The sequence below is a fragment of the Streptomyces sp. NPDC048171 genome (assembly GCF_043202655.1).
Lineage (GTDB): Bacteria > Actinomycetota > Actinomycetes > Streptomycetales > Streptomycetaceae > Streptomyces.
The window spans coordinates 423,401-537,575 of sequence record NZ_JBIDAU010000004.1; the positions used below are offsets into that span (position 1 = coordinate 423,401).

Here is a 114,175-nt window from a genome sequence, read left to right on the forward strand (position 1 = left end):
GCCCAGCGCGTCGTTCTCCTCGATGCCCGACTTCACCGCCACCGTGGCCGCCGCGATGGTCTCGCCGAGCACGATGATCGTGAACAGCCCGTACCGCTCGGAGATGTGGTGCGGATGCCAGGCCGACATGTGCCTGCGCTCGGCGAACACCGGCACGCACAGCTCCAGCACCACCATCGCCAGGTACAGCCAGCCCCGGCCGCCCTCGGGCAGGACCAGCAGCCCCAGCCAGCCGACCTGGCAGACCAGCACGCCTCCCGCATATCTCAGGGCCATGGCACGCTCTGCCGCCCCGGCCGTGCGCGCCGCCCTGAGCCACTGCACCGACATGGCGACCCGCATGATCACGTAGCCGAGGACGACGGCCACGTAGTCGTGGTCCTCGAAGGCCCGGGAGACGCCCGCCGCCAGCACCAGCACACCGGCCATCTGCACCAGGGTGACGATCCGGTAGAGCACGTCGTCGTTGTCGTAGGCCGAGGCGAACCACGTGAAGTTCATCCACGCCCACCAGATGGCGAAGAAGATCATCGCGTAGTTGAGAACGCCCTCGCCGGCATGGCCCTCGGCGACCGAGTGCACCAGCTGCACGCCCGCCTGGGCGATGGCGACGACGAAGCACAGGTCGAAGAAGAGCTCCAGCGGCGTGGCGACGCGGTGCGGCTCCTGCCGCCCGCGGGCCTTCAGGCTGCGGACCGGGGGGCGGGCGCCGGGCGGGCCCGAGGACGCGCCCGCGGGCTGGGGACTGGACGTCATGGCTCCCAGCACAGCAGAGACGACGCCGGTCCGCTTGTGGAGCGGGGCCGTACCCTGGACCCATGAGTACCGCCCACGAACCCGAGCCGCGCGCGCCCAGGCCGGCGCTGGTCTTCGACGACCCGCTGGACCAGCAGACGTCGGACGACACCGACCGCGGCTGGGGCGAGCGGCCCGAGGGCGACAGTGCGGCCGACCTGAAGCGCTTCCTCGACGAGAAGCCGCCGCACCACCTGTGAGCCGCGCGGGCACCCGGCCGCCGACCGGCCGCCGCCGCTGCCGCTAGGAGCGGTCGGGCCCCGAACCGCGCTGCGCGACCAGCTCGTCCCGGATCTCCTTGAGCACCTCCAGCTCGGTGACCTCGATGATCTCCTCGGCGCTCTCCTTGGCCTTGCGGCGGGCCTCCTGCCGGGCCAGGTACTTCGCCATGGGCAGGACCATCAGGAAGTAGACGACCGCCGCGGTGATCAGGAACGAGAGCGTGGCGCCCAGCACCGAGCCCCACAGGATCCGCACGCCCGTCGCGGTGTCGCCGGTCCCGGTGCACGGGCCCTTCAGGCAGGAGCTGTAACTGTCCAGGCTCTGCGTGCCGAACGCCCCGATCAGCGGGTTGATGACCCCCTTCACCACCGAGTTGACGATGTTGGTGAAGGCGGCGCCGATGACGACCGCCACCGCCAGGTCGATGACGTTTCCGCGCATCAGGAAGGCCTTGAAGCCCTGCCAGACGCTCGGGTCGCTCTTCTCGCTCACGGTGGACGTTCTCCTCGCTTGAACAGGTGTTGGAATGGAGCGCTCCGCAACCTACGTCAGCGTTGGGCCGTCCTGTCCAATCCGGTCCCTCGAACGAGCGACTTGACGGCCTCAGCACAGGGTCACCGCCAACCGCCCCGTGGTACCGGCGCCGACCAGCCGGTGAGCGGTGTCGCGCTCCACCGACACCACGACCAGGGCCCCGCCCGCCGCCCCCTCCACAGGCTCCGGCACCTCCGTGACCCGCGCCCCGCGCGCGACCACGGAGGGCGCACCGGCGTCCCCGGTCGCGACCACGTCGACGCGGTCGCCCGGACCGAGCAGCCGTACCGTCTCCGCGTCCGCGATCCGTACCGGCGCCGCCACGAGCCGCGGGCCGGGCCGCTCGCGCACCTGGTCGGCCACCGGATGTCCGCGTGCCCGCTTCGGGTCCGGCCCAGCGGCCCCCGGCTGCGGGCCCGCGGCCACCAGCGCCGCTGCGGTGACGGCGAGCCCGGCGGCCACGACGCGCCGCCGGTGCCGGACGAGCCGGTGCAGTCGGCTCCGTCCGCCGCGCACCCGCACCGGGGCGAAGGGCGGCACCTCGCCGGTGGGTGGCGCGTCGGTGCCGAGCGGGAACGGGCCGGGGGAGGGAAGGACGGAACGGGACACGGTGACCACCACCTGCGACGAGGGATCTGCTTGCGCTCCCACGATGAGGCTTTTCGCCGGACCCCGCCGAGGCCCGTGGACCACCGCCCGCTTGTGGACAACTCCGCCACCCGAAGGGGACGTTCCGCCTGAACCGGAACCCGTTCCCGGCCCACCCCACGGCAGCACGGTCCCCCCGGACACGTCCCGTGCCACGGCAGCACGGTCCTCTGATCCATCCCCTGCTACGGCAGCACGATCCCCGGATCCATCCCGCCGAGCGCCGCCCCGCACGGGCAGTCCCGCTCCCCGTTCTCCGGCAGCGCGGCCACCGCGTCGAACAGGACGCCCCGGAGCCGGTCCACGTTGGCCGCGAACACCCGCAGCACCTCCTCGTGCGAGACGCCCTCACCGCTCTCGGCGCCGGCGTCGAGGTCGGTGACGAGGGTCAGCGAGGTGTAGCAGAGCTCCAGTTCACGGGCGAGCGCCGACTCCGGGTGACCGGTCATGCCCACCACGGACCAGCCCTGCGCCCGGTGCCACAGCGACTCCGCCCGGGTTCCGAAACGGGGCCCCTCGACCACGACCAGGGTGCCGCCGTCCACGGCTTCCCAGTCCCTTCCCCGCGCCGCCTTCAGCGCGGCGGCCCGCCCGGTGGGGCAGTACGGGTCGGCCAGCGACACGTGCACCACGTTGGGCACGGTGCCGTCGGGCAGCGGCAGTCCGTCGAAGTACGTCGAGGGGCGGGACCTGGTCCGGTCAACGAACTGGTCCGGCACCAGCAGCGTGCCCGGCCCGTACTCCGGACGCAGGCCGCCGACCGCGCACGGGCCGAGGACCTGGCGCGCGCCGACCGAGCGCAGCGCCCACAGGTTGGCCCGGTAGTTGATCCGGTGCGGCGGCAGATGGTGGCCGCGGCCGTGCCGGGGGAGGAAGGCGACCCGCCGGCCGGCGATCTCGCCGAGGAAGAGCGAGTCGCTGGGCGGCCCGTACGGAGTGTCCACCTCGACCTCGGTCACGTCGTCGAGGAACGAGTAGAAACCGGAGCCGCCGATCACGCCGATCTCGGCATTCACCTTGTTCGCCATGTCCGCACCCTAACCGGCCCGGGAAACGCCGAGGACCCCGTCGTCGTACGACGACAGGGTCTCGTAAGAACCTGGTGCGGCCGGGCGCTTCCCGCGTCCGGCCGGCGGCCTACGCGGCGGTGGTGCTGGAGGAGGAGCTGCCGGAGCCGGAGGACGAGGAGGACGAACCCGAGCCGGAGGCCGACGACGAGGACGAACCCGAGTCCGAGGACGAGGAGGACGACGCCCCGGACTTCGACGACGACGCGGGCGAGCTGCTCGACGAGCTGCCGCGGCTGTCGTTGCGGTAGAAGCCGGAACCCTTGAAGACGATGCCGACCGCCGAGAACACCTTCTTCAGGCGGCCCTGGCAGTTCGGGCACTCGGTGAGGGCGTCGTCGGTGAACTTCTGCACCGCCTCGAGGCCCTCGCCGCACTCGGTGCACTGGTACTGGTACGTCGGCACTGTCTTCCTCCTGGCACTCTCACTCGATGAGTGCTAACGACGGTCCATAGTGACGTATTCCTCGGGATCAGTCCACTGCGACGGGCTCGCGGTGACCGACGCCACGTGCGACCGTGCGCCCCTGGGGCCGGGAGGCCAGCCGCGAGCGCAGGGCCACCAGGACCACCAGCGCGAGCACCGTGCCGCCCATCGGCACCAGGAATCCGGCCCCGTCCCGGAACCCGTCCTCCAGCTGTCCCGCGACGGTCACCGCCAGCGCCTGCCCGAGGGCGACGGCGCCGGTCAGCCAGGTGAAGGCCTCGGTACGGGCACCGGCCGGGACCAGGCCCTCCACCAGGGTGTAGCCGGTGACGATGGCGGGCGCGACGCAGATGCCGACCAGCAGACCGAGCCCGGCCAGCACGAGCACCGACTGCGCCGCCCACAGGCCGGAGGCGGTCAGCGCGAGGGCGGCGTAACCGATCAGGAGGCGCCGCTGCGGGGCGACCTTCCAGGCGATGGCGCCGCAGGCCAGGCCGGAGAGCATGTTGCCGGCGGCGAAGACGCCGTAGAGGACGCCGTTCAGGCCGGGCTCGCCGATCGACTCGGTGAACGCGGCCAGCGACACCTGCATGCCGCCGAAGACGGAGCCGACGCCCAGGAAGGCGACGATCAGGACGCGCACCCCGGGGACGCGCAGCGCGGAAACGTGCTCCCCGCGCGCGTGCGCGCCGTCGGCCCCGCCGACCTCGGGCTGCGTGCTCTTCTGCGCGGCGAACAGCAGACCGCCCACCAGGGTGAGCGCGGCCTCGGTGACCAGGCCCGCGGCCGGGCCGATGCCCGTGCACAGGGCGGTCGCCAGCAGCGGGCCGAGGACGAAGGTCAGCTCGTCGGTGACGGACTCGAAGGCGGCGGCGGTGCTCATCAGGGGGGAGCCCTTGAGCTTGACGCCCCAGCGGGCCCGCACCATCGGCCCGACCTGCGGCACCGACGCACCCGCGGGCACGGCCGCCGCGAACAGCGCCCACAGCGGTGCGTCCGCGAGCGCGAGCACGGTCAGGGTCAGGCCGGACGCCGCGTGCACGAGAACGCCGGGCAGCAGGACGGCGCGCTGCCCGTAGCGGTCGGCGAGCCGTCCGCTGTAGGGGGCGAACAGGGCCATGGAGACGCCGGTGACGGCCGCGACGGCGCCCGCGACGCCGTAGGAGCCCGTGGTGTGCTGCACGAGCAGCACGATGGAGATCGTCAGCATGGCGAACGGCTGGCGGGCCGCGAAACCGGGGAGCAGGAACGTCCAGGCGCCGCGGGTGCGCAGCAGCTGTCCGTATCCGGGGCGGGCGGAGGCGGACGCGGTGTGCGGCGCTGCCTCCGGCGACTTCTTCGACGGGGTGACCGTGGATGCCACGGCCGTGCCTTTCTGCCGCCTGGTAGCGCGGTCCGCCTCGCGGCTGTCGCCGTGCGGGAGCGCCGAGAGCTGTCCTCTTGCGCGGACTGCGGTAGATGCCGGAGCCCGTGCGGATGAGGGGGCGTGCCGGCCGCCATACGGTCGCGCCAGCTCTGCATCAGACAGAGTTGGTTCGATCAGGTGCCGCACTCATCGTACAGGGATCAAGAGGGGCGCAACCGTGTGAAAGCGAGCACCCCTCGGCCGCTCACCGTTGACGGCCGCCGCCGTCCCCCGTGCCCAGCCAGCCGGCCAGCTTGCCGCCGGCGCCGACCGCGCGCAGCCGTGCCTCGGCCGCGTCGCGGACGGGGTCCGTGGCGACCACGAGGAGTTCGTCCCCGCGCCGCAGTCCCGTCGTGGGCAGCGGCACGAACGACTTCTCGTCGCGCACGACCAGCGTGACCGCGGAGCCGGGCGGCAGCCGCAGCTCGCTGACCTCGACGCCGTGCATCTTCGAGCCCTCGGGGATGGTCACGGACAGCAGGTGCCCGCGCAGCCGCTCCAGGGGAGCCGACTCGATGCCGAGGTCGGCGGCCTCGTCGCTCTTGCCCAGGCGCAGCTTGCGGGCCAGCCACGGCAGCGTGGGCCCCTGGACCAGGGTGTAGACGACGACCAGGACGAAGACGATGTTGAAGATCCGGCGGCTGCCGTCGACGCCCTCCACCATGGGGATCGTCGCCAGGATGATGGGCACCGCGCCGCGCAGTCCGGCCCAGGACATGAGGGCCTGCTCCTGCCACGGCACCCGGAAGGGGGTCAGGCACAGCACGACGCTCAGGGGGCGCGCCACCATGGTGAGCACCAGCCCGATCACCAGGGCGGGCAGGATGTCGTCGCCCAGTTCGTGCGGGGTGACCAGCAGGCCGAGCAGCACGAACATGCCGATCTGGGCGAGCCAGCCGAGTCCGTCGGCGAACCCGCGGGTGGCCGGCCAGTGCGGCAGCCGGGCGTTGCCCATCACCATCGAGGCGAGGTAGACGGCGAGGAAGCCGCTGCCGTGCGCCATGGCGCCGGCCGCGTAGGCCGCCACGGCGATCGAGAGGACGGCGATGGGGTAGAGGCCCGAGGCGGGCAGCGCCACGTGCCGCAGTCCCCACGACCCCAGCCAGCCCACCGCGAGCCCGATGGCGGCACCGATGGCCAGCTCCAGGGCGATCTCGCCGAGCAGCACGTACCAGTGCTCGATCGGGCCGGCCGTGGAGAAGGCGACCACCAGGATGACCACCGGGGCGTCGTTGAAGCCCGACTCGGCCTCGAGGGTGCCCACTATGCGCGAGGGCAGCGGGATCCTGCGCAGCACGGAGAAGACCGCGGCCGCGTCCGTGGAGGACACCACGGCGCCGACGATCAGTGCCTGCCGCCACTCCAGCCCGGTCAGGTAGTGCGCGCCCGCCGCCGTCACGCCGACGCTGACCGCGACCCCGACCAGCGCCAGTGCGGAGGCGGCCGGCAGCGCCGGTTTCGCCTCCTTCCACTTCGTGCCGAGTCCGCCCTCGGCCAGGATCACGACCAGGGCGGCGTACCCGATGACCTGGACCAGTTCGGCGTTGTCGAAGTGGATGTCGCCGATGCCGTCCTGGCCCATGGCGACGCCGATGGCCAGGTAGACGAGCAGGCTGGGGAGCCCGCTGCGCGAGGAGATCCGTACCGCCGCGACGGCGATGAGCAGGACGAGCGAGCAGACGAGCAGGAGCTGGTTGAGGTGGTGGACAGTCAGCGGCCGTTCCCTTCCCTGGCGCACAGCACGGAATCACAGCGCGGGCGAGTGCGCTCGTTCGGCACGCGAGGCGCACCCCCATGGCACACGAAGCCACCATGCTCTGCGGACAACTACTTCGTTACCTTACCTAACTCTTGACGCTTTCTTGACGCTCGGCTTGGCAAGATCGAACGCCCGTGCGCCGCGGTACCCGACTCCGCGTCAAGGGCGAGCCGGGCCTGCGCCTACAGTTGCTCCAGCGCTCAGTACAAAGCACAGCCCGCCCCTGCCGCTCGTGTTAGGACAGCAAGGACAGCGATGCCCCCCAACACCACCGCCTCCACGGGTCAGCAGCCCGGCACGTCCGGCAGGAAGAAGGGGCGCAAAGGGCGCCTGCTCGTCCTCGTGCTGGTGCTGGCCATCATCGGCGGCCTCGCCTACGGGGCGTACTGGTCCATCAGCACCGTCCGCGCGTCCTTCCCGCAGACCAAGGGATCGATCACGCTGGACGGCCTGTCGGGCCCGGTCGACGTCAAGCGCGACGGTTACGGCATCCCGCAGGTCTACGCCTCCACCGACGAGGACCTGTTCATGGCGCAGGGCTACGTCCAGGCGCAGGACCGGTTCTACGAGATGGACGTGCGCCGGCACATGACCGGCGGGCGCCTGTCGGAGATGTTCGGCAAGAGCCAGGTCGACAACGACGAGTTCCTGCGCACGCTGGGCTGGCACCGGGTGGCGAAGAAGGAGTACGACGAGAAGCTGTCGGACTCCACGAAGAAGTACCTCCAGGCGTACGCCAAGGGAGTCAACGCCTACCTGAAGGGCAAGGACGGCAAGGACATCTCCCTGGAGTACGCCGCCCTCGGCTTCACCAACGACTACAAGCCGCAGGAGTGGACCCCCGTCGACTCGGTGGCCTGGCTCAAGGCGATGGCCTGGGACCTGCGCGGCAACATGCAGGACGAGGTCGACCGCGCCCTGATGACCAGCCGCCTCGGCCCCAAGCAGATCGCCGACCTGTACCCGGCGTATCCGTACGACCGGAACAAGGCGATCGTCCAGGAGGGGCAGTACGACGACCTGACCAAGACCTTCGACGGCGGCGGCTCGTCCGGCGGCGACGACTCCTCGTCCGGCTCCGGAACGGGCACGGGCACCGATACCGGAACAGGCACCGGTACGGGTACCGGGAGCGGCACGGAGATAGGGACCGGTACGGGCAACGCTCTCGAAGGCCAGCTGTCCGGCCTCCAGGACGTCCTGGACGACCTCCCCACCGCCGTCGGCGTGAACGGCAACGGCATCGGCTCCAACTCCTGGGTCGTGTCCGGCAAGCACACCATCACCGGACAGCCGCTGCTGGCCAACGACCCGCACCTGTCCCCGTCCCTGCCGTCCGTCTGGTACCAGATGGGCCTGCACTGCAGGACCGTCTCCGCGAAGTGCCAGTACGACGTGTCCGGCTACACCTTCGCGGGCATGCCCGGCGTCGTCATCGGCCACAACCAGCAGATCGCCTGGGGCCTGACCAACTCCGGCGTCGACGTCACCGACCTCTACCTGGAGAAGATCACCGGCGAGGGATACCAGTACGACGGCAAGGTGGTGCCCTTCCAGACGCGGCGGGAGACCATCAAGGTCGCCGGCGGTGAGTCCAAGACCATCGTCGTGCGCGAGACCAACAACGGCCCGCTCCTGTCCGACCGCGACAGCGAACTGGTGCAGACCGGCAAGCGGGCCACCGTCGACACCGCCGCCCCCGACCGCGGCGACGGCTACGGCGTCGCGCTGCGCTGGACCGCGCTCGACGCGGGCAACACGATGGACTCCGTCTTCGCGATCGACCGGGCCAGGAACTGGGACGACTTCCGCGAGGCCGCCACCCTCTTCGACGTGCCCTCGCAGAACCTGGTCTACGCCGACAGCGAGCACATCGGCTACACCCTGCCCGGCAAGATCCCCGTGCGCGCCGAGGGCCACGACGGCTCGGTCCCGGCGCCGGGCTGGAGCTCCAAGTACCGGTGGACCGGCGAGTACATCGACCAGGACGAGCTGCCCTACGAGTACGACCCGGAGCGCGGCTACATCGTGACCGCCAACCAGGCCGTCGTCGGCGAGGACTACCCGTACACGCTGACCACCGACTGGGGCTACGGCACCCGCAGCCAGCGCATCACCTCCCTGATCGAGCAGAAGATCAAGGACGGCGGCAAGATCTCCACCGACGACATGCGCCAGATGCAGCTGGACAACAGCAGCGAGATGGCCAAGCTGCTCGTGCCCCAACTGCTCAAGATCGACGTCGGCGACAAGGACGTCCGCGAGGCGCAGAAGCTGCTGGAGGGCTGGGACTACACCCAGGACGCCGACTCGGCCGCCGCCGCGTACTTCAACGCCGTCTGGCGCAACGTCCTCAAGCTGGCCTTCGGCAACAAGCTCCCCAAGGAGCTGCGGGTCAAGGGCCAGTGCCTGTGGGTCGACCCGGTCAACACCACCGGGCCCGCGGACGAGGTCGACAAGGTCCGCGAGTGCGGCCGGCGCGACGCCGACCAGGCCCAGCCGGACGGCGGCGACCGCTGGTTCGAGGTGGTCCGCACCCAGATGCAGAACCCCAAGAGCGCCTGGTGGACCACGCCGGACTCCGGCGCCCGCGACGGCGCCGAGAACAACCGGGACGACCTGTTCAAGCGGGCCATGATCGACGCCCGCTGGGAGCTGACCGCCAAGCTCGGCAAGGACATCGACACCTGGAACTGGGGCCGGCTGCACCGCCTGTTCCTGAACAACCAGACCCTGGGCACCGAGGGCCCCGGCTTCGTGAAGTACGCCCTCAACCGCGGCCCGTGGAAGCTCAGCGGCGGCGAGGCCGCGGTCAACGCCGCCGGCTGGAACGCGGCCGGCGGCTACGGGGTGGTGTGGGTGCCGTCCATGCGGATGGTGGTCAACCTCGGCGACCTCGACAAGTCCCGGTGGATCAACCTCACCGGAGCCTCCGGACACGCCTACAGCGCCCACTACACCGACCAGACGGACAAGTGGGCCGACGGCGAACTGCTGCCGTGGTCCTTCTCCAAGAAGGCGGTCGACGAGAGCACGAGCGACACCCTGGTGCTCAAGCCCTAGGCGGCACCGACGCGACGGAAACGGCCCCACGCACGCGTGGGGGCCGTTTCCGTGCCCGGAGTTCAGCGGAACCTGCGCACCCCCGACGGCGTCACCACCGCGTCCACCGGCCGGTCGTGCGGCTCGGCGGGGACGCGCCCGACGACCTCCCGGTCGTACAGCAGCACCAGCAGCGCGGGACGCGCGCCCGACCGCTCCAGGCGGGCGAGCACCCGGTCGTACGATCCGCCGCCGCGCCCCAGCCTGAGGCCCCGCCCGTCCACCGCCACCCCCGGCAGCAGCACCACGTCGGCCGCCGTCACCGCGTCCGGCCCCAGGCGGGGACCGGCGGGTTCGAACAGGTCCATCCGCCCGCCGTGCCGCACGCGTGCGAGGGAGTCCGCCCCGGTGTACTCGCCCCAGTCCAGGTCGTTGTCCGGCAGCAGGGCGGGCAGCAGGACGCGCACGCCCCGCGCGCACAGCGCGTCCAGCAGCGCGAGAGTGCCCGGCTCGGCGCCCACGGAGACGTACGCCGCCACGGCGCGCGCCCCCGCGACCTCCGGCATCGCGAGCGCCCGCGCTGCCAGCGCGTCCCCCGATTCCCGCACGTCATCGGCGGTCAACCTGTTCCTCACCGCGAGGATCTCCCGCCGCAAGGTCCGCTTGTCAGGTTCGTCCGCGGGGCCGGTGTGTGGCATTGGTCGCTCCCGTACCGCTCTAATGCGCTCATATGAGCGCCAATGATCCTGAGTCACAGATTCTCCCTATAGGCACCGGATATGGTGGCGCGCATGACTCAGTCCCACCCCAGGATCAGCAAGGCTGTCATCCCCGCAGCCGGGCTCGGTACCCGGTTCCTGCCGGCCACCAAAGCCACTCCCAAGGAGATGCTGCCGGTCGTCGACAAGCCGGCGATCCAGTACGTGGTCGAAGAGGCCGTGGCCGCGGGCCTCGGCGACGTCCTCATGGTCACGGGCCGCAACAAGCGCCCCCTGGAGGACCACTTCGACCGCAACTACGAACTGGAGTCCGCCCTCCAGAAGAAGGGCGACGCGGGCCGGCTGGCCAAGGTCCAGGAGTCCAGCGACCTCGCGATGATGCACTACGTCCGCCAGGGCGACCCCAGGGGCCTCGGCCACGCCGTACTGTGCGCCGCCCCGCACGTCGGCCACGAGCCCTTCGCGGTCCTGCTCGGCGACGACCTGATCGACCCGCGCGACCCGCTCCTCCAGCGCATGATCGACGTCCAGGAGCAGTACGGCGGCAGCGTGATCGCCCTCATGGAGGTCGCGCCGGAACAGATCCACCTCTACGGCTGCGCCTCCGTGGCCCCGACCGGCGACGGCGACGTGGTCAAGGTCACCGGGCTGGTCGAGAAGCCCGACGAGGCCGACGCCCCCTCCAACTACGCCATCATCGGCCGCTACGTCCTCGACCCGCGCATCTTCGACATACTCCGCAAGACCGAGCCCGGCCGCGGCGGCGAGATCCAGCTCACCGACGCCCTCCAGCAGCTGGCCGCCGACGAGAAGGCCGGCGGTCCGGTGCACGGCGTCGTCTTCAAGGGCCGCCGCTACGACACCGGTGACCGGGGCGACTATCTGCGTGCCATTGTCAGACTCGCATGCGAACGTGAAGACCTGGGACCGGACTTCCGGACCTGGCTTCGCAGTTACGTAGCCGAGGAGATGTAACGACGTTGAGCAGCGCGCCCCGTGACACCGGACACGACCACGCCATCGCGGACGCCGGTCCGGACCGGCTGTGGTCGGTGCAGGACCACCTGGACGACGTCCTCGCCACCGTCCGCCCCCTGGAACCCATCGAGCTGAACCTGCTCGACGCCCAGGGCTGCGTCCTGGTCGACGACGTCACGGTGCCGCTGTCCCTGCCGCCCTTCGACAACAGCTCGATGGACGGGTACGCGGTGCGGGTCACCGATGTCGCGGGCGCCAGCGAGGAGTTCCCCGCCGTCCTGGAGGTCGTCGGGGACGTCGCCGCCGGCCAGGCCGACCCGCCCTCCGTCGGCCCCGGCCAGGCGGCCCGCATCATGACCGGCGCCCCGCTGCCGCCCGGCGCGGAGGCCGTCGTCCCCGTGGAGTGGACCGACGGCGGACTCGGCCAGGGCCCGGTCTCCGGCATGCGGGCCCGCAGCCTGGCCCCCGAGGGCGCCGAGGGACAGGTGCACGTCTACCGGCCGGCCGATGCACGCGCCCACGTGCGCGCCAAGGGCAGCGACGTCCGCTCCGGCGACCGGGCCCTGGAGGCCGGCACCGTCCTGGGCCCGCCGCAGATCGGCCTGCTCGCCGCGATCGGCCGGGGCAAGGTCCGGGTCCGCCCCCGCCCGCGCGTGGTGGTGCTCTCCACCGGCAGCGAACTCGTCCAGCCCGACGAGCAGCTGGCCTCCGGTCAGATCTACGACTCCAACAGCTTCGCCCTCACCGCGGCCGCCCGCGACGCCGGCGCCATCGCCTACCGGGTGGGCGCCGTCGCCGACGACGCCGAGACCCTGCGGGCCACCATCGAGGACCAGCTCGTCCGCGCCGACCTGATGGTCACCACCGGCGGCGTGAGCGTCGGCGCCTACGACGTGGTCAAGGAGGCGCTGGCGCACGTCGGCGACGAGGACGAGCCGGGCAGCGGCGTGGACTTCCGCAAGCTCGCCATGCAGCCCGGCAAGCCCCAGGGCTTCGGCGCCATCGGCCCCGACCACACCCCGCTGCTCGCCCTGCCCGGCAACCCGGTGTCGTCGTACGTCTCCTTCGAGCTGTTCGTCCGCCCGGCGATCCGCACCCTCATGGGCCTGCCCGACGTCCACCGGCCGACGGTCACCGCGACCCTGTCCGCGAAGAAGCCGCTGACCTCGCCCAAGGGCCGCCGCCAGTTCCTGCGCGGCACCTACGCCGACGGCTCAATCACCCCCGTCGGCGGCTCCGGGTCCCACCTGATCGCCGCCCTCGCGCACGCCGACGCCCTGATCGTCGTCCCCGAGGACACCGAGTCCGTCGAGCCGGGCGCCGAGGTCGAGGTGGTCCTGCTCGGCTGACCCCGCCCGGTTGCCGGTAGCGTGTCGCGCACAGCAGGCCCACGCGCCGCACCGCGCCGGGCCAGGACCGGGAGCGCCACACAAGCATGAGTACGCAGGACCGAACCCCGAACGGCGGACGGGACCCGCAGGGCCGGCTGACACACATCGACGAGGCGGGCGCCGCCCGGATGGTCGACGTGTCCGGCAAGGACGTCACCGCACGCACCGCGCGCGCCAGCGGGCGCGTCCTCGTCGCCCCCCGCGTGGTGGAGCTGCTGCGCGGCGAGGGGGTCCCCAAGGGCGACGCCCTGGCCACCGCGCGGATCGCGGGCATCATGGGCGCCAAACGCACCCCGGACCTGATCCCGTTGTGCCACCCGCTGTCGGTCTCCGGTGTGAAACTGGACCTGTCGGTCGCGGACGACGCCGTGGAGATCACCGCCACGGTGAAGACGACGGATCGCACGGGCGTCGAGATGGAGGCCCTCACCGCGGTCACCGTCGCCGCGCTCACCGTGATCGACATGGTCAAGGCGGTCGACAAGGGAGCGGTCATCACGGACGTGCGGGTGGAGGAGAAGACGGGCGGCAAGTCGGGCGACTGGAGCCGGTCATGACACCGGACACGTCGGCAGGGGGCGCCCTCCTCGCCCCGTACAGCGCCCTGGTGGTCACCGCCTCCAACCGGGCCGCCGCCGGGGTCTACGAGGACAAGGGCGGCCCTCTGGTCGCCGACGGCCTGCGCCGGTTCGGCTTCGCCGTGGACGGCCCGCAGGTCGTCCCGGACGGCGACCCCGTCGAGGCCGCCCTGCGCGCGGGCGCCGAGGCCGGCTACGACGTGATCGTGACCACCGGCGGCACCGGCATCTCGCCCACCGACCGCACCCCCGAGGCCACCCGGGCGGTGATCGGCCACGAGATCCCGGGCATCGCGGAGGCGATCCGGGCGTACGGCCGGGACAAGGTGCCCACCGCGGCGCTCTCCCGGGGCCTGGCCGGAGTGGCGGGCGGCACGCTGATCGTCAACCTGCCGGGCTCCTCCGGCGGGGTGAAGGACGGCCTCGCCGTGCTGGAGCCGCTGCTGATCCACGCCGTCGACCAGCTCCGGGGCGGCGACCACCCCAGACCCGGCACCGGAGGGGGTGCGAGCTGAACAGCCCATCCTGGCCCGCGGAGCTGAGGGACGGCGACATCGTCCTGAGGCCGATCAGGCTGCGCGACCAGCGGGCCTGGCGCGAGGTCAACCGGCGCAACCGCGACTGGCTGCGCCCCTGGGAGGCCACCATTCCGCCGCCCGGCCCCGGCGGCCCGCTCACGCACCGGCCGACCTACCGGCAGATGGTGCGGCACCTGAGGTCGGAGGCGAACGCGGGGCGGATGCTGCCGTTCGTCATCGAGTACCAGGGGCGGCTGGCCGGGCAGTTGACGGTGGCCGGCATCACCTGGGGCTCGATGTGCTCCGGCCACGTCGGCTACTGGGTGGACGAGTCGGTGGCCGGACGCGGCGTGATGCCGACGGCCGTGGCGATGGCCGTGGACCACTGTTTCCGCACCGTCGGACTGCACCGCGTCGAGGTCTGCATTCGACCCGAGAACGCGCCCAGCCGCCGGGTGGTGGAGAAACTCGGATTCCGCGAGGAGGGCCGCAGGCCGCGTTATCTCCACATCGACGGCGCATGGCGCGACCATCTCGTCTTCGCGCTCACCGCGGAGGAGGTGCCGGAGGGTCTGCTGAGGCGCTGGCACCGGTCACGGGACCGGAGCGCGCCGAACACGGGAAATTGAATATACGTTCGAAAATGATCGGATGGCGATCGTCCGAAGCAGAGAAATTCGCCTCTCGGGCGCGACTCTGACGGTCTGCTGATCGCATCGATCACAAGAAAAGTTCGAAATATCAGCCAGATCGTGCGACACACCGGCCCAATTGGCGGATGGCCTCACGGAAACCCCTCTACCGTGTGAGGCGTGAGCAGCAGCGGCCTCATCTACGCAGTCATCGTCGGGGCCTGGGCCGCCTACTTGGTGCCGATGTGGCTCCGTAGGCAGGACGAGCTGAACGAGGCCCGTCCGACGGAACGCTTCAGCACCGCCATCCGGCTGCTGTCCGGACGGGCGGGCATGGAGCGCCGGTACGCCAAGGACCTGCGGTCGCGCCCCGCCGACGAGGCGGAGCCCGACGCCGACGCCCCGGACGCCGCCACCGACTCGGTGGACGTCCGGGCCTTCGCCGTGTCCCGGACCCGACGGCACACCCGGCCCACCCCACCGCAGCACACCGCGGAGCGGCCCGAGAAGGCCCGCCCGGAGCCGGGCGCACCCGCGCCGGGTCCCAGATCCGGCACGTCCCCGGAACCCGCGGGCCGCACCACCGGCTCCGGCGCCGCAGCGGCGCGGGGGCGGGTACCGCAGGCCCGCCGCGCACCCGTCTCCGCCGAGGCCGCGGCCCGCGCCAGGCGCACCAAGGTCCTCGCACGCCGCCGCCGCACCACCGTGATGCTGTTCCTGGCCTTCACGCTCGGCTCGGTCGTCGCGGCGGTCGGCGGACTCGCCTTCCTGTGGGCGCCCGGCGTGCCCGCACTGCTGCTCAGCGCCTACATCGCCTACCTGCGCGCGCAGGAACGCCGCCGGTTCGCCTTCCAGATGGACCGCCGCCAGGCCGAGGTCGCCGCGCAGCGGCTGCGCGACCGCGGCCCCCGGCCGCCGGGGAGGCGCACGCCGGCCGACCCCGTCGGTTCCGTCGGCGACGCCGACGCCGAGGAACTGGACGACGGGCCGGAGACGGAGGCCGACGCCGGGCTCTCCGCGCTCGCCGCGGACCGGCGGGCACTGGTCGAGCAGACCGACCACGCCGAGTGGGTCGACCAGCAGCGTGACCCCCGCGGACGCCCGCGGGGCGACAGCTGGGACCCGGTACCGGTGCCCCTGCCCACCTACGTCACCGCCCCGGTCGCCCCGCGCGCCACACCCGACGTGGACCTCGCGGCGCCCGACGCCTGGAGCTCGGCCCGCTCCAGCGCCGTCACCCCCGAAAAGGAGGACGCGGTGTCCGCCCCCGCGCCGGACCGCGCCGCCGATCCCGCCGAGGACCGCACGGAGACACCGGCCCGCAGCGACGCCCGCCGCGCCGCCTCCGCCCGCCGGGCCCGGGAGCGCGGCCGCACACCGCTCTTCGACCAGTACGAGGACGGCGGCCGCCCCCGCGCCGCCAACGAGTAGACCCGTCCGGGGCCGTCCCGTCGCCGCCCCGGAAACGGATTTTTGAGCAGGCCGGGAGGGGTGCTAGAGTTTCACTCGTTGCAAGGGCCTGTGGCGCAGTCTGGTAGCGCACCTCGTTCGCATCGAGGGGGTCTGGGGTTCAAATCCCCACAGGTCCACGCACGTTGTCGAAGGTCCCGTCCGGTCATCACGACCGGACGGGACCTTCGACGTTTCCCGGCCCACCGCGCGTGCCGCCGCGCGACCCTGTGCGCGGTGTCACACCAACCTGATCCGCTGTCAGAGTCGTGCTGAACGGCGCGGGCGACGAGGAGGCGAGGCCCTAGGGGGCCTGGAGAGCCTTCGCGTAGCAGAGGCTGTCCTCGTGGAAGCGGTAGTAGCCGAACTTCGTGCACGGCTCGTACCCGCTGGACAGGTACAGGGCCACGGCCTCCGGCTGCTTGGTGCCGGTCTCCAGCACCATCCGGGCCCGGCCTGCCGTACGGGCGTCCTCCTCCAGGGCGGCCAGGATGCGGCGCGCCACCCCGCGGCCACGCACCTGTTCTATGACGAACATCCGCTTCAGCTCGGCGTCCCCGTCGAGGTTCCCCTCGTCGTTGGCGTCCTGGCGGCGCCAGCCGCCCGAGGCGACCGGGACCTCGTTCTCGTCGTATGCGACCAGATAGAGGCCGTTCGGCGGCGCGAAGTCCGACGGGTCGAGCTGCGTGGCGTCGCCGCCGTCGCCGTAGCGCACGTCGTACTCGGCCTGGACCTCGTCGTTGAGCTTGACGGCGTCGGGGTGGTCGAAGGCGACTCGGCGAATGTTCATGCTACCTACCGTATATTAATGCGAGATCCGGGATCGGGGCACCGTCCAGTGTGCCGGTATCGTGCCCTGGTGCTCACCGTGACCTCCGTGAATGTGAACGGTCTGCGCGCCGCCGCGAAGAAGGGCTTCGTGGAGTGGCTCGCCGACACCACCGCCGACGTGCTGTGCCTCCAGGAGGTGCGGGCCGAGCCCCAGCAGCTGCCCGAGCACGTCCGTACGCCCGACGGATGGCACGTCACGCACGCGCCGGCCGCCGCCAAGGGCCGGGCCGGCGTCTCCCTCTACACCCGCCGCGAGCCCGACGCCGTCCGCGTCGGCTTCGGCTCGGCCGAGTTCGACGGCAGTGGCCGCTACGTCGAGGCCGACCTGCCCGGTGTGACGGTCGCCTCCCTCTACCTCCCGTCCGGCGAGGTCGGCACCGAGCGCCAGGACGAGAAGGTCCGCTTCATGGGCGAGTTCCTCGCCTACCTCAAGGAACTGCGCGAACGCGCCGCCGCCGAGGGCCGCGAGGTCGTCGTCTGCGGCGACTGGAACATCGCCCACCGCGAGGCCGACCTGAAGAACTGGCGCGCCAACAAGAAGAACTCCGGCTTCCTGCCGGAGGAACGCGACTGGCTGAGCCGCGTCCTCGACCCGGCCGAGGGCGGCTACGTGGACGTCGTACGCGCACTGCACCCCGACGTCGAGGGGCCGTACTCGTGGTGGTCGTACCGGGGGCGGGCCTTTGATAACGATTCAGGTTGGAGAATCGATCTCGCCGCCGCTACCCCGGCACTGGCCGCCCGCGCGGTCAAGGGGTTTGTCGAGCGAGCAGCCAGCCACGCGGAACGGTGGTCGGACCACGCACCCGTGACGGTGGTCTTCGAGTCGTGACGGACCTCACGACGAGGAGTTGCCGAGGGTGAAGGAAAGTCGCGAGGTGTCCGGTCCGGCCAGCCTGGCCGGACCACCGCCGCAGCGCCCCTTGGCCACGTTGACGCGAGCGCCGCTGGCGAGGAGCAGTTCGCGGGTCACCGGCACCTCGCTGCTGGTGACCTCCTTGTACCGAGCGACCGTGTAGGACTCCAGCCAGTCCGAGCGCATCGACGCGGGCGCGGAACACACGTCGCCGCGAGCCGTCGCCCGGCACGCGTAGTCGCCATGGGGACGGCCCTTGCGCGCGGCGAAGTACATGCGCCCATCACACCCCGAGCAGTGGGCGACCGCAGTGAGCATGGCGTTCGTGGGGTTTCTGTGATGGTTGTGGCTCGAGCGGGCTCGCAGTAGTGTCTGCAGGCGGCCGAACTCGTCCTCCGTCAGCAACGGCGGACCGATCAGCACGGGTGCCCCCTCGCCGTCCCGCACGGTCTGTCCCTGGTGGATCCGGTGCCCTATGAGCGACGGACTGCGCAGCACCTTGGACAGGGTGCCGGACGTCCACCGGAACCGCTCGAAGTCGCGCCCGTGACGGCGGCCGCCCGTGGGGCGGCCCTGGAGCTGGGCATGACGGTCTCGTGGGACCGGTACGCAGGCGTCGTTGAGCCTTCGCGCGATCGCGATGAGGGACGACCCCGTTTCCACGTCCGCCACGATGGCGTGGACCACGGCGGCGGCTTCGGGGTCCGGGGCCAGGCACCAGCCGCTGCCGGACGGGTGGGGCGCTTTCCGGTAGCCGAACGGAACGAGGCCGCCCCCGTAGCGGCCGATCATGCGCAATGCGGCGTGACTGCTGGTCAGCCGGGCGGAAAGAGTCTCGGCCTCCTGCTCGGCGACCTTGGCCAGGTCCATGCATCGCTGGATGACCGCGTCGTCGGTCTGGGGTCGCACGACGATCGGACTGTCGTCGCCCTGTCCGCCGAATACGAGTGTCCGCGTGTGCCGTCGGGCCCAGGCGAGGAGTTCGGCCATGTGCGCCAAGGACCGTACCGCTCGGTCGACGTGTGACCAGACGATGGCGTCGTACTCCGTGGGATGGCGCAGCCAGATCGACAGTGACGGCCGTTCGAACGGGGACTTGCTGCGGGCCGATACGCCGAGGTCCGCCGTCTCGGCCACGATGGTCAAGCCGAGCCGCTGTGCGCACCGGTGGATCGTGGCGCGCTGTCGGTCTGGTGCTGTGGTCACCTCCGTGAGCTGGCTGATGCGCAGCACACCGAGCGCTCTGGTCTGTTGGGGCGCGGTTGCGGCGATCGAGCCTTGAGGGGACGGTCCGTGGCTACGCTGGGGCATGTCGGCGCTCCTGGGGAGTGTCGGCCGTACCCCGGGGCTGGTCGCACAGCCGCCGGGGCCTTTCGATCTCACTGTCGGAGCGGGAACTGACTTGCGTTACCAGTTTCCTGATAAGTGACCCGATGGGGTGAACGGGTCAGGAAGGTTCCGCCCGCTTCCGGGTCCGTCGGTCCAGGGCCAGGGAGAGTTCTGCCTCCACCACGCTGCGGGCCAGGGGGCGCAGGCGGTGGAGGTCCTGTTCGGGGGCGTGGCGGAGGATCAAGGCGGTGAAGAGTTCGGCGAGGGCGTCGGCGTGTTCGCGGACGCGGGCGCCGGCCTGGAGGACCTCGGCGAGCGGTATGCCCTCGCGGACCAGGGCCGAGGAGACCTCCAGCAGGCTGTGGCTGATGTGGACGAGTTCGTCGCCGTCGGTGCCCAGGTAGCCGAGGTCCATCGCGGCGGCGAGGTTCTCGGGGGTGACCTCGCCCTCGAAGCGGGCGGCGAGTTCCTCGGGGGTGAGGCGGACCGGGGTCTCCTCGGTGGGCTCGCCGAGGCCGAGCAGGTCGCCGACGTCGCGGCCGTGGTCGAAGGCGTCGGCGAGTTCCGCGATGCCGTTCAGGGTGTGGCCGCGTTCCAGGAGCGCCGCGATGGTGCGCAGGCGGGCGAGGTGATGGTCGTCGTACCAGGCTATGCGGCCTTCGCGGCGGGGCGGCGGGATCAGTTTGCGTTCGCGGTAGAAGCGCAGGGTGCGCACCGTGATGCCGGCCAGCCCGGCCAGTTCCTCCATGCGGTATTCACGCTTCTCGGTCACGTCACCGACCTTAAGTCGTACCGCCGGTAACTTTCCTTCGCGTGACCCCTACCCATGAGTACGGAGCTGTTCTACTCTCCCATTGCGCCAGTGTTCACTGGCATGGTTCCAGACGGTCCAGGCTAAGCGTGGAGGCTCCGGGATGGCCGAGCACGAGCAGGTTCAGGAACACGTACGGGTGGCGGTGATCGGGTCCGGCTTCGGTGGCCTCGGGGCCGCCGTGCGGCTGCGGCGCGAAGGGATCACGGACTTCGTCGTGCTGGAGCGGGCGGGGAGCGTCGGAGGGACCTGGCGCGACAACAGTTATCCCGGCTGCGCCTGCGACGTGCCGTCCCACCTGTACTCCTTCTCCTTCGCGCCCAACCCCGAGTGGCCGCGCACCTTCTCCGGGCAGGAGCACATCCGCGCCTACCTGGAGCACGTCACCGACACCTTCGGGCTCCGTCCCCACCTCCGCTTCGACTCGGAGGTGAAGCGGATGGCGTGGGACGGCGAGGAGCTGCGGTGGGAGATCGAGACGGCGAGCGGGAACCTCACCGCCGACGTCGTCGTGTCCGCGACCGGACCGCTGTCCGACCCCAAGGTCCCGGACATCCCGGGGCTCGACTCCTTCCCGGGCAAGGTCTTCCACTCCGCCCGCTGGGACCACGACCACGACCTCACCGGCAAGCGCGTCGCCATGATCGGCACCGGCGCCTCCGCCATCCAGATCGTGCCGGCCGTCCAGCCGAAGGCCGGTCGCCTCACCCTCTTCCAGCGCACCCCGGCCTGGGTGATGCCCCGCATGGACCGGGCGATCAGCGGCGTCGAGCGCGCCCTGCACAGGGCGGTGCCCGCCACCACCAAGGTGCGGCGCGGGCTGCTGTGGGGCATCCGGGAACTCCAGGTGCAGGCCTTCACCAAGCACCCCGACGAACTGGGCTTCATCGAGCGGATCGCCAAGCGCAACATGGGCGCCGCGATCAAGGACCCGGAGCTGCGCGCCAAGCTCACCCCCGACTACCGCATCGGCTGCAAGCGGATCCTGCTGTCGAGCAGCTACTACCCGGCGCTCGCCCAGCCCAATGTCGACGTCGTCGCCGCCGGGCTCAGCGAGGTGCGCGGGTCCACCCTCGTCGGCGCCGACGGCACCGAGACCGAGGCCGACGTGATCATCTTCGGCACCGGCTTCCATGTCACCGACATGCCCATCGCCGAGCGGGTCGTGGGCGCGGACGGGCGGACCCTCGCCGAGACCTGGAAGGGCGGCATGGAGGCGCTGCGCGGTGCCTCGGCCGCGGGCTTCCCCAACTTCATGACGGTCATCGGGCCCAACACCGGCCTGGGGAACTCGTCCATGATCCTGATGATCGAGTCCCAGCTGAACTACATGGCCGACTACCTGCGCCAGATCGACGTCCTCGGCGGCCGCACCGCCCTCGACGCCCGTCCGGCCGCCGTGCGGAACTGGAACCACCGGGTGCAGGAGCGGATGAAGCGCACCGTGTGGAACACCGGCGGCTGCACCAGCTGGTACCTGGACGCGAGCGGCCGCAACACCACCGTCTGGCCCGGTACGACCGCCGAGTTCCGGCGGGCGACACGGCGCGTGGACCTCGCGGAGTACGAGGTGCTGCGCGCGCCCGCCGCCCGGCCCGCCGCCGACGCCGAGCCGGCCGCGGAGGTGAGCGCGTGAGCCGCCTGCTGCGTGACGCCGACGGCCGGTACGCCCCGCCCGTCCCCGCCCGCGAACTGACCGTCACCGCCGCCGACGGCGCCCGGATCCACGTGGAGGTGCACGGCCCCGAGGGGGCGCCCGCGGTCGTGCTGGCGCACGGCTGGTGCTGCTCGACCTCCTTCTGGGCGGCGCAGGTCCGCGAACTGGCCGCAGACCACCGGGTCGCCGCCTACGACCAGCGCGGCCACGGCCGCAGCCCGGCGAACCCGGCGTACGGCACCGAGCCGCTCGCCGACGACCTGGAGGCCGTCCTGGAGGCGACGCTCGCGCCGGGTGAACGGGCGGTGGTCGCCGGGCACTCGATGGGCGGGATGACGGTGATGGCCGCGGCGACCAGGTCCGCGGTGCGCGAGCACGTGGCGGCCGTTCTGCTGTGCAGCACGGGCAGTTCGCGGCTGGTGGCGTCCGCCACCGTGGTGCCGCTCGGGGAGGGCCGGGTGCGCACCTGGCTGACCCGGCGGATCCTCGGCTCCCGGGCGCCGCTCGGGCCGGTCACGCCCCTCGCCCGGCGGATCCTCAGGTACGGGACGATGGGGCCCGGTTCGGGCCCGGACATGATCGAGGCCTGTGCCCGCATCGTGCACGCCTGTCCGCGCCGGGTCCGGCACGGCTGGTCGCGGGTGCTCGACCTGCTCGATCTCGACCACGGTGTACGGGAGTTGCGGATGCCGGTGGAGGTCGTGGTCGGTACCGCCGACCGGCTGACCCCGCCCGTGCAGGCCCGGTCGCTGGCCGCCGCGCTGCCCAACTGCGTGGGCCTGACGGAGCTGCGGGGGGTCGGCCACATGACGCCGGTGGAGGCGCCGGAGCTGGTCACCGGCAAGATACGGGCGCTCGCCGCCGCCCACATAACCAGCGCACGCAGCGAGCGTGCCGTACACGCCGAGGAGAGCGCATGAGCAGGGTGAGCCTGGAAGGGCGGGTCGCCGTCGTCACCGGAGCGGCGCGGGGTGTCGGGGAACTGCTGGCCCGCAAGCTGTCCGCGCGCGGCGTGAAGGTGGCGCTGGTGGGGCTGGAGCCCGACGCGCTGAAGCAGGTCTCCGCCCGGCTGCACAGCGAGAGCGAGCACTGGCACGCCGACGTGACCGACCACGAGGCGATGGCCCGGGTCGCGGCCGAGGTCAAGGAGCGCTTCGGCCGGATCGACATCGTCGTCGCCAACGCGGGTGTGGCCAGCGGCGGTCCCTTCGTCGACTCCGACCCGGAGTCCTGGCGGCGGGTGATCGAGGTCAACCTGATCGGGTCGGCGGTGACGGGCCGCGCCTTCCTGCCGGCGCTGCTGGAGAGCCGTGGCTACCTGCTCCAGATAGCCTCGCTGGCCGCGATCACGCCCGCACCGATGATGTCCGCGTACTGCGCGTCCAAGTCCGGTGTGGAGGCGTACGCGCACAGCCTGCGCGGCGAGGTCGGGCACCGCGGTGTGAAGGTCGGCGTCGGCTACCTCTCGTGGACCGACACGGACATGGTGCGCGGCGCCGACCAGGACGACGTCATGCGCGAGTTGCGGCAGCGGCTGCCCTGGCCCTCGAACAAGACGTATCCGCTGGGCCCGGCGGTCGACCGGCTCGTGGAGGGCATCGAGCGCCGTTCCGCGCACGTCTACGGGCAGTGGTGGCTGCGCGGCATGCAGGGCATGCGCGGCTACCTGCCGTCCCTCGTCGGGACCGTCGGGCAGCGCGAGATGCGGCGGTTCGGGGACCGGCTGAACGGGGTCCGGATGGGCCTGGTCGGCGCCGGCGGAGCGGCCGACGAACAGGGCCGGTCAGGTGTGACTACGGTCCGTAAGTGATCGACATGCGCAGGGTCACGGCTCGTGTGAATCTGATCGAGCGCCCGGCCGAAGCGGTCGGGCCCGATCACCACAGGAGTGAACCCACATGGGTATGAAGGACCAGTTCCAGGACAAGGCCGAGCGCATGCAGCAGCAGGGCAAGCAGCGGGCCGAGCAGGCGAAGGACCAGATCCAGAACCGCGACCGCCGTCGCGACGAGGACGAGATGGACCCGTCCTCGCGCCGCCGCGAAGCGGAGGACCGCTTCGAGCAGCACCGCGACAACGCCTGATCCGTCGCCGCTGAGGTGAAGGGGCGCCCCCCGTTCTACGGGAGGCGCCCTTTCTCATGCCCGGGCGGACATGTCCGGGTGGCCATGTCCCGGCGGCCATGTCCGGGCGGCCGGGCCGCGGTTCTCACTCCCGGGGCGGCAGCGGCGGGCGGGATCGGTCCGGTACGTCCGCGTAACCGGGCGGCTGCGCGGGCGGGTTGATCTCCAGCAGCTCCAACGCCAGCCGCACCGCCTCGTCAAGGACCGGGTAGCGGCCCTCGGCCCAGTCCAGGGGCGTGCGCAGCGCCTCGACGTCGGGGGCGACGCCGTAGTTCTCCACGGACCAGCCGTACGCGTCGAACCAGGCCGCGTTCATCGGCACCGTGATCACCGTGCCGTCGCCGAGGCGGTGCCGGCCGGTCATGCCGACCACGCCGCCCCAGGTGCGCTGCCCGACGACCGGGCCGATGCGCAGCAGCTTGAACGCGGCGGTGATCATGTCGCCGTCGGAGGACGTGGCCTCGTCGGCGACCGCGACGACCGGGCCGCGCGGCGCGGTGGAGGCGTACGACACCGGCTGGGCGTCGCGGGTGAGGTCCCAGCCCAGGATGGTGCGGGTGAGCTTCTCGACGACGAGTTCGCTGATGTGCCCGCCGGCGTTGCCCCGCACGTCCACGATCAGCGCGGGCCGGGACACCTCCATGCGCAGGTCGCGGTTGAACTGGGCCCAGCCGGAGCCGCCCATGTCGGGGATGTGCAGGTAGCCGCACCGTCCGCCGCTCAACTCGCGGACCACCTCGCGGCGTTTGGCCACCCAGTCCTGGTAGCGCAGCTGGCGTTCGTCGGCCAGCGGTACGACGGCGACCCGGCGGGTGGGCCCCTCGGTGTCCCCGGCCGGCGCGAAGGTCAGCTCCACCGTCGTACCGCCCGCTCCCGCCAGCAGCGGATACGGGCCGGCCGCCGGGTCCACCGGGCGGCCGTCCACGTGGGTCAGCACGGCACCCTCGCGGATGCCCGTGCCGGCCAGCGGGGAGCGGGCCCTGGAGTCGGAGGAGTCACCGGGCAGGATGCGCTTGACCACCCAGTGGCCGTCCCGGCAGACGAAGTTGGCGCCGAGCAGGCCCTGCCGGCGCTGGTAGTGGGCCGGGCCCTCGTTGCGCCGGGCGGCGGCGACGTAGGCGTGGGAGGTGCCGAGTTCGCCGAGCACCTCGCGCAGCAGGTCGGCGAACTCGTCCGGGGAGGCGACCCGTTCGACCAGTGGACGGTACTGGTCGAGGACGGCGTCCCAGTCGATGCCGCACATGCCGGGGTCCCAGAAGTAGGCGCGGGTCAGGCGGCCCGCCTCGTCGTAGGCCTGGCGCCACTCGGCGGGCGGGTCGACCACGTGCAGGATGCGGCGGAGGTCGATCCAGGTGGTCGAGTCGCTGTCGCCGGCCTCGGTGGCGGGCACCGCGCGCAGGTCGCCCTCGTCGAGCACGACCAGGCGGGTGCCGTCGCCGCTGACCCGGAACCAGTCGAGGTGGTCGACCAGTTCGGACTTCTTCGCCTTGGCCAGGCCGAAGTGCTCCAGGGTGGGCCGCTCGCTGGGGTCGGCCGGGTTGGCGAAGGTCTCGCCGAGCGCGCCCGAGATCGGCCAGCGCAGCCAGACCAGGCCGCCCCCGGCGACCGGTTGCAGCGCCGAGTACTTGGAGGCGGTGACCGGGAAGGGGGTCACCCGGCTCGCCAGGCCCTCGACCTCGACGGTGACCGCGCCGCCCTCGCCGGGTTCGTCCTCCAGGGGGTCCAGACCGCCTGCGGCGGGGCGGCCCTCGGGGTTGAGGGCGAAGGGGGAGGGGGTCGCGGAGGACAGAGGGACCAGGTAGGGGCGGCAGCCCAGCGGGAAGGAGAGGTCGCCGGTGTGCACGTCGTACACCGGGTCGAAGCCGCGCCAGGAGAGGAAGGCGAGGTAGCGGCCGTCCCGGGTGAAGACGGGGTTCTCGTCCTCGAAGCGTCCGTCGGTCACGTCGACGACCAGCGGGTCGTGCCCGTTCTGCCCGTTGATCCGGGCCATCTTGATCTGGCTCAGCGAGCGTCCGATGCCCGGGTGGGACCAGGTGAGCCAGCTCCCGTCGGGGGAGAAGGCGAGGTCGGTCACGGGGCCGTTGACGGACCGGATCAGCTCGGTGACGCGGCCTCCGGCGGTACCGGAGCTGCCGGCGTCCCCCGCCGGACCGGCACCGCTCTCCGGGGCACCGGCTTCCGCCGGTGCGCCGGCCGCGACGGAGCCGTCGGCTCCCGCCGGGCCGCCGGCTCCTGCCGGGCTGCCGGCTCCTGCCGGGCCGCCGGTTCCCTCCGGGCCGTCGGGCGGAGCAGAGCCGTCGTTCCCGACCGCCCCCTCGGCCTCACCCGCCCCTTCGTCCCCGACCGCCCCTTCGGCCCGCGTCGTGTCCTCCGCAGGGCTCCCCACACCCCGCGCGTCCAGCGCCCCCGCGTCCTCCTCCGCGACGTCGAGCAGCAGCAGCCGGCCGTCGTGGGAGGCGACGGCGAGGCGTTCGCCCGCCGGGTCCGAGGCCAGTTCCAGGATCCGGCCGAGCCCTCCGGTGGCCGCCCGCCGCTCCGCACGGCCCCCGGTCGCCCGGGGCAGGTGGGCGATCTCCACGGCGTCCTCGCCCGCCGCGTCCGTGACGTACGCGATCCGGCCGCTCTCGCCGAGCATCTCCGGCAGCCGCACCCGTACGCCCGGGGTGTCGGCGAGGGTGCGGGCGGGGCCGTCGCGGTGGGTGAGCCAGTACAGGCTGCCCCGTACGACGACGGCGCTCGCGCGGCCCGTCTCGTCGACGGAGATGCCGCCCACGTTCTGGGCGGCGGGCACCTGGTACGTACGCCGTCCCGCGCGCGGCCCGCTGAGGCGCACGTCGAGCCGGCGCGGCCCCGAGCCGGACGCGAGGTCGTCCACGATCCACAGGTCGCCCGCGCACTGGTACACCACCCGGGTGCCGTCGCTCGCGGCGTTGCGGGCGTAGAAGGCGTCGTGGTCGGTGTGGCGGCGCAGGCCGGTGCCGTCGTGGGCGCAGGAGTAGAGGTTGCCGACGCCCTCGTGGTCGGAGAGGAAGGCGATCCGGTCGCCGACGAACATGGGGGCGGCCAGGTGTCCGCCGAGGTCGGGCAGGAGCCGCTCCCCGTGCAGCCAGAGCCGGCCCGTGGCGCCGCCCCGGTAGCGCTTCCAGGCGGCGGGTTCGTGCGGCGGGGTGCCGGTGAGCAGCAGGGTCCGGCGTTCCCCGTCGAGGTCGGCGGCCTGGATGTCGGTGACCGGGCCCCAGGGCAGTTTGCGGCCGGGGTCGCCGTCGGGGCCGACCTTGTAGGCCCAGGTGAGGTGGGAGAAGGGCTCGCCGTGCGAGGCGACGGCGAGGACGGCGGTGGTGCCGTCGGGATCGGGCGGAGACCAGCCGCAGACCCGGGTGTCGAAGCCGCCCCAGTGGGTGAGCTGCCGGCCGGGGCCGCCGTCCACCGGCACCAGGTGGACCTCCGGCACCAGGCTGCGCCAGCTGGTGTACGCGATCTGCCGGCCGTCGGGCGAGAAACGCGGGTGGCCGGCCTTGGTGCGGTCGACGGTGAGCCGCCAGGCGCGGCCCGGACCGTCGAGGGGCGCGAGCCAGAGGTCGTCCTCTGCCACGAAGCAGAGCTGGTCGCCACTGAGGTGCGGAAGGCGCAGATAGCTCACCCACCCCATGCTTTTCCGGGCTCCGGGTACCGGCAACTTATGGCGAGCCGACAACCGTGACCCAGAACACGAACGAAACCGTTTCGTTTCGCTAGTGGGCGGGGTACATTCATGGTGTACGAAACGGTGTCGTTCTGACAGAGTGGACTGGAGGGGAGTGAGCGAGATGACCGGGGCAACCACCGCGCGTCGCAGTCGGATCACTCCCGAGCGCGAGGCCGAGCTGTACGAGGCCGTGCTCGACCTGCTCCGGGAAGTCGGGTACGACGCCCTGACCATGGACGCCGTCGCGTCCCGTACGCGGTCCAGCAAGGCGACGCTCTACCGCCAGTGGGGCGGCAAGGCCGAGCTGGTCGTCAAGGCCATCCGGCACAACAAGCCCGGCGAGATCGGCGACGTCGACACCGGCTCGCTCCGCGGCGACCTGCACGCCGTGATGGCCCACGAGGACGACTGCACCATGGAGCAGAACTCCGCGCTGATGCGCGGCGTCGCCATGGCGCTGCACCAGAATCCGGACCTGCGACAGGCGTTCCGGGACCAGCTGGTCGAACCCGAGATGGCGGAGTTCCGGCGAGTGCTGCAACGCGCCGTCGACCGCGGCGAGATAAGACCGGACTGTCCGGCTCTGGACTTCCTCGTCCACATGATGGTGGGCGGCTTCGCCACCCGCACGCTGCTGGACGACCAGCCGCCGACCCGGGCCTTCCTCGCCTCCTACATCGACGCCGTGATCCTCCCCGCACTCGGCGTCGCCACCACTGACACGTCTGACACGTCCCTGTAGCCGAACCCTCGGCTGCCCCTGCTGAGCCCCATCTGACGTCACCGCTCACGTCGTCGGGCCGTTCACCCCTGCCCCGAAGTTCCCACGACCTGACCGGGAGTACGCCCCCGTGGCCACGTTCCTCTACAAACTCGGCCGGCTCGCCTTCCGCCGACGGCACTTCGTCGCCCTGATCTGGGTGGCCCTGCTGACGCTCGCCGGCGTCGGCGCGGCCAGCGCCCCGCCCGCCGGCACCACGTCCTTCTCCATCCCCGGAACCGAGGCCCAGAAGGCCTTCGACCTGCTCGAACAGCGCTTCCCCGGCCAGAGCGCCGACGGGGCGACGGCACGCGTCGTCTTCAAGGCACCCTCCGGCGAGAAGATGTCGGACGCCGGGAACAAGGCGACCGTCGAGAAGACCGTCGACGAGCTGAAGGACGGCTCCGAGGTCGCCTCGGTCGCCGACCCGTACACCGGCAAGGCCGTCAGCAAGGACGGCACCATCGCCTACGCGTCGGTGCGCTACGACGTCTCCGGCATGGAGTTGGAGGAGTCCACCAAGCACGCCCTGGAGGACGCCGCCGAGCAGGCGCGCGACGCCGGGCTGACCGTCGAGGTCGGCGGCGACGCGCTCCAGGCGGTGCCCGAGACCGGCGCCACCGAGATCATCGGCATCGCGGTCGCCGCGGTCGTCCTGGTCATCACCTTCGGCTCGCTGGTCGCGGCCGGACTGCCCCTGCTCACCGCCCTGATCGGCGTGGGTATCGGCGTCTCCTCGATCACCGCCCTCGCCAGCGCGCTGGAGCTGGGCTCGACCACGTCCATCCTGGCGATGATGATCGGCCTCGCGGTCGGCATCGACTACGCCCTGTTCATCGTCTCCCGCTACCGCGCCGAACTCGCCGAGGGGCGTGAGCGCGAGGACGCGGCGGGCCGGGCGGTCGGCACCGCGGGCTCCGCGGTCGTCTTCGCCGGCCTCACCGTCGTCATCGCCCTGGTGGGCCTGGCGGTCGTCAACATCCCGATGCTCACCAAGATGGGCGTCGCGGCGGCCGGCACCGTCGCCATCGCGGTCCTGATCGCGCTGACGATGATCCCCGCACTGCTCGGCTACGCCGGACGCCGGGTCAAGCCGGCCGGCGCGAAGGGCAGGCTCCTGGGCCGTCGCCGGGGCGGTGCGAAGACCGAGCCGACGAAGGAGGCCGAACCGGCCAAGGCCAACCTGGGCACCCGCTGGGCGAGTTTCGTCGTCCGCCGGCCCCTGGCCGTCCTCCTCCTCGGCGTGATAGGCCTCGGCGCCGCCGCCATCCCCGCCTCCGACCTGGAACTCGGCCTGCCCGACGACGGCTCCCAGCCGACGTCCACGACCCAGCGCCGCGCCTACGACCTGCTCTCCGAGGGCTTCGGCCCCGGCTTCAACGGCCCCCTGATGGTCGTGGTCGACGCCAAGGCCAGCGACGCCCCCAAGGACGCCTTCACCCAGGTCTCCGACGAGATCAAGGGCCTCGACGGTGTCGTGGCGGTGACCCCGCCCGCCCCCAACAAGGGCGGCGACACGGCGACGATCAGCGTGATCCCGGACTCCAAGCCGTCCTCCGTGCAGACCGAGGACCTGGTGCACGCCATCCGCGACGCGGGCGGCGACATCAAGGCGGACACCGGCGCGCAGACCCTGGTCACCGGCTCGACCGCGATGAACATCGACGTCAGCGAGAAGCTGAACGACGCGCTGCTGCCGTACCTGGTCCTCGTCGTCGGCCTGGCCTTCCTGCTGCTGATCGTGGTGTTCCGCTCGATCCTGGTCCCGCTGAAGGCGGCGCTCGGCTTCCTGCTCTCGGTCATGGCGGCGCTCGGCGCGGTCGTCGCGGTCTTCCAGTGGGGCTGGCTGTCCGGCCTGATGGGCGTCGAGGAGACCGGCCCGGTCATGTCGATGATGCCGATCTTCATGGTCGGCGTGGTCTTCGGCCTGGCCATGGACTACGAGGTCTTCCTGGTCACCCGCATGCGTGAGGCGTACGTCCACGGGGAGAAGCCCAGCCAGGCGGTCGTCACCGGCTTCAAGCACGGAGCCAGGGTCGTCACCGCGGCCGCGGTCATCATGATGGCGGTCTTCGCGGGCTTCATCGGCTCCAGCGAGTCGATGGTCAAGATGATCGGCTTCGGCCTGGCGATCGCCGTCTTCTTCGACGCCTTCGTCGTCCGCATGGCCCTCGTCCCGGCGGTGCTCGCGCTGCTCGGCAAGAAGGCCTGGTGGCTGCCGAAGTGGCTGGACCGCGCCCTGCCCAACGTGGACGTCGAGGGCGAGGGACTGCGCACGGCCGACGAGCGGGGCTCCGGCCCCGACGAGGACCGGGAACTGGTGCGCACCTGACCCGCCACCTCTGACAGGAGGACAGAAAGACCAGCCGGTGAGGGCTCCGTGGGGACGGGGCTGCCCTCACCGGCTTCCTCCTTTACAGGCCCGTACGGGGCCCGCCGAGGGCGCCGCGGAACCAGGTCGCATGCCGGCTACACGGACCGCTACCGTGCCGTCCATGACCACCACCGACGACGCCTCCGCGGCCTCCGCCGCCCACCCCCGCTTCGCCGAGGCCCTGAACGGACTCGGCCTCGGCGACCTGGCCGCACGCGCCCGGCGCTTCCCCGAGGCCACGCGGACCGCCACCGAGGCCGCCGCCGCGATCGGGTGCGAGCTGAGCCAGATCTGCAAGTCCCTCATCTTCGCCGCCGACGGCGTGCCCGTCCTGGTCCTCATGGACGGCGCCTCCCGCGTCGACCTGGAGCGCGTCCGGGAGGAACTCGGCGCGCAGAAGGTCACCCGGGCCAGGGCCGACGTCGTACGGGAGACCACCGGATACGCGATCGGCGGCGTTCCGCCCTTCGGGCACCGCAACCCGACCCGCGTCCTGGCCGACCGTTCGCTCCTCGCCCACGAGGTCGTCTGGGCCGCCGCCGGCACCCCCTACGCCGTGTTCCCGATGGCGCCCAAGGACCTCGTCACCACCGCCGGCGCCGCCCTCGTGGACGTGCGCGAGCGCTCCGCGTGACCCCTCTGGTCACCGGCGCCGTCCTGCTCGCCGCCGTCACGCACGCCGGCTGGAACGCCATCGCCCACCGGATCACGGACAAGCTCACCGGCTTCGCGCTGATCTCCGGCGGCGGGATGCTCATCGGCCTCGCGCTGCTGCCGTTCACGGCGTTCCCGAGGGCCGCGGCCTGGCCGTACCTGCTGGTCTCGGCCGCCCTCCACATCGCCTACTACGCGCTGCTGATGCGGTCCTTCCGGCTCGGCGACTTCGGCCAGGCCTACCCGATCGCCCGCGGCACCGCGCCCCTGCTGGTCACCGTCCTCGCCGCCGTCTTCGCCCACGAGGTGCCGGACCGCTGGGCGAGCGCCGGGGTCCTGCTGGCCTGCGCCGGACTGACCGGCGTCGCCCTGTGGGGGCTGCGCGGACGCCGGCCCGACTGGGCGGCGATCGGCGCGGCCCTCGCCACCGGCGTGAGCATCGCGGCGTACACGGTGGTCGACGGGCTCGGCGTCCGCGCCTCCGGGTCCTCCCTCGGGTACGTCGCCTGGCTGATGGCGGTGCAGGGGACGGTCCTCCCCGCCTACTTCCTCCTCCGCCACCGCGCCGGTGCCTGGGCGCTGCTGCGGCCCCGGGCCGCACTGGGACTGGTCGGCGCGGTGCTCTCCGTCGGCGCCTACGCACTCGTCCTGTGGGCGCAGACACGCGCCGAACTCGCGCCGATCGCCGCCCTGCGCGAGTCCTCGATCCTGGTCGGCGCGGCCATCGGCGCCCTCTTCTTCAAGGAGCGGTTCGGGGCGCCCCGGATCGCGGCCGCGGGGCTCCTGGTCGTCGGGATCGGGCTGATGCTGCACACCGGATGAGCCGCGCCGCACGCGTCACGCGGGATGAGCGCGAGCGGCCGGCATGGTGCGCGCGGCGGCCGTGAGGAGCACCCTGGAAGCAGGTCTTCCGGAGGTGATCCTCATGATGCACACCGCAGTGGGATGGCACGTCGAGATGGAGTTCATGGAGGACGACCAGCACACGCGGGCGGTCGCGATGGTGCGGCTCCCCGACGGCACCGAGGTCCGCGCGCACGGCCACGCCAGCCGGCACCGGATCGACAGCCAGCAGCCACGGGTCGGTGAGGAGGTCGCGGGCGCCCGCGCTTTGAACGAGCTGGCCATGCAGCTGCTCACCAAGGCGCACGACGAGATCGACGCGGCGTCGGGGCGGACGTCACACCCCATTCACGTCTGAGGGGTGCCCACGTCCGAGCCGGTCCGCCGCAGCGACTCCCGTACCGCCCGCACCAGCGCCTGCGCCCGCGGGTCCGCCGTCACCGTCTTGCGGAAGCCGTTGGTGACGTAGCCGAAGGCGACGCCGGCCTCCGGGTCGGCGAAGCCGAGGGCGCCGCCGCGGCCCGGGTGGCCGAAGGAGCCGGGGGACAGGAGCGGCGAGGCGCTGCCGTGCAGCATGTAGCCGAGGCCGAAGCGGGTGCCCACGACCAGCACCCGGTCCGGCCCGGCGGACTCCTCGGCCCGGGCCCGCTCCGTGGTCGCCGGGTCGAACAGCCGCACCCGCCGGGTCACCCCGTCCACGTCGCCGATCAGCGCGGCGTAGAAGCGGGCCAGCCCGTCGGCGGTCGCGATGCCGTTGGTCGCCGGGAGGGCGGCCGCGCGGTAGGCCGGGTCGTTCTGGTCCGGGAAGGGCGTGATCGCGGCGAAGGCACGGCGGGTGAGCGAGCCGGGGTCCGCGTAGGCCTCGGTGACGGCGCGCTTGGGGCGCAGCCGCGGGCCGTTCCCGGACGGCCCCGGGTCGGGATCCGCCAGCCGCCCGACCCGTCCGGCCCGGCCCGCCGCCTCCTCCGCGGCCGGCAGCCCCACCCACAGGTCCAGCTCCAGCGGCCGGGCGATCTCGTCCGCGATCCACTCCCCGGCGCCCCGTCCGCCCGTCACCCGCCGGACCAGCTCGTCCAGCAGCCAGCCGTAGGTCAGCGCGTGGTAGCCGTGGTCGGTGCCCGGCTCCCAGACGGGCGCCTGGGCGGCGACGGCCCGCGGGCCGCGCAGCGGGTCGAGCGCGTCCTCGGCGCCGAGCGGACGGTCCAGGACCGGCAGCCCCGCCCGGTGGTTCAGCACATGCCGGACCAGCACACGCTCCTTGCCGTGCGCCTTGAACTCGGGCCAGTACTCGCCCACCGGCGCGTCCAGGTCCAGCTCCCCGCGCTGGTGCAGCAGGAGCGGTACGGCGGCGGCGACGCCCTTGGTCGCCGAGCGCACGACCTGGGCGGTGCCCCGGCGCCAGGGTTCGGTGCCGTCGACGTCGCGGGTGCCGCCCCACAGGTCGACGACCTTGCGCCCGTCCCGGTAGACGGCGACCGCCGCGCCCCGGTCGCCGAGCGCCGCGAAGTTGCCCGCGAACGCGTCCCTCACCGGCTCGAAGCCCTCGGCCACTGTGCCGTGCACGTCCACGCCCACCTCTGTACGTCCCTTCCGTTCGCCCGCGACAGTCGGTGCAACCGCCACCGACCGTCCGTGATTCCTCAGCCGCCCGTCGACACGGACCGCGGGTCGAAGCCGAAGGGCAGTTCCAGCCGGTGGGCGCGCATCAGCGCCTCGTCGGAGAGCAGGCCCGCGGTCGGGCCGTCCGCCGCGATCACGCCGTCGCTGAGGATCAGGGCGCGGGGGCACAGCTCCAGCGCGTACGGGAGGTCGTGGGTGACCATGAGGACGGTGACGTCCAGGGAGCGCAGGATGTCGGCCAGTTCGCGGCGGGAGGCCGGGTCGAGGTTGGAGGACGGCTCGTCCAGGACCAGGATCTCGGGCTCCATGGCGAGCACCGTCGCCACCGCCACCCGGCGCCGCTGCCCGAAGGACAGGTGGTGCGGGGGCCGGTCCTTGAACTCCGCCATGCCGACCAGCGCCAGCGCCCGGTCCACGCACGCCTCGAGCTCCGGCCCCTTCACCCCGGCCGCCGCCGGTCCGAACGCCACGTCCTCGCGCACGGTCGGCATGAAGAGCTGGTCGTCGGGGTCCTGGAAGACGATGCCGACCCGGCGCCTGATCTGCGCCATGTTCGGCTTGTCCACGGGCAGCCCGGCGACGGTGACCGTGCCGGCGCCGCCGGTCAGGATGCCGTTGAGGTGCAGGACCAGGGTCGTCTTGCCCGCGCCGTTCGGCCCGAGCAGTGCGACCCGCTCGCCGCGGGCGACGGAGAAGTCGACGCCGAACAGGGCCTGGTGCCCGTCGGGGTAGGCGTAGGCGAGGCCGGAGACGTCCAGGGAAGCGGTCACAGGGTCCATCCCAGCAGACAGACGACGAGCGCCGCACCCGGGAGGGCCAGCGCGTACGACCACTGCGCCCGGGACGCGGTCACCTCGTCGATGACCGGCATGGAGCCGGCGTAGCCGCGGCTGACCATGGCCAGGTGGACGCGCTCGCCGCGTTCGTAGGAGCGGATGAAGAGCGCGCCCGCCGACTTGGCGAGCACGCCCCAGTGCCGGACGCCGCTCGCCTCGAAGCCGCGCGACTCCCGGGCGATCCGCATCCGCCGCATCTCGTCCGCGATCACGTCCCCGTACCGGATCATGAAGGTCGCGATCTGCACCAGCAGCGGGGGCAGCCGCAGCCGCTGGAGGCCGAGCAGCAGGGAGCGCAGCTCGGTGGTGGAGGCGAGCAGCACGGAGGCGGCGACGCCCAGGGTGCCCTTGGCCAGCACGTTCCAGGCGCCCCAGAGGCCGTTCACGCTCAGCGACATGCCGAGCACCTCGACCCGCTCGCCCTCCGCCACGAACGGCATCAGCACCGCGAACGCGACGAACGGCACCTCGATCAGCAGCCGTTTGAGCAGGAAGCCCGCCGGGACGCGGGCCGCGTACGCCACCGCGGCGAGCAGCAGCGCGTAGAGGCCGAAGGCCCACATCGCCTCGCGGGGCGTCGACACGACGACGACCACGAAGGCGAACGTGGCGGCGAGCTTGGTGTGCGGGGGCAGACCGTGCACGGGGGAGTTCCCGGGCCGGTAGAGCCGGTGGGCGTGGCCGGCGCCCATGTCAGACGGTGGTGTCCGTGCTCGTCGGCGAGGCGTCGTCGCTGCGGCGCCTGCGCACCGCCCAGAACACCGCGCTGCCGGCGACGACCGTGACACCGACGCCGATCACGCCCGCGAGGCCGCCGGAGACACGGGCGTTCGCGATGTCCTCGACGCCGTAGTCGGCGAGCGGGGAGTCGGCGTTCGCGTGCTCCTCGGTCTTCTCGTCGATGCCCTTGTCGGCGGCGACCTTCTCCAGGCCGTCGGGGTTGGCGGAGGCGTAGAAGCTGACGAACCCGGCGAGGACGAGGGAGGTGACCAGGCCGGTGATCCACACCTTGCGGTGCGAGCGTGCGGCGGGGACGGGAGCCGGCTCCGCGTCGGGGGCGTCGACCAGTTCGCCGTTCACGCGCAGCTTGAGCCGCTGCTGGAGCCCGCGCGCCCCGTACACCAGGTCGGGGCGTACGGCGATGACGGCGCCGACGGTCAGCGCGGTGATCGCGGCCTCGCCGATGCCGATCAGCACGTGCACGCCGATCATCGCGGTGGCGACCTTGCCGATGGCGATGTCGGTGGTGCCGCCGATCCAGTACAGGAAGGTGAAGGCGAGGGCGGCGGCCGGCACCGAGACCAGGGCGGCGACGAAGGAGGCGACGGTGACCGAGCGGCGGGTGCGCGGCAGGACCTTCACCAGCCCCCGGAAGAGGGCGTAGGCGACGACCGTGGTGACGATCGCCATGTCCGTGATGTTCACGCCGAGCGCGGTCAGCCCGCCGTCGGCGAAGAGGATGCCCTGCATGAGCAGGACGACGGAGACACACAGGACGCCCGTGTAGGGGCCCACCAGGATCGCGGCGAGGGCACCGCCCAGCAGATGTCCGCTGGTGCCCGCCGCGACGGGGAAGTTCAGCATCTGCACCGCGAAGATGAACGCCGCGACCAGCCCGGCCAGCGGCGCCGTCCGCTCGTCCAGCTCCCGGCGCGCGCCGCGCAGGCTGACCGCCACGGCGCCGGCGGCGACCACTCCGGTGACCGCGGAGGTCGGGGCGTTGATGAAACCGTCAGGTACATGCACGGTTCGATGATAGGGACCAGTTGCGAGCGGTTCGCAAGAGCGAGGTAAAGGCTGATCTCACATGTGATATTCGGCCCGGAGGGCGTGAACGGGGAAATATGGGACATTGGAGTGGGGGTGGACGCACAGCTTTCGCACAGGTGGCAGAGCGTAAGGGGCATCCGATGTCCGTAGTCGAGCAGTACGCACGAGCCCACATCCTCACGGACGCGGACCTCCCCGGCCAGGACGACGGCGGAGCGATACCCGTCGTCCTGCGCTACGACCCCGACCGCGACCCGCGATCCGTGACGGTCGCGCTGCCCCCGCGGGGCCGCGCCCCCGGTGTCCGGGAGTGGACCTTCCCCCGCGACCTGCTGGAACAGGGCCTGCGTGCGCCCACCGGGACCGGCGAGGTGCGGGTGTGGCCGTGCGGCCGGGTGCAGGCCGTCGTCGAGTTCCACTCCCCGCAGGGCTGCTCGGTGGTCCAGTTCGAGACCAAGCCGCTCATCCGCTTCCTGCGCCGCACCTACACCGCCGCGGCACAGCCGGTGGCCCACTGAGCCACCGGCCGCGGGTCCGGACCGGGCCGGCCGGTCAGCCGCCGGCCTTCAGCAGCGCCGCCACCAGCGGACCCGCCGTCTCGCCGCCGTGGCCGCCCTGCTGGACCACGCCCGCCGCGGCCACGTCGCCCCGGTACGCGGTGAACCAGCCGTTGGGCTGCTTCTGGCCGTCGACCTCCGCCGAGCCGGTCTTCGCGCCGACGTCACCGCTCACCCCGGCCATCGCCTCCGCCGCGGTGCCGTACGCCGCCGTGTAGGACATCAGCTCGCGCAGCTGCGCCAGCGTCCCGGCCGACATGGTGCGGGAGGCGGTGGCGAGTGCCCGTCCGTCGACCGAGGGGGCGACCAGGTAGGGCTGGTGGAAGCTGCCCGCCTTCACGGTCGCCGACACCGACGCCATGTTCAGCGGGTTCATCCGCACCCCGCCCTGCCCGATCAGGGAGGCGCCCATCTGGGCGTCGCTCTGCACCGGGACCGAACCGTCGAAGGTGGACACACCGACGGACCAGTTGTTCATCGACAGGCCGAACACCTCCTTGGCCTGGCGGGTCAGGTCGTCGTCCTTCAGCTTCGGGGCCTGGCTGATGAAGGCGGTGTTGCAGGAGCGGGCGAAGCTCGCCTTGAACGTGCCGTCCTTGATCTCGAACTTGTCGTCGTTCTGGAACTTCCAGCCGCCGTAGCTGAAGTACTTCGGGCACGGGTGCTTCTTGTCCATCGACGCCAGGTTCTTCTCGATGAGCATCGAGGCCGTGACGACCTTCATCGTGGAGCCCGGGGCGAGGGAGCCCTGGAAGGCGGTGTTGAAGCCGTGGCTGCCGTTGGCGAGCGCGAGGACCTCGCCGGTGGAGGCGCGCAGCGCGACCACCGACGCGCGCTCCTTACCCTCCACCTGCTTCTCGGCGGCGGCCTGGAGTGCGGGGTCCAGGGTGGTCTTCACGGTGCCCGGGGTCCCCTTGCTCAGCTCCAGGAGGGTCTTGTCGGCGGCCTTCGCCGCCTTCGACTCCTTGCCGCGGACCACGCGCAGTTCGATGCCGGGGGTGCCGCCGGCCTTGTCGCCGTACTTCTCGCGCAGGCTGTCCAGGACGCTGCCGAGGGAGGGGTACTTCGCGGTGGTGATCTCCGCGCCGTCCCGGTCCAGTGCCTTGACGGGCGGGTCCCCGGCCTCGCCGGTGACCAGCCTGTCGCCGTCCTTCAGCTCCGGGTGGACGACGGCGGCGTGCCAGTCGACGCGGGGTTCGCCGTCGCCGGCCCGGCGCACGACGGTCAGCGCGCTGTCGTACGCCAGTGGCGCGGTCGTCTTCCCGTGGGCGACCGTGCCCTTCACGGAGAACGGGACCTTCTCCCCGGCCGGGGTGCCCGCGGTGAGGGTGACGTCCTTGATCCGGGCGTCCTTGGCATAGCCGGTGAGCAGGGCCTTCGCGGCCGCCGCGTCGTCCGTCGCGGCGGCGGCGCCGGCCGTGTCGCCCTTCTGCCACGCGGTCAGGAACCCCTGCGCCGTCGAGGTGATCTCGGCCGCCGTCAGGGGGCCCGACTTCACCTCGTCGGCCGCCGCGGACTTCGTCCTGGCGTCGTCCTCGGCGCCGGACTCGCCGCCGAACATCGCGTAGGCGCCGAACCCGGCACCGGCCACGACCACCGCGGCCACCCCACCGATCACGGCGGGTGCCGTCCTGCGCCGCTCGCCGGCGCCCCTTCTGCTGCTCACTGCGTCCCGTCCTCTTCGGCGCCCGGATCCCGGGCCGCTCGGTGCCCTCGTTGCCTCATGCTTCCAACGACCCGACCACAGTAGGCGCATACACCGTGGCCGTTGCCCTCAGCCGCCCGCTCGTAGCACGTCCGCGACAATCGGGCCGGCCGCGTCGCCGCCGTGGCCGCCCTCCTCGGTCATCGCCGCCGCCGCGACGTCGTCGCGGAAGCCGGTGAACCAACTGTTGGACGTGGTCTGCCCGTCGACCTCGGCCGACCCGGTCTTCGCGCCGATGTCCCCGCCGAGACCGGCCATCGCCGGCCGGCCGGTGCCCTGGGTGGCGGTGAGCCGCATCATCTGCTTGAGCTGGGCCGCGGTGCTCTGCGGCAGGCCCTTGGCGGTGGCGAACTCACGGTCGTCCAGGTCGCGGGAGACCAGGTAGGGCTGGCGGAACTCGCCGGTGACGGCGGTCGCCGTCACCGAGGCCATGTTCAGCGGGTTCATCTGGACCTCGCCCTGGCCGATGGCGTTGGCCGCGCGGTCCGGGCCGCCGGACGCGGGGACCCGGCCGTCGAAGGAGACGATGCCGGTCTGCCAGTCGTCCCCGCCCAGACCGAAGCGCTCCTGGGCCTCCTGGGTCAGCGAGGAGTCCGAGAGCGGGTCCTCGTCGACGAGCTTGATGAAGCCCGTGTTGCAGGACCGCATGAAGGTGTTGGCGAGCGTGGCGCCCTCGTTCGGCTCCATGCCGGTCAGGTTCTTGAAGGTCTGGCTCTGCCAGGTCGCCGTGTCGGGGCAGGGGGCGGGTTCGTTCATCGAGGTCACGCCGTTGTCGATGAGCATCGCGGCGGTGATGATCTTCATGGTGGAGCCGGGGGCGACGCGTCCCTGGAAGGCCGCGTTGAAGCCGTCCGCGCGGTTGTTGGCCACGGCCAGCACCTCGCCGGTGCTGGGCCTGACCGCGACCACGGACGACTCGCCGTACCGCTTCACGGCCTTCTCGGCCGCCGCCTGCACGCCCGCGCTGAGCGTCGTGCGCAGCTTGCCGGGCTCGCCCTTGCTGAGCGTCAGCAACGGGGAGTCGGGGGCGTCCTGGGCGGTGTGCCGGACCGCCAGCTCGACGCCCGGGGTGCCGCCCGCATCGGCGCCGTACCGCTCCCGGAGCGTGGCCAGGACCGGTCCCAGCGACGGGTACTTCTCCTTCGTCAGCACCTCGCCGTCCCGCCCGACGGCCTCGATCTGAGGGGTCGCCGACTCCTCGGTGACCAGCGTGTCCCCGTCCTTCAGCGAGGGGTGGACGACGGACGGCCGCCAGTCCACCAGCGCCCGCCCGCTGGTCTCACCCCGCACGACCTTCAGTGAGCTCCGGTACGTCAGCGGCTTCGTCGTGCCCTCGTACGACACCTTCGCCTTCACGGTGAACGGCACGGACGCGCCGGTCGCGGCGGAGGGCGTGATCTCGACGCCGGAGATGTGCGCCTCCTCGCCGTAGGCCGCCAGCAGCGCCGTGGCGACCGAGGCGTTGTTCGTGTGCGACGCCGCCGTCGCCGCGTCGCCCTTCTCCCACGCCGCGAAGAACTTCCCGGCCGTCTCCTCGACCTCGTCCCCGCTGGGCGGCCCGCTCTTGACCGACGCCCCGGCGGCGCCGGTCCCCCCGCCCCCGTCCAGCGCCGAGACAACGTTGTACACGCCGTACCCGGCCCCGCCGACCATCACCGCGAACACGCCGCCTATGACGGCGGCCTTCACCCCCCTGCCCATGGGCAGTCCCCTCCCCGTCTCCCCGTCCGAGCTTCCGCGCGCAGACTTGAACGCGTTCAGAAGCACTTGTGGGTCGCACTCTATGTGCAGGGCGTGACCGGCGGTACGAAAGTTTCCGGATGGTGGCCGAATGGAGATGAGGCGTGCTCAGATCCGGCCGTGGTCCCGGCCGTCCGGACGCCCGGCGAACTCGCCGCACCCTGCGGGGTGGTGGTGGCTCACCCGCGCGGATGCGCTCGGCGGGCAAGTGATCGCGAGGGTGTGCATGGTGAGTTCATGAACACAACACCTCAGCACAAGAAGGCAGTTTCCCTCCGAGCCCGCGCACTCGTGGTGAGTGCCGCCGTTGGTGTCGCCTGCGTGGCGGGGGTGGCGACCGCCACGTCCGCCGTGGCCGCGACGCCCGCCACGCACACCACCACGGCTGCCGCCTCGGGTCACGGCGGCGGCGGAGACGGGGACGAGTTCCAGTGCGGTAACGGGCTCCTCCCCATCCTCAACTTCTGTAACTGACGTACCACCACACCCACCCACAGGGCGGTCGGGACCGGGGCAGAGCCCCTCACCCCGACCGCCCTGCCGAACGCCCGGCTACACCCAGGTGTCCAGCCACATCCGCGCCCGCCAGTCCTCCATCGGGATGGCGGTGCCGGTGTACAGGGGCCAGAAGTAGATGAAGTTCCACGCGATCAGCAGGACCAGTACGCCCGCCCCGGTCGCGCCCGCGACGCGGCGGGCGTCGCCGCAGCCCGGGCGGCCGATGACCGCCCCCAGCAGCATCGCCACCGCCAGGCACAGGAAGGGCAGGAAGACGACGGCGTAGAAGAGGAAGATCGTCCGCTCCTGGTACAGGAACCAGGGCAGATAGCCGGCCGCGATGCCGCAGGCGATGGCACCCGCGCGCCAGTCGCGGCGGAAGGCCCAGCGCCACAGGACGTACAGCAGCGCGAAGCAGCCCACCCACCACAGCAGCGGCGTGCCCAGCGCCAGGACCTCGCGGGCGCACTTCTCGCCCGCGTCGACCGGGCAGCCGTCGGAGCCGGGGGAGGGCGACTCGTAGAAGTAGGAGACCGGGCGGCCCAGGACCAGCCAGCTCCAGGGGTTGGACTGGTAGGTGTGCGGCGAGGTCAGGTTGGTGTGGAACTCCAGCACCTGGGTCTCGTAGTGCCACAGGCTGCGCCACCAGTCGGGCAGCAGCCAGGACCAGGAGCTGTTGGCGCCGTCGTTCGCCGCCCAGTCGCGGTAGTAGCCGCCGGATCCGTCGGTGGGGGAGAGGATCCAGCCCAGCCAGGACAGCACGTACGTGGCGAGCGCCACCGGCACCGTGGACAGGAACGCCCAGCCCAGGTCGCGCCTCAGCACCGCCAGATGCGGCCGCTCGGCGCCCGCCACCCGGCGGGTGCCGACGTCCCACAGCACCGCCATCACACAGAAGGCCGCCATGATGTACAGGCCGTTCCACTTGGTGGCGGCGGCCAGACCCAGCATCAGCCCCGCCGCCAGCCGCCACGGCCGCCACCCGAAGCGGAACGTCTCGGCGATGCCCGCGTCCGGCCGGACCAGGCCGTCCTCGTCCACCGGCAGCGCGGCGGCGAGCCTCCCGCGGGCCCGGTCGCGGTCGACGACCAGGCAGCCGAAGGCCGCCAGCACGAAGAACATCAGCACACTGTCGAGGAGCGCGGTGCGGCTCATCACGAAGTGCAGCCCGTCCACCGCCATCAGCGCGCCCGCCAGGCACCCGAGGAAGGTCGAGCGGAACAGCCGCCGTCCGATCCGGCACAGCAGCAGTACCGACACCGTGCCGAGCAGCGCCGTCATGAAGCGCCAGCCGAACGGGTCGAAGCCGAACAGCACCTCGCCCAGGCCGATGATGTACTTCCCGACCGGCGGATGCACGACGTACGCCGCGTCCGCCGGGATCGGGACGTCGCCGCCCGAGTTCAGGATCAGGTCGTTGGCGTTCTTGTCCCAGTTGACCTCGAAGCCGCGGTGGATCAGCGCCCACGCGTCCTTGGCGTAGTACGTCTCGTCGAATATCACCGCCTTCGGGCTGCCCAGGTTCCAGAACCGCAGCACGCCGGCGAAGAGCGCCACCAGCAGCGGCCCGCCCCACGCCGACCAGCGCAGGATCCGGCCGGTGAGCGGCTTCGACAGGCCGAGGAACGCCCACAGGCGCGGACCCGGGCTGGTGTACGGCGGCACCAGCCGGTCGCCTACGTCGCCGGCCGCGGGCCCCGCCGGGTAGCCGAAGCGGCGCAGCCGCTGCTGCCAGGCGGGCCGCTCGTCGTGCGGTGCCTGGTCCTGCCGGGTGTCCGTGGAGGACGCGGTACTGGTCACCGCGCCATCGTAGGGAACCGTGCTGTGCACGTCCCGCGCATGGCCCCCACCCGCCCGATGCGTCCCGCGGAAGGAAGCCCGTCCGCCCCTGGGAGGATGGGGGCGTGACTGGAACCCTTGTACTGGCGGGCACCCCCATCGGCGACGTCCGGGACGCCCCGCCGCGGCTCGCCGAGGAACTGGCCGGCGCCGACGTGGTCGCCGCCGAGGACACCCGGCGGCTGCGCCGGCTCACCCAGGCGCTCGGCGTCACCCCGCGCGGGCGCGTCGTGTCGTACTTCGAGGGCAACGAGTCCGCCCGCACCCCCGAGCTGGTCGAGGAGCTGGCGGGCGGCGCGCGCGTGCTGCTGGTCACCGACGCCGGGATGCCGTCGGTGTCCGACCCCGGGTACCGGCTGGTCGCCGCCGCCGTCGAACGGGACGTCCGGGTCACCGCCGTACCCGGCCCGTCCGCCGTGCTGACCGCGCTCGCGCTGTCCGGGCTGCCGGTCGACCGGTTCTGCTTCGAGGGCTTCCTGCCCCGCAAGGCGGGCGAGCGGCTGACCCGGCTGCGCGAGGTGGCGGAGGAGCGCCGCACCCTCGTCTACTTCGAGGCGCCGCACCGCCTCGACGACACCCTCGCCGCCATGGCCGAGGCCTTCGGCGCCGACCGCAGGGCCGCCGTCTGCCGGGAGCTGACCAAGACCTACGAGGAGGTCAGGCGCGGCGGTCTCGGCGAGCTGGCCGGGTGGGCCGCCGAGGGTGTGCGCGGCGAGATCACCGTCGTCGTGGAGGGCGCCCCGGACCGGGGGCCCGAGGAGCTGGACGCCGCGGAGCTGGTGCGCCGGGTGCGGGTGCGCGAGGAGGCGGGGGAGCGCCGCAAGGAGGCGATCGCCGCGGTGGCCGCCCAGGTGGGCGTGCCCAAGCGGGAGGTGTTCGACGCGGTGGTGGCGGCGAAGAACGCGGGGGCGTGATCCGGCCGCGCTTGACCCGTTCCTGACCTTGCGGGCCCTTCCGCCAAGGACAGCCCAAATCGGCTCAAACACTCGGCACTGCCTGGTGCTTTCCGACCGGTGGAGGAGTCCACTGGAGGAAGGAACGGCGAACGAACCGAAGGAGCCGGGATGAGCACGAATGAGAGCGCGGCACGGGCCGGAATACCCTCCGGGGCCACCTCCGTCGTCCACGAGTCGTACTCCTTCGCCTGCATGCGCTGCGGGCACGGCTGGGAGCAGTCCTTCGAGATCGAGCACCGCAAGGACGCCGACGGCAACGAGTACGTGCGCTACGTCTCGGACGGCCGCGTCGTGCCCTCCCCGCTGACCCGGCCGACCTGCGCCAACTGCGACAACCACGTCGTACGGATCATGCGGCCCGGGCGGGTCGCCTCGGTCCGCGGCGCCGACCACGGCCCGCACCGGGTGCCGGCCGCCGGCCCCCTGGAGGTGCCGCGGGTGCCCGAGGCGCCCGGACCGGGGGCGGCGGGTCTCACCGCCGAACGCCGGCACTGGCACCTGGGCGACCTGCTGCACGCCCTCCATCTCCACCGCCGGGCGAGCTGACGCCTTCGGGGGGGCGGGCGAGGGTTTTCGTAGGATCGGAGCATGCCTTCGAACGCCTCGGGACGCTCCGACAAGAACGACGCGCCCCCGCTCCCCGACCCCCTCCGGGTGCCGGTCGCCGACTCGCACACCCACCTCGACATGCAGTCCGGCACGGTGGCGGAGGCACTCGCCAAGGCCGCGTCCGTCGGGGTCACCACCGTCGTCCAGGTCGGCTGCGACCTCGCCGGCTCCCGCTGGGCGGCCGAGACCGCGGCGGCGTACGAGGCCGTGCACGCCACCGTCGCCCTGCACCCCAACGAGGCGCCGCGCATCGTCCACGGCGATCCCGACGGCTGGTCGCGGCAGGGGGCGCGGCAGCCGGGCGGGGACGCGGCGCTCGACGACGCCCTCGCGGAGATCGACCGGCTGGCCGCGCTGGAGCAGGTCAAGGGCGTCGGCGAGACCGGCCTCGACTACTTCCGCACCGGGCCCGAGGGCAAGGAGGCGCAGGAGCGGTCCTTCCGCGCCCACATCGAGATCGCCAAGCGGCACGGCAAGGCCCTGGTCATCCACGACCGGGACGCCCACGCCGACGTCCTGCGCGTCCTCAAGGAGGAGGGCGCCCCCGAGCGCACCGTCTTCCACTGCTACTCCGGCGACGTCGAGATGGCCGGGATCTGCGCCCGCGCCGGGTACTACATGTCCTTCGCGGGCAACGTCACCTTCAAGAACGCCCAGAACCTGCGCGACGCCCTCGCGGTCGCCCCCCTGGAACTGGTCCTGGTGGAGACCGACGCGCCGTTCCTGACTCCGATGCCCTACCGGGGCCGCCCCAACGCCCCCTACCTGGTGCCGGTCACGGTGCGGGCGATGGCCGAGGTGCGGGGCGTCGACGAGGACACCCTCGCGACCGCCCTGGCCGCGAACACGGCCCGCGCCTTCGGCTACTGACCGGCGGCAGGCCGCGCCACGCTGCGTAGTCGCGTCGCTTTGGAGAGTGACGGGCGCTCCGCTAGGTTCTGGGGGCCCGATCCGGACCCCTGGAGCGTGTCGGCGTGAGCAGAACGCAGTTCGAGACCACCGAGGTCTTTGAGGGACACGAGTACCTCGCACCGTACGACGTGCACAGCGCGCCGACCCTGCCGTACGGCACCGTCCTTCCGTCCGCCCGCACGCCGGGCGACGGGCGGGCCGAGCGGCGGCGCCGGGCGCGGGAGGCCGGACGCGCGGACGGCTCCCTGCGCCGCCTGCTGCCCCGCGCGCTGGTCGTGGCCTTCCTCGCGGGCGGCACCACCGCCTTCGTGGCCAAGGACAAGGCGGTCGAGCTGACCGTCGACGGGACGCCCCGCACGCTGCACACCTTCGCCGACGACGTGACCGAGCTGCTCGCGCAGGAGGGCGTCGAGGTCGGCGCCCACGACGTGATCGTGCCGGCCCCCGGCACCCCGCTGACCAGCGGTGAGGACATCGCCGTCCGCCACGGGCGCCCCGTCCTGCTCACCCTCGACGGCCACCGGCGCCAGGTGTGGACGACCGCGGAGACGGTGCACGGCGCGCTGCGGCAGCTCGGCGTCCGGACGGAGGGCGCCCACCTGTCCACCGAGGGCTCCCGGCGCATCGGCCGCGAGGGCCTCGCCCTGACGGTGCGGACCGAGCGCGTGGTGACCGTCATGGCGGACGGCCGGGCCCGCACCGTGCGCACCAACGCCGCGACCGTGCGGGAGGCGGTCGAGGCGGCCGGGGTGACCCTGCACGGCGAGGACACCACCTCGGTCCCCGCGACCGGCTTCCCCCGCGACGGCCAGACCGTCACCGTGCTGCGGATCACCGGCTCGCAGGAGGTCCACGAGGACCCGGTCCCCTTCGACGTCCGCCGGGCGGAGGACTCCTCGCTGTACCGCGGCACGGAGGTCGTCCAGCAGGCCGGCCGGCCCGGACTGCGCCGCACCACCTACGCCCTGCGCACCGTCAACGGCGTCCGGCAGAAGCCCCGCCGGCTCCGCACCGAGCTGGTGCGCGAACCCCGCACGCAGATCATCCTGGTCGGCACCCGCCCCCGCCCCACGTCCGTGGGGGGCGCCGACCACCTCAACTGGCGGGGACTCGCCGCCTGCGAGTCGGGCGGCCGCCCGGACGCCGTCGACCCCTCGGGCACCTACGGGGGCCTCTACCAGTTCGACACCCACACCTGGCAGAGCCTCGGCGGCGAGGGCCGCCCGCAGGACGCGACCGCCGCGGAGCAGACGTACCGGGCGAAGCAGCTGTACGTCCGCGCGGGCGCCGGTTCCTGGCCGCACTGCGGGGCCCGGCTGCGGGGCTGACGGGGCCCACCCCCGGTCCCGCGCACGACCCCGGCGGAGCCGCCGCCGCCCCCGGATACCCTTGCGGGGTGAGCAGCCCCACCCCCGACGCCCTTCTGGGCCCCGCCGACGTCCGCGAACTCGCGGCCGCCCTCGGCGTGCGCCCCACCAAGCAGCGCGGCCAGAACTTCGTCATCGACGCCAACACCGTCCGCCGTATCGTCCGCACCGCCGAGGTCCGCCCCGACGACGTGGTGGTCGAGGTGGGACCGGGTCTCGGCTCGCTCACCCTGGCCCTGCTGGAGGCCGCCGACCGGGTCACCGCCGTCGAGATCGACGACGTACTCGCCGGCGCCCTGCCCGCCACCGTCGCCGCCCGCATGCCGGAGCGCGCCGACCGGTTCGCGCTCGTCCACTCCGACGCCATGCACGTGACCGAGCTGCCGGGCCCCGCCCCGACCGCGCTGGTCGCCAACCTGCCGTACAACGTGGCCGTGCCCGTCCTCCTCCACATGCTCGACACCTTCCCGACCGTCGAGCGCACCCTCGTCATGGTCCAGGCCGAGGTCGCCGACCGCCTCGCCGCCGGACCCGGCAACAAGGTGTACGGAGTGCCGTCCGTGAAGGCCAACTGGTACGCCGAGGTCAAGCGGGCCGGATCCATCGGCCGCAACGTCTTCTGGCCCGCGCCCAACGTCGACAGCGGACTCGTGTCCCTCGTCCGGCGTACCGAGCCGCTGAAGACCACCGCCTCCAAGCGCGAGGTCTTCGCCGTCGTCGACGCCGCGTTCGCCCAGCGCCGCAAGACGCTGCGGGCCGCCCTCGCCGGATGGGCGGGGTCCGCCGCGGCCGCCGAGGCCGCGCTCGTCGCCGCGGGCGTGTCGCCGCAGGCGCGCGGAGAGGCGCTGACCGTGGAAGAGTTCGCGCGTATCGCCGAACACAAGGAGTGACGAGCAAGTGAGCGTGACGGTCCGCGTCCCCGCCAAGGTCAACGTCCAGCTCGCGGTCGGCGCCGCCCGCCCCGACGGCTTCCACGACCTCGCCAACGTCTTCCTCGCCGTCTCCCTCCACGACGAGGTCACCGCGGTCCCGGACGCCGGCGGGCTCCGCGTCACCTGCGAGGGCCCCGACGCCGGGGAGGTGCCCCTGGACCGCACCAACCTGGCCGCCCGCGCCGCGCTGGCCCTCGCCGAGCGGTACGGCCGCGAACCCGACGTGCACCTGCACATCGTCAAGGACATCCCCGTCGCCGGCGGCATGGCGGGCGGCAGCGCGGACGGCGCGGGCGCCCTGCTCGCCTGCGACGCGCTGTGGGGCACCGGCGCCTCCCGCGACGAACTGCTCGACATCTGCGCCGAGCTGGGCAGCGACGTGCCGTTCAGCCTGGTCGGCGGGGCGGCGCTGGGCACCGGGCGGGGCGAGAAGCTGACCGGTCTTGAGGTGGGCGGCGAGTTCCACTGGGTCTTCGCGCTGGCCGGGCGGGGACTGTCGACGCCGGCCGTGTTCCGCGAGTTCGACCGGCTGGCGGAGGGCCTGGACATCCCGGAGCCGGTCGCCGACCAGGCGGTGCTGGACGCCCTCGCGAAGGGCGACCCCACGGCGCTCGCGGTGGCCGTCTCGAACGACCTCCAGCCCGCCGCGCTCTCCCTCTTCCCCGAGTTGTCCGACACCCTCGCCGCGGGACGGGCGGCGGGCGCGCTGGCGGCAATGGTCTCGGGCTCGGGCCCGACCACGGCCTTCCTCGCCCCGGACGCCGGCTCCGCCTCCGACATCGCCGGGGTGCTACGGGCGTCGGGAACCTGCCGTGACGTGCGGACGGCGGTGGGGGCGGTGGCGGGGGCGACGGTGGTGTGAGGGTCAGAGGTTGTCGACGGCGGTCAGATCGATGTCGATGTCGTAGGGGACGCTGATCTTCAGGTGGTCGTGGTGGATGCCTGTGAGGGCGTATGTGCCGGTGACCCTGCCGCGCTCGTAGACGTGGACGACCGGACGGTCTTCCACGCCCTCCATCTCGACCAGCCAGAAGTGGGGGATTCCGGCGGCGGCGTACTTGTGCGGCTTCGTGTCACGGTCGCGGGACTCGGAGTCGGGGGAGACGACCTCGATGGCGAGCAGGACGTCGGCTGCCGCGTAACGAGTCTTCTTCCGCCCGATCGCCTCGGCACGAAGGACGCTCACATCCGGCTCAGGGCCGTTCCGCTGGTCGAGGACGATGGTCATTTCCCTACGCACCCGCAGCTCGGGTGGCAGTGTCGCGCGGAGACCGCTGACCAACATGTCCATCACGATGGTGTGAAAATCCCGCTGCGGACTCACGAAAACCAGGCTCCCGTCGATCAGCTCGGTGTGCGGCGGGAGATCAGGCAGCGTGAACAGGTCGTCCACGGTGTAACCGTCCTGCGGCGGCACCGGCCACTCGACGCGGCGCTTGACGGACTCGGCGGTCATGGTTCCTCCCATGGACGGGATCCTGCTGCCCACTCACCACGGTAGCCGCGCCCTTCGCATCACGTCACTACAACGAGTGACGACCCCCGCCCGCGCCACCCCACCCCCCGGAGGGCCTACGCTGGAAGGCTGATCGATCCCCCAGGCAGGAGAGAAATGGCCGTCAATCTGGTCAATGTCGAGAACGTCAGCAAGGTGTACGGCACCCGTGCACTCCTCGACGGCGTGTCCCTCGGCGTCTCCGAAGGGGACCGTATCGGCGTCGTCGGCCGTAACGGCGACGGCAAGACGACCATGATCCGGATGCTGGCCAGGCTGGAGGAGCCCGACACCGGCCGCGTCACCCACTCCGGCGGGCTGCGGCTCGGCGTGCTCACCCAGCACGACTCCCTGGACCCCGAGGCCACCGTCCGGCACGAGGTCATCGGCGACCTGGCCGACCACGAGTGGGCCGGCAACGCCAAGATCAGGGACGTGCTGACCGGGCTGTTCGGCGGGCTTGACATGCCGGGCTTCCCGCAGGGGCTCGACACCGTCATCGGGCCGCTCTCCGGTGGCGAGCGGCGCCGGATCGCGCTCGCCAAGCTCCTCATCGAGGAGCAGGACCTCGTCGTCCTCGACGAGCCCACCAACCACCTCGACGTCGAGGGCATCGCCTGGCTCGCCCGGCACCTGCGCGAGCGCCGGTCCGCGCTCGTCTGCGTGACGCACGACCGGTGGTTCCTCGACCAGGTCTGCACCCGCATGTGGGACGTGCAGCGCGGCGACGTCTTCGAGTACGAGGGCGGCTACTCCGACTACGTCTTCGCCCGCGCCGAGCGCGAGCGCATCGCCGCCACCGAGGAGACCAAGCGGCAGAACCTGGTCCGCAAGGAGCTGGCCTGGCTCCGGCGCGGTGCCCCCGCCCGTACCTCCAAGCCGCGCTTCCGCGTCGAGGCCGCCAACGAGCTGATCGCCGACGTGCCGCCGCCCCGGGACAGCAGCGAGCTGATGAAGTTCGCCTCGTCCCGGCTCGGCAAGACCGTGTTCGACCTGGAGGACGTGACCGTCCAGGCCGGCCCCAAGGTGCTGCTCAAGCACGTCACCTGGCAGCTCGGCCCCGGCGACCGCATCGGCCTGGTCGGCGTCAACGGCGCGGGCAAGACCTCCCTGCTGCGCGCCCTCAGGGACGCCGCCCGCAGCGACGGCGAGGAGCAGCCGGTGAGCGGTCGGGTCCGCGTCGGCCGGACGGTCAAGCTGGCCTACCTCTCCCAGGAGGTCGCCGAACTCGACCCCACCTGGCGGGTGCTGGAGGCGGTGCAGCGCGTCCGCGAGCGCGTCGACCTCGGCAAGGGCCGCGAGATGACCGCCGGACAGCTGTGCGAGACCTTCGGCTTCGGCAAGGAGAAGCAGTGGACGCCGGTCGGCGACCTCTCCGGCGGTGAGCGGCGGCGGCTCCAGCTGCTGCGCCTGCTCATGGACGAGCCCAACGTCCTCTTCCTCGACGAGCCCACCAACGACCTCGACATCGAGACCCTGACCCAGCTGGAGGACGTGCTCGACGGCTGGCCCGGCTCGATGATCGTCATCTCCCACGACCGGTTCTTCGTCGAGCGGACCACCGACCGGGTCTTCGCCCTGCTCGGCGACGGCGCGCTGCGGATGCTGCCGCGCGGCATCGACGAGTACCTGGAGCGCAGGCAGCGCATGGAGGAGGCGGCCGCGGCGGCGGTGCCCGCCCCGGTGCGCAAGCCCGCCGACGTGCCCGAGAAGAGCGCCGCCGACGCGCGCGCCGCCAAGAAGGAGCTCCAGAAGATCGAGCGGCAGCTCGACAAGGTCTCCGAGAAGGAGACCAAGCTGCACGCCCGGATCGCCGAGAACGCCACGGACTTCGCGAAGGTGGCCGAACTGGACGCCGAGCTGCGCGGACTGGCCGGGCAGCGCGAGGAGCTGGAGACGCGCTGGCTTGAACTGGCCGAGGACGCCTAGCCCTTGGCCTCCGGAGCCCTGCGCGTGGGGGGCGCGGGTGGCGTGAAGAGGGCGTGAAGGCGCGTAACAGTGGCATCACGGGCCGGTTCTCCCTTGGGAACAGGGGCGGACGCGGCCCGGTGGGCTGTCGGCCGCGGGTGATAGAAAGGCCGTCCGAGGAGTGTCTCGGAGGACTGTCCGCGACAGTCCGGACGATCGCCTGAGACGACCGCGGGGGCAGCGCGTACCCCGGGTCGTGGCTAAAAATCAGTGAGTCATAAGGGGGAACGCGCTGATGAGCCAGCCGCCCAACCAGCCGCCGCAGCAGGGTGGCTTCGGAGCACCGCAGGACCCACCGCCGGGAGGCTTCGGGGCGCCGACCCCGCCGCCCCCGCAGGGCCCGCCCCAGACGCCGCCGCCCCCGCAGGGCCCGCCGTCCGGCCCGCCGCCCCAGCCGGGGTACGGCTACCCGCAGCAGCAGCCCGGCCAGCCGGGGCCCTACGGGCAGCCCGGACCGTACAACTCCGGCCCCTACGCCCAGCCCCAGCAGCCGGGACCGTACGGCCAGCAGCCGGGCTACGGCTACCCGCAGCCGCAGTACCCGGGCGGCCCCGGCACCCCGCCGCCCGGCGGCCCGGGCTCCCGCAACCCCTTCAAGGGCAAGCCCGCCCTCGTCGTCGGCGCCGCGGTCGCGGCCCTGCTGGTCATCGGCGGCAGCGTGTGGGCGGTGACCGCCAACGGCGGTGACGACAAGGACAAGAAGCCGGTGGCCGGCAAGAGCGACGACCCGAAGCCCTCCGGCTCCGGCGGCGACGCCCCGGTCAACCCCGGCGACGGCAGCGGTGACGGCGGCGAGGACCCCGACAATCTCAACGAGGGCCGCCAGGCCGGCGAGTCCAAGGTGCTCTGGTACAAGGAGGCGCCCGACGCCCCCGGTTCCGGCGCCGACGCCAACGGCATGTGGATCACCGACAAGACCGCGGTGAAGGCGGCGTACAAGCAGGTCTTCGCCTACAACGTCGGCGACGGCAAGCCCACCTGGGACCCGATCGCCTTCCCGGAGAAGATCTGCGCGGTCACCCCGGAGAAGACGGCCGACGACAAGATCGTCGTCGCCTACATGAGCGGCTCCAGCGACCGCGCCAAGTGCAACAAGCTCCAGGAGATCGACCTCGCCACCGGTGCGAAGGGCTGGACCGAGGACGTCGCCGACGGCGAGCTGTTCGACTCCACGCTCTCCGTCGAACTCTCCGTCAGCGGCACCACGCTGATGGTCGGCCGCTCCCAGTCCGGCACCGCCTACGACGTCACCAGCGGCAAGAAGCTGTACGACAAGAAGCGGTACGGCGACGCCTGCTTCCCCGCCGGATTCGCCGGCAGCGCCAAGAAGCTCGTCCAGGTCGCCTCCTGCGGCGCCGGCGGCAACAACGAGCACGACGAGATCCAGGGACTCGACCCGAAGACCGGCAAGGTCCTGTGGACCTACAAGTACGACAAGGGCTGGCGGGTCGCCCGCGCCTACTCCGTCGACCCGCTGGTCGTCTACGCCACCAACGAGGACAAGAAGGTCTGGAACATCTCCACCTTCACCTCCGGCGGCAAGGTCCTCGAACAGGTCGGCGTCGACGAGGACTTCGCCCCCGAGTGCGGCTGGGCCATCCTCGAACGCGACCTCCAGGGCTGCTCCGGCGTCGCGGTCGCCGACAACACCCTCTACCTGCCCACCGAGGCGACCAGCGGCGCCAACGAGATCGTCGCGATCAACCTCGCCACCGGCAAGGAGAAGTGGCGCACGAAGTCCCCCGCGGACGAGTCGATGGTGCCGCTGAAGGTCGAGGGCGACCAGCTCGTCGCGTACGTCCAGCCGTCCTACGACGCGGGTGGCCAGGTCGTCGCCATCCCGACCGGCGGCAGCGGCCACGCGCCGGCCAAGCTGCTGCAGAACCCGCAGGGCGTCGCGGACATCGAGAACAGCTTCTACTCCAAGGACATCGACTGGGTCGACGGGCGGTTCTACATCTCCACCACCCGCCTGACCGGAAACGACGAGTCGAAGGAGAAATTGATGCTCGCCTACGGCAAGTGACCTTCTTCGCCGCTCTCTCCGACTTTCTTCCCGTCGTCCCCGCTTCCCCGAGGTAGTCACGCCATGAGCCAGCCGCCGCCCCCGCCGCCCAACCAGCCGCCCACGCCGCCTTCTGGGGGGACGCCCGACTTCGGGAAGGCTCCCGAGCCGGGGTACGGCTACCCGCAGACGCCCCCGCAGACCCCGCCGCAGGCGCCCGCGGCTCCGCCCACTCCGCCGGCGGGACCGCCTCCGCAGCAGCCGGGGTACGGGTATCCGCAGACTCCGCCGCAGCCCCAGCCGGGCTACGGCTACCCCGGTCAGCAGCCCGGGCAGCCCGGGCCGTACGGGCAGCCGGGGCCGTACGGGCAGCCGACGCCGGCGTACGGGCAGCCGGGGCAGCCCGGGCAGCCGCAGTACGGCTATCCCCAGGCGACCGTGCCGATGCAGCCCCAGCCCGGCGGGCCGGGCGGCGGACGGAAGATCAACGCCCAGCTGGCGATCATCGTGTCGGCCGTCGTCGCGATCGCGCTGATCATCGGCGGCGGGGTCTGGTACGCCAAGTCCTCCGGCGACGGCGGCAAGGACGACACCGCCAGTTCCAGCGGGGGCACCGGTGGCAAGGGCGGCACCGACGAGAAGGGCGGCGAGGGCGGCGAGTCCTCGGCCGGCACGGAGAAGGTCCCCTCCGACCCCGCCGCCAAGGTGCTCTTCCAGGTCCCCGCGCCCGCGGTGAGCAAGGACGACAGCAGCGTCGTCGTCTCCGGCTCCTGGCTCACCGACAAGGTGTACGCCAAGAGCGGCATCGCCGAGGTCGTCGGGTACGACCCCGGCAAGGGCAGCAAGCAGTGGTCGATCAAGCTCGCCGGTCCGGTCTGCGCGGCCAGCCAGCACGTCACCGACGACAACAAGACGGTCGTCATCCACCAGCCCGCCATGCCGACCAAGGCCGAGCCCTCGCACGGCTGCACCCAGGTCGCCGTCCTCGACCTGGACGCCGGGAAGAAGCTGTGGACGAAGACCGCCGGTGACCAGCCGATCAACTTCAACAACGTCACGATCAGCGGCGACACCGTCGCGGCCGGCAGCACCGAGGGCGGCGTCGGCTTCGACATCGCCAAGGGCGACGTCCTCTGGTCCCCGAAGGCGACCGACTCCTGCTACGACGCCGGGTACGGCGGCGGCGACAAGCTGGTCGCGGTGCGCAAGTGCGGCTCGTACGACGCCCGGCAGCTGAACATCCAGACCATCGACCCCAAGAGCGGGAAGGTGATCTCCGAGTACAAGATGGCCAAGGGCATCGAGTACGCGGGCGTCGTCTCCACGGACCCGCTGGTCGTGGCCGCCGACGTCGGTGACTCCGCCGGTGACGGCAGCGGCATCTCGGACTTCTTCTCGATCGACAACAAGACCGGCAAGCTGCTCACCCGCATCTCGGTCCCCGGCGAGCAGTTCGCGGCCCGCTGCGACACGATCACCAAGATCGAGAACTGCACGGGGCTCGCGGTCGGTGAGAACCGGCTCTACATCCCGACCGAGGAACACGAGGGCAGCGGCGAGTCATACAGCCGGACCAACGAGGTCGTCGCCTTCGACCTGGCCACCGGGAAGCAGACGGGACAGCGGGCGGACGCCGGCGAGGACTACACGATCATTCCGCTGCGCATGGACGGCGGCAACGTGATCGCCTACAAGCGGCCGCCGTACGACAAGGGCGGTCAGATCGTCAGCATCGACGGCGGGTCGTTCAAGCAGACCACGCTGCTGGAGAACCCGGCGACCGAAGCCGTGCGGGACGTGGAGTCCAGCATGTCGCCGGACTACTCCGAGATCCTCTACTCGCAGGGGCACCTGTACATGTCGCAGGTCTTCGCCAGCGAGCCGACCAGCGCGGACGAGAAGGAGTACCTGGCGATCGGGTTCGGCACGAGCGGCTGAGTCCGTGGTGTCTCCCGGTGCCTCTCGGTGCCGCTGAGCGTCCTTGAGTGTCCTTCGGCCCCGTTCCCGCTTCCCGCGGGGGCGGGGCCGTCTTGTGGGTGCGGGGCGCTGCGCGGGGGCGTATTGGGGTGGGATTCGGTGATCCGGGGGCGATTCTCGCCGGTAGCGGCAGCGCGGGATCCGGCTAGCGTGTAGCTTCCGGGGGCATGCCGGGGGTCTGGGTGACTGGGGGGTTGCTCTATGGGAGTACGGCTCATGGTGGTCGACGATCACCGATTGCTCGCCGAGGCGCTGGCCTCTGCGCTGAAGCTGCGCGGGCACCGGGTGCTGGCCGCGGCGGCGCCGGCCGCGGGGGCGGCCGAGCTGGTGATCAGCCGGGCGCCGGAGGTGTGCCTGCTCGGGACGGCGACGCCGGCCGAGGCGGGGATCTTCGATCCGGTGGTGCGGATCAAGCGGGAGCGTCCGCAGGTGGCGGTGCTGGTGCTGGGCCCGGTGCCGAGCCCTCGCGGGATCGCGGCGGCGTTCGCGGCGGGGGCGTCGGGGTACGTCCGGCACGACGAGCGCATAGAGGGCGTGGAGCGGGCGATCATGAAGGCGCGGGCCGGGGAGGCGGCGGTGGCGCCGGCGCTGTTGCAGGGGGCGTTCGGGGAACTGCTGAATCCGGCGGCGCAGCCCGACGACGAGGGGGCACGGCTGCTGCAGATGCTCACGCCGAGGGAGGTGGAGGTCCTGGTCCGGGTCGCCGACGGCGAGGACACCCGGCTGATCGCGGCGGGCATGGGGATAGCACCGTCCACGGCGCGTACCCATGTGCAGCGGGTCCTGATGAAGCTCGGGGTGGGCTCACGACTGGAGGCAGCGGCACTGGCGGCCCGGACGGGGTTGCTGGACCGGGCGAGCACCTCCGGCGGCTGACCGGCGTGCCGCACCCGGCAGTCCCTTCCCACCAGCTGCGGGCAGTCGTGCCGCTGGGGCGGCACGGGTGGGCGCAGCGGCACCGGCAAGCACCGGTCCGCGTCACCCACCCCTGGCCCGCACCCGCGCCGGGCGCCGTATGAACCCCGGTCGCGTCACCCACCCCGCGCCCGCACCGACGCCGGAGCCCTGACCGCCCCGGCGTCACATGGGTGGGGTCACTCCTTGGGCGCGTCCTCCAGCGGCGGGGTCGGCGGAGCCGTGGGGCGGAGCTTCAGCCAGGCCAGGAAGAAGATGCCGAGGACCAGCATCCCCAGCCCCGTCCAGAGGTTGATATTCACCCCCTGCGCCTTGTCGATCTCGGCGTCGGACGCCACGAAGCCCGCGATCATCACGATGACGCCGTAGACCGCGAACAGCCCGCCGATGATCCGCCGGATGTCGAACAGCCGCGCGGCCGTGACGGACTTGGTCTCCAGCTCGGAGACCTCGTCCTGGACGTTCTTGTCGGAGTAGGAATCAGACATGCTCTCTCTATCCTCCCGCGATCAGAACGAGAACGGGATGTAGCAGGCGGCGGCCAGGATGACCGCGCCCCAGCCCAGCAGCGCCGGCTTGCGGTACCAGGCGTCGTCGCCCTTGGCCGGTGCCTCGGACATGCCGGGCGACGTCGTGCCGTAGACCAGACCCTGGAGCTCGCTGACCGGCTTCGGGGCCGTGAACAGGGACACCGCGACCATGACCACCGCGCCGGCCACGAAGCCGGCGATCGCGGAGACGAAGTTGGCGCCCTGGTCGGAGGGGATGTCGATGATGCCCTGCTTGTAGATGACGAAGTAGTTCACCATCGCGGCGGTGGTGCCCGCGATCAGGCCCCAGAAGCCGGACTTCATCGACGCCCGCTTCCAGAACATGCCGATGATGAAGACCACGAACATCGGCACGTTGAAGAAGGAGAACAGCGTCTGGAGGTAGCTCATGATGTTGGAGAAGGACGAGGCCAGGAACGCCGTGCCGATCGAGGCCAGCACGCCGATCACGGTGATCAGGCGGCCGAAGCGCACGTAGTACTCGTCCGGGCGGTCCTTCTTCACGTACTTCTGCCAGATGTCGGTGGTGAAGACCGTGTTGAAGGAGGAGATGTTGGCCGCCATGCCGGCCATGAACGCGGCCAGCAGACCGGTCACCGCGATGCCGAGGACACCGTTGGGCAGCAGTTGCTGCATCAGGTACGGGATCGCGTCGTTGTACTGGAGGTCGGAACCGGGTGTACCGATCTTCGGGACCAGGACGGCGGCGACCAGGCCCGGGATCATCACCACGAAGACGATGAAGATCTTCGGGAAGGCGGCGATCAGGGGCGTGCGCTGGGCCGCCGAGAGGTTCTTGGCGGACAGGGCGCGCTGCACCTCGGCGAAGTTCGTCGTCCAGTAGCCGAAGGAGAGGACGAAGCCGAGGCCGAGGACGATGGTCAGCCAGTTGGCGCCCAGCGGGTTGTCGCTGCCGATCCCCGTCCCGCCCCACGCCGTCATGAAGTCGGAGCCCCGTGACTGCGAGAGGGAGTCGGACAGGCCGTCCCAGCCGCCGACCTTCTTCAGGCCCAGGATGGTGATCGGGATGAGGCCGGCCAGGATCACGAAGAACTGGAGGACCTCGTTGTAGATGGCCGAGGACAGACCGCCCAGGGTGATGTACGCCAGGACGAAGAAGCCGGCCACCACGATGGCCACCCACTCCGGCCAGCCCAGGAGCGCCTCGACCACGATCGCGAGGGCGTACAGGTTCACGCCCGCGATCAGGATGGCCGCCACGGCGAACAGGACCGAACTGAGCAGGTGCGAGGCCTTGTCGAAGCGGAGGAGGAGGAACTCCGGGACGGACCTGACCTTCGAGCCGTAGTAGAACGGCATCATCACCAGGCCGAGGAAGACCATCGCCGGGATGGCGCCGATCCAGTACCAGTGGGTCGTGTAGACGCCGTACTGGGCGCTGTTGGCGGCCATGCCCAGGATCTCGGTGGCGCCCAGGTTGGCCGCGACGAAGGCGAGACCGGTGACCCAGGCGGGCAGCGAGCGGCCGGAGAGGAAGAAGTCCAGGCTGGTCTTGACCGAGCGGCGGGCGGCGAAGCCGATGCCCAGGACGACGACGAAGTAGATCCCGAGGATCGTGTAGTCGAGCCAGTTGGTGGGGAGCCGAAGTTCTGCTGCTAGGTATGTGGGGGTTTGCATTAAGCACTCGCTTCGTTCGCGAACTGATCCGGAGCGGAACCTACGCCTCCGCGTTCAGTAATTGAACACTTCTGGTGATGAACTTTGTTTGATTGTGATGAACGACGGGCCGTGGTGGGTTGTGATGTGTTATGTTTGATTGTGTTGGGTGACTGGTGAGCGCATTGGTGGGTGCAGAGGAGTGCGGCAGTGAAGAAGACCTCTACCCGGCTGGCCGACGGCCGCGAGCTGGTCTACTACGACCTGCGTGACGACACCGTGCGCGACGCGGTGGACCACCGCCCGCTGGAGCGGACCGTCACCACCTCCGAAATCCGCCGCGATCCCCTGCTCGGCGACTCGATCGCCGTCGCCTCGCACCGCCAGGGCCGCACCTACCACCCCCCGGCCGACCAGTGCCCGCTGTGCCCCTCGCAGGGCGAGCGGCTGAGCGAGATCCCGGACTCGTCGTACGACGTCGTGGTCTTCGAGAACCGCTTCCCCTCGCTGGCCGGCGACTCCGGCCGCTGCGAGGTCGTCTGCTTCACCTCCGACCACGACGCGTCCTTCGCCGACCTGAGCGAGGAGCAGGCCCGGCTCGTGCTCGACGCCTGGACCGACCGCACCTCCGAGCTGTCCCATCTGCCCTCCGTTGAACAGGTGTTCTGCTTCGAGAACCGGGGCGCCGAGATCGGCGTGACGCTGGGTCACCCGCACGGGCAGATCTACGCCTACCCCTTCACCACCCCCCGCACCGCCCTGATGCTCCGTTCACTCGCCGCGCACAAGGACGCGACGGGCGGGGACAATCTGTTCGACGCCGTTCTGGCGGAGGAGATGGCCGGTGAGCGGGTCGTCCTGGAGAGCGAGGAGTGGGTGGCCTTCGTGCCGTACGCGGCGCACTGGCCGTACGAGGTGCACCTCTACCCCAAGCGCAGGGTGCCCGACCTGCTCGCGCTCGACGAGGCGGCGCGCACAGAGTTTCCCCAGGTCTATCTGGAACTGTTGAGGCGCTTCGACCGGATCTTCGGTGAGGGCGAGCCTCCGACCCCCTACATCGCGGCCTGGCACCAGGCCCCGTTCGGGCAGCTGGAGGAGTTCGAGGGCGTGACGCGGGACGACTTCGCGCTGCACCTGGAGCTTTTCACCATCCGCCGTACGTCCGGCAAGCTGAAGTTCCTCGCGGGCTCCGAGTCCGGCATGAACGTGTTCATCAACGACGTGCCCCCGGAGCGCGCGGCCGAGCGACTGCGAGAGGTAGCGAGTTCATGAGCGGGAAGTACCTGGTGACGGGCGGTGCGGGTTACGTCGGCAGCGTCGTCGCCCAGCATCTGGTGGAGGCCGGGCACGAGGTCGTCGTCCTCGACAACCTCTCGACCGGCTTCCGCGAAGGGGTGCCGGCGGGCGCCTCGTTCATCGAGGGGGACATCCGCGACGCCGCCAAGTGGCTGGACTCCACCTTCGACGGCGTACTGCACTTCGCCGCCTTCTCCCAGGTGGGGGAGTCGGTCGTGAAGCCCGAGAAGTACTGGGACAACAACGTCGGCGGCACCATGGCCCTCCTCGAGGCCATGCGGGGCGCGGGCGTGCGGCGGCTCGTCTTCTCCTCCACCGCCGCGACGTACGGCGAGCCGGACGAGGTCCCGATCGTCGAGTCCGCGCCGACGAAGCCCACCAACCCGTACGGCGCCTCCAAGCTCGCCGTCGACCACATGATCTCGGGTGAGGCGGCGGCCCACGGCCTGGGCGCGGTGTCGCTGCGCTACTTCAACGTCGCGGGCGCCTACGGCGAGTACGGCGAGCGCCACGACCCCGAGTCGCATCTGATCCCGCTCGTCCTCCAGGTGGCCCAGGGCCGGCGCGACGCGATCTCCGTCTTCGGCGACGACTACCCGACCCCGGACGGCACCTGCGTCCGCGACTACATCCACGTCGCCGACCTGGCCGAGGCCCACCTGCTCGCCGTGGGGGCGGCCACCCCCGGCGAGCACCTCATCTGCAACCTGGGCAACGGCAACGGGTTCTCCGTCCGCGAGGTCGTCGAGACCGTCCGCCGCGTCACCGGCCACCCGATCCCCGAGGTCGTGGCCCCCCGCCGGGGCGGCGACCCGGCGGTCCTGGTGGCGTCGGCGGACGCGGCACGCGAGAAACTGGGCTGGAACCCGTCCCGCGCGGATCTCGCGGGGATCGTGGCGGACGCGTGGCAGTTCGCGCAGCGCCACGCGGGCTAGTACTTACGGAGTCACCGGAAGGGTGAGGGTCAGGGCATGGGCGAGGCTGTCGCAGGGACCGTCGGCGAGCGGTTCCGGGAGCTGTACGGGGCGGAACCGCAAGGGGTGTGGGCCGCGCCGGGCCGGGTCAACCTGATCGGCGAACACACGGACTACAACGACGGCTTCGTCATGCCGTTCGCCCTGCCGCACACCGCGGTCGCCGCCGTCTCCCGGCGTGACGACGGCATCCTGCGCCTGCACTCGGCGGACGTCCCCGGCGACCCCGTCGAGCTGCGCGTGGCCGACCTGGACCCCGGGTCGGACAAGTCCTGGACGGCGTACCCCTCGGGTGTCGTCTGGGCGCTGCGCGAGGCGGGTCACGAGCTGACCGGCGCCGACGTGCACCTCGCCTCCACGGTCCCGTCCGGCGCGGGCCTCTCCTCCTCGGCGGCCCTGGAGGTCGTCGTCGCCCTGGCCCTGAACGACCTCTACTCGCTCGGCCTGCGCGGCTGGCAGCTCGCCCGCCTGTGCCAGCGCGCGGAGAACGTCTACGTCGGCGCGCCGGTCGGCATCATGGACCAGACGGCGTCGGCGTGCTGCGAGGCGGGCCACGCCCTGTTCCTCGACACCCGCGACCTCTCCCAGCAGCAGATCCCCTTCGACCTCGCGGCCGAGGGCATGCGCCTGCTCGTGGTCGACACCCGGGTCAAGCACTCCCACAGCGAGGGCGAGTACGGCAAGCGCCGCGCGGGCTGCGAGAAGGGCGCCGCGCTGCTCGGCGTCGACGCCCTGCGCGACGTGCCCTACGCCGACCTGGACGCGGCGCTGGAACGGCTGGGCGACGAGGAGGAGGTACGCCGTCTCGTCCGGCACGTCGTCACGGAGGACGAGCGCGTGGAGCGCGTGGTGTCCCTCCTGGAATCCGGCGACACCCGCGCCATCGGCCCCGTCCTCGTCGAGGGCCACGTCTCCCTCCGCGACGACTTCCGCATCTCCTGCCCGGAGCTGGACCTGGTCGTCGACACCGCCCTCGCCTCCGGCGCCCTCGGCGCCCGGATGACCGGCGGCGGCTTCGGCGGCTCGGCGATCGTCCTCGCCGAGGCCACCGACGTGGACGCCATCACCAAGGCGGTCGAAGAGGCCTTCGCGGCAGCGGCCTTCACGGCTCCCCGGGTGTTCGAGGCGGTGCCGTCGGCGGGGGCGCGGCGGATCCTCTGACGGGAACCCAACTGGTTGGTCGTCACTCCCGGTAGATAGCGTGGGCCACTCGTGTGAACCCTCGCCCCACCGGGAGCCTCCGTGAATCGCCGCCCCACGTTCCTCACAGCCGCCGCGTTCGCCGCCACCGCGGCCCTGACGCTGTCCGCGTGCGGGGGCGGTGACGACGACTCCGACGGCAACGACAAGATCGCGGGCGCGGACACCGGCCAGGCATCGAGGTCGGCTTCACCGAGCGCGACGGGCTCCGCGGAGCGGCCCAAGGTCACGTTGCCGTCGGACGTCAAGGACGTCTTCTCGCCGGAAGAGACCGGGAAATCCGTCGAAGACGCCATTCTGCGCGACAACGCCGAATTCGTCCGGGCGTTGGACGCAGCGATCGTTGCTCAGGATCCACGCCTTCCCGCCCTTGAGTTCTACACGGAGGGAGAGGGCGCCGTCGCCGCTGAGAAGTGGGTCCAGGGCTTCAAGGACGCGGGCTGGACGGTGACGGGCACGACTCGGTACTTCGACCGTGCCGTGAAGGTGAAGTCCGGGACAAGTGCTGCGATCGGCTACTGCGCCGACGAGAGCAAGGCCTACAGCAAGGTCATCAAGACCGGTGAGCTCACGGGCACGAAGGTGAGCAAGGACAGTTACGTGGCCTACAGCGTCGAGGTCGCCAAGAACAAGCAGGGCGTCTGGGAGCTCGTGAAGATCACGTCGGCCCGCGGTGCGACCGGGTGCCAGCCGTGACGCGGCTGCTGCGCCTCGGAGCCGTCGCGGTCGCCGCAGGTTCGTTGTGGCTGTGCTCGATGCCCAGCGCCTTCGCGGACAAGACCAATCCTGGAGCAGGCTCCATCGGCGACCCCGGACCGGCGGCCGACACGAGCGCCTCGGGTGAGCGTGAAGGTGACACGCTCAAGTCGGGCGTCGGCGGAGTGATCGTCTTTGATCGGTCCAAGAACGGGACCGGTAAGTCGGCCGGCACCGTCGCCTCCAGTACCTCCTGGACACCCCCCGCCTGCTACTACGCGCCCAAGCACACCGCCAAGGAACTCGACGCGCAGATGCGGCAGGTCTGGGAGAGCAGTGCGCCCAGCCACGAGTGGGCCCTGAAGACCCAGAACTACTTCGTCAACGGGCAGCCCTACAAGGACTTCAACAAGGACAAGGACGGCGAGGGGTACTGGTGGGACTCCTACGTCACCGAAGGGCGCGAGGCCGACCCGGCGTCGCAGGAGTGCGACGAGTTGCCCTTCTGGGTGGATGAGGGCGACGCGCCTCCCCCCGACCGCCCCCAGGCCATCACCGCCGAGACGCTCGCCCAACTCGCCTACGCCGAGATCCGCGTGCCCTCGACCGAGGTCGACCTGGCGCCGCAGGGTGCCACGAAGGTGAACCTGCCGACCTGGGCGTGGCTCGACACCGCCGAGTTCAAGCCCGTCTCCGTCACCGCCTCCGTCCCGATGCTCGGCCTCAGCGCGACGACCACGGCCGAACCGGTGTCGCTGAAGATCACCCCGGGCACGGACGACGCGGTCACGTACCCCGCCTCCGGTCAGTGCGAGATCCACGACGGGCGGATCGGCGCGCCCTACGCCAAGGGCAAGGCCGACGAGACCCCGCCCTGCGGGGTGAAGTACCTGCGTTCCTCCGGCGAGGGTTCGTACCAGCTCCAGGCCACCGTCACCTGGAAGATCAGCTGGACGAGCACGACCGGCGCCGGCGGCGACCTGCCCGACGGCGAGTTCGGGGCAGGCCAGGACGTCGTCGTCCAGGAGATCCAGGCCGTCAACCGCTAGGCCGCGGCCAGCCGTTTCACCAGCGTGTACTCCGTGACCCCTGGCGGGTAGTCGGGGATCACGCACATCACGTCGTAGCCGTGCCGCGTGTAGAAGTCCGGGGCCTGGAAGTCCCAGGTCTCCACGCGGGCGGCCACGCAGCCGCGTTCGGTGCGGGCCGTGTGTTCCGCCTCGTCGAGGAGCGTCGAGCCCAGGCCCGTGCCGCGGTGGCGGGCGTCGACCCACAGGTAGGTCACGTGCAGCCAGGTCGCCCAGGTGTGGCCGACGAGGCCGCCGGCCAGGCCGCCGGAGGCGTCCAGCAGCCAGACGTGCAACGGAAATTCGCGTTCGTGAGGGGTTCCGCGCAGCGAACGCAGGACCGAGGACGCCGCGGTGTTCGTCTCCCGCAGGCGGGTGCGCAGCAGATCGCGTCGTGCTTTGTCGACTTCTGTCACAAGACGAAACATGCGGCTCACCATAAACGGGCGGGGCTGTCAGTTCTGCAAATAACCTTCCGCTCCCGGCGCCCGCCCGTACTCTGATGAACAGCACCGGTGGGGGCCGGTGCCGTTCAGGGGGCGAGACAGCCGGGTACGGCGCTCGGGGCGGGACAGCGGTGTACGCGCGGCGGCGGCCGTGCGGCCGTGGCATTCCCACCCGGAGTACCGAGCGCACCGCTGGATACGGGGCTTCGGGCGCCGTACCCGTGCCGGTGTCGCCCTCCCAGGATGGACAGACGATGGGTATCCCCTGCTCCGGGAGGAGCTCGGGGGAGGGGGTTTCGTGGTTCGTATCCGAGTCCTGGTCGTCGACGACCATCGCATCTTCGCCGAGTCGCTCGCCGCCGCCCTGGCCGCCGAGCCCGACGTCGACGTCTCCGCGGCCGGCAGCGGTCCGGCCGCACTGCGTTGCCTGGAGCGGGCCGCGTCCGAGGGACGGCCCTTCGACGTGCTGCTCGTCGACGCCGACCTGGGCGGCCGGGTGCCCGGCACCCGCCCCGCCGTGCCCGTGCGGGAGGGCAACGAGGACGGGCTGGTGGACGGGATCTCGCTGGTCGCCGGCGTGCGGTCGGGGCAGCCGGGGGTACGGATCGTCGTCCTCGCCGGCCGGGACGATCCCCGGCGGGCGGCGCTCGCGCTGGGGGCCGGCGCCTCCGGATGGGTCGCCAAGGACTGCTCCCTGTCGCGGCTGCTCAGCGTCATCCGCGGGGTGCTGCGCGACGAGACGCATCTGCCGCCCGCCCTGCTCACCGGCGTCCTGCGCGAACTGACCGCCGCCCGCAAGCACCGCACCGAGAGCGAGCGCCTGGTGGAGTCGCTGACGCCGAGGGAGCGCGAGGTGCTGCGGTGCATGGTGGCCGGGCTCGGGCGCAAGGCCGTCGCCGAGCGGCTGTACCTGTCCCCGCACACCGTGCGGACCCACATGCAGAACGTGCTGGGCAAGCTGGGCGTCCACTCCACCCTCGCGGCGGTGGCGCTGGCGAGGAGGGCGGGGGTCGGGCCCGCCGACTTGGGGCCTCCCGGGCAGATCGGGTCGCAGGCAAGCAACAGCGCCTGACTACGCCGGTGTGCGTGCCAGCCCCCGCGTCTGCGGCACGATCTGCCCGGGAGGCCCCTAACCGGGGATGTTGTCGAACGGGGCGGTCAGCTGGCGTAGCAGTGCCGCCAGTTCGCTGCGCTGGGCGCGGGACAGCTCGGCCAGGATGGCCCGTTCCTGGGCCAGGAGCCCGGCGAGCGACTGGTCGGCGCGGTCGCGGCCCTCGTCCGTGAGCCGGACCAGCACGCCGCGCCGGTCGCTGGGGTCGGGCAGCCGCTCGACCAGGCCCTTCTTGGCCAGGCGGTCGATACGGTTGGTCATCGTGCCCGAGGTGACCAGGGTCTGGGTGAGGAGCTGGCCCGGTGAGAGCTGGTACGGGGTGCCGGCCCGGCGCAGCGCGGTGAGCACGTCGAACTCCCAGGGCTCCAACTGGTGCTCGGAGAAAGCCAGTCGGCGGGCGCGGTCCAGGTGCCGGGCGAGCCTGCTGACCCGGCTCAGCACCTCCAGCGGTTCCACGTCGAGGTCCGGGCGCTCCCGGCGCCACGCTGCGACCAGTCGATCGACCTCGTCCTCCATGTCGATCAGTGTAGTGGTTGTGTCGACGTGAAGTCTCTTGATGTCGATTGTCTTGACGTCGAGATACTATGCCCGCGACGCTGGGTACCCGTCCCGCACGGCCACCCCTGGAGAGTCCATGCCCACCACCGCCCCCGCCTGGGACCCCGCCCAGTATCTCCGCCACGCCGATCACCGCGCCCGACCCTTCGCCGACCTCCTCGCCCGTGTCCCGGACCTGCCGGGCGACCCGCCCCGCATCGCCGACCTCGGCTGCGGCCCGGGCAACGCCACCGCCCTGCTCGCCGACCGCTGGCCCACCGCCCGCATCACCGGCTACGACAACTCGCCCCCGATGCTCGACCGGGCCCGGCAGTACGAGGGACCGACCCCCGGCGGCGGTCACCTCGGCTTCGCCGCCGCCGACGCCCGCACCTGGACCCCGGACGAGCCGGTCGGCCTCCTCGTCAGCAACGCCACCCTCCAGTGGGTCCCCGGCCACGTCGACCGCCTCCCCGACTGGATCGGCCGGCTCGCCCCCGGCGGCACCCTCGCCTTCCAGGTGCCCGGCAACTTCGACGCCCCCAGCCACCGCCTGATGCGCGAGCTGGCCCACTCCCCGCGCTGGCGGGACCGTCTCGCGGGCGTCCTGCGCCACGACGACGCCGTCCTCACCCCCGAGGCCTACCTCGCCCACCTCACCGCCACGGGCTGCACCGCCGACGTCTGGGAGACGACGTACATCCACCTGCTGGACGGCGAGGACGCCGTGCTGGACTGGGTGAAGGGAACGGGACTGCGCCCCGTACTGGCCGCCCTCGACGACGACCCGGCCGCCCGCGACGCCTTCGTCGAGGAGTACCGGACGGTCCTCCGCGCCGCCTACCCGGCCGGACCGCACGGCACCCCCTTCCCGTTCCGCCGCGTCTTCGCCGTCGCCCGCAAGCCGGAGGAGGCGTGATCACCGCGGTCGACCACGTGCAGCTCGCCGCGCCGCCCGGCTCCGAGGAGTCGCTGCGCGCGTTCTACACGGGCGTCCTCGGCATGGCCGAGACCCCCAAGCCGCCCGCGCTCGCCGCCCGCGGCGGCTGCTGGTTCCAGGCGGGCACCGTCCGGCTCCACCTGGGGATCGAGCCCGGATTCCGCCCGGCCCGCAAGGCCCATCCCGGGCTGCGGGTCACCGGGATCGAGGCGTACGCCGCCCGGCTGGAGGCCCGGGGCGCGTCCGTCACCTGGGACGACGAGCTGCCCGGCCACCGGCGCTTCTACTGCGCCGACCCGGTCGGCAACCGCCTGGAGTTCCTGGAGCCCGGCGAGCGACCCCGTTCGTGACGCCGGGCGCACCGGACGCGCTCCCCGGGCGCCCCGACCGAGTCACGCCACGCCCTCCTCGACCAGCGCGTCGACGGCGTCGCCGGACAGGCCCAGCTCGCCCAGGATGGCGCGGGTGTGCTCGCCCAGCGCCGGTACGGCGTCCATGCGGGGCGCGTCCCCGGTCGGGCCCGGCGGAGCCAGTGCCGGAACCGGACCGGCCGGTGTCGCGACCTCGTGCCGGCGCCCGCGCGCGGCGAGCTGCGGGTGCTCCCAGACCTCGGCGAGCGTGTTGACCCGCGCGTTGGCCACCGGCACCGCGCCGAGCAGCTCGATCGCCTCCGCGCCGGTCAGCTCCGCGAAACGGGCCGCGACGATCGCGCCGAGCGCCTCGCGGTGCGTGTTGCGGTCCGCGTTGGTGGCGTAGTGCGGGTGGTCGGCCAGCTCCGGGCGGTTCAGGAAGACCGTGCAGAAGCCGCGCCACTCCCGCTCGTTCTGCACCGCCATCATGACGGTCTTCCCGTCGCCCGCCGTGTACGGGCCGTACGGGTGGATGGTCGCGTGCGCGGCACCCGCCCGGGGCGGCGGCTCTCCGCCGTCGTACGCGTAGTACAGGGGGAAGCCCATCCACTCCACGGTGGCTTCCAGCATCGACACGTCCAGGTGCGTGCCCCGGCCGGTCCGCCCGCGTTCCAGCAGCGCCGCCAGGATCGAGCTGTAGGCGTGCGTGCCCGCCGCGATGTCCGACACCGGGATGCCCACCTTGGCCATCTCGTCCGGCGTGCCCGTGACGGAGAGCAGCCCCGCCTCGGACTGCACCAGCAGGTCGTACGCCTTGCGCCCCTCGTAGGGCCCCGGGCCGCCGTAGCCCGAGATGTCGCACACGATCAGCTCCGGGTGGAGCGCCCGCAGCTCCTCGGCGCCCAGACCCGCCCGTGCCGCCGCCCCCGGAGCCAGGTTCTGGAGGAACACGTCGGCGCCCGCGATCAGCCGGAGCAGTACGTCCTTGCCGCGGGGGTCCTTGATGTCCAGGGTGAGGGACTCCTTGCCGCGGTTGGCCCACACGAAGTGCGAGCTGAGCCCCTTCACCCGGGAGTCGTAGGCGCGGGCGAAGTCCCCCGTGCCGGGGCGCTCCACCTTGATCACCCGGGCGCCGAGGTCGGCGAGCTGACGGCTCGCGTAGGGTGCGGCGATCGCCTGTTCGAGCGCGACGACGGTGACTCCGCGCAGCGGCTGCATCTGTGTTCTCTCCGGTGCCGTGGCCGTGACCCAGGTTCTCTCCGGTGCCGGTGGCCGTGACTCAGCTCTTGCGGTGCCCTATGAGCCGGGGCTTGGGCTCCAGGCCGTCCAGGCCGTGCCAGGCCAGGTTCACCAGGTGGGCGGCCACCTCCGCCTTCTTCGGCCTGCGCACGTCCAGCCACCACTGGCCGGTCAGCGCCACCATGCCGACCAGCGCCTGCGCGTACAGCGGGGCCAGCTTGGCGTCGAAGCCGCGGTTCTTGAACTCGCGGCCCAGGATGTCCTCCACCTGAGTGGCGATGTCGGAGATGAGCGAGGCGAAGGAACCCGTCGACTGCGGGATGGGGGAGTCGCGCACCAGGATGCGGAAACCGTCCGTGTACTCCTCGATGTAGTCCAGGAGCGCGAACGCCGCCTGCTCGCACAGCTCGCGCGGATGCCCGGCGGTCAGTGAGCCGGTCACCATGTCGAGCAGCCGGCGCATCTCGCGGTCCACGACCACCGCGTACAGCCCCTCCTTGCCGCCGAAGTGCTCGTACACCACCGGCTTGGAGACCCCGGCCTTCGCCGCGATCTCCTCCACCGACGTGCCCTCGAATCCCTTCGCGGCGAAGAGGGTGCGACCGATCTCCAGCAACTGCTGGCGGCGCTCGGCACCGGTCATCCGGGTGCGACGCGCGCGCCGGGGCTTCTCGTTGCTTGGGGTGCTGCTGGAGTCGGTCGCCACGCCGTCAATCATGCAGCCTTCGCCGTCTCCTTACGGCGGCGGGCGCCGTCCTGCTCCGTGTTGCGGCGCGAATCGATACGCGAGCGTGACGGCCAGCGCACGTCGTACGCCCAGCCGAACGCCTCGAACCAGCGGATCAGCCGGGCCGACGAGTCGAGCTGGCCGCGCATGACGCCGTGCCGGGCCGAGGTGGGGTCGGCGTGGTGCAGGTTGTGCCAGGACTCGCCGCAGGACAGGATCGCCAGCCACCACACGTTGCCCGAGCGGTCCCGCGACTTGAAGGGGCGCTTGCCCACCGCGTGGCAGATCGAGTTGATCGACCACGTCACGTGATGCAGCAGCGCCACCCGGACGAGTGAACCCCAGAAGAACCCGGTGAACGCTCCCCACCACGACATCGTGACCAGCCCGCCGATCAGCGCGGGCAGGGCCAGCGACAGCAGCGTCCACAGCACGAACTGGCGGGAGATCGCGCGCAGCGCGGGGTCCTTGATCAGGTCCGGCGCGTACTTCTCCTGCGACGTCTGCTCCTCGTCGAACATCCATGCGATGTGGGCCCACCACAGGCCCTTCATCAGGGCCGGCACCGTCTCCCCGTACCGCCACGGGGAGTGCGGGTCGCCCTCGTCGTCGGAGAACTTGTGGTGCTTGCGGTGGTCGGCCACCCAGCGGACCAGCGGCCCCTCGACCGCCATCGAGCCCGCGATCGCCAACGCGATCTTCAGGGGCCGCTTCGCCTTGAAGGAGCCGTGGGTGAAGTGACGGTGGAAGCCGATCGTGATGCCGTGGCAGCCGAGGAAGTAGAAGAAGACCAGCAGACCCAGGTCCAGCCAGCTCACGCCCCACCCCCACGCGAGTGGCACCGCCGCCACCAGCGCGAGGAACGGGACGGCGATGAACAGCAGCAGGGTGATCTGCTCGATCGACCGCTTCTGCTCACCGCCCAGCGTGGCGGACGACGCGGCGGCGTCGCCGGAGGGCTGCGAACCGTCTTGGATCACATCGGAACTCGTGGTCATGCGCGTCCCCTGGGGGGTCGAGGGTGGTGTCCGGTGCCGGGCCTCGGGAACCATGCACACTTTTCCTACGGTTCCGTAACCTACGGCGACGTAAGTATGGCAGTGCGTTGCCGCGCGGCAAGAGCCCGAGAACCTGCGCGTCCGGGCCGACACCTATCCTGGGAGTCGGTCGGACAGCGCGGTCCGCTCTGAATAATTCCCGGACGTCCGGCCCGTAAGCGGCGCCCGCCGCGCGAGACGCCGTCCGGGTTCCCTCCCAGACGAGCTTCAACACTGCAAGGAGCCGCACCTGTGAGCAGTGCCGACGACCAGACCACCACGACGACCAGCAGCGAACTGCGAGCCGACATCCGCCGGCTGGGCGACCTCCTCGGAGAGACCCTCGTGAGGCAGGAAGGCCCCGAGCTGCTGGAACTCGTCGAGAAGGTGCGCCGACTCACCCGAGAGGACGGCGAGGCCGCAGCCGAACTGCTGCGCGGCACCGAACTGGAGACCGCGGCCAAGCTGGTCCGCGCCTTCTCCACCTACTTCCACCTCGCCAATGTCACCGAGCAGGTGCACCGAGGCCGTGAGCTGGGCGCCAAGCGCGCCGCCGAGGGCGGACTGCTCGCCCGCACGGCCGACCGCCTCAAGGACGCCGACCCGGAGCACCTCCAGGAGACCGTCCGCAACCTCAACGTGCGCCCCGTCTTCACCGCGCACCCCACCGAGGCCGCGCGCCGCTCCGTCCTCAACAAGCTGCGCCGCATCGCCGCCCTCCTGGACACCCCGGTCATCGAGTCCGACCGGCGCCGCCTGGACACCCGCCTCGCCGAGAACATCGACCTCGTGTGGCAGACCGACGAACTCCGCGTCGTCCGCCCCGAGCCCGCCGACGAGGCCCGCAACGCCATCTACTACCTCGACGAGCTGCACGCGGGCGCCGTCGGCGACGTCCTGGAGGACCTGACCGCGGAGCTGGAGCGGGCCGGCGTCAAGCTCCCCGACGACACCCGCCCGCTCACCTTCGGCAGCTGGATCGGCGGCGACCGCGACGGCAACCCCAACGTCACCCCCCAGGTCACCTGGGACGTCCTCATCCTCCAGCACGAGCACGGCATCAACGACGCCCTGGAAATGATCGACGAGCTGCGCGGCTTCCTCTCCAACTCGATCCGCTACGCCGGAGCGACGGAGGAGCTGCTCGCCTCCCTCCAGGCCGACCTCGACCGGCTCCCCGAGATCAGCCCCCGCTACAAGCGCCTCAACGCCGAGGAGCCCTACCGGCTCAAGGCCACCTGCATCCGGCAGAAGCTGGAGAACACCAAGCAGCGCCTCGCCAAGGGCACCTCCCACGAGGACGGCCGCGACTACCTCGGCACCGCCGAACTCCTCGACGACCTCCGCGTCATCCAGGCCTCCCTGCGCGAGCACCGCGGCGGCCTCTTCGCCGACGGCCGCCTGGCCCGCACCATCCGCACCCTGGCCGCCTTCGGCCTCCAGCTGGCCACCCTGGACGTCCGCGAACACGCCGACGCCCACCACCACGCGCTCGGCCAGCTCTTCGACCGGCTCGGCGAGGAGTCCTGGCGCTACGCCGACATGCCCCGCGAGTACCGCGCCAAGCTCCTCGCCAAGGAGCTACGCTCCCGGCGTCCGCTCGCGCCCACCCCGGCGCCCGTCGACGCGCCGGGCGAGAAGACCCTCGGCGTCTTCCAGACGGTCCGGCGCGCCCTGGAGGTCTTCGGCCCCGAGGTCATCGAGTCCTACATCATCTCGATGTGCCAGGGCGCCGACGACGTCTTCGCCGCCGCCGTGCTGGCCCGCGAGGCCGGCCTGATCGACCTGCACGCCGGCTGGGCGAAGATCGGCATCGTGCCGCTCCTGGAGACCACCGACGAGCTGAAGGCCGCCGACACCATCCTGGAGGACCTCCTCGCCGACCCCTCCTACCGGCGCCTTGTCGCGCTGCGCGGGGACGTCCAGGAGGTCATGCTCGGCTACTCCGACTCCTCCAAGTTCGGCGGCATCACCACCTCGCAGTGGGAGATCCACCGCGCCCAGCGCCGCCTGCGCGACGTCGCCCACCGCCACGGCGTACGGCTGCGCCTCTTCCACGGCCGCGGCGGTACCGTCGGCCGCGGCGGCGGCCCCACCCACGACGCGATCCTCGCCCAGCCCTGGGGCACCCTGGAAGGCGAGATCAAGGTCACCGAGCAGGGCGAGGTCATCTCCGACAAGTACCTCATCCCGTCGCTGGCCAGGGAGAACCTGGAACTGACCGTCGCGGCCACCCTCCAGGCGTCCGCGCTGCACACCGCGCCCCGCCAGTCCGACGAGGCCCTCGCCCGCTGGGACGCCGCCATGGACGTCGTCTCCGACGCCGCCCACACCGCGTACCGGTCACTCGTCGAGGACCCCGACCTGCCCGCGTACTTCCTGGCCTCCACGCCGGTCGACCAGCTCGCCGACCTGCACCTGGGCTCGCGGCCCTCGCGCCGCCCCGGCTCGGGCGTCTCGCTCGACGGACTGCGGGCCATCCCGTGGGTGTTCGGCTGGACCCAGTCGCGGCAGATCGTCCCCGGCTGGTTCGGCGTCGGCTCCGGCCTCAAGGCGCTGCGCGAGGCGGGCGTGCGCCAGGAGGGGGACGCCGTCCTCGCGGAGATGCACCAGCACTGGCACTTCTTCCGCAACTTCATCTCCAACGTCGAGATGACCCTCGCCAAGACCGACCTGCGGATCGCGCAGCACTACGTCGACACCCTCGTCCCCGACGAGCTGAAGCACGTCTTCGACGCCATCAAGGCCGAGCACGAGCTGACCGTCACCGAGGTCCTGCGCGTCACCGGCGAGACCGAACTGCTGGACGCCGACCCGGTCCTCAAGCAGACGTTCAGCATCCGCGACGCCTACCTGGACCCCATCTCCTACCTCCAGGTCGCCCTCCTCGGCCGCCAGCGCGAGGCGGCCGCCGCCGGCACGGACCCCGACCCGCTCCTCGCCCGCGCCCTGCTCCTCACCGTCAACGGCGTGGCGGCGGGCCTGCGCAACACCGGCTGACCGCAGCCCCGTACACAGGACGGTGCCCCCGCGCTCACCAGGAGCCCGGGGGCACCGCCATGCCGTACGCGGGAAACTCACACCGCGAAGAACGCCGCCGTCAGCAGCGCCACACCCGCCCCGGCCATCGCCCACGCCGTCCGCGTCCGCCGCAGCCCTCCGGCCACCACCACCGACGCCAGCAGCAGCGCCCCGCCCAGCGGCACCCACGCGTACAGCACCCCCGCCGGACCGGAACGCACCACCTCGTCGCTCCCCGGCTTCACCACCACCGAGTACGTCCGCCCCTCGGCCACGGCGACCGAGTCCTCCAGCACGACCCGCTCCCGCTCCCGGGACCCCGCCGACACCGGCGCGTACGGCCCGCTGCACGAACCGCCACCGCACCGCGCCACCTCGACCGTGCCCTGCTCCCGGCCCTTGGTCAGCAGCACGTGCTGCGCCGTGCCCCAGGACGCCCACACACCCGCGATCAGGATCAGCGCCGCGACCGTGCCCATCGCCGCGATCCGGCCGAATTGCAGCAGAACGTACGAAGCCTGACGGGGACGAGGGGCGGCGGCGGAGGCAGGCATGGCCGGGATCATTGGCCATACCTGAGCGGTCGGTCAACTCGCCCGCGCGCCATCAACGGACAAGTCAGGAGTTGTACGCGCTCTGCGCCCGCTCCAGCCCCTCGATGACCAGAGCCTCCACCGCGTCCGCCGCCCGGTCCACGAAGTAGTCCAGCTCCTTGCGCTCCGCCGACGCGAAGTCGCGCAGCACGAAGTCCGCCACCTGCATCCGCCCGGGCGGCCGCCCGATCCCGAACCGCACCCGGTGGTACTCCCGGCCCAGCGCCTTCGTGATCGACTTCAGCCCGTTGTGCCCGTTGTCCCCGCCGCCCAGCTTCAGCCGCAGCACGCCGTAGTCGATGTCCAACTCGTCGTGCACCGCCACGATGTGGGCGAGCGGAACCTTGTAGAAGTCCGCCAGCGCCGTCACCGGGCCGCCCGACACGTTCATGAACGACATCGGCTTCGCCAGGATCACCCGCCGGCCCACCGGTCCGGGCGGGCCGATCCGCCCCTCGACCACCTGGGCCTGCGCCTTGCCGTGCCGTTTGAACCGCGCACCCATCCGGTCCGCCAGCAGATCCGCCACCATGAAGCCGACGTTGTGCCGGTTCGCGGCGTACTCGGGGCCCGGATTGCCCAGGCCGGCGATCAGCCAGGGCGCACTCGCGTCCGTCGTCACGTCCATGTCTCCTCGCTACCCGTCCGCACATACGCGTCGGCCGCTGCTCCGCACGGGAACAGCGGCCGACCACATGATGACCCAGGCCCGCCAGGACCCGGGGGACGATCAGGCCTCGGCGGCCTCTTCGCCCTCGGTCTCACCCTCGCCCTCGGCGGCGGGCTCCTCGGCCTGCGCGGCCAGGACCTGCAGCACGACGGCGTCCTCGTCGACGGTCAGCTTCACACCGGACGGCAGCTTGATGTCCTTGGCGTGGATGGAGGCACCGGCCTCCAGACCCTCCACCGACACGGTGACCTGCTCGGGGATGTGCGTGGCCTCGGCCTCGACCGGCAGCGCGTCCAGGACGTACTCCAGCAGGAAGTTGCCCGGGGCCAGCTCGCCCTCGGCCTGCACCGGAACCGTGACCTCGACCTTCTCGCCGCGCTTCACGAGCAGCAGGTCGACGTGCTCGAGGAAGCCCTTGATCGGGTCACGCTGCACGGACTTCGGGATCGCCAGCTCGTTGGTCTTGCCGTCGATGTCCAGCGCGATCAGGACGTTCGGCGTACGCAGCGCCATCAGCAGCTCGTGGCCCGGCAGGGTCAGGTGCAGCGGGTCGGAACCGTGGCCGTACAGAACGCCGGGAACCTTGTCGTCGCGACGGATACGACGGGCGGCACCCTTGCCGAACTCGGTGCGCGTACCCGCGGAGATCTTCACCTCGGACATGATCACTCCTCGTAGAGGTAGAAACGGACGTGGTCACCCGGCCACGAACGGCCTGCTACGAAGAGCGCGTCGATAACGGACAACCGAACCCGCGACACGGGTACGGCCTCCCTCGCCGAGCAACTTCAGCAGTCTACTCGGAGGGGGAGGCCGTACCCAAAACGATCTCTACGCGCTGTGCAGAACGGTTACTGCACGACGCTCACAGCTCGCCGAAACCCACAGTTCGCCGAACTAACAGCTCGTCGAACTCACAGCTCGTCGAAGAGGCTCGTCACCGAACCGTCCTCGAACACCTCGCGCACCGCGCGCGCGATGGTCGGCGCGATCGACAGCACCGTGATCTTGTCCAGCTCCAGCTCGTTCGGCGTGGGCAGCGTGTCCGTGAACACGAACTCACTCACCTTCGAGTTCTTCAGCCGGTCCGCCGCCGGACCCGACAGCACACCGTGCGTCGCGGTCACGATGACGTCCTCCGCACCATGCGCGAACAGGGCGTCCGCCGCGGCGCAGATGGTGCCACCGGTGTCGATCATGTCGTCGACCAGGACACAGATGCGCCCCTCCACGTCACCCACGACCTCGTGCACCGTGACCTGGTTCGCCACGTCCTTGTCACGCCGCTTGTGCACGATCGCCAGCGGCGCACCCAGACGGTCGCACCAGCGGTCCGCCACCCGCACCCGGCCCGCGTCCGGAGACACCACCGTCAGCTTCGAACGGTCCACCTTCGCGCCCACGTAGTCCGCGAGCAGCGGCAGCGCGAACAGGTGGTCCACCGGGCCGTCGAAGAACCCCTGGATCTGGTCCGTGTGCAGATCCACGGCAAGAATCCGGTCCGCACCCGCGGTCTTCATCAGGTCCGCGATCAGACGCGCCGAGATCGGTTCACGTCCACGGTGCTTCTTGTCCTGCCGCGCGTAACCGTAGAACGGCACGATGACCGTGATGGAGCGGGCCGACGCGCGCTTCAGCGCGTCGATCATGATCAGCTGCTCCATGACCCACTTGTTGATCGGGGCCGTGTGGCTCTGGATCAGGAAACAGTCCGCACCACGCGCCGACTCCTGATAACGCACATAGATCTCACCGTTGGCGAAGTCGAAGGCCTTAGTCGGGACGACCCCGATACCCAGCTGGTGGGCGATCTCCTCGGCAAGCTCGGGGTGGGCGCGGCCGGAGAAGAACATCAGTTTCTTCTCGCCGGTCGTCTTGATCCCGGTCACAGCACTGTCTCCTCAGAGGTTCGCAGCTGAGCGTCACGGGCGCTCTCCCGACTGGCCGCGGGGGCGTCTCAGCTGGTGGGGTGCGGATGTGCACTTATCACGGTACGCCGTGTTCGACGCGCCGGTTTCCGGTCAGTCTTCGCTTCCCGCCTCCCGGGAGACCGCCTCAGCCGCCTTCGCCGCCGCGCTCCCCGGACGCTTCCGGGCCACCCAGCCCTCGATATTCCGCTGCTGGCCGCGGGCCACGGCCAGCGAACCGGGCGGCACGTCCTTCGTGATCACCGAGCCGGCGGCGGTGTAGGAACCGTCCCCGACCGTGACAGGAGCCACAAACATGTTGTCCGAACCGGTACGGCAGTGCGAGCCGACGGTCGTGTGGTGCTTGTCCTGCCCGTCGTAGTTCACGAACACACTCGCGGCACCGATGTTGGTGTACTCACCGATCGTCGCGTCACCCACGTACGACAGGTGCGGGATCTTCGTCCCCTCGCCGACCGACGCGTTCTTCGTCTCGACGTACGTACCCACCTTCGACTTGAGACCGAGACGGGTCCCCGGCCGCAGATACGCGAACGGACCGACCGACGCCTGCGGACCCACGTCCGCGTTGTAGGAGACGGTGTTGTCCACCCGCGCCCCCGCCCCGACCCGGGTGTCCGTGAGCCGCGAGTTCGGCCCCACCTCGGCGCCCTCGGCCAGATGCGTCGCACCGTGCAGCTGCGTACCCGGGTGGACGACGACGTCCTGCTCGAACGTCACCGTCACGTCGACCCACGTGCTCGCCGGGTCGACGACCGTCACGCCGGCCAGCATCGCCCGCGTCAGCAGCCGGTCGTTGAGGATCCGCCGGGCCTCGGCGAGCTGCACGCGGTTGTTGATCCCCGCGATCTCCCGGTGGTCACCGGCCACCGAGGCGCCCACCCGGTGCCCGGCCTCGCGCAGGATCCCGAGGACGTCCGTCAGGTACTCCTCACCCTGGCTGTTGTCCGTCCGCACCTTCCCCAGCGCGTCGGCGAGCAGCCGCCCGTCGAACGCGAAGACACCCGAGTTGATCTCCCGGATCGCCCGCTGCGCCTCGGACGCGTCCTTGTGCTCCACGATCGCGGTGACGGCGCCGGTCGCCTCCTCCCGCACGATCCGGCCGTACCCCGTCGCGTCCGGCACCTCGGCCGTCAGCACCGTCACGGCGTTCCCGTCGGCGGAGTGCGTGGTGGCGAGGGCCTTGAGGGTCTCGCCGGTCAGCAGCGGGGTGTCGCCGCAGACCACGACCACGGTCCCGTCCACGGCGCCGCCCAGCGCCTCCAGGCCCATCCGCACCGCGTGCCCGGTGCCGTTCTGCTGCTCCTGCACGGCGGTGCGTACCTCGGGGGCGACCTCGGCGAGGTGCGCGGTGACCTTCTCGCGGGCGTGCCCGACGACGACGACCAGGTTCTGCGGGTCCAGCTCACTTGAGGCGGCGAGCACGTGCCCCACGAGGGACCGGCCGCACAGCTCGTGCAGGACCTTGGGTGTGGCCGACTTCATACGGGTGCCCTCACCCGCTGCGAGAACGACGACGGCTGCCGGGCGAATGGCGCTCACGGGATGCCCTTCGGCTTTTGGGGGTGGGGACATCCGCAGGATACCGGGGCGGTTTGAGGGGGGCATGAGTGCGGGCCCTGACATCGGCGTTCGCCGGTCAGGACCCGAACTGAGCAACTGCTCCCGGGGGAGGACTCGAACCCCCATGATCAGAACCAAAATCTGACGTCTTGCCCTTAGACGACCCGGGATAGCCGCTATGCCCGATTTGGTAGATCGGCTGCGGCGGCAGCACCTACTATGCCGTACCACCAGCCTTCGATGCGACGGTACAGGTCTGCCCCTCCTCGCACGTCGATGCGCAGGCAACCCCGGTAGCTCTGGTCGGTGTTCTTGCGGTTGGTGATTGGGTTGTGCCGTTTGAGGGTGGTCTTCATGAGGTCGGCAGTCACGATGCCGACGTGGTCGGCCCAGAAGGCCTCGGCTCCGGCCACGTCGGCAGTCTCGTGGATCTGCACGGCAAACCGGAGGCTGGCGGGGTCCACCTGCAGCAGCTTCAGCCAGGTCAGGAATATAGAGATCACATTCGGGTCGCTGTTGACGAAGCTGACGCGTTCGCGGCGTGAGTACGGCTTGCTCTTGGCGCCCTCCGCCCAGTAGAGGGCCACGCCTGTGACGAAGAGTTCACGGTCGCTCATCATGCCCACCTCCTCGGATGCTCGCCGTCTGGTCTGCTGCCGCTCTTCCTCGCGTACTCGGAGCTTCGCCTCCCAGCCCCGACGGGCGATCGCCGCCGCTTCCTCGGGGCTCCGCCTGCGCTCCGGCTTCGGCAAGTCCCGCACCCACAGCGAGATTGAGCCCTTGCTGCACCCCAGCTCCACCTGGATCTGGTCGTACGTCCACCCCTGGAGCCGTAGCTCACGCGCCCGCTCCCGCACGTCGCCCTTCGCGTTCGGGCGCTTCGTCCATTCGGGCGGCGGCTCGCCCTCCAGGAGCCGGTTGAGAATGTCGTTGTTGTCGACGTGCAGCCGATCGCGGATCTGGCGGCGACTGAGCCCCTCGCGCCGCAGCGCCACCGCCCGCTCCCGCAAGCCCTCGAAGTCCGCGTACTTGTGCTGTGAACGTGCCATGGGCATACCGTCCGGCCGGAATCCTCGCCTCAGGCCCCGAATGGCGAAGGGTTCACCAGTTCGAGGGATATCGCGTCGTATCGTTTGTCGAAAGTCACCGGAAATGGGGCGGGTCGCGCCCGTAGGCTGGAGTCATGACCACGACGGGGGAAGACCACGTGCCGGCCCGGGGTGGGCCTTGGTGGTGGGACAGGCGGCGCGGCGCGGTGCTCGATGTGAGCCTCGGGGCCGTGTCCGCGTTGGAGTGCGCGGCGGAGGGGGTCCCGTTCGCGCGGGACGCCGGGATTCCGTTGGCGGTGGGGGTCGTCTTCGGGCTGCTGGCCGGCTCGGTGCTGGTGGTGCGGCGCAAGTGGCCGATCGCGGTGGTGCTGGTGGCGATCGCCGTCACGCCGGCCGAGATGGGCTTCCTGATGGGCGTCGTCGGCCTGTACACGCTGGCGGCCTCGGAACTGCCGCGGCGGATCATCGGGTCGCTGGCCGGGATGTCGTTGCTGGGGACGTTGATCGTGACGTTCGTGCGGCTGCGGCAGGACATGGCGCGGGACGGGGTGGACCTGGGGGACTGGTTCCTGCCGTTCGCGTCGATCGCCACGTCGCTCGGGCTGACCGCTCCGCCGTTGCTGCTCGGCCTGTACGTGGGGCAGCGGCGGCGGTTGATGGAGAGCCTGCGGGAGCGGGCGGACTCGCTGGAGCGGGAGCTCCAGTTGCTCGCGGAGCGGGCGGAGGAGCGCGCGGAGTGGGCCCGGGGCGAGGAGCGGACGCGGATCGCGCGGGAGATGCACGACGTGGTGGCGCACCGGGTGAGTCTGATGGTGGTGCACGCGGCCGCGTTGCAGGCGGTGGCCCGGAAGGATCCGGAGAAGGCGGTGAAGAACGCCGCGCTCGTGGGGGACATGGGGCGGCAGGCGCTGACGGAGCTGCGGGAGATGCTCGGCGTGCTGCGCAGCGGTGGGGACGGTGCCCGTGCGGAGCGGGCGTCGGTGCCGTTGGCGGCGGTGGGTGTGGCGGCGGCCGCGGCGGCGTCGCGGGCGGCGGACGAGGGGGAGTCGGACGGGCCGTGCCTGTCCGAGCTGGACGAGTTGGTCGGGCAGTCGGAGGCGGCCGGGATGGTCGTCGATCTGTCCGTGGAGGGCGAGGAGCGGGTGTACGCGGCGGAGGTGGAGGCGACGGCGTTCCGGGTGGTGCAGGAGGCGCTGACGAACGTGCACAAGCACGCTGCGGGTGCGAAGACGTATGTGCGGCTGGCGCACCGGGTGTCGGAGATCGCGATGCAGGTGGAGAACGAGCCGCCGCCCGAGGCCGCGACGTCGGCGCGGTTGCCGTCGGGTGGCAATGGGCTGGTGGGGATGAAGGAGCGGGTGGCGGCGCTCGGGGGCGTGTTCGTGTCGGGGCCGACGGACGCGGGGGGTTTCCGGGTGTCGGCGGTGATTCCGGCGTCCTAGGGGGTGGCCGTGTGGGGTCAGCCGGTGGTGAGGCGGGTCGGCTGGGTGCCGGCGACGAGCGCCGCGAGCGCGGTGTCGATGTCGGGGCCGAGGTACCAGTCGCCGGTGTGGTCGAGGGCGTAGACGCGGCCCTCGGTGTCGATGGCGATGAGGGCCTGGCTGTCGGTCTCGGTGCCGAGGGGGCAGGTCTGGGTGTCGAGTGCGCGGCCGAGGTCGCCGAGGGTGCGGGCCATGTGGAGGCCGTGCAGGGGGTCGAGGTGGAGGGTGGCGGGGGCGATCTGCCGGCCGGGGCCCGTGGGGGTGAGGCGGAGGCCGCCGAATTCGGCCCACGCCTCGACTGCGGCGGGGAAGACGGTGTGGCGGTGTCCGGCCGGTGAGGTGTGTTCGCGCAGGGTGTCGGCCCAGATCTCGGCCTGTTTGATGTCCCAGCGTCCGGGTTGCCAGCCGGCGTCGCGCAGTGCGGCGTCGACGGGGACGGGGAAGCGGGTGGTGGAGGTGCGGTCGGCTTGCATCGGCCCTTGGTTCTCTTCGGTCGGCTCTGGCGGCTCGGTCCTCGGCGTCGGTGGCCGGCGGGTCAGTCGTCGCTCGTCGTGGGGTCGACGACGCGGACGCCGAAGTGGGCGCTGAGGGCGGTGCAGGCGCGGCACGGTGCGGCGAAGCTGCCGTGGAGGGGGTCGCCGTCCTCGCGGATGCGGCGAGTGGTGAGTTTGGCGTGTTTGAGTGCTTTGCGGGCTTCGCCGTTGGTCATGGGTTTTCGTGCGGCGCGTTTGCTGCGGGTGGCGTCGGCGGTGGCCAGGTGCCGTGAGATGAGGACCGTCTCGGCGCAGCGGCCCGTGTAACGGTCTCGTTGGCCGCTGGTGAGGGTGTCGAGGAAGTCCTGGACGAGATGGTGCAGGGCGGGCGGCGCGTCGGCGCGGGTGGCCGTGCCGGTGAGGGTGGTGCCGCGCACGGAGAGGGCTGCGGCGACGGTGGGGAGTATGCCGTCGCGGCGGTGCCGGAGGGTGGGGGCGTGCTGGGCCTCGGCGCTGCTCCAGCCGATGCGGGGGTCGCCGCCGCGGGGGTCGTCGGGTCGCCCGGTGGCGGGTCCCGTCTGTGTCGCACTCATGATCATCTTCCCCTCCTGAGCATCCCCCGGAAGGTCACAGACTGCCAAATCCCGTGGCTGCTGGGGAAGCTGGGGCGTGGCGACACGCCCGGGTATGGGCGGTGTGTCACGGGAGGGTGACGGCAGGTCACGGTGGCGGGGTCCGGCGTGTCGGGTGCGGGGTCCGGTGCCGGTGACCCCTCTCGGCGTACCGCATAGGCTGTCGGCACCGCGATTGCGTGCGGTGGCCAGACAGTTCAGACAGTGCAGACAGATCAGACAGACGCCGCAGGGGGCAACCGCCATGACTACAGGTCGGCTCGGGCAGCGAGCCGCGCCGCCGAACGCGGCCTATGCCGGGCAGGTCGTGCATTTCCCGGATCCGGTGCGGGCGGCCCGTCACCCGAGAGGAGTACGGGTTGACGAGGGCGGTTACCCCGTCTTCTCGCCGTACGCCCGCGCGGTGGCGGAGATCGCGGAGCCGCCCGTGGGGTTCGGCGTCGACGAGTTGCGGCTGACGGACTACGTGTCGGCCAACGCGGCGCTGTCCGCGTCGGGGCACGAGCTGTGGGACACGGTGCCCGCGGTGGCGACACCGCACGGCTGGACGTGGCACCACGTGGCCGGTTCGCGCCGGATGGAGCTGGTGCCGGTCGAGGTGAAGGCGTTGCTGCGGCATCACGGTGGCATCGCGACGGCGACCGTGGACCAGGGCAAGCGCGGCACCAGGCCGTTGCAGGAGACGCGGCCGGCGCACTTCGGGCTGCCGAAGTCGGGCGTCGCGGTGTCGGAGCAGCAGGTGCAGGGGGTCGAGGAGGACCTCGGCTACCGGCTGCCGGGCGCGTACCGGTCGTTCCTGAAGGCGGCGGGCGGCTGCGCGCCGGTCGGCACGGCGCTCGACGCCGAGCTGGGGCTGCTGGTCGACCAGCCGTTCTTCACGGTGCGTGAGGAGGCGGCGGTCAACGACCTGGTCTATGTCAACAAGTGCCTGCGGGACCACTTGACCAAGGACTACCTGGGTGTCGCGTTCGTCCAGGGCGGTCTGCTCGCGGTGAAGGTCAAGGGCGACCGGCTCGGCTCGGTGTGGTTCTGCGCCTACGACGACGTGCGGGACGTGGATCCCTCGGTGCCGCCCGCGGACCGGGTGGAGCGGCTGCTGATGCCCTGCGGCGAGGACTTCGACGCGTTCCTGTCGCGGCTGGCGGGGTCCCCGCCGGAGCTGGAGACGGTGGCGAACCTGATGGTGGACGGCGGTTTCGCGCACGCGGTGCCCGCGACGCCGGCGTCCGTAGGGGAGTGAGCTGACGATGGTGACGTTCGCGCAGGCGCAGGAGCGCGCGGAGGAGTGGGTCAACGGCGAGCTGCCGGCGTACCAGCACCGTGAGGTGCGGGTGCGGGAGTTCGACCTCGGGTTCGTGGTGTGGGCCGAGGACCGTGCGGACGGCCCGCGTTCGGACGGCGGTGCGCAGCGGCTGGTGATCGCCCGGGACAGCGGGGAGGCGACGCTGTGGCCGGGGTTGCCGGTGGGTGAGGTCGTCCGCCGGTACGAGGAGGAGTACGGCCGTCCCGACGAGGCCGAGGAGGCGCAGCCGGCGCCCGCCGCGCGGGTCGACCTGAACCAGACGTCGTTCCTGCTGAGTCCGCCGGAGTGGCTGCAGGAGGCGGCGGACAAGCTGGGGATTCCGGACCGTCGGCGCGGGGATCAGGACAGCGGTACGGGAGACACCGGTGCTTCCGGTTCCGTGGCCGGTCCTGGCGCGCCGCTTCCCGAGACGCAGGCCGGTGTGCCGTCGGCTCCTGCCGGGGGCAGCGGTGCGGCGTGGCCGGCCGCCGCGTCCGGTGGCGACGGTGGCTCCGGCGCGGGCGCGTCCGGTACGCCGGGTGCCCCTGCCGGGGCGACGCCCTGGGCGGGGACGGACACCAACGCGGACGCCGGTGAGGACCGTTCGGTACCGCTGCCGCAGACCGTGTTCTCGCCGCCGCTGAGCGGTGCCGACGACGACGCGCCGCCGCCCGGGACGCCGGACGCCAAGACGGCGCTGATGTCGGGCGGCAGTTCGCTGCCGCCGACGGCGCTGTCGCCCGCGCTCGACGAGCCGGACGCGCCGGCCGCGCCCGCCGGTCCGGGCACGCCGCCGCCCGCGCCGCAGACGCCGCCCGCCGCGCAGCCGCCCGCCGGTCCGGGTGCGCCCCCCGGGCCGGCCCAGCCGCTCCCGCCGAACGCGGGGGACATCGCCGACGCCGCGACCAGCAAGGCGGCGCCTCCGCCGCGCCGTGGCGGAGGCCCGACCACGCCGCCTCCGCCCGGTGCCCCGGGTGTGCCGGGCGGGCGGCCGGGCGCCACGCCGCCGCCGTCGGGGGCTCCGGCGCCGGGTACGCCGGCCGGCGGGTATGTGCCTACGCAGTTGGTGTCTTCGCTCGGGCCGGAGGGTCCGGGTGCGCCGGGTGTACCGGGTGCGCCAGGTGGCTCGGGTGGACCGGGTGGTCCGGGCACGCCGCCTCCGCCGGGCGCACCGCAGCCCCCTGCCGCGCCGGGCACACCGCCCGGTACGCCCCCAGCTCCGCAGGCGCCGGGTACGCCGCCCCCGCCGAGTGCTCCGGGCGCTCCGGGCGGTACGCCGCCGGGCGGCATGCACCACGCCGCCACGATGCTGGCCGATCCGGGCCGCACGGGTGGCGGTGCGCCGCAGCCTCCGGGTCCTCCCGGGCCTCCCGGCGCCCCCGCGGCTCCCGGCGCTCCCGGGGCCCCCGGTGCGCCGGGCGTGCCCTCGGCTCCGGGGACGCCGCCTCCGCCCGCCGCTCCGGGGGTGCCCGGTGCGCAGGGCTCCTCGGGCGGCGCGGGCGGTGCCGTGCACCACGCGCAGACCGTGCTGGCCGCGCCCTCGCTCGGCGGACCCGGTGGAGTCGGCGCGCCTCCGCCGCCGCCCGGCGCTCCGGGGGTCCCCGGCGGCGGGCAGCCGATGCCGCCGGGTGCCATGCCGCCCCCTGGTCAGCCGATGCCCGGTCAGCCGCAGGCGTACGGCTATCCGCAGCCGCCCGCCGGTCAGCCGACCGTCGGTCCGGGCTACCAGGCCGTGCTCCGCTACCGCGCCCACGACGGCTCCGAGCAGCAGCTGATCCGGCGTTCGGCGCCGGGCACGCCGCACCCGGAGTGGCAGATGTTCCACGAGCTGCGCTCCATGAACGTCCCGCCTGACCAGGTGCTGGAGCTGCACACCGAACTGGAGTCGTGCGAGCTGCCGGGCGCGTACTGCGCGCGGATGATCCGGGAGCAGTGGCCGCAGGCGCGGATCACCTCGATCGCGCCGTACGGCACGGACCACGCGAGCCGGCAGCAGGGCATGCGGCAACTGCTCGCGCACCAGGGCGAGCTGCACCAGGTGGCCGACGGGCCGGCCCGTCCGGCGCCGGTGCGCGCTCCGCTGCCGCAGGTGCAGCCGGCGCCGCCGGTTCCGCCGGAGGCGATCGGGCAGGAGCTCGGCGGCGCGTTCGGGCCGGGCGTCTTCCGGTTCGAGCAGGCCGCGGTCTCCCGGCAGGGCGTGCCGCCGGTCGTGGCGCACACGCTGGTGGCCGCGGGTCTGCCGATGGACATGGGGCCGTTCTTCTGGGCGCAGGCCCAGCCGGGGCGCCCGGTGCCCACGTTGGCGGAGCTGGCGGCCGAACGGGGGGTGCAGCCGGCCTCGGACGCGGGTTCGTACCTCGTCGTCGGCAGCGACTTCGGCCGCGCGATCTGTGTGCAGTACGGCACCGCGGCCATCGTGGCCGTGCCGGTGGAGGCGGGGCCGGGCGGTGCGCCGGTGCCGCCGCAGTTCGTGAACTCCGGGCTGCCGGAGTTCGCGCGCTCACTGGCGCTGCTGGGCCGGATGTGGCGGCTCAGGTTCGGTCTGAACCAGGAGCAGGCGGGCCGCTGGACCGTCGACTTCCAGGCGCAGCTGGCCGCGCTGGACCCGGCGGCGCTCGGCTCCCCGGAGAGCTGGTGGTCGGTGCTGCTGGAGCAGATGTGGGACGGACTGCTGTGAGACGGCGGCGTTCCTGACGTACCGAAGGGCGGGGCCCGGTCGGCCGGTGAGGCGACCGGGCCCCGCCCTTCGCGTGCGGTGTGTCGCATTATGAGCGCTTACATCCGATCCATAAAGTCGGTTAAGTCCATTTAGTGCGGCAGGTTCACCACAGGGGTGATCAGCATGAGCAGCGCAGCGGCGGCTCCCGACGGATTCGTGACCGTACGCGGGCGTGAGCGCGGCTACCGTCCGGAACAGGTGGAGGAGTACGTCGCGGCGCTCTCCGACGACCGCGACGCGGCCTGGGAGCGGGCCGCCCGCCTCACCGTCCTCGCCCGGGAGATGGAGGAGGACCTGGGCGACCTGCTGGACGAGGTCGCCCAGCTCACCTCGCAGGACTACGAGGTGCTCGGGGAAGGCGCGCGGCGGTTGTTCCGGCTCTGCGAGGAGGAGGCCGAGGCCGTGCGGCAGCGGGCGCGCGACGCGGGGGACGACTGGATGCGGGAAGCGCGGGCGTACGCCGACGGCGTGCTGGAGGCGGCGGGGGCGCGGGCCGACGCCGTGCGCGCCGAGGCCGACGAACAGGCCCGGCAGCGGCTGCTCGTGGCGCGTGCGGAGGCCGACGAGGTGCGGATCGAGGCGCGGCGGGAGGTGAAGGCGGGGCGCGGGCAGGTGCTGTCCGTGCTGCGCGAGGCACGCACGCGCACCGAGGGCACGCTCGAGGAGCAGGGCCGCGAGCACGCCGAGCGGCTGGCCGGAGCGGAGCGGGCCGAGGAGGAGCGGGCCGAGGCGCTGGACGCGCACCACGCGGAGGCGTTGGCCCGCGCCGAGCAGGAGGTGCGCGAGGCGGAGCGGGCGCTGGCCGAGGCGGGGGAGGCGGCCGGGCGGATGCGGGAGGAGGCCCGGGCCCGGGCGGCCGAGGTGGTCGCCGAGGCCCGGGTGCGGCAGGAGGAGATCGTCCGCGAGACGGAGCAGGTGCTGCGCGAGCACGGGGAGCGGTGGGACGAACTGCAGGCCCACATGGCCTCCGTACGCAGCAATCTCAGTTCGCTGACCGGCCGGGCGGTCGAGTGAGGCCACCCGGGACCCGCCCCGCGGTCCGCGTGGTCAGTCGGTACCCGCCCCGAGGTCCGCGTGGTCAGTCGCCCCTGCGCACCGCCCCCGCCAGGATCCACCCCTCCACCGCCTCGTACTGCCGGCGCTGCTCCTCGGCCTTGCGCCGGCCGGAGAGCATGGTGCCGATCCAGCCGCAGGCGAAGCCGAACGGGATGGAGACCAGGCCGGTGGTGGTGAACGGGAACCAGTTGAAGTCCGCCTCGGGGAAGGCGGCGACGGGTGAGCCCGAGACCAGGTTGGTGCCCGGCATCAGCAGCAGGACGGCCAGCGAGCCGCCGATGAGGGTGGCGAGCATCCCGGTGCGGGTGTAGCGGCGCCAGAAGAGGCCGTAGACCAGGGCGGGGGCGATGGCCGAGGCGCCCAGGCAGAACGACAGCGTCACCAGCGGCTGGAGGCTGCGGTGCTGGACCAGGGTGGCCAGGATGATCGCCGGGACGCCGACGGCCAGCGCGGAGACGCGGGCGAGGGCCATCTCGCGGCGCGGTGACATCTCCTGCACGCGGGTGGCGAACACGTCGTGGGCCAGGGAGTTGGCGCAGGCGAGGATCATGCCGCCGACGGAGGCGAGCAGGGTGAGGAAGACGGCCGTGGTGACCATCGTGAACAGGAACGTTTCCGCGGTGGACACCTCCGCACCGAAGGCGGCCTGCGACCCCAGCAGGTAGGCGGTGTTGCCCTGCGGGTCGACCGCGGCCACGACCGCCCGCCCCAGCAGTGCCGTCGCGCCGAAGCCGACGACCGTGACGACCAGCACGAACAGTGCCACGCTGGACACGGCCCAGGACATCGACCGGCGCACCTGGCGGGCCGAGGAGGCGGTGTACATGCGCATGGTGATGTGCGGGAGGCAGGCGCCGCCGAGTACGACCGTCAGATGCGCGGTGATCATGTCCGCGTCGGGGTGGGGCCCGCCGGCGAACTGGAGCCCCGAGTGCAGGAACGCCGAGCCCACCCCGCTGCGGTCCGCCGCCGCGCCGAACAGCGCGCCGGGGTCCCAGTCGAAGCGGTTGAGGATCAGTACGGCCACCACGGCGCCCGAGCCGAGCAGCATCACGATCTTGAGGATCTGGATGAGGGCGGTGCCCTTCATCCCGCCGATCGCCGCGTAGCTGATCATCAGCACGCCCAGCCCGATGATGCACCCGGTCTCCAGCGACTCGCCGGAGAACCCGAGGACGAAGGCGAGCAGTTGGCCGGTGCCGGCGAGCTGCACCAGCATCAGCGGCAGCAGCGCGGCGAGGGTGACGGCGCAGGTGGCGACGCGGACGCTGCGGCCCGGCATCCGGCGGGCGAGCGCGTCGCCCATGGTGAACCGGCCCGCGTTGCGCAGGGGTTCGGCCAGCAGGAACATGAGCAGCATCAGGGAGAGGGCGGTGCTGAGCGCCAGCACGACACCGTCGTGGCCGAACAGGGCGATGACGCCGCTGGTGCCGAGGACGGACGCCGCCGAGATGTAGTCGCCCGCGATCGCGAGGCCGTTGCGCATCGGGGACAAGGAGCTGTACCCGGTGTAGAACTCGTCGAGGTCGTCCCGGTCGGGGCCGGTCATCACGCACAGCAGCAGCGTGATGGTGGCGACCGCGGTGAAGCCGACCAGGGACATGGTCTGCGCGTTGCCGCTGAACTCCGTCATCGTCCCGCCTCCCGCCGGGCGTCCAGTTCGGCCTCCTTGCGGATGCGGTCCGCGAGCGGGTCCACGCGGCGCCGGGCGGTCTGCTCGTAGAGCGCGATCGCCAGCCAGGTGACGGGCAGTTGGACCAGGGCGAGCAGCAGTCCGGTGGGCAGTCCGTCGACGACGGTGCCGGTCATGAAGCCGGGCGCGTAGGCGGACAGGATCAGGAACAGGGTGAAGTAGCCGAGCGCGGTGAGCGTGGCGGTGCGCCGCTGCCAGCGGTAGGCGCTGCGCAGGATCCGCAGGTCGCTGTGGTGCCCGAGCGGGTCGCGCCGCGGGGCGCGCCGGGTCGGGGCGCGGTGGGACGGGGCCTGGTGCGCCGGGGCGTGGGGCGTCGGGGCATGGGGCGTCGGGGCATAGGGCGGGTACGGCGGTGCGATGTGGTGCGGTGGGGGGTGGTGGGGGTACGACGGGGACGGGTCGTAGGACATCCCGGTTCTCCTTGCGCGGCTGGGTCCGAGCGGCGGACCGCAGGGGGAGGTGGGGGGTGGGGGTCACGCACGTTACTCGCCAGTCACCTGGAGCGCTGCCTTTTGGCCGAACTGGTCGGTCGGTATGCGCTGGCCGACGTGCTGGTTTGCCCCTCACGTGGCGGGAGGGTGGAGGCTCGGTGCGTCTCGGGGTGGAGAGCGACCCCGAGACCGACTCCACCGAAGGGTGGACTGCCCCTAGGGGTACCTCCGTACTACGGCTCGGGGAGGGTTCGTACCGGCGGAGGACGAGAGGGGCCGGGCGCGTCCTTAATCTGGCTTTACGCCGCTGGGGGGCGGCAAACCGGACCCGTGGGGGTGGGGTTTTCCCCAGGAAAAGAGTGCGCTGAACACCAGCGCGCCCGCCCCACGGTTCCGGACAGACTCTTCGAGACAGCAGCACGGCGCACCCGCGGAAGTCCAACGGGGCACCGGCGGCTCACTCGATGACCGACATAGGAGACTTGACATGACATCGGCCGTAAGTATTCCCACGCACGGGGGCACCGGAGGGCGTACGGCCGTTGCCGCGCGAGCGCGGCAGGTCGTGAAGGCCTACGGGTCGGGTGAGACGCGGGTGGTCGCCCTCGACCACGTGGACGTGGACATCGACCGCGGTCGGTTCACCGCCATCATGGGGCCGTCGGGCTCCGGCAAGTCCACGCTGATGCACTGCCTGGCCGGTCTGGACACGGTCACCGGCGGGCAGATCTACCTCGACGAGACCGAGATCACCGGGCTCAAGGACAAGAAGCTCACGCGGCTGCGCCGGGACCGGATCGGCTTCATATTCCAGGCGTTCAACCTGCTCCCGACGCTCAACGCGATCGAGAACATCACGCTGCCCATGGACATCGCGGGCCGTAAGTACGACAAGGCGTGGCTGGACCGGGTCGTGGAGACCGTGGGGCTGGCCGGCCGGCTCAAGCACCGTCCCACCCAGCTCTCCGGCGGCCAGCAGCAACGGGTCGCGGTGGCGCGGGCGCTGGCCGCCCGTCCCGAGATCATCTTCGGCGACGAGCCCACCGGAAACCTCGACTCCCGCGCCGGTGCCGAGGTGCTGGGCTTCCTGCGCCGCTCGGTCACCGAACTGGGCCAGACCATCGTCATGGTCACCCACGACCCGGTCGCCGCGAGCTACGCGGACCGCGTGCTGTACCTCGCCGACGGCCGGATCGTCGACGAGATGCTGAGCCCGACCGCGGACGCCGTCCTCGACCGCATGAAGGACTTCGACGCCCGGGGGCGCACGTCATGACCGTCGTCAAGACCTCGATGCGCAACTTCCTCGCGCACAAGGGCCGGATGGCGCTCTCGGCGGTGGCGGTGCTGCTGTCGGTGGCGTTCGTGTGCGGCACCCTGGTGTTCACCGACACGATGAACACCACCTTCGACAAGCTCTTCGCGATCACCTCGTCCGACGTGACGGTCATGCCGAAGGACGCCAAGGCCGAGGACACCCCGCAGAACGGCGTACCCGAGGCCCTCCCGGCCTCCGCACTGGAGCGGGCCCGGGCGACCGAGGGCGTCAAGTCCGCCGAGGGCGTCGTCAGTTCGATGAACGTGACGGTCGTCAACAGCGACAACGACAACGTGGGCGCCACCAACGGCGCCCCGACGATCGCCGGGAACTGGACGAAGAACGACCTCCGGTCGATGGAGATCACCACCGGGCACGCCCCGCGCGGGCCCACCGAGGTGATGGTCGACGCCGACACCGCCGACAAGCACGACCTGAAGCTCGGCGACGAACTGCGCACCATCGCGCAGACCGGCGACTTCAAGGCGAAGATCGTCGGCATCGCCTCCTTCACGGTGACCAACCCCGGCGCCGCAGTCGTCTACTTCGACACGGCCACCGCCCAGAGCGAACTGCTCGGCTCGACCGGCAAGTTCACCCAGCTCAACCTCACCGCCGAGGCCGGTGTCTCCGACACGAGGCTCAAGCAGAACGTCGCCTCGTCCCTGGACGGCACCTACAAGGTCCAGACGGCCAAGGAGAACTCCGACGAGAACCGCGAGGGCATCGGCGAGTTCATGAACGTCATCAAGTACGCCATGCTCGGCTTCGCCGGGATCGCGTTCCTGGTCGGCATCTTCCTCATCATCAACACCTTCTCCATGCTGGTCGCCCAGCGCACCCGCGAGATCGGCCTGATGCGGGCCATCGGCTCCTCCCGCAGGCAGGTCAACCGGTCCGTGCTGGTCGAGGCGCTGCTCCTCGGCATCGTCGGCTCCGTCCTCGGCGTCGCGGCCGGAGTCGGCATCGCCATCGGCCTGATGAAGCTGATGTCCGCCGCGGGCATGAACCTGTCCACCGACGACCTGACCATCAAGACGGCGACCCCCGTGATCGGCCTGGTCCTCGGCGTCGTGGTCACCGTCCTGGCCGCCTACCTGCCGGCCCGCCGTGCCGGCAAGATCTCCCCGATGGCCGCCCTGCGCGACGCCGGTACACCGGCCGACGTCAAGGCCGGCTGGATACGCGGCCTGATCGGCCTGGTGCTCACCGGCTCCGGTGCCGCGGCCCTGCTCACGGCGGCAGGCGCCGACAAGGCGAGCGAGGGTTCACTGATGCTCGGCGCGGGCATCGTGCTCTCCCTCATCGGCTTCGTCGTCATCGGCCCGCTGCTGGCCGGCTTCGTGGTCCGGGTCATCAGCGCGGTGCTGCTGCGGGCCTTCGGTCCCGTCGGCCGGCTGGCCGAGCGCAACGCCCTGCGCAACCCGCGCCGCACCGGTGCCACGGGCGCCGCCCTGATGATCGGCCTCGCACTGGTGGCCTGTCTCTCGGTGGTCGGCTCCTCCATGGTCGCCTCGGCCACCAGCGAGCTGGACAAGACGGTCGGCGCGGACTTCATCGTCCAGGGCAACCAGCGGATCGTGCCGAAGGCCGAGAAGGCGATGCAGGACACGCCCGGCCTGGAGCACGTCACCCGCTACAAGATGCTCGACGCCACGCTGACCTCGCCCGACGGCAAGACCGACGACGACGGCGTCACGGCCGCCGACCCGACCTACGCCGAGGACGTCCGCCGCGCCACGACGGAGGGCAAGCTCTCCGCCGCCTACGGGGCGGACGCCATGTCCGTCGGCTCGGACTACGCCGAGAAGCACGGCGTCCACGTCGGCGACACCCTCTCGGTCGCCTTCAAGGGCGGCGAGACCGCGAAGCTCAAGGTCGCCGCGATCACGAGCGACGACGTGGCCATCGACCAGGGCGCCCGGTACATCAGCATCGACACGATGCGGAAGTACCTGCCGGCCGAGAGCATCCCGCCGAACACGATCATGTTCGCCAAGGCCGAGGACGGCAAGAGCGACCAGGCGTACGCGGCGCTGAAGAAGTCCATGGACGCCTACCCGCAGTACCAGGTGGCCGACCAGACCGACTACAAGCAGGAGCTGAAGGACCAGGTCGGCCAGTTGCTGAACATGGTCTACGGCCTGCTCGCCCTGGCGATCATCGTCGCCGTCCTCGGTGTGGTGAACACCCTGGCCCTCTCGGTGGTCGAGCGGACCCGCGAGATCGGCCTGATGCGGGCGATCGGACTCTCCCGCCGCCAGCTGCGCCGCATGATCCGCATGGAGTCCGTCGTCATCGCCCTCTTCGGCGCGCTGCTCGGCCTCGGGCTGGGCATGGGCTGGGGCGCCACGGCGCAGAAGCTCCTCGCCCTGGAGGGACTGAACGTCCTGGACATCCCCTGGCCGACGATCATCGGCGTCTTCATCGGCTCGGCCTTCGTGGGCCTGTTCGCCGCCCTGGTCCCGGCCTTCCGCGCGGGCCGCATGAACGTCCTGAACGCCATCGCGACGGAGTAGCACCCCACGGCCACCGCACACGGGGGTTGCGGGGGAACCCGGCGCCGGAAGCCACGAGGCCTCCGGCGCCGGCTCTTTTGCGGGGGTACGGACGTCCGCCCTTCAACCCACCGAGCCGTCGGTCAGCGCGGGCGGTCACCTTTCGCCCCACCGAGTCGTCGGTCAGCGCGGGCGGTCACCTTTCGCCCCACCGAGTCGTCGGTCAGCGCGGGCGGTCACTCTTCGCCCCACCGAGTCGTCCGTCACCCCGGGCGTCCACTTTTCAACCCACCGAGTCGGGTGGTGGGTGGGCATAGGCCGGGGGTCCAGGGGGCGGAGCCCCCTGGTACGGCGACCGCGACGCCGCCACCCCGTACCCGGCGTCATCCACAGCCCCCGACGCACCCGCGCCCGGCGACGTACGCTGGACACCCCCGGCCCCACCCGCGTCGGGCTACTCGTGTTGCCCCACCCCAGGACGGAAAGCGCCCCCTCCATGAGCCTGCACGGTCTGCTCGACGCCGTCGTCAAGGACACCGCCCTCGCGGAAGCGATCTCGGCGGCCGCAGACGGCAACCGCATGCACGTCGACCTGGTCGGCCCACCCGCGGCCCGCCCCTTCGCCATCGCCGCCCTGGCCCGCGAGACGTCCCGTCCCGTCCTGGCGGTGACGGCGACGGGCCGCGAGGCGGAGGACCTCGCCGCGGCCCTGCGCTCCCTCCTGCCCCCCGAGGGCGTCGTCGAGTACCCGTCCTGGGAGACCCTCCCGCACGAACGCCTCAGCCCGCGCAGCGACACCGTCGGCCGCCGCCTGGCCGTCCTGCGGCGCCTGGCCCACCCCCGCCCCGACGACCCGGAGACCGGCCCGGTCTCCGTCGTCGTGGCGCCCGTCAGGTCCGTACTCCAGCCGCAGGTCAAGGGCCTCGGCGACCTGGAGCCGGTGGCCCTGCGCACCGGACAGACCGCCGATCTGGGCGAGATCGTGGAGGCCCTCGCGGCAGCCGCGTACGCGCGCGTGGAGCTGGTGGAGAAGCGCGGTGAATTCGCCGTCCGCGGTGGCATCCTGGACGTCTTCCCGCCGACCGAGGAGCACCCCCTCCGCGTCGAGTTCTGGGGCGACGACGTCGAGGAGATCCGCTACTTCAAGGTCGCCGACCAGCGCTCCCTGGAGGTCGCCGAACACGGCCTGTGGGCCCCGCCCTGCCGCGAGCTGCTGCTGACGCCGGACGTGCGCGAGCGCGCCGCCGCCCTCGCCGAGGCCCACCCCGAGCTGGGCGAGCTGCTCGGCAAGATCGCCGAGGGCATCGCGGTGGAGGGCATGGAGTCGCTGGCTCCCGTCCTCGTCGACGACATGGAACTGCTCCTTGACGTGCTTCCCAAGGGCGCCATGGCGCTTGTCTGCGACCCGGAGCGGGTGCGGACCCGCGCCGCCGACCTGGTGGCGACGAGCCAGGAGTTCCTCCAGGCGTCCTGGGCGGCCACCGCGGGCGGCGGCGAGGCGCCGATCGACGTCGACGCGGCCTCGCTCTGGTCCATCGCCGACGTCCGGGAGCGGGCCCGCGAGCTGGACATGATGTGGTGGTCGGTGTCGCCGTTCGCCGCCGACGACGCGTTCGAGGAGGCCGACACCCTCAAGCTCGGCATGCACGCCCCCGAGACCTACCGCGGCGACACCGCCAAGGCACTCGCCGACACCAAGGGCTGGCTCGCCGACGGCTGGCGCGCGGTCTACGTCACCGAGGGCCACGGCCCGGCCGCCCGCACCGTCGAGGTCCTCGGCGGCGAGGGCATCGCGGCCCGGCTCGACAACGACCTGGGCACCCTCAGTCCGTCCGTCGTGCACGTCTCCTGCGGCTCGATCGACCACGGCTTCGTCGACCGGAATCTCCGGCTCGCCGTCCTCACCGAGACCGACCTGACCGGCCAGAAGGCGGCGGGCCGCGAGGGCGCCCGGATGCCCGCCCGGCGCCGCAAGACCATCGACCCGCTCACCCTGGAGACCGGCGACTACATCGTCCACGAGCAGCACGGCGTGGGCCGCTACATCGAGATGGTGCAGCGCACCGTGCAGGGCGCCACCCGCGAGTACCTGGTCGTGGAGTACGCCCCCGCCAAGCGCGGCCAGCCCGGCGACCGGCTCTACATCCCCACCGACCAGCTGGAGCAGATCACCAAGTACGTCGGCGGCGAGGCCCCCACCCTGCACCGTCTCGGCGGCGCCGACTGGACCAAGACCAAGGCCCGCGCGAAGAAGGCGGTCAAGGAGATCGCCGCCGACCTGATCAAGCTCTACAGCGCGCGGATGGCGGCCCCGGGACACGCCTTCGGCGCCGACACGCCCTGGCAGCGCGAGCTGGAGGACGCCTTCCCCTACGCCGAGACCCCGGACCAGCTCACCACCATCGCCGAGGTCAAGGACGACATGGAGAAGACGGTCCCCATGGACCGCCTGATCTGCGGCGACGTCGGCTACGGCAAGACCGAGATCGCGGTCCGCGCCGCCTTCAAGGCGGTCCAGGACGGCAAGCAGGTCGCCGTACTCGTGCCGACGACCCTGCTGGTCCAGCAGCACTTCGGGACGTTCGGCGAGCGGTACGCCCAGTTCCCGGTGAACGTGAAGGCGCTGTCCCGCTTCCAGACCGACACCGAGTCGAAGGCGACCCTGGAGGGCCTGCGCGAGGGCTCGGTGGACATCGTCATCGGCACCCACCGGCTGTTCTCGTCCGAGACCAAGTTCAAGGACCTGGGCCTGGTCATCGTCGACGAGGAGCAGCGCTTCGGCGTCGAGCACAAGGAGCAGCTGAAGAAGCTCCGCGCCAACGTCGACGTGCTGACCATGTCGGCCACCCCCATCCCGCGCACCCTGGAGATGGCGGTCACCGGCATCCGCGAGATGTCCACGATCACCACCCCGCCGGAGGAGCGCCACCCGGTGCTGACCTTCGTCGGCCCCTACGAGCAGAAGCAGATCGGCGCCGCAGTCCGCCGCGAACTGCTGCGCGAGGGCCAGGTCTTCTACATCCACAACCGCGTCGAGTCCATCGACCGCGCGGCGGCCCGGCTGCGCGAGATCGTCCCCGAGGCGCGCATCGCCACCGCCCACGGCCAGATGTCCGAGCAGGCCCTGGAGCAGGTGGTCGTCGACTTCTGGGAGAAGAAGTTCGACGTGCTCGTCTCGACCACCATCGTCGAGTCCGGCATCGACATCTCCAACGCCAACACCCTCATCGTCGAGCGCGGCGACAACTTCGGACTCAGCCAGCTCCACCAGCTGCGCGGCCGCGTCGGCCGAGGACGGGAGCGCGGCTACGCGTACTTCCTCTACCCGCCGGAGAAGCCCCTGACGGAGACGGCGCACGAGCGGCTCGCCACCATCGCCCAGCACACCGAGATGGGCGCGGGCATGTACGTGGCGATGAAGGACCTGGAGATCCGCGGCGCGGGCAACCTGCTCGGCGGCGAGCAGTCCGGCCACATCGCCGGCGTCGGCTTCGACCTGTACGTGCGGATGGTCGGCGAGGCGGTCGCCGACTACCGGGCCTCGCTGGAGGGCGGTGTGGAGGAGGAGCCGCCGCTGGAGGTCAAGATCGAGCTGCCGGTCGACGCGCACGTCCCGCACGACTACGCGCCCGGCGAGCGGCTGCGCCTCCAGGCGTACCGGTCCATCGCCTCCGCCAACAGCGAGGAGGACATCAAGGCCGTACGCGAGGAGCTCGTCGACCGCTACGGCAAGCTGCCGGAGCCGGTGGAGAACCTGCTGCTGGTCGCGGGCCTGCGGATGCTCGCGCGGGCGTGCGCCGTCGGCGAGATCGTGCTCCAGGGCAACAACATCCGCTTCGCGCCGGTGGAGTTGCGCGAGTCCCAGGAGCTGAGGCTGAAGCGGCTCTACCCCGGCAGCGTCATCAAGGCGGGCACCCGCCAGGTCCTCGTACCGCGACCGAAGACCGCGAAGGTCGGCGGCAAGCCGCTGCTCGGGCGGGAACTGCTCGGCTGGGTGGGGGAGTTCCTGACCTCGATCCTGGGGTCGTAGCGCGAAGCCCGTCCAGGGGGCATACCCCATGGGCGGGCTTCGGCGGTTGTTCGGACGTCCGGAGCGGCTACCGCTGCTCCGGCCGGTCGCCGCCCTCGCGTCCGAAGCCGAGCTTTCCCTCGGCCTGCTGCTGCGCGGCGTCGACCTGCTTCTCGTACTTGCCGCCGGTCCGCTCGTTGACCTGGCGCTCGGCGGCGTCGGACATCTTCCTTGACCTGTCCTTGTCCTTGCCGGCCATGCTCTTGACCTTGTCGAGGATGCCCATGCAGCAGCTCCTTCCGAGACGTGACTCACTTTCGAAGGTACGGCAGTTATGTCCGACATGCCTAATTAAGCCCTCTATGGTCTGGACCTCTCCGTCGCTACGGTGATACCGGCGATCGAGTTGGGGGAGGGACGCGCATGACGCGGCACAGCAGGATCCGTACCGGATGGACCGCGGGCGCGGCCCTCGCACTGGCTCTGGTCAGCGGATGCGAAGGCCTGGAGGGCGACGCGGCCGCCCCCACCGACAGCGGCGCCGCCGCCCCGGCCGCCGGACCGGCCGTCAGCCCCCTGCGCAACCCGGACGGCACCGGCCCCGGCCTCGCCCCGGTCACCGGCGACGGCCCCGAGGCCACGGCCCGGCGGCTCATCGAGGACCTGGAGACCAAGGGACGCGGCCCGAGGACGGGCTACGACCGCGACGAGTTCGGCTACGCCTGGATGGACTCCGCCGACGGCGTCCCGCTCGCCCGCAACGGCTGCGACACGCGCAACGACCTCCTCAAGCGCGACGGCCAGGAGGTCCGCTTCCGCTCCGGCTCCGACTGCGTGGTCGTCGCGATGAGCCTCGACGACCCCTACACCGGCACGACCATCGAGTGGCGCAAGCAGGAGGCGAGCGAGGTCCAGATCGACCACGTCGTGCCGCTGTCCTACAGCTGGCAGATGGGCTCCTCGCGTTGGACGGAGAACAAGCGCGAGCAACTGGCCAACGACCCGCTGAACCTGATCCCAGTCCAGGGCCGTGCCAACTCCGCCAAGCGCGACTCCGGACCCGCCTCCTGGCTCCCGCCGGCCAAGCCGGTCCGGTGCGCGTACGCGGTCCGCTTCGCCCAGGTCGCCGCCAAGTACGAACTGGCGGTGACCGCGCCCGACCGGGAGGCGATGCTCCGCCAGTGCGGCGGCTGACACCGCCCTCGGCCGGCCGGAGTGATCAGGTCGACAACGGTTCGGTACAACCCAGGGCCGCCTGTCGGTGTCGGCCTATACGCTCGACGCGACATCCGCCCGTTCCAGGTACCAGGAGCAGCCATGCACGGCCACGGCTACACGCAGCCGGTGAAGCAGCCACCCTCACCCGGGTATCTGGTCTCCATGCGCGTGCTGTTCGTGACCCTGTCGGTCCTCACCTGCGGCTTCCTCACCTGGGTGATGCTGCTGCGGCTGGCGGTCGTCACCCGCAGGTCCGTGGACTGGGGCCTGTTCGTGGCGGTCCTGGCCGTCGACATCCTCAGCATCGTGCTGATCGGGACCGAGCCCGGCGACGAGATCCACACCCCCGGCGGCTACACCGGACTCGCGCTGCTGCTCATCACCCTCGTGGCCGTCATCGCCTACTACATCGCGGCCGACGTGCGCCACTTCCAGCAGCTGCGGTACGGCGGCTACGCCCCGACCCCGACCCCCGGCTACGGCTACCCGCAGACCTCCTCGCCGTTCACGGCCACCACCGTGCCGCAGACCGCCCCGCCGCAGACCGCACCGCCGCCCCCGCGCCAGGCGCCGCCCCCGCCCGCCCGCATCGACCAGGTCCGCGCCGAACTCGACGAACTCAGCGACTACCTGCGCCGCCACGACGGCAACGGCGGCGCCGGCCCGCAGGGCGGAACGTGAGCGCGCGGCAGGCCACCGGCACGGCAGGACGCGTCGTCGCCGACCGCTACGAGCTGTCCCAACTCGTCGGGCAGGGCGGCATGGGCCAGGTCTGGACGGCGTACGACCGACGGCTCGACCGGCGCGTGGCCGTCAAGCTGCTGCGCCCCGACAAGGTCGCCGGGCAGGAGGCCGACGAACTGCGCCGCCGGTTCGTCCGCGAGTGCCGGGTCACCGCCCAGGTCGACCACCCCGGCCTGGTCACGGTGCACGACGCGGGCAGCGAGGGCGAGGAACTGTTCCTCGTCATGCAGTACGTCGACGGCGCCGACCTCGCCGACCACCTCGCCGAACACGACCCCTACCCGTGGCAGTGGGCCGTCGCGGTCGCCGCGCAACTGTGCGCCGTACTGAGCGCGGTGCACGCCGTGCCGATCGTCCACCGCGACCTCAAACCGCGCAATGTGATGGTGAAGCAGGACGGCACCGTCACCGTCCTCGACCTCGGCGTCGCCTCCGTCATGGACGCCGACACCACCCGCCTCACCCACACCGGCACCCCCATCGGCTCGCCCGCCTACATGTCGCCCGAGCAGGCCATGGGCGGCGCCGTCGGCCCGTACACCGACCTGTACGCCCTCGGCGTCGTCCTGCACGAACTGCTCAGCGGCGACGTTCCGTTCGCCGGTTCCACCGCGCTCGGCGTGCTCCACCGCCACCTGTACGAACCGCCGCTGCCCGTGCGCCGCGTCCGCCCCGAGGTCCCCGAGGCGCTCGAAGCCCTCGTCCTGCGCCTGCTCGCCAAGGACCCGCAGCACCGCCCCGACTCCGCCCAGGAGGTCTACGAACACCTGGCGCTGCTGCTCCCCGCGCGCTCCATGCCCACCGGCCGCGCCCTGGACCCCACCCGCCCCTTCGTCCGCCCGCACGCCCCCTGGCCCGACCGCGCCCGCACCCCCGCCCCGCAGCCGGCCCCCGTCCCGCCCACCGCCGAGGCCGCCAAGCCGGACGTCGCCCGCGCCGTCGACGAGGTCAAACGCCTCCTCGGCGAGGGCCGCATCACCCAGGCCGTCGACATCCTCGGCGCCATCCTGCCCACCGCCGCCGAACAGCACGGCGAACGCTCCCCGGTCGTCCGCACCCTGCGCAAGCAGTACGCGGCCACTCTCATGGACGACGGCCAGTACCGGCGCGCCCTGCCCGAACTGCGCCGCCTCGCCGACGAGCGCGCCGCCGAGGCAGGCCAGGCCGACCCCCAGTCCCTGCGCCACCGCTACGACGCCGCCCAGTGCCTGGAACAGCTCGGCGAACCGGCCGCCGCCCTCGCCGAGTACCGCGCGCTGCTCCCGTACTACGAGAACCAGTACGTCGCCGGCGACCCCGACCTCGCCCACGACGTCCGCCGCCGCGTCGGCCACCTGCTGCTCGCCCTCGGCGACCGCCCCGCCGCCCACGACACACTGGCCCGGCTGCTGCACGACGTGGAGCGCGTCCACGGCCCCGGCCACCCGCTCGCCTCCGACGTCCGGCGGACGCTCCACTGGCTGGGCCGGATGCGCGGCTGACGAGCGCCCCGACGCGCGGTGGCGGGGCGGTGCCCGAAGTCCAGGTGAATCGTTGGTCCAATGGGTTGGCCAGAGCCGGGCCACTGCCTAACATCGATCATCGCAAGACCTTGTGCACCGTCGCACAATCTCCAACGGGAGGTCTCCTTGCACCGCCGCCGTCGCCCCGCGCTCCTCCTCACCGCCGCGATCGCCGCCGCGGCACCCCTGCTCACCGCCTGCGGCAACGACGCGCATCCGGGCGCGGCGGCCGTCGTCGGCGACCAGCGCATCACCGTCTCCCAGCTGGAGAACCGCGTCGACGAGGTACGCGCGGCGCAGCGGGCCGCCGTCCCGGACGACACCCAGTACCAGCAGGTGGTCGCACAGACCGGCACCCTCACCCGCGACACCCTGCACGGCATGGTCCTGGACCAGGTGCTGCACCGCGCCGCCCGGGACGCCGGTGTGACCGTCACCCGCAAGGAAGTGCAGGCGATGCGCGCGGGCCTGGAGGAGCAGGCCGGAGGCCCGAAGCAGCTGGAGACGGCCTGGCTCCAGCAGTACGGCGTCGCCCCCGAGCGCCTCGACGACAACCTCCGCCTCCAGCTGGAGGCCCAGAAGCTCGCCGAGAGCCTCGGCACCGACACCAGCCGCCCCGAGTTCTGGCAGGCCCTGTCCAAGGCCTCCGCCAAGCTCGACGTCGACCTCAACCCGCGCTACGGCGCCTGGGACGTCCGCAAGAGCAGCCGCGTCAACGCCGAGACGCCGTGGGTAAGGGAGATCACCGCGGCCAAGAGCCAGGAGACGGCGTAACGGTCCTGCGCGGGCCCCCTGTGGACAACTCGGGGGGCGTCCGGGGCATGCGTTACGTTCGGGGAGTGAACGCAACCACCGCCGACGCGGCCCCCTCCGACCCGGGCCGCATCGTCCTCCTCACCACCAGCCACCGCGTCGCCCCCGGCCTGCTCTCCTGGCCCGCCTGGCAGGCCCTGCGCACCGCCGACCGCGTGCTGTGCGCCGACGGCACCCACCCCCAGCTGCCCTACCTGCGCGAGGCCGGCATACGGGTCGACGAGGCGGCCCCCACCGCCGAGGAACTGGTCGGCGCCTGTGCCGGCGGCCGCACCGCGGTGGTCGTGGCGACCGGCGAGGGCGAGCCCGCGCTCACCGACGGTCTGGCCCGCCTCGCCGGCTCCGGCCGGGTCCACATGCCCGAGCTGGAGCTGCTCCCCGCCTCCTACGACCTCCCCGGCGCCCGCCTCCTCGACCTGGTCCAGGTCATGGACCGCATCCGCCTCGAATGCCCCTGGTCCTCCCAGCGCACCCACGAGGGCCTCGCCAAGTACGCCATCGAGGAGGCCTACGAACTCGTCGAGGCGATCGAGGACGGCGACCGCGACGAACTGCGCGAGGAACTGGGCGACGTCCTCCTCCAGGTCGTCTTCCACGCCCGCATCGCCGAGGAGGACCCGGAAGCGCCGTTCTCCGTCGACGACGTGGCCGGCACCATCGTCGACAAGCTGATCCACCGCCACCCCCACGTCTTCGGCGACGAGACCGCCGACACCCCCGAGGACGTCCGGGAGCACTGGCTGCGCACCAAGGCCGCCGAGAAGCAGCGCACCTCGGTCACCGAGGGCGTCCCTCTCGGCCAGCCCGGCCTCGCCCTCGCCGCCAAGCTCGCCTCCCGCGTCCGCCAGGCCGGCCTCGACGTCCCCCTCCCCACCGGCGAGGGCATCGGCTACGACCTCCTCGCCCTGGCCGTCCGCGCCGAGTCCGAGGGCACGGACCCGGAGGCGGCACTCAGAGCGGCGGCACGGGCGTACCGGGACGCGATCCGCGGGGTCGAGGGGTGACCCCGCACCCGCCGCCCGCCGGACCCGCCCCCGAGCTGTTCACCTGGGAGTTCGCCACCGACCCCTACCCCGCCTACGCCTGGCTGCGCGAACACGCCCCCGTGCACCGCACACGGCTGCCCAGCGGAGTGGAGGCCTGGCTGGTCACCCGGTACGCGGACGCCAAACAGGCCCTCGCCGACCCGCGGCTGTCCAAGAACCCGGCCCACCACGACGAGCCCGCGCACGCCAAGGGCAAGACCGGCATCCCGGGGGAGCGGAAGGCCGAGCTGATGACCCACCTGCTGAACATCGACCCGCCGGACCACACCCGGCTGCGCCGGCTGGTCAGCAAGGCGTTCACCCCCCGGCGGGTCGCCGAGTTCGCGCCCCGGGTGCAGGAGCTGGCCGACGGCCTCATCGACCGGTTCGCGGCCGACGGCTCCGCCGACCTGATCCACGACTTCGCCTTCCCGCTGCCCATCTACGCCATCTGCGACCTGCTCGGTGTTCCGCGCGAGGACCAGGACGACTTCCGGGACTGGGCGGGCATGATGATCCGTCACGGCGGAGGCCCCCGCGGCGGTGTCGCACGGTCGGTCAAGAAGATGCGGGGTTACCTCGCCGACCTCATCCACCGCAAACGCGCCGCGCTGCCGCCCGAGCCCGGCCCCGGCGAGGACCTCATCTCGGGTCTCATCCGCGCCTCCGACCACGGCGAGCACCTCACCGAGAACGAGGCCGCGGCGATGGCGTTCATCCTCCTGTTCGCGGGTTTCGAGACCACGGTCAATTTGATCGGCAACGGGACCTATGCCCTGCTCACCCACCCCGAGCAGCGCGCCCGCCTCCAGTCCTCCCTCGCCGCCGGTGAACGGGGCCTGCTGGAGACCGGCGTCGAGGAACTGCTGCGCTACGACGGACCGGTGGAGCTGGCCACCTGGCGCTTCGCCACCGAGCCGCTCGATCTCGGCGGAGAGCGGATCGCCGCGGGCGACCCCGTGCTCGTCGTCCTGGCCGCCGCCGACCGGGACCCGGAGCGCTTCACCGACCCGGACACCCTGGACCTGGCCCGACGCGACAGCCAGCACCTCGGGTACGGCCACGGCATCCACTACTGCCTCGGCGCCCCGCTCGCCCGGCTCGAGGGGCAGACCGCGCTCGCCACGCTCCTCACCCGCCTCCCCGATCTGCGCCTCGACGCCGACCCGGCCGAACTGCGCTGGCGCGGCGGGCTCATCATGCGAGGTCTGCGCACTTTGCCCGTCTCGTTCACGCCGACTGCGTCAGGACTCGGCAACGGTGCGTCGTCAAGGTAAACATGACACGCCCTCAACTCTGTGATCTTCACGTGATCCGCGCGGCATGAACTTGTGACAAGCGATCATCTGCCTATACGTTCACGAATCAGTGTGGCGACGAGCATCATCCGCCGCACGGTCCCCGTCGTCTGTGAAAGGTCGTCGCATGCTCTCCGGGAACGGTCGTCACCGCCGCCCCCGCCAGGCTCCCGCACTGGTCGTCGCCGCCGGAGTGACCGGCTCCGCCATCGCCATCCCGCTGCTCGGCGCCACCGGCGCCCACGCGGCCGGGGCGAACTGGGACCAGATCGCCGAGTGCGAGACCGGCGGCGCCTGGAGCCAGAACGCCGGCAACGGCTACTACGGCGGCCTCCAGCTCCCCCAGGAGGCGTGGGAGCGGTACGGCGGCCTGGAGTACGCGGCCAGCGCCGACCAGGCCAGTCGCTCCCAGCAGATAAGAATCGCCGAGAAGCTGTACGCGGACCAGGGCATCGCCGCCTGGCCGACCTGCGGACTGCTCGCGGGTCTGGGCAACCCCCCGGGCGCCACCGCGCCGACCGGTGACGGCGCGTCGGAGGGTTCGCAGGCCCCGAAGACGTCGGACACCCCCGACCCCGCCGGGTCCAAGACGCCCGAGCCGACGGGTTCGCCCAAGGCGTCGGACTCGCCCGAGTCGTCCGAATCATCCGAGTCGTCCGACGCGTCGTCGCCGTCGGGTTCGGAGAAGGAGACCGAGCCCACACCCGGCGCGTCCGCTTCGTCCCCTTCGTCTTCTCCGTCCTCCGGGTCGGAGTCCCCTGACGACTCGTCCGACGGCAAGAAGCAATCCGCCAAGACGGGCACATCGTCCGAAAGCGACCGCCGCGCCACCGCCGATCCGGAGGCCGCCGACCGCTCGTCCGGCTCCGGCAAGCACCGCGGCGACAGCGCGGACGAGGGCGGGCGCTGGAAGGGGCTCACCGACAGCACCTCGGGCCGGCACGCCTCGCGTGACGGAGGGTCGGGGGACGCCGGTGACGACTCGTACATCGTCCGCTCCGGCGACAGTCTCTGGGCCATCGCCGACTCCCTTGGCGTCGACGGCGGATGGCGTGCGCTCTACTCCGGCAACGAGCGGGTCGTCGGTCAGGACCCCGACCGCATCCTGCCCGGTCAGACGCTCACGGTCACGGGCGAATCGGGCGAAAAGTAGGGGGAGTTCGCGTCATGGTTAGAGACCCTATGTCCGTTTTGGATCTCGTGAGAGATAGGTCTCAGAAGCCGTGATCGTCTTTGAAAATCCGCGGAGCGCGTGTCTACGGTCATGACCGCTCGCCACCGCGGGCCCCGACAGCCGCAACGCCGAATCCTGCCAGCGGCCGTACGGGAACAGTCGTCGCGTAAAAGCGCCGAAGGCAGGAGCGGGGGACCCAAGGTAAGTGCCGCACCGGGCAGTTCTGCCGGAGCGGCTAGGGGTGGAGCCGAGTTCCGCGAGGAACCCGGCCGGGCAACTCAACCGGCCCGAACCCGACAGCTCACCTCGCAGGCGTCGGTGAGGGGATCAACCATGCTGTTTTCCGGCAAGGGCAAGCACCGTCGTCCGTCCAAGGCCACTCGCGTCATCGCCGTCGCCGGCGTGACCGGTGCCGCCGTCGCCGCCCCGCTGATGGCGGCCGGCAACGCCTCCGCCGCCACCACCTCCGAGTGGGACGCCGTCGCCCAGTGCGAGTCCGGTGGCAACTGGTCCATCAACACCGGCAACGGCTACTACGGCGGCCTCCAGTTCTCCGCCTCCACCTGGGCCGGCTACGGCGGTACCCAGTACGCCGCCACCGCCGACCAGGCCAGCAAGGCGCAGCAGATCGAGATCGCCGAGAAGGTGCTCGCGGGCCAGGGCAAGGGTGCCTGGCCGGTCTGCGGCACCGGCCTCTCGAACGCCGCGAACACCGGTGGCGGCTCCGGCGAGAGCCAGGACAGCGGCTCCACCGCCGACCGCTCCACCGAGCAGAAGGCGTCCCGCTCCGACGAGCGCCCGGCCGCCGAGCCGAAGGCCGAGAAGAAGGCCGAGAAGAAGACGGTCACCACCCCCACCGGCAAGAAGGTCGAGAAGGGTGACGGCGAGTACAAGGTCGTCAAGGGTGACACCCTCAGCTCCATCGCCCAGGAGCACGAGGTCAAGGGCGGCTGGGAGAAGCTGTTCAAGCTGAACGACGACATCGTCGACGAGGCCGACCTGATCTTCCCGGGTCAGCAGCTGCACCTGAAGTAAGCGGCGCCTGCCGCGACTCCCGCCCCGGTGTGTGTTCCCCGTACGCACCGGGGCGGGCCCATTTTCGAAATCCGCTTTGTTCCGTTCGGAAACAATTTACTCTCGGTTCTGTCCAGCGGGTGGGCGATCGGCTGGCCGATCGCCCGGAGCCGGTTAGGCTCGGTCCCGCAGAGCCGACGCGGTCCTGCGGAGCCGCGCGTCACACCGAAGCGTCACATTGAAGAAGGAGATGCTCGTGCCGTCCATCGACGTCGTCGTAGCCCGGGAAATCCTGGACTCCCGAGGCAACCCCACGGTCGAGGTCGAGGTCGGCCTCGACGACGGCAGCACGGGTCGTGCCGCCGTTCCGTCCGGCGCCTCCACCGGTGCCTTCGAGGCCATCGAACTCCGTGACGGCGACCCGGGCCGTTACCTCGGCAAGGGCGTCGAGAAGGCCGTCCTCGCCGTCATCGAGCAGATCGGCCCGGAGCTCGTCGGCTACGACGCCACCGAGCAGCGCCTGATCGACCAGGCGATGTTCGACCTGGACGCCACCGACAACAAGGGCTCGCTCGGCGCCAACGCCATCCTCGGCGTCTCCCTCGCCGTCGCCCACGCCGCCTCCGAGGCCAGCGACCTGCCGCTCTTCCGCTACCTGGGCGGCCCCAACGCGCACCTGCTGCCGGTGCCGATGATGAACATCCTGAACGGCGGCTCGCACGCCGACTCCAACGTGGACATCCAGGAGTTCATGATCGCCCCGATCGGCGCGGAGTCCTTCTCCGAGGCCCTGCGCTGGGGCGCCGAGGTCTACCACACGCTGAAGAAGGTCCTGAAGAGCAAGGGCCTGGCCACCGGCCTCGGCGACGAGGGCGGCTTCGCCCCGAACCTCGGCTCCAACCGCGAGGCCCTCGACCTCATCCTGGAGGCGATCAAGGAGGCCGGCTACACGCCCGGCGAGCAGATCGCCCTCGCGCTCGACGTCGCCGCGTCCGAGTTCTACAAGGACGGCTCCTACGCCTTCGAGGGCAAGAACCGCACCGCCGCCGAGATGACCGAGTACTACGCCGAGCTGGTCGAGGCGTACCCGCTGGTCTCCATCGAGGACCCGCTGTTCGAGGACGACTGGGACGGCTGGAACACCATCACCGCCAAGCTCGGCGACAAGGTGCAGCTCGTCGGCGACGACCTGTTCGTCACCAACCCGGAGCGCCTGGCCCGCGGCATCGAGGAGAACTCGGCCAACGCCCTACTGGTCAAGGTCAACCAGATCGGTTCGCTGACCGAGACCCTGGACGCCGTCGAGCTGGCCCAGCGCAACGGCTTCAAGTGCATGATGTCCCACCGCTCCGGCGAGACCGAGGACGTCACCATCGCCGACCTGGCCGTCGCCACCAACTGCGGCCAGATCAAGACCGGCGCCCCGGCCCGCTCCGAGCGCGTCGCCAAGTACAACCAGCTGCTGCGCATCGAGGAGATCCTCGACGACGCCGCGGTGTACGCCGGCCGTAGCGCCTTCCCGCGCTTCAAGGGCTGAGCGCCGCCGTCGTAAGCAGCGTCGTACGTACGTCCCCGTACTCGGTCCCGTACCGTGTGCGGGGACGTACGCACGTGTGGACGGGAAGCGGGGACAGACATGGCGGTGAAGGACCGGGACCGTTTCTCCACCGCGACCAGGATCCGGATCATCGGGGAACAGACCGCGGCCCGGGTCTACCGCTCGCAGACCAAGCGCCAGGCCCGTCGCTCCCGGCTGACCGGCCGGGCCGCGCTGCTCGCGATGGTGCTCTGCTCGCTCGTCGTGGCGCTCGCCTATCCGATACGGCAGTACGTCGCCCAGCGCGCCGAGATCGCCGATCTGCGGCGGGAGCAGCAGGAGACCCGGGACCGGGTCGAGGAGCTGCGCGACCTCAAGGCGCGCTGGCAGGACGACGCCTACGCCGAGCAGCAGGTCCGGCTGCGGCTGCACTACGTGATGCCGGGGGAGACGGGGTTCGTCGTCGTCGACCCGGACGCCGCCAGGAAGGCCCGCGCCGAGTCCGGCGGGGCCGACCGCCCCTGGTACCGGAACGTCTGGGACGGTGTCGACAAGGCCGACGCCGCCGCCCGCCGGCCGTGAACCGACCGCGCCGGCACTGACTCAACAGGAAGACCAGCAGAAGACAGTCATGCAGACTCCCCCGCCGACCACGCCGCGCACCGAGCCCACCGACGCGGACGTGCTGGCCTTCAAGCAGCAGCTCGGCCGTCCTCCGCGCGGCCTGCGCGCCATCGCGCACCGCTGCCCCTGCGGACAGCCGGACGTCGTGGAGACGGCACCGCGGCTGCCCGACGGCACCCCCTTCCCGACGCTGTACTACCTGACGTGCCCGAAGGCGGCCTCCGCCATCGGCACGCTGGAGGCGAACGGCGTGATGAAGGAGATGACCGAGCGCCTCGCCGCCGACCCGGAGCTGGCCGCCGCCTACCGCGCGGCGCACGAGGACTACATCCGGCGCCGCGACGAGATCGAGGAGCTGACCGGCTTCCCGAGCGCGGGCGGCATGCCGGACCGGGTCAAGTGCCTGCACGTGCTGGTCGCCCACTCGCTGGCGGCCGGACCCGGCGTCAATCCGCTGGGCGACGAGGCGATCGCGCTGCTGCCCGAGTGGTGGCGCAAGGGTCCGTGCGTGACGCCCGCCGGCCACGGCGACCAGGAGGACGCCCAGTGACCCGGGTCGCCGCCGTCGACTGCGGCACGAACTCCATCCGGCTGCTGGTCGCGGACGCGGACCCGGTCACCGGCGAGCTGACCGACCTGGACCGACGCATGACCATCGTGCGGCTCGGACAGGGCGTCGACCGCACCGGGCGGCTGGCGTCCCAGGCGCTGGAGCGGACCTTCGCCGCCTGCCGCGAGTACGCCGAGGTGATCAAGGAGTACGGCGCCGAGCGGCTGCGCTTCGTGGCGACCTCCGCCTCCCGGGACGCGGAGAACCGCGAGGACTTCGTGCGCGGGGTGCTGGACATCCTCGGCGTGGAGCCGGAGGTCATCTCCGGCGACCAGGAGGCGGAGTTCTCCTTCACCGGGGCGACCAGGGAGCTGGCCGGGCGCGACGACCTGGACAGGCCCTACCTGGTCGTGGACATCGGTGGCGGCTCCACCGAGTTCGTGGTGGGCGACGACCGGGTGCGCGCCGCCCGTTCGGTGGACGTCGGCTGCGTGCGGATGACCGAGCGGCACCTGGTGCGCGAGGGCGAGGTGACGGACCCGCCCACCGCCGAGCAGGTCCGGGCGATGCGGGCCGACATCGAGGCGGCCCTCGACCTCGCCGAGGAGACGGTGCCGCTGCGCGAGGCGCGCACGCTGGTCGGGCTGGCCGGGTCGGTGACGACGGTGTCCGCCATCGCGCAGGAGCTGCCGGCGTACGACTCGGCCGCCATCCACCACTCCCGGGTCTCCCGGGACCGGGTCCGGGAGATCACCGACTGGCTGCTGCGCTCCACGCACGCCGAGCGGGCGGCCGTCCCCTCCATGCACCCGGGCCGCGTCGACGTGATCGCGGCGGGCGCGCTGGTGCTGCTCTCGATCATGGAGCGGACGGGTGCGGAGGAGGTCGTGGTGAGCGAGCACGACATCCTCGACGGCATCGCGTGGTCGGTGGCGTAGCCCCGCGGGGTGCCGGTCTGAGCAGGACGGACGACGATTGAGCGGCTGCCGGGGGGCCTCACGGGCCTCCCGGTGACGTCCCGTCCGGAAAGTTCGTGAAGTTCTTCACAAGGAATTGGGCCCTGTCGGACGACGAAAGTGCGGTCGTTGACCCTTTTGGGGCTTCAACTGCCCTTTGAACGTGTTCAGGACGGTGCTCGCAGGGTGCCTCGGAGAGGGGTCGCGAGTGGGTGGTCCACCCTCCCCGTAGGGGCGGATGAGCAGCTCACGCGGCATTGACAACGGGGTCGGGGGCGGGCCGGTTCCATGCCTCACCATGATCTCCGTCACGTGAGTGGCGGATGGTAACACAGACCTAACACGAGCTTGTGAAGGGGCGCACGAACGACCCCCCTGGGACGGGTGGATACTCGATGGCATGAGCACCACGGAGCGTCCCAGGATCCTCGTAGTAGGCGGTGGGTACGTAGGCCTGTACGCAGCTCGACGCATCCAGAAGAAGATGCGTTACGGCGAGGCGACCGTCACCGTCGTCGACCCGCGGTCGTACATGACCTACCAGCCCTTCCTCCCCGAAGCCGCCGCCGGCAGCATCTCCCCCCGACACGTCGTCGTTCCCCTCAGGCGCGTGCTCCCCAAGGCGGAGGTCCTCACCGGCCGGGTCACCACCATCGACCAGGACCGCAAGGTCGCCACGATCGCCCCGCTGGTGGGCGAGGCGTACGAGCTGCCTTTCGACTACCTGGTCATCGCGATGGGCGCGGTCTCCCGCACCTTCCCGATCCCCGGCCTCGCCGAGCAGGGCATCGGCATGAAGGGCATCGAGGAGTCCATCGGCCTGCGCAACCACGTCCTGGAGCAGCTCGACAAGGCCGACTCCACCACCGACGAGGAGATCCGCCGCAAGGCGCTCACCTTCGTCTTCATCGGCGGCGGTTTCGCCGGCGCGGAGACCATCGGTGAGGTCGAGGACATGGCTCGCGACGCGGCCAAGTACTACACCAACGTCTCCCGCGAGGACATGCGCTTCGTCCTCGTCGACGCCGCCGACAAGATCCTCCCCGAGGTCGGCCCCAAGCTCGGCCAGTACGGCAAGGAGCACCTCGAGGGCCGCGGCGTCGAGGTCTACCTGTCCACCTCCATGGACTCCTGCGTCGACGGCCACGTGGTGCTGAAGAACGGGCTGGAGGTCGACTCCAACACCATCGTGTGGACGGCCGGCGTCAAGCCCAACCCGGCGCTCTCCCGCTTCGGCCTGCCGCTGGGTCCCCGCGGTCACGTCGACTGCGAGCCGACCCTCCAGGTCAAGGGCACCGACTACATCTGGGCCGCGGGCGACAACGCCCAGGTGCCGGACCTCGTCGGCCGCAAGGCGGGCAACGAGAACGCCTGGTGCCCGCCGAACGCCCAGCACGCGCTGCGTCAGGCCAAGGTCCTCGGCGACAACGTGATCTCCGGCATGCGGGGCTTCCCGCAGAAGGAGTACAGCCACGCCAACAAGGGCGCGGTGGCGGGCCTCGGCCTGCACAAGGGCGTCGCGATGATCGTCATGGGCAAGATGAAGATCAAGCTCAAGGGCCGTCTCGCCTGGTACATGCACCGTGGCTACCACGGCATGGCGATGCCGACGTTCAACCGGAAGATCCGCGTCTTCGCGGACTGGACCCTCGGCATGTTCCTCAAGCGCGAGGTCGTCTCCCTCGGTGCGATGGAGACCCCGCGCGAGGAGTTCTACGAGGCCGCCAAGCCGGCCCCGGTCGCGCCGCCGAAGGCCGCCGACCAGGGCGAGAAGGCCGCGTCGCCGGAGAAGTCCGAGGAGAAGGCCAAGGCCTCCTGACCCCGGCTCCCGAGCGTCGGTAGTACCCGCGGTACCCCCGAAGGGGCCGCCCGCCATCCGTGGTGCGGGCGGCCCCTTCGCGTTGCTCCGGCGGAGCGACGATCTCGATGGTGTGTACAAGTATTTTGCCGAGTCGTAACGCGCGCCGGGGACTGTACGGCGGGCTCCCAGGTGTTTACGTGGTGTTGGACATTCCGGGATCGCACGTCACGGAGGTACGCCATGGCTCACGCCGCGCTGCGGCTGCAGAACCTCTTCGAACAGTTGCTGGGAGCACCCCTGAGGGTGCGCATCCGCGCCTGGGACGGTTCCGAGGCGGGCCCGCCGGGTGCGCCGGCCCTCGTCGTCCGCAACCGCAGGGCCCTGCGCCGCCTGCTGTTCAAACCGGGCGAACTCGGCCTGGCCCGCGCCTGGGTGGCCGGCGACGTCGACGTCGACGGAGACCTCTACACTGTCCTCGAAGCGATGGCCGGACTCGTCTGGGAACGCGGTGAGGACGCCCGCGGCCTGGCCGAGGCGCTGCGCGACCCCGAGGTCCGGGCCGCCGTACGCGGACTGGTGCGGCTCGCCGGGCCGCCGCTGCCGCCCGCACCGCCGCCGGAGGAGATCCGCCGGGCCCGTGGCCACCTGCACACCAAGCGCAGCGACAGACGGGCCATCAGCCACCACTACGACGTGGGCAACGACTTCTACGAACTCGTCCTCGGCCCCTCCATGGTGTACTCCTGCGCCTACTGGCCGGCCCTTCCGGCCGAGGGCGGCACCCTGGAGGACGCCCAGCGCGACAAGCTCGAACTCGTCTGCCGCAAGCTCGGCCTGAGCCCCGGTCAGCGACTCCTCGACGTCGGCTGCGGCTGGGGCTCCATGGCGATCCACGCGGCCCGGGAGCACGGGGTGAGCGTCGTCGGCGTGACGCTCTCCCAGGAGCAGGCGGTCTACGCCCGCAAGCGCGTCGCCGACGAGGGGCTCACCGACCGGGTGGAGATCCGCGTCCAGGACTACCGGGACGTGTCCGACGGGCCGTACGACGCCATCTCGTCCATCGGCATGGCCGAGCACGTCGGCGCCGAGCGCTATCTGGAGTACGCCACCGACCTGCACCGGCTCCTCAAGCCCGGCGGACGCCTGCTGAACCACCAGATCGCCCGCCGCCCCCAGCGGGACGAGTCCGCCTACCACGTCGACGAGTTCATCGACGCCTACGTCTTCCCCGACGGCGAACTCGCCCCCGTCGGCACCACGGTCACGCAACTGGAGCGGGCCGGGTTCGAGGTCCGCGACGTGGAGGCGATCCGCGAGCACTACGCGCTCACCCTGCGCCGCTGGGTCGCCAACCTGGAGGCCGAGTGGCCGGCGGCCCTGAAGCTGGTCAGCCCCGGCCGCGCCCGCGTCTGGCGGCTGTACATGGCGGCCTCGGCGCTCGCCTTCGAGCGCAACCGCATCGGCGTCAACCAGGTGCTCGCCGTGAAGACGCCCGACTCGGGCGCCTCCGGGATGCCGTTGCGGGCCCGCGTGTGGGGCGCGCCCGACCCGGCCTGACCCCTCCCGACCCGAAGGGCCGGGCCCCCGTGCGGGGAGCCCGGCCCTCGGTGTAGCGCGTCGCGGCGAGGTCACTCGGTCTTGATCGCGTTCAGCATGTTCAGGCGGGCGGCGTTGCGGGCCGGCCACATGGCGGCCAGGACACCCACCAGAGCGGCCAGCGCCACGAAGATCCCGATCCGGCCCCAGGGCAGGACCAGCGCGTACCCCGGGATGCTCTCCGCGACGGTCTCGCCGATCGCCCAGCCGAGGAACGTGCCGAGACCGATGCCGACCACCGCGCCGAACACCGAGATGACGACGGCCTCCAGCCGCACCATCCGCTTCACCCGGCGCCGGTCCAGACCGATCGCGCGCAGCATGCCGATCTCCTGCTGCCGTTCGAAGACGGACATCGCGAGGGTGTTGACGACGCCGAGCACCGCGATGATCAGGGCCATCGCCAGCAGGCCGTACATGACGTTCAGCAGGGTGTTGATGGCGCCGCCGAACTCGTCGCGGATGTCCTGCCGGTCCATCACGGTGATCGCGGGGTTGTCGCCGAGCGCGTCGACGAGGACCTTCTCGTTCGCCGCCGACTGGCCGCCGTCGGTCTTCACGAAGATCTGCCGGATGGACGGCTTGGCCTCGTGCCCCGCCACGACCTTCCGGTCCACGAGGACGGGTGAGAGGAACTCGCTGTCCTTGTAGACGGCGCCGACCGTCAGCTTCGCCTTCTCGTCGTCGTCGAAGGTGACGGAGACGGTGTCGCCGGGCTTCCAGCCCCTGCTCTCGGCCGTCTTCTCGGCGACCGCGATCCGGCCCTGCGCGAGCGAGGCCGCGTTGCCGCTGACGGTGTCGACGGTCAGGACCTTCTCGATGTCGCCGGGGGTGACCGCCGAGGCGGACACGAAGTCGCCGTCGACCCGGAAGTAGGCGTCCTGCTGCGGGGACACCGCGGACACGCCGTCGGCCTTCTCCAGGGCCGTCAGCGCGGACCGGTCGAGGTCGCCTCCGTTGGCCATCGAGATCATGTAGTCGGCCCTGATGTTGTCCGTGGTCATCTTGTCGATGGCCGCGCCGACCGTGACGCCGAGCACCGACAGGGCGGTCACCAGCGTCAGTCCGATCGCCAGCGCCGAGGCGGTGGCGCCGGTGCGGCGCGGGTTGCGGACCGCGTTCTGGCCGGCCAGCTTGCCCGCCACCCCGAAGGGCCCGACGAGCAGCGGACGGACGAGTGCGATCACGGGCCGGGACAGCAGCGGGATGAGGACGATCACGCCGATCAGCGCCAGGAACGCGCCCGCGCCGATGTACAGCCGGCCGTCGTCGCCGCCGGTCGAGGCGCCCGCCACGATCCCCACCGCACCGAGAGCGGTGACGGCCGCGCCGATGGAGTTGCGCAGCACCAGCGACTTGGTGGTGGCCACCGCGTGGACGCTGTTCATGGCCGCCACCGGCGGGATCTTCGCGGCCCGGCGGCCCGGCAGCCAGGCGGCGAACACCGTGATCAGCACGCCCACCACGAACGCGGCGACCACCGGGGTGGCGGACAGGACCAGCGGACCGGCCGGCATCTTCATGTCGAACGCGGCCATGCCGGAGCGCAGTCCGACGGCCAGACCGACGCCGAGGGCGAAGCCGACGGCCGAGGCCACCAGACCCACCACCGCGGCCTCGGCGAGCACCGAGCGGGTGATCTGCCTGCGGGACGCGCCGACGGCACGCATCAGGGCGATTTCCTTGGTGCGCTGGGCGACCAGCATCGTGAACGTGTTGGAGATCAGGAAGATGCCGACGAAGAGCGCGATGCCCGCGAAGCCGAGCAGGACCTGCTTGAGGTTGCCCATGCCCTGTTCGATCTGGTCGGCCTGCTCGTCCGCGAGCGCCTTGCCGGTCTGGGCCTCGGCCGTCTGCGGCAGCAGCGGCTCGACCGCCTTCAGGACGCGCGCGTCGTCGGCACCGGGGGCGGCGGCCACGGTGGCGCTCTCGAAGTAGCCGGGCTGGAGGTACTGCTGCTGGGCGACGGCGGTGTCGAAGAGCACGAGGCTGCCGCCGGCGTTGACGGCGCCGTCCTCGGTGGTGAACACACCGCTGAGGGTGTACTCCTTCACCGGGCCGTTGGTCGCGACGCGCACCCGGTCGCCGACCTTGTACTCGCCCTTGCCCGCGGACTCCTCGTCCAGGGCGATCTGGTCGTCCTTCACCGGGCCGGAGCCGTCGGTGAAGGTGTACGCGGTGTCCTTGCCGTCCTTGCCGGGCGCGAAGTTGGAGCCCTTGTTGGACCAGCCGACGCCGATGAGCTTCCCGTCGGGGTCGGCGACACCGGCGAAGCCCTCGACGCGGCCGTACACCCCGGCGACGCCGTCCACGGCGGAGATCTTGTCGAGG

At 71.8% G+C, this 114,175-nt stretch carries 99 protein-coding genes, 2 tRNA genes and 1 riboswitch (2 of these 102 cut by a window edge); of the genes, 61 read left to right on the forward strand and 40 right to left on the reverse strand.

Annotated elements, in window-relative coordinates; all coding sequences use genetic code 11:
- Nucleotides 1-756, reverse strand: partial view of a low temperature requirement protein A gene (locus ACGF3J_RS13565; protein WP_161330954.1) — the 5' portion only. It extends 477 nt beyond the left edge of the window; only the first 756 of its 1,233 coding nucleotides appear in the window; its start codon is at nt 754-756; the stop codon falls past the left edge of the window.
- 62 nt (nt 757-818) lie between these two features.
- On the opposite strand from ACGF3J_RS13565, the gene ACGF3J_RS13570 reads away from it, so the two are divergent.
- The gene (locus ACGF3J_RS13570) at nt 819-995 is read left to right on the forward strand and encodes a hypothetical protein (RefSeq protein ID WP_202558670.1); all 177 of its coding nucleotides are present in this window, start codon (nt 819-821) and stop codon (nt 993-995) included.
- 43 nt (nt 996-1,038) lie between these two features.
- Here ACGF3J_RS13570 and mscL read toward each other — a convergent pair whose 3' ends face one another.
- The 6 genes from mscL to ACGF3J_RS13600 form a co-directional block, all read right to left on the reverse strand.
- Nucleotides 1,039-1,509 (reverse strand): large conductance mechanosensitive channel protein MscL, encoded by a 471-nt coding sequence (gene mscL / locus ACGF3J_RS13575; RefSeq protein WP_161330955.1) that lies wholly within the window; start codon nt 1,507-1,509, stop codon nt 1,039-1,041.
- 111 nt (nt 1,510-1,620) lie between these two features.
- Nucleotides 1,621-2,091, reverse strand: a complete 471-nt coding sequence (locus ACGF3J_RS13580) for a hypothetical protein (RefSeq protein WP_393854182.1) — start codon at nt 2,089-2,091, stop codon at nt 1,621-1,623.
- Between the two features lie 293 nt (nt 2,092-2,384).
- On the reverse strand, nt 2,385-3,227 hold the full coding sequence (locus ACGF3J_RS13585; RefSeq protein ID WP_161331999.1) for an S-methyl-5'-thioadenosine phosphorylase: 843 nt from the start codon (nt 3,225-3,227) through the stop codon (nt 2,385-2,387).
- Between the two features lie 109 nt (nt 3,228-3,336).
- On the reverse strand, nt 3,337-3,672 hold the full coding sequence (locus tag ACGF3J_RS13590; protein ID WP_122617519.1) for an FmdB family zinc ribbon protein: 336 nt from the start codon (nt 3,670-3,672) through the stop codon (nt 3,337-3,339).
- Nucleotides 3,673-3,739: 67 nt separating this feature from the next.
- Entirely contained in the window at nt 3,740-5,056 is a 1,317-nt protein-coding gene (locus tag ACGF3J_RS13595) for an MFS transporter (protein WP_161332000.1), read from the reverse strand.
- A gap of 247 nt (nt 5,057-5,303) precedes the next feature.
- Nucleotides 5,304-6,836 (reverse strand): potassium/proton antiporter, encoded by a 1,533-nt coding sequence (locus ACGF3J_RS13600; RefSeq protein WP_161332001.1) that lies wholly within the window; start codon nt 6,834-6,836, stop codon nt 5,304-5,306.
- A gap of 276 nt (nt 6,837-7,112) precedes the next feature.
- Between ACGF3J_RS13600 and ACGF3J_RS13605 the strand changes: the two genes are divergently transcribed.
- Nucleotides 7,113-9,920, forward strand: coding sequence for a penicillin acylase family protein (locus ACGF3J_RS13605; RefSeq protein ID WP_161332002.1), 2,808 nt, complete (start codon nt 7,113-7,115; stop codon nt 9,918-9,920).
- Between the two features lie 62 nt (nt 9,921-9,982).
- Here the strand turns inward: ACGF3J_RS13605 and ACGF3J_RS13610 are convergent, their stop codons facing one another.
- Entirely contained in the window at nt 9,983-10,597 is a 615-nt protein-coding gene (locus ACGF3J_RS13610; RefSeq protein ID WP_161332003.1) for a 5-formyltetrahydrofolate cyclo-ligase, read from the reverse strand.
- 93 nt (nt 10,598-10,690) lie between these two features.
- Between ACGF3J_RS13610 and galU the strand changes: the two genes are divergently transcribed.
- The 7 genes from galU (at nt 10,691) to ACGF3J_RS13645 (ending at nt 16,304) form a co-directional block, all read left to right on the forward strand.
- The gene (gene galU, locus ACGF3J_RS13615; protein ID WP_122617559.1) at nt 10,691-11,593 is read left to right on the forward strand and encodes a UTP--glucose-1-phosphate uridylyltransferase GalU; all 903 of its coding nucleotides are present in this window, start codon (nt 10,691-10,693) and stop codon (nt 11,591-11,593) included.
- A 5-nt stretch (nt 11,594-11,598) separates the two neighbouring features.
- Nucleotides 11,599-12,945, forward strand: coding sequence for a gephyrin-like molybdotransferase Glp (gene glp, locus ACGF3J_RS13620; RefSeq protein WP_393854153.1), 1,347 nt, complete (start codon nt 11,599-11,601; stop codon nt 12,943-12,945).
- 86 nt (nt 12,946-13,031) lie between these two features.
- Nucleotides 13,032-13,544, forward strand: coding sequence for a cyclic pyranopterin monophosphate synthase MoaC (gene moaC, locus ACGF3J_RS13625; RefSeq protein WP_161332004.1), 513 nt, complete (start codon nt 13,032-13,034; stop codon nt 13,542-13,544).
- Nucleotides 13,541-14,080 carry a molybdenum cofactor biosynthesis protein B gene (locus tag ACGF3J_RS13630; protein WP_161332005.1) on the forward strand — a complete coding sequence of 180 codons (540 nt, stop codon included), beginning with the start codon at nt 13,541-13,543 and terminating at the stop codon, nt 14,078-14,080. Before moaC ends, ACGF3J_RS13630 begins: the two co-directional genes overlap by 4 nt.
- A complete protein-coding gene (locus tag ACGF3J_RS13635) occupies nt 14,077-14,712 on the forward strand; it encodes a GNAT family N-acetyltransferase (protein ID WP_161332008.1) in 636 nt (211 codons plus the stop codon). The genes ACGF3J_RS13630 and ACGF3J_RS13635 overlap by 4 nt, the downstream gene beginning before the upstream one ends.
- Before the next feature lie 183 nt (nt 14,713-14,895).
- Complete coding sequence (gene glpR, locus ACGF3J_RS13640; protein WP_393854154.1) at nt 14,896-16,146, forward strand: gephyrin-like molybdotransferase receptor GlpR; 1,251 nt, start codon at nt 14,896-14,898, stop codon at nt 16,144-16,146.
- 84 nt (nt 16,147-16,230) lie between these two features.
- Nucleotides 16,231-16,304, forward strand: a tRNA-Ala gene (locus ACGF3J_RS13645).
- A gap of 164 nt (nt 16,305-16,468) precedes the next feature.
- Here the strand turns inward: ACGF3J_RS13645 and ACGF3J_RS13650 are convergent.
- Nucleotides 16,469-16,954, reverse strand: a complete 486-nt coding sequence (locus ACGF3J_RS13650) for a GNAT family N-acetyltransferase (RefSeq protein WP_161329268.1) — start codon at nt 16,952-16,954, stop codon at nt 16,469-16,471.
- A gap of 69 nt (nt 16,955-17,023) precedes the next feature.
- On the opposite strand from ACGF3J_RS13650, the gene ACGF3J_RS13655 reads away from it, so the two are divergent.
- Nucleotides 17,024-17,827 (forward strand): exodeoxyribonuclease III, encoded by an 804-nt coding sequence (locus ACGF3J_RS13655; RefSeq protein WP_161329267.1) that lies wholly within the window; start codon nt 17,024-17,026, stop codon nt 17,825-17,827.
- 6 nt (nt 17,828-17,833) lie between these two features.
- On the opposite strand, the gene ACGF3J_RS13660 is transcribed toward ACGF3J_RS13655, so the two are convergent.
- Both ACGF3J_RS13660 and ACGF3J_RS13665 read right to left on the reverse strand, forming a co-directional pair.
- Nucleotides 17,834-19,162 carry a recombinase family protein gene (locus ACGF3J_RS13660; RefSeq protein WP_161329266.1) on the reverse strand — a complete coding sequence of 443 codons (1,329 nt, stop codon included), beginning with the start codon at nt 19,160-19,162 and terminating at the stop codon, nt 17,834-17,836.
- A gap of 136 nt (nt 19,163-19,298) precedes the next feature.
- Nucleotides 19,299-19,952 carry a MerR family transcriptional regulator gene (locus tag ACGF3J_RS13665; RefSeq protein ID WP_161329265.1) on the reverse strand — a complete coding sequence of 218 codons (654 nt, stop codon included), beginning with the start codon at nt 19,950-19,952 and terminating at the stop codon, nt 19,299-19,301.
- A 142-nt stretch (nt 19,953-20,094) separates the two neighbouring features.
- On the opposite strand from ACGF3J_RS13665, the gene ACGF3J_RS13670 reads away from it, so the two are divergent.
- The 4 genes from ACGF3J_RS13670 to ACGF3J_RS13685 all read left to right on the forward strand — a co-directional run bounded on the left by ACGF3J_RS13670 (nt 20,095) and on the right by ACGF3J_RS13685 (nt 23,732).
- Nucleotides 20,095-21,627: an NAD(P)/FAD-dependent oxidoreductase gene (locus tag ACGF3J_RS13670; RefSeq protein WP_161329264.1), complete on the forward strand. Its 1,533-nt coding sequence runs from the start codon at nt 20,095-20,097 to the stop codon at nt 21,625-21,627.
- Nucleotides 21,624-22,568, forward strand: coding sequence for an alpha/beta fold hydrolase (locus tag ACGF3J_RS13675; protein ID WP_393854155.1), 945 nt, complete (start codon nt 21,624-21,626; stop codon nt 22,566-22,568). The genes ACGF3J_RS13670 and ACGF3J_RS13675 overlap by 4 nt, the downstream gene beginning before the upstream one ends.
- Nucleotides 22,565-23,458, forward strand: coding sequence for an SDR family oxidoreductase (locus ACGF3J_RS13680; RefSeq protein ID WP_122617505.1), 894 nt, complete (start codon nt 22,565-22,567; stop codon nt 23,456-23,458). Before ACGF3J_RS13675 ends, ACGF3J_RS13680 begins: the two co-directional genes overlap by 4 nt.
- Before the next feature lie 88 nt (nt 23,459-23,546).
- Nucleotides 23,547-23,732 (forward strand): hypothetical protein, encoded by a 186-nt coding sequence (locus tag ACGF3J_RS13685; RefSeq protein WP_125495759.1) that lies wholly within the window; start codon nt 23,547-23,549, stop codon nt 23,730-23,732.
- A gap of 124 nt (nt 23,733-23,856) precedes the next feature.
- Here ACGF3J_RS13685 and ACGF3J_RS13690 read toward each other — a convergent pair whose 3' ends face one another.
- Complete coding sequence (locus ACGF3J_RS13690; protein WP_161329262.1) at nt 23,857-27,420, reverse strand: S41 family peptidase; 3,564 nt, start codon at nt 27,418-27,420, stop codon at nt 23,857-23,859.
- Nucleotides 27,421-27,577: 157 nt separating this feature from the next.
- Here ACGF3J_RS13690 and ACGF3J_RS13695 point away from each other — a divergent pair, with 157 nt between their 5' ends.
- From ACGF3J_RS13695 to ACGF3J_RS13715, 5 genes are all read left to right on the forward strand, one after another.
- A complete protein-coding gene (locus tag ACGF3J_RS13695) occupies nt 27,578-28,198 on the forward strand; it encodes a TetR/AcrR family transcriptional regulator (protein ID WP_161329261.1) in 621 nt (206 codons plus the stop codon).
- A 109-nt stretch (nt 28,199-28,307) separates the two neighbouring features.
- Nucleotides 28,308-30,548, forward strand: a complete 2,241-nt coding sequence (locus ACGF3J_RS13700; protein ID WP_161329260.1) for an MMPL family transporter — start codon at nt 28,308-28,310, stop codon at nt 30,546-30,548.
- Nucleotides 30,549-30,711: 163 nt separating this feature from the next.
- Nucleotides 30,712-31,224, forward strand: a complete 513-nt coding sequence (locus ACGF3J_RS13705; protein WP_161329259.1) for a YbaK/EbsC family protein — start codon at nt 30,712-30,714, stop codon at nt 31,222-31,224.
- The gene (locus tag ACGF3J_RS13710; RefSeq protein WP_161329258.1) at nt 31,221-32,066 is read left to right on the forward strand and encodes an EamA family transporter; all 846 of its coding nucleotides are present in this window, start codon (nt 31,221-31,223) and stop codon (nt 32,064-32,066) included. Before ACGF3J_RS13705 ends, ACGF3J_RS13710 begins: the two co-directional genes overlap by 4 nt.
- 103 nt (nt 32,067-32,169) lie before the next feature.
- Nucleotides 32,170-32,445 (forward strand): DUF1876 domain-containing protein, encoded by a 276-nt coding sequence (locus ACGF3J_RS13715; protein ID WP_125493354.1) that lies wholly within the window; start codon nt 32,170-32,172, stop codon nt 32,443-32,445.
- Here the strand turns inward: ACGF3J_RS13715 and ACGF3J_RS13720 are convergent.
- The 4 genes from ACGF3J_RS13720 to ACGF3J_RS13735 form a co-directional block, all read right to left on the reverse strand.
- Nucleotides 32,436-33,656: a serine hydrolase domain-containing protein gene (locus ACGF3J_RS13720; protein WP_393854156.1), complete on the reverse strand. Its 1,221-nt coding sequence runs from the start codon at nt 33,654-33,656 to the stop codon at nt 32,436-32,438. The two genes, ACGF3J_RS13715 and ACGF3J_RS13720, sit on opposite strands and share 10 nt — an antisense overlap.
- Nucleotides 33,657-33,727: 71 nt before the next feature.
- On the reverse strand, nt 33,728-34,486 hold the full coding sequence (locus tag ACGF3J_RS13725) for an energy-coupling factor ABC transporter ATP-binding protein (protein ID WP_161330693.1): 759 nt from the start codon (nt 34,484-34,486) through the stop codon (nt 33,728-33,730).
- The gene (gene cbiQ / locus ACGF3J_RS13730; protein WP_161330695.1) at nt 34,474-35,235 is read right to left on the reverse strand and encodes a cobalt ECF transporter T component CbiQ; all 762 of its coding nucleotides are present in this window, start codon (nt 35,233-35,235) and stop codon (nt 34,474-34,476) included. Before cbiQ ends, ACGF3J_RS13725 begins: the two co-directional genes overlap by 13 nt.
- A 1-nt stretch (nt 35,236) precedes the next feature.
- Nucleotides 35,237-36,289 (reverse strand): energy-coupling factor ABC transporter permease, encoded by a 1,053-nt coding sequence (locus tag ACGF3J_RS13735; RefSeq protein WP_161330697.1) that lies wholly within the window; start codon nt 36,287-36,289, stop codon nt 35,237-35,239.
- 164 nt (nt 36,290-36,453) lie between these two features.
- Here ACGF3J_RS13735 and ACGF3J_RS13740 point away from each other — a divergent pair, with 164 nt between their 5' ends.
- The gene (locus ACGF3J_RS13740) at nt 36,454-36,831 is read left to right on the forward strand and encodes an SsgA family sporulation/cell division regulator (protein WP_161330698.1); all 378 of its coding nucleotides are present in this window, start codon (nt 36,454-36,456) and stop codon (nt 36,829-36,831) included.
- A gap of 34 nt (nt 36,832-36,865) precedes the next feature.
- On the opposite strand, the gene ACGF3J_RS13745 is transcribed toward ACGF3J_RS13740, so the two are convergent.
- Nucleotides 36,866-38,536, reverse strand: a complete 1,671-nt coding sequence (locus ACGF3J_RS13745) for a penicillin-binding transpeptidase domain-containing protein (RefSeq protein ID WP_346346213.1) — start codon at nt 38,534-38,536, stop codon at nt 36,866-36,868.
- 108 nt (nt 38,537-38,644) lie between these two features.
- A complete protein-coding gene (locus ACGF3J_RS13750) occupies nt 38,645-40,276 on the reverse strand; it encodes a penicillin-binding transpeptidase domain-containing protein (protein WP_161330702.1) in 1,632 nt (543 codons plus the stop codon).
- Nucleotides 40,277-40,552: 276 nt separating this feature from the next.
- Between ACGF3J_RS13750 and ACGF3J_RS13755 the strand changes: the two genes are divergently transcribed.
- The gene (locus ACGF3J_RS13755) at nt 40,553-40,789 is read left to right on the forward strand and encodes a hypothetical protein (protein ID WP_393854157.1); all 237 of its coding nucleotides are present in this window, start codon (nt 40,553-40,555) and stop codon (nt 40,787-40,789) included.
- A gap of 78 nt (nt 40,790-40,867) precedes the next feature.
- On the opposite strand, the gene ACGF3J_RS13760 is transcribed toward ACGF3J_RS13755, so the two are convergent.
- Nucleotides 40,868-42,613: a phospholipid carrier-dependent glycosyltransferase gene (locus tag ACGF3J_RS13760; protein WP_161330704.1), complete on the reverse strand. Its 1,746-nt coding sequence runs from the start codon at nt 42,611-42,613 to the stop codon at nt 40,868-40,870.
- A gap of 104 nt (nt 42,614-42,717) precedes the next feature.
- Between ACGF3J_RS13760 and rsmI the strand changes: the two genes are divergently transcribed.
- The 6 genes from rsmI (at nt 42,718) to ACGF3J_RS13790 (ending at nt 48,290) form a co-directional block, all read left to right on the forward strand.
- Nucleotides 42,718-43,566, forward strand: coding sequence for a 16S rRNA (cytidine(1402)-2'-O)-methyltransferase (gene rsmI, locus ACGF3J_RS13765; RefSeq protein ID WP_161330706.1), 849 nt, complete (start codon nt 42,718-42,720; stop codon nt 43,564-43,566).
- 150 nt (nt 43,567-43,716) lie between these two features.
- On the forward strand, nt 43,717-44,154 hold the full coding sequence (locus tag ACGF3J_RS13770; RefSeq protein WP_161330708.1) for a hypothetical protein: 438 nt from the start codon (nt 43,717-43,719) through the stop codon (nt 44,152-44,154).
- A gap of 42 nt (nt 44,155-44,196) precedes the next feature.
- Nucleotides 44,197-45,087, forward strand: a complete 891-nt coding sequence (locus tag ACGF3J_RS13775) for a TatD family hydrolase (protein ID WP_161330709.1) — start codon at nt 44,197-44,199, stop codon at nt 45,085-45,087.
- 104 nt (nt 45,088-45,191) lie between these two features.
- Nucleotides 45,192-46,457 (forward strand): ubiquitin-like domain-containing protein, encoded by a 1,266-nt coding sequence (locus ACGF3J_RS13780; RefSeq protein ID WP_393854158.1) that lies wholly within the window; start codon nt 45,192-45,194, stop codon nt 46,455-46,457.
- 68 nt (nt 46,458-46,525) lie between these two features.
- Nucleotides 46,526-47,386 carry a 16S rRNA (adenine(1518)-N(6)/adenine(1519)-N(6))-dimethyltransferase RsmA gene (gene rsmA / locus ACGF3J_RS13785; protein ID WP_161330820.1) on the forward strand — a complete coding sequence of 287 codons (861 nt, stop codon included), beginning with the start codon at nt 46,526-46,528 and terminating at the stop codon, nt 47,384-47,386.
- 7 nt (nt 47,387-47,393) lie between these two features.
- Nucleotides 47,394-48,290, forward strand: coding sequence for a 4-(cytidine 5'-diphospho)-2-C-methyl-D-erythritol kinase (locus tag ACGF3J_RS13790; protein ID WP_161330819.1), 897 nt, complete (start codon nt 47,394-47,396; stop codon nt 48,288-48,290).
- Nucleotides 48,291-48,293: 3 nt separating this feature from the next.
- On the opposite strand, the gene ACGF3J_RS13795 is transcribed toward ACGF3J_RS13790, so the two are convergent.
- Complete coding sequence (locus ACGF3J_RS13795) at nt 48,294-48,884, reverse strand: Uma2 family endonuclease (protein WP_161330818.1); 591 nt, start codon at nt 48,882-48,884, stop codon at nt 48,294-48,296.
- A 156-nt stretch (nt 48,885-49,040) separates the two neighbouring features.
- On the opposite strand from ACGF3J_RS13795, the gene ACGF3J_RS13800 reads away from it, so the two are divergent.
- From ACGF3J_RS13800 to ACGF3J_RS13815, 4 genes are all read left to right on the forward strand, one after another.
- Nucleotides 49,041-50,852 (forward strand): ABC-F family ATP-binding cassette domain-containing protein, encoded by a 1,812-nt coding sequence (locus ACGF3J_RS13800; protein WP_161330817.1) that lies wholly within the window; start codon nt 49,041-49,043, stop codon nt 50,850-50,852.
- 274 nt (nt 50,853-51,126) lie between these two features.
- Nucleotides 51,127-52,917, forward strand: a complete 1,791-nt coding sequence (locus ACGF3J_RS13805) for a PQQ-binding-like beta-propeller repeat protein (protein WP_161330816.1) — start codon at nt 51,127-51,129, stop codon at nt 52,915-52,917.
- 63 nt (nt 52,918-52,980) lie between these two features.
- Entirely contained in the window at nt 52,981-54,834 is a 1,854-nt protein-coding gene (locus ACGF3J_RS13810; protein WP_393854159.1) for a PQQ-binding-like beta-propeller repeat protein, read from the forward strand.
- Nucleotides 54,835-55,074: 240 nt separating this feature from the next.
- A complete protein-coding gene (locus tag ACGF3J_RS13815) occupies nt 55,075-55,749 on the forward strand; it encodes a LuxR C-terminal-related transcriptional regulator (protein WP_161330831.1) in 675 nt (224 codons plus the stop codon).
- A gap of 218 nt (nt 55,750-55,967) precedes the next feature.
- Here ACGF3J_RS13815 and ACGF3J_RS13820 read toward each other — a convergent pair whose 3' ends face one another.
- Nucleotides 55,968-56,276, reverse strand: coding sequence for a hypothetical protein (locus ACGF3J_RS13820; RefSeq protein WP_161330830.1), 309 nt, complete (start codon nt 56,274-56,276; stop codon nt 55,968-55,970).
- A gap of 21 nt (nt 56,277-56,297) precedes the next feature.
- The gene (locus tag ACGF3J_RS13825; protein ID WP_125495073.1) at nt 56,298-57,977 is read right to left on the reverse strand and encodes a sodium:solute symporter family protein; all 1,680 of its coding nucleotides are present in this window, start codon (nt 57,975-57,977) and stop codon (nt 56,298-56,300) included.
- A gap of 189 nt (nt 57,978-58,166) precedes the next feature.
- Here ACGF3J_RS13825 and galT point away from each other — a divergent pair, with 189 nt between their 5' ends.
- The 5 genes from galT (at nt 58,167) to ACGF3J_RS13850 (ending at nt 63,171) form a co-directional block, all read left to right on the forward strand.
- Entirely contained in the window at nt 58,167-59,228 is a 1,062-nt protein-coding gene (galT, locus tag ACGF3J_RS13830; protein WP_161330829.1) for a galactose-1-phosphate uridylyltransferase, read from the forward strand.
- A complete protein-coding gene (gene galE, locus ACGF3J_RS13835) occupies nt 59,225-60,187 on the forward strand; it encodes a UDP-glucose 4-epimerase GalE (protein ID WP_161330828.1) in 963 nt (320 codons plus the stop codon). The genes galT and galE overlap by 4 nt, the downstream gene beginning before the upstream one ends.
- 36 nt (nt 60,188-60,223) lie before the next feature.
- A complete protein-coding gene (gene galK, locus ACGF3J_RS13840) occupies nt 60,224-61,387 on the forward strand; it encodes a galactokinase (RefSeq protein ID WP_161330827.1) in 1,164 nt (387 codons plus the stop codon).
- Nucleotides 61,388-61,468: 81 nt separating this feature from the next.
- Nucleotides 61,469-62,122, forward strand: coding sequence for a hypothetical protein (locus ACGF3J_RS13845; RefSeq protein WP_161330826.1), 654 nt, complete (start codon nt 61,469-61,471; stop codon nt 62,120-62,122).
- Nucleotides 62,110-63,171 carry a hypothetical protein gene (locus ACGF3J_RS13850; RefSeq protein ID WP_346346220.1) on the forward strand — a complete coding sequence of 354 codons (1,062 nt, stop codon included), beginning with the start codon at nt 62,110-62,112 and terminating at the stop codon, nt 63,169-63,171. The genes ACGF3J_RS13845 and ACGF3J_RS13850 overlap by 13 nt, the downstream gene beginning before the upstream one ends.
- Here the strand turns inward: ACGF3J_RS13850 and ACGF3J_RS13855 are convergent.
- On the reverse strand, nt 63,168-63,629 hold the full coding sequence (locus tag ACGF3J_RS13855) for an N-acetyltransferase (RefSeq protein WP_161330825.1): 462 nt from the start codon (nt 63,627-63,629) through the stop codon (nt 63,168-63,170). The two genes, ACGF3J_RS13850 and ACGF3J_RS13855, sit on opposite strands and share 4 nt — an antisense overlap.
- Nucleotides 63,630-63,933: 304 nt before the next feature.
- Here ACGF3J_RS13855 and ACGF3J_RS13860 point away from each other — a divergent pair, with 304 nt between their 5' ends.
- On the forward strand, nt 63,934-64,707 hold the full coding sequence (locus tag ACGF3J_RS13860) for a response regulator transcription factor (RefSeq protein WP_161330824.1): 774 nt from the start codon (nt 63,934-63,936) through the stop codon (nt 64,705-64,707).
- A 57-nt stretch (nt 64,708-64,764) separates the two neighbouring features.
- Here the strand turns inward: ACGF3J_RS13860 and tamR are convergent, their stop codons facing one another.
- Nucleotides 64,765-65,262, reverse strand: coding sequence for a MarR family transcriptional regulator TamR (gene tamR / locus ACGF3J_RS13865; RefSeq protein WP_122616995.1), 498 nt, complete (start codon nt 65,260-65,262; stop codon nt 64,765-64,767).
- Between the two features lie 118 nt (nt 65,263-65,380).
- Here tamR and ACGF3J_RS13870 point away from each other — a divergent pair, with 118 nt between their 5' ends.
- Together ACGF3J_RS13870 and ACGF3J_RS13875 are read left to right on the forward strand one after the other, a co-directional pair.
- Entirely contained in the window at nt 65,381-66,202 is an 822-nt protein-coding gene (locus ACGF3J_RS13870; RefSeq protein WP_161330823.1) for a trans-aconitate 2-methyltransferase, read from the forward strand.
- The gene (locus ACGF3J_RS13875) at nt 66,199-66,573 is read left to right on the forward strand and encodes a VOC family protein (protein ID WP_161330822.1); all 375 of its coding nucleotides are present in this window, start codon (nt 66,199-66,201) and stop codon (nt 66,571-66,573) included. The genes ACGF3J_RS13870 and ACGF3J_RS13875 overlap by 4 nt, the downstream gene beginning before the upstream one ends.
- A gap of 42 nt (nt 66,574-66,615) precedes the next feature.
- Here the strand turns inward: ACGF3J_RS13875 and ACGF3J_RS13880 are convergent, their stop codons facing one another.
- From ACGF3J_RS13880 to ACGF3J_RS13890, 3 genes are all read right to left on the reverse strand, one after another.
- Nucleotides 66,616-67,791 carry a CaiB/BaiF CoA transferase family protein gene (locus ACGF3J_RS13880; RefSeq protein ID WP_393854160.1) on the reverse strand — a complete coding sequence of 392 codons (1,176 nt, stop codon included), beginning with the start codon at nt 67,789-67,791 and terminating at the stop codon, nt 66,616-66,618.
- Between the two features lie 61 nt (nt 67,792-67,852).
- Nucleotides 67,853-68,530, reverse strand: coding sequence for a TetR/AcrR family transcriptional regulator (locus tag ACGF3J_RS13885; protein ID WP_161328281.1), 678 nt, complete (start codon nt 68,528-68,530; stop codon nt 67,853-67,855).
- Nucleotides 68,527-69,537, reverse strand: coding sequence for a fatty acid desaturase (locus tag ACGF3J_RS13890; RefSeq protein WP_161328282.1), 1,011 nt, complete (start codon nt 69,535-69,537; stop codon nt 68,527-68,529). The genes ACGF3J_RS13885 and ACGF3J_RS13890 overlap by 4 nt, the downstream gene beginning before the upstream one ends.
- A gap of 291 nt (nt 69,538-69,828) precedes the next feature.
- Between ACGF3J_RS13890 and ppc the strand changes: the two genes are divergently transcribed.
- Nucleotides 69,829-72,576, forward strand: a complete 2,748-nt coding sequence (gene ppc / locus ACGF3J_RS13895) for a phosphoenolpyruvate carboxylase (RefSeq protein ID WP_161328283.1) — start codon at nt 69,829-69,831, stop codon at nt 72,574-72,576.
- 77 nt (nt 72,577-72,653) lie between these two features.
- Here the strand turns inward: ppc and ACGF3J_RS13900 are convergent, their stop codons facing one another.
- The 7 genes from ACGF3J_RS13900 to ACGF3J_RS13930 form a co-directional block, all read right to left on the reverse strand.
- Nucleotides 72,654-73,163: a hypothetical protein gene (locus ACGF3J_RS13900; RefSeq protein ID WP_202557959.1), complete on the reverse strand. Its 510-nt coding sequence runs from the start codon at nt 73,161-73,163 to the stop codon at nt 72,654-72,656.
- 52 nt (nt 73,164-73,215) lie between these two features.
- Nucleotides 73,216-73,818: an aminoacyl-tRNA hydrolase gene (pth, locus tag ACGF3J_RS13905; RefSeq protein ID WP_161328285.1), complete on the reverse strand. Its 603-nt coding sequence runs from the start codon at nt 73,816-73,818 to the stop codon at nt 73,216-73,218.
- 102 nt (nt 73,819-73,920) lie between these two features.
- Nucleotides 73,921-74,523, reverse strand: a complete 603-nt coding sequence (locus ACGF3J_RS13910) for a 50S ribosomal protein L25/general stress protein Ctc (protein WP_161328286.1) — start codon at nt 74,521-74,523, stop codon at nt 73,921-73,923.
- Between the two features lie 251 nt (nt 74,524-74,774).
- Entirely contained in the window at nt 74,775-75,749 is a 975-nt protein-coding gene (locus ACGF3J_RS13915) for a ribose-phosphate diphosphokinase (RefSeq protein WP_161328287.1), read from the reverse strand.
- Nucleotides 75,750-75,881: 132 nt separating this feature from the next.
- On the reverse strand, nt 75,882-77,330 hold the full coding sequence (gene glmU / locus ACGF3J_RS13920; RefSeq protein WP_161328288.1) for a bifunctional UDP-N-acetylglucosamine diphosphorylase/glucosamine-1-phosphate N-acetyltransferase GlmU: 1,449 nt from the start codon (nt 77,328-77,330) through the stop codon (nt 75,882-75,884).
- 120 nt (nt 77,331-77,450) lie between these two features.
- Nucleotides 77,451-77,521 (reverse strand) — tRNA-Gln (locus tag ACGF3J_RS13925).
- A 6-nt stretch (nt 77,522-77,527) separates the two neighbouring features.
- A complete protein-coding gene (locus ACGF3J_RS13930) occupies nt 77,528-78,400 on the reverse strand; it encodes a hypothetical protein (protein WP_161328289.1) in 873 nt (290 codons plus the stop codon).
- A gap of 134 nt (nt 78,401-78,534) precedes the next feature.
- Here ACGF3J_RS13930 and ACGF3J_RS13935 point away from each other — a divergent pair, with 134 nt between their 5' ends.
- A complete protein-coding gene (locus ACGF3J_RS13935) occupies nt 78,535-79,842 on the forward strand; it encodes a sensor histidine kinase (protein WP_161328290.1) in 1,308 nt (435 codons plus the stop codon).
- 17 nt (nt 79,843-79,859) lie between these two features.
- On the opposite strand, the gene ACGF3J_RS13940 is transcribed toward ACGF3J_RS13935, so the two are convergent.
- Together ACGF3J_RS13940 and ACGF3J_RS13945 are read right to left on the reverse strand one after the other, a co-directional pair.
- On the reverse strand, nt 79,860-80,354 hold the full coding sequence (locus tag ACGF3J_RS13940) for an SUKH-3 domain-containing protein (RefSeq protein ID WP_161328291.1): 495 nt from the start codon (nt 80,352-80,354) through the stop codon (nt 79,860-79,862).
- Nucleotides 80,355-80,416: 62 nt separating this feature from the next.
- Nucleotides 80,417-80,947 carry a YwqJ-related putative deaminase gene (locus ACGF3J_RS13945; RefSeq protein ID WP_161328292.1) on the reverse strand — a complete coding sequence of 177 codons (531 nt, stop codon included), beginning with the start codon at nt 80,945-80,947 and terminating at the stop codon, nt 80,417-80,419.
- 283 nt (nt 80,948-81,230) lie between these two features.
- Between ACGF3J_RS13945 and ACGF3J_RS13950 the strand changes: the two genes are divergently transcribed.
- The 3 genes from ACGF3J_RS13950 (at nt 81,231) to ACGF3J_RS13960 (ending at nt 86,001) form a co-directional block, all read left to right on the forward strand.
- Nucleotides 81,231-82,226 carry an SMI1/KNR4 family protein gene (locus ACGF3J_RS13950; RefSeq protein ID WP_161328293.1) on the forward strand — a complete coding sequence of 332 codons (996 nt, stop codon included), beginning with the start codon at nt 81,231-81,233 and terminating at the stop codon, nt 82,224-82,226.
- 7 nt (nt 82,227-82,233) lie between these two features.
- Nucleotides 82,234-84,945 carry an SUKH-4 family immunity protein gene (locus ACGF3J_RS13955; RefSeq protein ID WP_393854161.1) on the forward strand — a complete coding sequence of 904 codons (2,712 nt, stop codon included), beginning with the start codon at nt 82,234-82,236 and terminating at the stop codon, nt 84,943-84,945.
- Nucleotides 84,946-85,110: 165 nt separating this feature from the next.
- Entirely contained in the window at nt 85,111-86,001 is an 891-nt protein-coding gene (locus ACGF3J_RS13960; RefSeq protein ID WP_393854162.1) for a cellulose-binding protein, read from the forward strand.
- Between the two features lie 64 nt (nt 86,002-86,065).
- Here the strand turns inward: ACGF3J_RS13960 and ACGF3J_RS13965 are convergent, their stop codons facing one another.
- A complete protein-coding gene (locus tag ACGF3J_RS13965) occupies nt 86,066-87,676 on the reverse strand; it encodes a cation acetate symporter (RefSeq protein WP_161327445.1) in 1,611 nt (536 codons plus the stop codon).
- Nucleotides 87,673-88,146: a DUF485 domain-containing protein gene (locus tag ACGF3J_RS13970; protein ID WP_161327446.1), complete on the reverse strand. Its 474-nt coding sequence runs from the start codon at nt 88,144-88,146 to the stop codon at nt 87,673-87,675. Before ACGF3J_RS13970 ends, ACGF3J_RS13965 begins: the two co-directional genes overlap by 4 nt.
- A 508-nt stretch (nt 88,147-88,654) precedes the next feature.
- Here ACGF3J_RS13970 and ACGF3J_RS13975 point away from each other — a divergent pair.
- From ACGF3J_RS13975 to mfd, 3 genes are all read left to right on the forward strand, one after another.
- Nucleotides 88,655-89,443 (forward strand): ABC transporter ATP-binding protein, encoded by a 789-nt coding sequence (locus ACGF3J_RS13975; protein WP_122617011.1) that lies wholly within the window; start codon nt 88,655-88,657, stop codon nt 89,441-89,443.
- Nucleotides 89,440-92,004 carry an ABC transporter permease gene (locus ACGF3J_RS13980; protein WP_161327447.1) on the forward strand — a complete coding sequence of 855 codons (2,565 nt, stop codon included), beginning with the start codon at nt 89,440-89,442 and terminating at the stop codon, nt 92,002-92,004. The genes ACGF3J_RS13975 and ACGF3J_RS13980 overlap by 4 nt, the downstream gene beginning before the upstream one ends.
- Nucleotides 92,005-92,479: 475 nt before the next feature.
- Nucleotides 92,480-96,013 (forward strand): transcription-repair coupling factor, encoded by a 3,534-nt coding sequence (mfd, locus tag ACGF3J_RS13985; RefSeq protein ID WP_161327448.1) that lies wholly within the window; start codon nt 92,480-92,482, stop codon nt 96,011-96,013.
- Between the two features lie 67 nt (nt 96,014-96,080).
- On the opposite strand, the gene ACGF3J_RS13990 is transcribed toward mfd, so the two are convergent.
- Nucleotides 96,081-96,278: an antitoxin gene (locus ACGF3J_RS13990; protein ID WP_161327449.1), complete on the reverse strand. Its 198-nt coding sequence runs from the start codon at nt 96,276-96,278 to the stop codon at nt 96,081-96,083.
- A 137-nt stretch (nt 96,279-96,415) separates the two neighbouring features.
- Here ACGF3J_RS13990 and ACGF3J_RS13995 point away from each other — a divergent pair, with 137 nt between their 5' ends.
- The 14 genes from ACGF3J_RS13995 (at nt 96,416) to ACGF3J_RS14060 (ending at nt 111,805) form a co-directional block, all read left to right on the forward strand.
- Entirely contained in the window at nt 96,416-97,186 is a 771-nt protein-coding gene (locus ACGF3J_RS13995) for an HNH endonuclease family protein (protein WP_393854163.1), read from the forward strand.
- Between the two features lie 123 nt (nt 97,187-97,309).
- A complete protein-coding gene (locus ACGF3J_RS14000) occupies nt 97,310-97,891 on the forward strand; it encodes a hypothetical protein (protein ID WP_161326253.1) in 582 nt (193 codons plus the stop codon).
- 53 nt (nt 97,892-97,944) lie between these two features.
- Nucleotides 97,945-99,435 (forward strand): serine/threonine protein kinase PkaE, encoded by a 1,491-nt coding sequence (gene pkaE, locus ACGF3J_RS14005; protein ID WP_202557452.1) that lies wholly within the window; start codon nt 97,945-97,947, stop codon nt 99,433-99,435.
- A gap of 147 nt (nt 99,436-99,582) precedes the next feature.
- Nucleotides 99,583-100,230: a SurA N-terminal domain-containing protein gene (locus tag ACGF3J_RS14010; RefSeq protein ID WP_161326251.1), complete on the forward strand. Its 648-nt coding sequence runs from the start codon at nt 99,583-99,585 to the stop codon at nt 100,228-100,230.
- 65 nt (nt 100,231-100,295) lie between these two features.
- Nucleotides 100,296-101,273 (forward strand): nucleoside triphosphate pyrophosphohydrolase, encoded by a 978-nt coding sequence (locus ACGF3J_RS14015; protein ID WP_161326250.1) that lies wholly within the window; start codon nt 100,296-100,298, stop codon nt 101,271-101,273.
- Complete coding sequence (locus ACGF3J_RS14020; protein ID WP_161326249.1) at nt 101,270-102,571, forward strand: cytochrome P450; 1,302 nt, start codon at nt 101,270-101,272, stop codon at nt 102,569-102,571. The genes ACGF3J_RS14015 and ACGF3J_RS14020 overlap by 4 nt, the downstream gene beginning before the upstream one ends.
- A gap of 148 nt (nt 102,572-102,719) precedes the next feature.
- Nucleotides 102,720-103,745, forward strand: coding sequence for a transglycosylase family protein (locus ACGF3J_RS14025; RefSeq protein ID WP_161326248.1), 1,026 nt, complete (start codon nt 102,720-102,722; stop codon nt 103,743-103,745).
- A 184-nt stretch (nt 103,746-103,929) separates the two neighbouring features.
- Nucleotides 103,930-104,096, forward strand: a riboswitch (cyclic di-AMP (ydaO/yuaA leader).
- Nucleotides 104,097-104,099: 3 nt separating this feature from the next.
- Entirely contained in the window at nt 104,100-104,801 is a 702-nt protein-coding gene (locus tag ACGF3J_RS14030) for a transglycosylase family protein (RefSeq protein ID WP_161326247.1), read from the forward strand.
- Between the two features lie 235 nt (nt 104,802-105,036).
- Nucleotides 105,037-106,317: a phosphopyruvate hydratase gene (gene eno, locus ACGF3J_RS14035; protein WP_234961099.1), complete on the forward strand. Its 1,281-nt coding sequence runs from the start codon at nt 105,037-105,039 to the stop codon at nt 106,315-106,317.
- A gap of 99 nt (nt 106,318-106,416) precedes the next feature.
- Entirely contained in the window at nt 106,417-106,899 is a 483-nt protein-coding gene (locus ACGF3J_RS14040; protein ID WP_125491366.1) for a septum formation initiator family protein, read from the forward strand.
- A gap of 49 nt (nt 106,900-106,948) precedes the next feature.
- Nucleotides 106,949-107,491 carry a DUF501 domain-containing protein gene (locus ACGF3J_RS14045; protein WP_161326245.1) on the forward strand — a complete coding sequence of 181 codons (543 nt, stop codon included), beginning with the start codon at nt 106,949-106,951 and terminating at the stop codon, nt 107,489-107,491.
- Nucleotides 107,488-108,429, forward strand: a complete 942-nt coding sequence (locus ACGF3J_RS14050; RefSeq protein ID WP_161326244.1) for a Ppx/GppA phosphatase family protein — start codon at nt 107,488-107,490, stop codon at nt 108,427-108,429. Before ACGF3J_RS14045 ends, ACGF3J_RS14050 begins: the two co-directional genes overlap by 4 nt.
- Before the next feature lie 418 nt (nt 108,430-108,847).
- On the forward strand, nt 108,848-110,266 hold the full coding sequence (locus tag ACGF3J_RS14055; RefSeq protein WP_161326243.1) for an NAD(P)/FAD-dependent oxidoreductase: 1,419 nt from the start codon (nt 108,848-108,850) through the stop codon (nt 110,264-110,266).
- A 222-nt stretch (nt 110,267-110,488) separates the two neighbouring features.
- Nucleotides 110,489-111,805, forward strand: coding sequence for a cyclopropane-fatty-acyl-phospholipid synthase family protein (locus tag ACGF3J_RS14060; protein ID WP_161326242.1), 1,317 nt, complete (start codon nt 110,489-110,491; stop codon nt 111,803-111,805).
- A gap of 71 nt (nt 111,806-111,876) precedes the next feature.
- Here the strand turns inward: ACGF3J_RS14060 and ACGF3J_RS14065 are convergent, their stop codons facing one another.
- On the reverse strand, nt 111,877-114,175 hold the 3' portion of the coding sequence (locus tag ACGF3J_RS14065) for an ABC transporter permease (RefSeq protein ID WP_161326241.1). The gene runs 233 nt beyond the window's last position; the window shows 2,299 of its 2,532 coding nt (coding positions 234-2,532); the start codon falls outside the window, past its right edge — the gene reads right to left on this strand; the stop codon is at nt 111,877-111,879.

Bases quoted from the DNA above. Each gene is read 5' to 3' on its own strand.
- ACGF3J_RS13825 (WP_125495073.1), bottom strand. From the start codon at position 57,977: ATGCAAACCCCCACATACCTAGCAGCAGAACTTCGGCTCCCCACCAAC.
- ACGF3J_RS13855 (WP_161330825.1), bottom strand. From the start codon at position 63,629: ATGGTGAGCCGCATGTTTCGTCTTGTGACAGAAGTCGACAAAGCACGA.
- ACGF3J_RS13695 (WP_161329261.1), top strand. From the start codon at position 27,578: ATGACCGGGGCAACCACCGCGCGTCGCAGTCGGATCACTCCCGAGCGC.
- ACGF3J_RS13605 (WP_161332002.1), top strand. From the start codon at position 7,113: ATGCCCCCCAACACCACCGCCTCCACGGGTCAGCAGCCCGGCACGTCC.
- ACGF3J_RS13650 (WP_161329268.1), bottom strand. From the start codon at position 16,954: ATGAACATTCGCCGAGTCGCCTTCGACCACCCCGACGCCGTCAAGCTC.
- ACGF3J_RS13660 (WP_161329266.1), bottom strand. From the start codon at position 19,162: ATGCCCCAGCGTAGCCACGGACCGTCCCCTCAAGGCTCGATCGCCGCA.
- ACGF3J_RS13940 (WP_161328291.1), bottom strand. From the start codon at position 80,354: ATGCAAGCCGACCGCACCTCCACCACCCGCTTCCCCGTCCCCGTCGAC.
- ACGF3J_RS14055 (WP_161326243.1), top strand. From the start codon at position 108,848: ATGAGCACCACGGAGCGTCCCAGGATCCTCGTAGTAGGCGGTGGGTAC.
- ACGF3J_RS13805 (WP_161330816.1), top strand. From the start codon at position 51,127: ATGAGCCAGCCGCCCAACCAGCCGCCGCAGCAGGGTGGCTTCGGAGCA.
- ACGF3J_RS14060 (WP_161326242.1), top strand. From the start codon at position 110,489: ATGGCTCACGCCGCGCTGCGGCTGCAGAACCTCTTCGAACAGTTGCTG.
- ACGF3J_RS13570 (WP_202558670.1), top strand. From the start codon at position 819: ATGAGTACCGCCCACGAACCCGAGCCGCGCGCGCCCAGGCCGGCGCTG.
- galU (WP_122617559.1), top strand. From the start codon at position 10,691: ATGACTCAGTCCCACCCCAGGATCAGCAAGGCTGTCATCCCCGCAGCC.
- ACGF3J_RS13960 (WP_393854162.1), top strand. From the start codon at position 85,111: ATGAGCAGCGCAGCGGCGGCTCCCGACGGATTCGTGACCGTACGCGGG.
- galE (WP_161330828.1), top strand. From the start codon at position 59,225: ATGAGCGGGAAGTACCTGGTGACGGGCGGTGCGGGTTACGTCGGCAGC.
- ACGF3J_RS13795 (WP_161330818.1), bottom strand. From the start codon at position 48,884: ATGACCGCCGAGTCCGTCAAGCGCCGCGTCGAGTGGCCGGTGCCGCCG.
- ACGF3J_RS13910 (WP_161328286.1), bottom strand. From the start codon at position 74,523: ATGTCCGAGGTGAAGATCTCCGCGGGTACGCGCACCGAGTTCGGCAAG.
- ACGF3J_RS13820 (WP_161330830.1), bottom strand. From the start codon at position 56,276: ATGTCTGATTCCTACTCCGACAAGAACGTCCAGGACGAGGTCTCCGAG.
- ACGF3J_RS14040 (WP_125491366.1), top strand. From the start codon at position 106,417: ATGGCGGTGAAGGACCGGGACCGTTTCTCCACCGCGACCAGGATCCGG.
- ACGF3J_RS13705 (WP_161329259.1), top strand. From the start codon at position 30,712: ATGACCACCACCGACGACGCCTCCGCGGCCTCCGCCGCCCACCCCCGC.
- ACGF3J_RS13755 (WP_393854157.1), top strand. From the start codon at position 40,553: ATGAACACAACACCTCAGCACAAGAAGGCAGTTTCCCTCCGAGCCCGC.
- mfd (WP_161327448.1), top strand. From the start codon at position 92,480: ATGAGCCTGCACGGTCTGCTCGACGCCGTCGTCAAGGACACCGCCCTC.
- ACGF3J_RS14030 (WP_161326247.1), top strand. From the start codon at position 104,100: ATGCTGTTTTCCGGCAAGGGCAAGCACCGTCGTCCGTCCAAGGCCACT.
- ACGF3J_RS13725 (WP_161330693.1), bottom strand. From the start codon at position 34,486: ATGGACCCTGTGACCGCTTCCCTGGACGTCTCCGGCCTCGCCTACGCC.
- pth (WP_161328285.1), bottom strand. From the start codon at position 73,818: ATGGACGTGACGACGGACGCGAGTGCGCCCTGGCTGATCGCCGGCCTG.
- ACGF3J_RS13900 (WP_202557959.1), bottom strand. From the start codon at position 73,163: ATGATCCCGGCCATGCCTGCCTCCGCCGCCGCCCCTCGTCCCCGTCAG.
- ACGF3J_RS13810 (WP_393854159.1), top strand. From the start codon at position 52,981: ATGAGCCAGCCGCCGCCCCCGCCGCCCAACCAGCCGCCCACGCCGCCT.
- ACGF3J_RS13965 (WP_161327445.1), bottom strand. From the start codon at position 87,676: ATGACGGAGTTCAGCGGCAACGCGCAGACCATGTCCCTGGTCGGCTTC.
- cbiQ (WP_161330695.1), bottom strand. From the start codon at position 35,235: ATGGGCGCCGGCCACGCCCACCGGCTCTACCGGCCCGGGAACTCCCCC.
- ACGF3J_RS13945 (WP_161328292.1), bottom strand. From the start codon at position 80,947: ATGAGTGCGACACAGACGGGACCCGCCACCGGGCGACCCGACGACCCC.
- ACGF3J_RS13970 (WP_161327446.1), bottom strand. From the start codon at position 88,146: ATGTCCTACGACCCGTCCCCGTCGTACCCCCACCACCCCCCACCGCAC.
- ACGF3J_RS13885 (WP_161328281.1), bottom strand. From the start codon at position 68,530: ATGATTGACGGCGTGGCGACCGACTCCAGCAGCACCCCAAGCAACGAG.
- ACGF3J_RS13585 (WP_161331999.1), bottom strand. From the start codon at position 3,227: ATGGCGAACAAGGTGAATGCCGAGATCGGCGTGATCGGCGGCTCCGGT.
- ACGF3J_RS13880 (WP_393854160.1), bottom strand. From the start codon at position 67,791: ATGCAGCCGCTGCGCGGAGTCACCGTCGTCGCGCTCGAACAGGCGATC.
- ACGF3J_RS13815 (WP_161330831.1), top strand. From the start codon at position 55,075: ATGGGAGTACGGCTCATGGTGGTCGACGATCACCGATTGCTCGCCGAG.
- ACGF3J_RS13680 (WP_122617505.1), top strand. From the start codon at position 22,565: ATGAGCAGGGTGAGCCTGGAAGGGCGGGTCGCCGTCGTCACCGGAGCG.
- ACGF3J_RS14025 (WP_161326248.1), top strand. From the start codon at position 102,720: ATGCTCTCCGGGAACGGTCGTCACCGCCGCCCCCGCCAGGCTCCCGCA.
- ACGF3J_RS13750 (WP_161330702.1), bottom strand. From the start codon at position 40,276: ATGGGCAGGGGGGTGAAGGCCGCCGTCATAGGCGGCGTGTTCGCGGTG.
- ACGF3J_RS13630 (WP_161332005.1), top strand. From the start codon at position 13,541: ATGACACCGGACACGTCGGCAGGGGGCGCCCTCCTCGCCCCGTACAGC.
- ACGF3J_RS13975 (WP_122617011.1), top strand. From the start codon at position 88,655: ATGACATCGGCCGTAAGTATTCCCACGCACGGGGGCACCGGAGGGCGT.
- ACGF3J_RS13775 (WP_161330709.1), top strand. From the start codon at position 44,197: ATGCCTTCGAACGCCTCGGGACGCTCCGACAAGAACGACGCGCCCCCG.
- ACGF3J_RS13935 (WP_161328290.1), top strand. From the start codon at position 78,535: ATGACCACGACGGGGGAAGACCACGTGCCGGCCCGGGGTGGGCCTTGG.
- ACGF3J_RS13995 (WP_393854163.1), top strand. From the start codon at position 96,416: ATGACGCGGCACAGCAGGATCCGTACCGGATGGACCGCGGGCGCGGCC.
- ACGF3J_RS13955 (WP_393854161.1), top strand. From the start codon at position 82,234: ATGGTGACGTTCGCGCAGGCGCAGGAGCGCGCGGAGGAGTGGGTCAAC.
- galK (WP_161330827.1), top strand. From the start codon at position 60,224: ATGGGCGAGGCTGTCGCAGGGACCGTCGGCGAGCGGTTCCGGGAGCTG.
- ACGF3J_RS13890 (WP_161328282.1), bottom strand. From the start codon at position 69,537: ATGACCACGAGTTCCGATGTGATCCAAGACGGTTCGCAGCCCTCCGGC.
- ACGF3J_RS13685 (WP_125495759.1), top strand. From the start codon at position 23,547: ATGGGTATGAAGGACCAGTTCCAGGACAAGGCCGAGCGCATGCAGCAG.
- ACGF3J_RS13980 (WP_161327447.1), top strand. From the start codon at position 89,440: ATGACCGTCGTCAAGACCTCGATGCGCAACTTCCTCGCGCACAAGGGC.
- tamR (WP_122616995.1), bottom strand. From the start codon at position 65,262: ATGGAGGACGAGGTCGATCGACTGGTCGCAGCGTGGCGCCGGGAGCGC.
- ACGF3J_RS13715 (WP_125493354.1), top strand. From the start codon at position 32,170: ATGATGCACACCGCAGTGGGATGGCACGTCGAGATGGAGTTCATGGAG.
- ACGF3J_RS13950 (WP_161328293.1), top strand. From the start codon at position 81,231: ATGACTACAGGTCGGCTCGGGCAGCGAGCCGCGCCGCCGAACGCGGCC.
- ACGF3J_RS13690 (WP_161329262.1), bottom strand. From the start codon at position 27,420: ATGGGGTGGGTGAGCTATCTGCGCCTTCCGCACCTCAGTGGCGACCAG.
- ACGF3J_RS13990 (WP_161327449.1), bottom strand. From the start codon at position 96,278: ATGGGCATCCTCGACAAGGTCAAGAGCATGGCCGGCAAGGACAAGGAC.
- moaC (WP_161332004.1), top strand. From the start codon at position 13,032: ATGAGTACGCAGGACCGAACCCCGAACGGCGGACGGGACCCGCAGGGC.
- ACGF3J_RS13930 (WP_161328289.1), bottom strand. From the start codon at position 78,400: ATGGCACGTTCACAGCACAAGTACGCGGACTTCGAGGGCTTGCGGGAG.
- ACGF3J_RS13870 (WP_161330823.1), top strand. From the start codon at position 65,381: ATGCCCACCACCGCCCCCGCCTGGGACCCCGCCCAGTATCTCCGCCAC.
- ACGF3J_RS13800 (WP_161330817.1), top strand. From the start codon at position 49,041: ATGGCCGTCAATCTGGTCAATGTCGAGAACGTCAGCAAGGTGTACGGC.
- ACGF3J_RS14000 (WP_161326253.1), top strand. From the start codon at position 97,310: ATGCACGGCCACGGCTACACGCAGCCGGTGAAGCAGCCACCCTCACCC.
- ACGF3J_RS13770 (WP_161330708.1), top strand. From the start codon at position 43,717: ATGAGCACGAATGAGAGCGCGGCACGGGCCGGAATACCCTCCGGGGCC.
- ACGF3J_RS13670 (WP_161329264.1), top strand. From the start codon at position 20,095: ATGGCCGAGCACGAGCAGGTTCAGGAACACGTACGGGTGGCGGTGATC.
- ACGF3J_RS13610 (WP_161332003.1), bottom strand. From the start codon at position 10,597: ATGCCACACACCGGCCCCGCGGACGAACCTGACAAGCGGACCTTGCGG.
- ACGF3J_RS14045 (WP_161326245.1), top strand. From the start codon at position 106,949: ATGCAGACTCCCCCGCCGACCACGCCGCGCACCGAGCCCACCGACGCG.
- ACGF3J_RS13740 (WP_161330698.1), top strand. From the start codon at position 36,454: ATGTCCGTAGTCGAGCAGTACGCACGAGCCCACATCCTCACGGACGCG.